Source organism: Rhizobium sp. M10 (genome assembly GCF_002531955.1).
Lineage (GTDB): Bacteria > Pseudomonadota > Alphaproteobacteria > Rhizobiales > Rhizobiaceae > Rhizobium > Rhizobium etli_C.
Map to the genome: position 1 here is coordinate 166,614 of NZ_NWTA01000009.1, position 94,014 is coordinate 260,627.

The window sequence follows — 94,014 nt, forward strand, 5'->3', positions numbered from 1 at the left end:
GTTCGGCGAGGCCTTCTGGCGCAGCATCATCAATTTCGAGGCATTGGCCGAATTCGGCACGATCGCGCCTGATGACGTCAAGCTGATCAGCTTCGTCGACACGGCCGACGCCGCATGGAAGATCGTCCAGGATTTCTACGAGCACTAAGAATAGGGCCTGAGCGCAGGTCCCGATCGCGAGAGTTGTCCCTTTCCCCGCCGGAGCGGGGAAAGAGCGGAGCAATGGTTCGTCCAGCCTTACAGGAGCGGCCGGTCCGGCATGTCGTCGATCGAGATGACGCCGTCCTTGTTGCGGTCCATGCGGGTGAACAGCTTGTCGAAGGCGGCAACCGCTTCCTGTTTGGAAACCTGGCCGTTCTCGTCGGTGTCGGCCCGGCGCATCATCATCGAGGCGCGCATGAAGGTGCCGCCATGGCGCATCCAGTGATGGCCGTCATGCCCGTCGCGGGGCGGCCGCCCGGCCTCGTTATCCGGCATGTCGGGCGCGGCGTTCGCGTCCTTTTCGCCGCCGGCCTCCTGCTTGTGCTGATCCTTCATCGCCTGCAGCTGGGTCTGCCGGTACTGGCGGATTTCGCCTGGAGTCAGCGAGCCGTCATTGTTGGTGTCGATCGCGGCGAAGATCTTGTCGAGGCCGCCGGTCGCTTCCTCCTTGGAGACCTTGCCATCCTTGTTCGCGTCGAACTCCTTGAGCATGCGGACATAAGTGATTTCGAGGAAGGCGTCGCGGCCCGGACCGTCCATGCCGGCATGATGCGGACGCGGCCCGTTGCCGGGTGCGGCAAAGCTTGCCCCGGCGGCTCCGCCGAAAATGAGGACGGAGGAGAGCGCTGCCACTATCAGCTTGTTGCGGTACATCGTGTTTCCCTTTCGTAAGGTGTCCCTTGACGAAAGAGGCTAGGGCAGCGGCCTGAAAAGACCCAGTTAAACATCGGTAAGCTGGGTGAAACTTTGGTAAGGTGACCGGTAGAGCTTTTCCGGGTTAGATTGAAGCATTCTGCCGGAGCAGGTTTTCGTCAGGGCAGAGGCGATTGGCGATGGGCATACCCCAAGGTACGTTCGAGCCGATCGCCTCTGATCCTGGCGGAAAAATGCCCGGCCCTTCGGGTTGGCTGAAACGGGCCGTCTGATCGACCGGCCGGCTTGGCCGTAGAACTGGGCTACGACACGCGCCGGCCGGTCGACCATCCGACTCCGTTTGAGCCAACAGAATGCTTCAATCTAACCCGGAAAAGCTCTAGCCGCCGGATCTGGTCACCTTGCCGAGAAATGCAACGAGGTCGTCGGTGACGAAATCGATGTGATCCTCCTCGCCGCTGGTCTTTTCCCACCATTCGACGACCGTCTCTTCCAGATTGCGCGGCACCAGCAGCACGGTCTGCATGCCGAGCGCCTTCGGCACCGTCAGATTGCGGGGCAGATCCTCGAACATCGCTGCCTTGCCGGTGTCGACGCGCTTCAGCGCCGCAAACTTGTCATAGGTCGCCTGCGCCGGTTTCGGCACGTAATCGGCGGCGACAATGTCGAAGATATCGTCGAAATGCTCGAGAATGCCGAGCGCTCCTGCCGTCATCTCGGCGTGCTTGACGCTGCCGTTAGTGAAGATGAATTTACGCCCCGGCAGCGCCTTGATCGCCTGCCCGAGTTCCGGCTGCGGCATCAGCGCCGAATAATCGATGGCATGCGCCTTTTCGAGAAAGTCGTTCGGATCGATGCCGTGATGGATCATCAGACCCTGCAGCGTCGTGCCGTGCTCGAGATAATATTGCTTCTGCAGCTTGCGCGCCTCTTCCCGCTCCAACTGTAAGAGCGCGGCGACATAGGCGGTCATGTTCCTGTCGATCTGCGCGAAGAGATTGACATGATGCGGATAGAGCGTGTTGTCGAGGTCGAAAACCCAGTCGGTAACGTGGTCGAAATCGGCTTTGTCGGGGGTGCGGTCGATCTTTGTCATGGCGGTCTTATGGCATGGCTGTCGTGGGAAACCAAAGGCTTTCGCTTACGTGTCCGCTTTCCCGCCGCCTTCTTAAAAATGCCGCCAGATTTTCACAACTTTAAAGAGATTCCGGCTGAATATCGCCATGGATCGCTGGTGACTTTCTGCCTGCGTCAGACAGGGGGACCCGCAAGGGTAAAGTCGCATGAAGATCGTTCTGATCAATCCACCGCATACGGCGATCGGTAGCCGTATTCCCGATGATCACCTTCCACCGCTCGGCCTTCTCTCGGTCGCAGGCCCGCTGATCGACGACGGTCATGATGTCAGCCTCATCGATGCAGAGTTCGGACCGATGGCGATGGTGGAAATCATCGACCGGATCACGGCAAACAGCCCGGATCTGATGCTGATCGGTCATTCCGGCTCGACCTCGGCCCATCCCACGGCCCGCGCGATCGCCGAAGCGGTGAAGCGCAGCGATCCCGCGATCCGCGTTGTCTATGGCGGCGTGTTTCCCACTTACCATTGGCGGGAGGTGCTGGCCGAGACCGAGGCATTCGACATTCTCGTCCGCGGCGAGGGCGAGGAAACGATGCGGCGCCTCGCCGATGCCCTAGCAGCCAACCGTCCGCTTGATGCCGTTGCCGGCATCGCCTATCGCGACGGTGACGGCAAAATCCGGGCAACCCCGCCGGCGCAGGCAATCGCCGATCTCGATGCCTATCGCATCGGCTGGGAGCTGATCGACCATGCCAGCTACAGCTATTGGGGTGGCAAGCGGGCGGTCGTGATGCAGTTCTCCCGCGGCTGTCCGCATCTTTGCAATTATTGCGGCCAGCGCGGCTTCTGGACCCGCTGGCGTCACCGCTCGCCGGAGCTGTTTGCCCGCGAGATCGCCAGGCTCTATCGCGAACAGGGTGTCGAACTCATCAATCTCGCCGACGAGAACCCGACCTCGTCGCGCAAGGCCTGGCTGGCCTTCCTCGAAGCGATGATCGCCGAGAACGTGCCGGTGCAGATCGTCGGCTCGACGCGCGCGGATGATATCGTCCGCGACGCCGATATCCTGCATCTCTATCGCAAGGCCGGTGTCGTGCGCTGGCTGCTCGGTATGGAAAACACCGATGAGACAACCCTGGCGCTGATCAAGAAGGGTGGAGCCAAAACAACCGACAGGGAGGCAATCCGGCTGCTGCGCCAGCACGATATCCTCTCGATGGCGACCTGGGTCGTCGGTTTCGAAGAAGAGAAGCTCAGCGATCTCTGGCGCGGCCTCCGGCAATTGCTCTCCTACGATCCCGACCAGATCCAGGCGCTTTACGTCACCCCGCATCGCTGGACACCCTTCTTCCGTATCGCCCGTGACCGACAGGTGATCGAGACCGATATCCGCAAATGGGATTACAAACATCAGGTCTTGAAGATGCGGTACCTCCACCCGTTCGTGCTGATCGCCTGCGTCAAGCTCATCGAGGTTGCGGTCCAGGCGCGGCCGAAGGCGCTGATGCGCATCCTCTTTCATCGCGACCGCGAGCAGCGCCACTCCATGCGCTGGTACACGCAGATGGGCCGCCGCGTCTGGTTTCATGAGGTTCTCGAATTTCTTTTCCGCCGCCGCCATCTGAAGAATGGCCCGACGCTCGAGAAGTTCTGGGGCGCGCCACAGGATGCCGAGGAGGAGTCGATGCTGCGCCCGCAGCGGCATCTGAAAAGCCTCGACGCGGCGGAATAAAATAGACGCCCGATTTTCGGCGGACGCGGCAGGCGCGGAATGGTAGAAAGCGGACATGCTGTTCGAACGCCCCGATGATGACACACTCTATGACGCCCTGATCGCGCGCAGCGCCGATTACGAGGGTCAGGCCTATGTCTGCGTGAAGACGACCGGCGTCTTCTGCCGTCTGACCTGCCCGGCGCGCAAGCCGAAGCGGGAAAACACCCTGTTCTTCGAGACGATCGCCGCCTGCATGCATTCCGGCTTTCGTCCCTGCCGGCGCTGCAGGCCGCTGGAGCAGCCGGGCCGGGAGCCGGTCGTCGACGCCTTGCTGGCCCGGCTCGAGGCCGAGCCGGAGGTTCGCTGGAGCGAGGACGAGCTCGTGCGCCGCGGCCATGATCCCTCGACCGTGCGCCGCGCCTTCAAACGGGCGCTCGGCATGACCTTCCACGATATCGTCCGTTACATCAGGCTCGGCGAAGCGGCCCGCCAGCTGGCGGACGGGGCGCGTGTCATCGATGCGCAGATCGAAGCCGGATACGAATCGCCGAGCGGCTTTCGCGCGGCTTTCCAGCGGCTCGTCGGCAAGGCGCCGGCGCTTTCGCAGAACCGCGAACTGCTCTTTGCCGATTGGTTCGACACGCCGCTCGGGCCGATGATCGCGGTTGCCGACAAGACGCATCTGCATCTTCTCGAATTTCACGATCGCAAGGCGCTGCCGGCCGAGCTCGAAGCGCTGCAGAAACGCGTCCGCTCCTCGGTCGCGATCGGCCGCACCCCCGTCATCGATCAGATCGAGGCGGAGATCCGGGATTATTTCGAGGGCCGGCTCAGCGTCTTCAGGACGTCCTTGGCGCTTGGCGGCACGCCCTTCGAAAAGCATGTCTGGGCAAAGCTGATGGAGATTCCGATCGGTCGGACGCGCGCCTATGGCGATCTCGCCAGGGAGATGCAAAGGCCGGAGGTGGTGCGGGCCGTCGGCCGCGCCAATGGCGCCAACCAGCTGGCCATCATCGTGCCCTGCCATCGTATCCTCGGCGCGGACGGGTCGCTGACCGGCTACGGCGGCGGCCTCTGGCGCAAGCAATGGCTGCTGCGCCATGAAGAGAAGATCAGCACAGAAACAAAGATGGAGGAGACAGCATGAACCAGACTGAAAAGGCCCGAGCATTCGGCGCGCTTCACCAGAAGGGCAATCCGATCGTCCTCTACAATATCTGGGATGCCGGCACGGCGAAGGCGGTGGCGGAAGCCGGCGCCAAGGCGTTGGCGACCGGAAGCTGGTCGGTCGCCGCAGCGCACGGGTATGCCGATGGCGAGAAGCTGCCGATGTCGGTGCTGGTCGAGACGGCAAAATCCATCACCGATTTCGTCGACCTGCCGCTTTCCGTCGATTTCGAAGGCGCCTATTCGGCGGAGCCCGAGGGGGCGGCGGCCAATGTCGCCAGGCTGGTCGAGGTCGGCGCCGTCGGCATCAATTTCGAAGATCGGGTGGTTGCCGGCGAGGGGCTCTATCCCGCCGAGAGCCAGGCGGCCCGCATCCGCGCCATTCGCGCCATGGCCGAGGCCAAGGACATCCCCTTCTTCATCAACGCCCGCACCGATCTCTTCCTGGCCGAGAGCGATCTTGCAAAACATGCCGGTCTGGTGGACGAGGCGATTGAGCGGGGCAGGGCCTATGCGGCCGCCGGCGGCAACGGCTTCTTCGTGCCCGGCCTGATCGATCCCGGTTTGATCGAAAAGATCTGCGCGGCATCGTCGTTGCCGGTCAATGTCATGATGCGGGCGGGCGCCCCCGATGTGAAAACTCTGGCACGGCTCGGCGTCGGCCGCATCAGCTATGGGCCGGGGCCTTACCGGTCGATGATGGAAAAGCTGAAACAGGAGGCGGCGGCGATTTACAGCCTGTTCTGAGATGTTTGCGGGCCGCATCCGCATGAAAGGCTGCGGCCCGAAAACGACATCCCGTTCGCTCAGGACCGGAAGCGCAGATTGCGCCGCGTCAGCTGGTCGACCGAGGTGCAGCCCATCAGCTTCATGCCGCGTTCGATCTCGGTGCGCATCGTCTCCAGCGCCCGTTCGACGCCGGGCCGTCCGGCCGCGGCAAGCGGGAAGAGATAGTAGCGGCCGAGGCCGACGGCCTTCGCCCCCAGCGACAAGGCCTTGAGGACATGCGTGCCCCGCTGCACGCCGCCATCCATCATCACGTCGATCCGGTCGCCGACGGCATCGACGATCTCGGCGAGCTGATCGAAGGCGCTGCGCGAGCCGTCGAGCTGGCGCCCGCCGTGATTGGACAGCACGATGCCGGTGCAGCCGATCTCGACGGCGCGTTTGGCGTCTTCGACCGACATGATGCCCTTCAGGCAGAAATGCCCGCCCCAGGCGCGCACCATCTCCGCCACGTCGTCCCACGACATGGAGGGGTCGAGCATCTCGGTGAAGTAGCGGCTGATCGACAGCGCGCCGCCATCCATCTTGACGTGGTTTTCGAGCTGCGGCAGGGCGAAGCGCTCATGCGTCAGCCAGTCGATCGCCCAGGAGGGCTTGATGGCGAACTGGGTCATGCCGGCGAGATTGAGCTTGAAGGGAATGGCAAAACCGGTGCGCTTGTCGCGCTCGCGGTTGCCGCCGGTGATGCTGTCGACCGTCAGCATCATCGCCTGCACGCCGGCATTTTTCGCCCGCGCCATCATCTCGTGGTTGAGGCCGCGATCCTTGTGGAAATAGAACTGATAGACCTGCGGTCCGGCGCTGATCTGGCGGGCTTCCTCCAGGCTGATCGTGCCGAGCGAGGAGACGCCGAACATCGTGCCGTGTTTGGCCGCCGCCGCCGCGACCGCCCGCTCCCCCTGATGGTGAAACAGCCGCTGCAGCGCCGTCGGCGAGCAATAGACCGGCATTGCCAGCTTCTGCCCCATGACGGTCACCGACATATCGATGTCGGCCACCCCGCGCAAAACGTTGGGCACCAGATCGCAAGCCTCGAAGGCCGCGGTATTGCGCCGATAGGTCACCTCGTCATCGGCCGCACCGTCGATATAATCGAAGATCGGCCCGGGAAGCCGCCGTTTGGCCATGCGCCGGAAATCGTGAAAATTATAGCAGTCTGTAAGGCGCATCTGTTTGCTCGACCCGTTAAGTTTTCGGGCCGCAACCTAAAGCACGATTCGAAACCTTGCCAAGGCTTGATCGTGCAATTTGCGACCTGTTGGATGGATATTGCCGCTTGGGTGGTCTGCAGGCGGAAGGTGATCTGCGGCGTTCCCCCGCCTGTGCCTCGGCGCGGCATTCTCCAACCTCCCTCATCCTGAGGTGCGTAGCCCGCAGGGCGAAGCCTCGAAGGACACGCCGCAGCGATGCTCCTTGCATGCATCGACCGCCAGCGCACCCGCCCCGCCCTTCGAGGCCCCTCCGGGGTGCCTCAGGGTGAGGCTCACTTGAACGCCGCGCCATATTCTGCGGTACCGCTCAATGCTGTGCGACAGGATGAGCCCCACCAGCTTCTTCGGAGATTTCAATGCGCTTCAGGCCCTTCCTCGGCACGATCGTGTGCGGGAGCTCGATCGCCGAAGCAAGACCGAGCCCTGCCAGCAGCCGAATGAAATGCCAGCCGAGGTCCAGCTGTCCCGGCTCGATGCCGAGCCGGGCCGATTCCGGAAAGGCATGATGGTTGCCGTGGAAGCTCTCGCCGAAGGTCACCAGCCCGAAACGCGGCAAATTATATCCCTGCACCGCGACGTCATCGACGCTCCAGCCTTGATGGCCGTTGCGATGGGCGAAATGGCCGACCAGCCAGTGCCCGGTCAGCGACACCGATATCCTGACGGCAATCCCCCAGACCAGCCACGGCAGCCCGCCGAGAGCGAAGAGCAGGAGTCCCAAGGGAATTTGCTGCGCCATCCATGTCGCCTCCAGAAGGCGATAGAAGCGGTCGCCCCGCTCACGCTCTTCAAGGACGAAGCGCGGCGGCCGGTCGAGCGCCACGGCGCAATGCATCTGCCAGAAGGCGTCGACGAAGAACGATCGCCGATGGGCATAGAGGTCATGGCAGTCTCGTTGCCGCTGCGCCCAGTCGCGAATGTCGTGGGCGTAGATCATGCCGAAGGGACCGGCCATGCCGACCAGCGTGCCGAGATAGACGAGCAAATGCTCGAGCCAGATCGGAGCGCTGAATGAACGGTGAATCAGCAGCCGGTGCATGCCGACCGAATGACCAAGGCAGATCGTGATGGCGGTCGATAGAACAAAGACGGTCACAGCGCTCCAGCTGAAGGTCAGCGGTCCGCCCACGATGGCAATCACGGTCATGGTGGTGATCCAGATCGACTTTGCGGGCATCCAGACCACACGGCCCTTCACGGGATCACTGCCATTGTCGATCATGCGTCCGGTGGAAATGCTGCGCATGCAAAACTCCTCGCATCGGGCCCATTCTCCAGTTGAACAGCGCCCGCCAATCCATTAATTAAGCAATTACCTAATTACTTTGCGCCAATGAAAATAATTAAGCAATACGTTAATTGCTTAATTATGCGCGGCGACGTTTTGGCGCGCAGGCATGGAGACGGAACTTGGAAGACGAGACTTTCAACGACATTTCAGAAAGCAGCTCCGTCGGCGCCGCCCAGCGGGTGTTCCACGCACTTTCCAGCGCGCCGCGGCGGAAGATCCTCGCTTACCTCTCGGCATCGGGGCTGACCGCGGGCGAGATCGCCGACCGCTTCAGCATGTCGAAGCCAGCGGTTTCGCAGCATCTTTCCATCCTGGAAACCGCAGGACTGATCAGACGGGAGAAACAGGGCCAGTTCGTGCACTATTCCCTGATCGAGAACAATCTCGTCAATACGCTCAACGGCTTCGTGCAGGAGGTTTGCCCGATCGGTCGGCCGATCAAGAAGGAAAGTCAGGCGCGTGCGCGCCGGAAAGAACTGCCCTGATTACGAATTTGCGGCATCTCCCGACCGGGGAAACCGGGAAATGTTCGGCGTGAGGGGGCGCGCCCTTCGTGCTGTGAAGAGCGCAGCCTCGATCAGGGAACGATCAGCGTTCCGATGCCGTGCTCGGTGAAGATCTCGAGCAGGACGGAATGGGCGGTCTTGCCGTTCAGGATGACGACGCCCTGGACGCCGGCCTTGATCGCGTCGATGCAGGTCTCGACCTTCGGGATCATGCCGCCGGAGATCGTGCCGTCGGCGATCAGCGCACGCGCTTCGGCGACGGAAAGCTCCTTGATCATCTGGCCGTTCTTGTCGAGAACGCCGGGGACGTCGGTCAAAAACAGCAGGCGAGTGGCGTTCAGCGCCCCGGCAATGGCGCCGGCAAACGTGTCGGCGTTGATATTATAGGTCGCGCCGTCGCGGCCCGGGGCGACCGGGGCGATGACCGGGATCATTTCGGAGCGGGCAAGCAGATCGAGCAGCGTGCGGTCGACCTCGACCACCTCGCCGACGAAACCGAGGTCGAGCACGCGCTCGATGTTGGAATCCGGATCCTTGATGGTCTTGCGCGCCTTTTCGGCGAAGACCATGTTGCCGTCCTTGCCGCAAAGGCCGATCGCCCATTCGCCGGTCTGGTTGATGAGCGCGACGATTTCCTTGTTGATCGAGCCGGCGAGCACCATCTCGACGATCTCGACCGTCTTCTGGTCGGTGACGCGCAGCCCGCCTTCGAATTTCGATTCGATGCCCATCTTGTTCAGCATGGCGCCGATCTGCGGACCGCCGCCATGAACAACGATCGGGTTGACGCCCGACTGCTTCAGAAGCGCGATATCACTGGCAAAGGCCTTGCCGAGTTCGGGATTGCCCATGGCGTGACCGCCGTATTTCACGACGATCGTCTTGTTTTCATAACGTTGCATGAAGGGCAGCGCCTGGGCGAGAAGACGTGCCTGGATTTCGCTTTCGGACTCGTTCATGGGGACCCCGCAGGAATTGATCGCGGCCTTTTATCGCAACTTTCCGACAGAGGGAATAATCCAGAGCGCAATAGTTTTTCGTATGTGGCACGGAGACCGAGCGTTCGGCTCGGTCGTACGGCATAAGCACGATATGAGGAACGGCATGCAAGGCGATGAGATCAAGGACCTGATCGGCCGCGTCGCGCTCGGCGACCGCACGGCATTCGCTGCCCTCTACAACCAGACCGCACCGAAACTTTTGGCAATCTGCCTGCGTATCTTGAAGGACCGCGGGGAAGCCGAGGAAGCGCTGCAGGACGTCTATATCAGCATCTGGCAACGCGCCCGCAGCTTCCAGGCGGCCTCGGGCTCATCCTCGGCCTGGCTTTCGGCAATTGCCCGCAACCGGTCGATCGATCTGCTGCGCGCGCGCAAGCCCATCGCCGACGAACTCGACAGCGCTTACGATCTTGCCGATTCCGCGCCCGACCCGGAAAGGCAGACAGTGACGAAGGATGAAGGAAGGCGGATTGACACCTGCATGGAAGAGTTGGAAGCTGATCGTGCGGTCGCGGTGAAACGGGCTTATGTCGAAGGGCTGAGCTATCAGGAACTGTCCGATCAGTTCGGAGTTCCGCTGAACACGATGCGGACCTGGCTCAGACGCAGCCTCTTGAAACTGAGAGAGTGCATGGAACGATGACATCGCCCGACAAAAGCAAGGGAGACCGCTCCCGAGACGAAGTTCTCGCCGGCGAGTACGTGTTAGGCGTCCTGTCGCTGCAGGACCGCCGGGTGGTGGAAGAGCGCATGCGCCACGATCGCACATTTGCGGCGATCGTCAGCCGTTGGGAGGCCAATCTCTCCGCCTTCAACGACGAATATGACGGCGTCGCGCCGAACCGCGAAACCTTCAAGCAGATCGAGTCCCGGCTGTTCGGCGATGCCGGCAAGCCCGCATCCTTCTCGCAAGGACTGTGGAATTCTGCGGTTTTCTGGCGCTCGCTGGCCTTCGCCTGCATCGTCGTCGCCGTCAGCGCCGTCATCTTCGCCTCCGGCGTTGTGCCGCAGCCGCAGGGGCCGACACCGCTGGTGGCTGAACTTGCGGGCCAAAACAGCACGATCAATCTCCGCGCGTCCTACGAGCTGCAAAGCGGCCGGCTGAAGATCGTGCCGGTCGCTGCCGGCAAGCCGGAGGAGAAATCGCTGGAACTCTGGCTCGTGCCGGGCAGCGGCTTGGCGAAATCGCTCGGCGTCTTCCAGCCCGGCGAAAGCGGTGAGCTCATCATTCCCGCCGAACTGCGCAACCATGTCACGGATGGCGCAACCCTTGCCGTCAGCCTCGAACCCTTCGGCGGCTCGCCGACCGGACAGGCGACCGGCCCGATCGTCGCAAGCGGCACGGTGCACCGGCCATAAACAGGCGCCGGCCGCAAAATCATTTTCTCCTGTCTGAAACTCTTCGGCGCGGACCTCCGTAGTTCGACATGTCCGGACGACGCGCAGGCATAAAGCCCCGCGGATGGTGTCCGGTGAGGAGAAAATCATGATCAAGTCCCTAGTGCGCGGTTTCGCGCTCGCCACCGTCCTTTCCGCTGCCGCCTTTGCCGCCGCCAAGAACCCGATCGTTGGCGGCGCGGCGATGTTCGACAGCAAGAACATCATCGAAAACGCCATGAATTCCAAGGATCACACGACGCTGGTTGCTGCCGTCAAGGCCGCCGGCCTCGTCGGCACACTCGAGGGCAAAGGCCCCTTCACCGTCTTTGCGCCGACCAATGAAGCTTTCGCCGCCCTGCCGAAAGGCACGGTGGAGACGCTGTTGAAGCCGGAGAACAAGGCGACGCTGACCAAGGTCCTGACCTGCCACGTCGTGGCCGCCGATGCGATGGCCAAGACCGTCGCCAAGATGATCAAGGCGGATGGCGGCGAACACGACATCAAGACCGTCGGCGGCTGCGTGATCAAAGCCCGGGAAGATATGGGCAAGATCACCCTGACCGACGAAAACGGTGATGTCGCGCATGTGACGATCGCCGACGTCAAACAGTCGAACGGCGTCATCCACGTCGTCGACAAGGTGCTGCTGCCGAAGATGTGAGTGTGTGTATCGGCAGAGGGCGCGCTCTTCGGGCGCGCCCCAAACCAACTGCGAATGGTGCCCTGCGTCTAGCGTTTCCGTGAATGTGGCGCCGGCGCCACTCACACGGCTATTGGGCCGCTTCGACTCTTGGGAAAACGAGCGAGACACTCATGCCAGTGCCGGGGGAAGAGCTTACCTCGATCTCGGCGCGGGCGTTTTGTTTCAGGGATTGGATGATCATTGCGCTCAGTTTTCCGGGGTTCGGCCAGGCTGCATCCTGAGGAAGACCGACCCCATTATCGGCGACGGTGATCCTGCATCCGGTGTCGCTGACGACACAGCGCAGAGTGATCTCTCCGCTATCCCGCCCTACGAAGGCATGCTTGAACGTATTGGTCAGGAGCTCGTTGATGACGAGTCCGGCAGGCATCGCCACGTTCACAGAAACCGGCCAGGTGTCCACCTTCATGTCGAGCCGGATGCCTTCCACAGCGTGGGCGGCCATGACCGACGCGGCGATCTGGCTCACATAGCTGCCGAGATCGATCATCGCGCCCTTCTCTTCGTCCGACAGTGCGCGATAGAGGAGAGCCAAGGCTTCAATCCGCCCCGCAAGACGTGCAAACCGCTCGCTTTCCTCGTTCTTTTGAGCATTACGCGCTTCCATTCGGATCAGCGCCGTTATCATCTGCAGATTGTTCTTCACGCGATGCTGAAGTTCTCGAAGAAGGATATCCTTCTCGGCCAGCAGCTCGCTGAAGCTCTGGCCATCCGTCACCTCATTGCGGGCAGCAAAGGCGACCAGACGAAAAAGCGGGATGTCATCATCGTTGACGATCGTGTTCGACCACACGTCGATAATCACATTGCTTTCGGGTTCTGCCACGAGCGAGAAGGCGCCAATATATTCCTCCGCCGTGGTTACAGCGGCTGTAAGCGTTGCATCGCCGGAGACTGCAGTACAATTCACCTCAATGTCCAACCAGCGCTTTCCCTCCACCTGTGTGGCGGTGAGCGCGGTCAGCCGTTCGAATTCGAGGTTGACGTAGATTAGCTTCTCACAGGTGCCGAGCTCGGACACCGCCACTGCAAACGGAACATGATCGAGAAAGTGTCGAAACCGGTCGTCGTCGAGGGCTTCGGCAAGATGGGGCAGGTTGCCGACGCCTTCTGGCGAAAGGGCTTCGTCTTTGCTGTCAGTCATGAATGATTTCTCGCGGACGCCGCTGCTCTTCAACAGCATGAGATCAAGCGTTGCTGCAAAAACTGCGATGGCGCAAGCACAATCGATGTCGCATGTCTAAACAGCCCGTGTCCAAATGCGCAGCTGGCGGGGATCTCGAAGCTGCCGTGAACGCGACGGTCGACGTGACTGGCGGCAGGCCCCTGCTGGCCGCAAGGTCATGCGTCAGCGTCAGTCGCGAGCTTATGCCCGGTCATAGGTGAATGAGGTTAGCAGCGTGGTGACGAAATTGCTGGCCCTTTCTTTGACCAGAAGTTCGGTCCACTCATCCGTCCCGCGCAGCCGCAAATCCGTATAAATACTGTCCACGGCGGCCTCTTCTATGCGCTTGATATGGGACTTGAAGGACGCCTCGCCGCCGCCATGATACATATCTCGGATAACCATGCGCAAAATCTCCTGGATAGCGATCTGCCATGCTGTATTGATCGACTGAAGTTCGTTCGCATCCTCTGCCATTGCGGCGTCCTTTGGTATGAGTGAACTGTCAGCACGGCTCTGCCCGTGCCTGTCGACGCCTCATTGAACCCGCGAATGCTGCCTTTTGAAAGTGGCGTCGGGAGAGGGCGATGCGGCGCGGTTCGTGCACGAGAGGATATTCGACGCAGCAACGGCATACCACGTCTCCGGGCCACCTGCATCGGGCTCGGTCGCGACCGCTTGCCGGTGATCAGCAGGCTTTGGCGCGTTTCGCAAGAAGAGCAGACGTCGCCGAGGCGCGGTCGTCGCGTTGCTTCGCAAGCCGTGCTTCCCGCAACCGCAAGGTCTTTGCCTGTTGCGACTGGACGCGGGATTCCAGCTCTTCCATCGCTTTATTCTTCGCGAAAAACTGGGACTGGATGTTGCCGAAGGCGATCTCTGCCCGCTGGCGGGATTTGCTGTATGTTTCTGTCATTTCTTCTCCGATATTGAAGGCTCGGCTGGGAGCGAAAACAAAAAGGCCAGGCAGATTGCCCGGCCTTGAATAAATCGGTGCTTCCGGCAATGCCGGTACATCCGCGGTCAAAGGGAAGCAGATACCGATTTAAGCCTTCTGGAGATTGCAAGCGGACATCTTGCCCGACTTGTGGTCTCGCTCGAGATCGAAGCCGATCTTCTGGCCTTCGACGAGTTCGCGCATTCCGGCGCGCTCGACGGCGGAGATATGAACGAAGGCGTCAGTGCCGCCATTGTCCGGCTGAATAAAGCCGAAGCCCTTGGTGGAGTTGAACCATTTAACTGTGCCAGTGGTCATGATGAACCCTTTCATAGCAATATTGAAGAACCGCAGCGCAAAGGCGATGCGGATGGTGATAGCGATTTTTGAAAGGAAGTTCGTTCAGGCCGCGGTGCTAATCGCGCGATAACCAAGCCAGCAAGCAAAATTCGATAAGCACTATATAGGTCACCTAATCCGGCTCGTCAACTTTTAGTTTTCCGCTTGACCGTGAAATAAACTTTTAGCTGTTTCGGTGAGTGCAATAAAGGTCGGGTCATTATTTCCAGTTCGCGATGCCGACCGTTTGCGCGATCGCCTGGCGCAGATCATCGAGCCCGTCGCCCTTTTCGGACGAGGTGGAGAGCACGGCGGGATAGGCGGCCGGCCGCTTGCGGATCTTGTCGGCCGTTTCGGAGAGCAGCTTCGGCACGGCCGGTGCCTTGATCTTGTCGGTCTTGGTCAGCACCAGCTGATAGGAGACGGCGGCCTTGTCGAGCAGGGTGAGCACGTCCTCGTCATTCTTCTTGATGCCGTGGCGGCTGTCGATCAGCACGTAGACGCGCTTCAGCGTCGCGCGGCCGCGCAGGTAATCGAAGACAAGTTTGGTCCACTTGTCGACCTGCTCCTTCGGCGCCTGCGCGTAGCCATAACCCGGCATGTCGACGATCGCCATCGGCGGCAGGTCGCCGCCTTCGCCGGAATAGCCGTCCGGGACGAAATAGTTGAGCTCCTGCGTGCGCCCCGGCGTGTTTGAGGTGCGCGCCAAGCCCTTCTGGCCGACCAGCGCATTGATCAGCGACGATTTGCCGACATTCGAGCGGCCGGCAAAGGCCACTTCCGACGGTCCCTCCGGCGGCAGGAAGGTGAGCGACGGGACACCGCGGATGAAGATCCAGGGGTGGCCGAAGAGCGGCTTTTCGGTTTCGGGCATGCGGGCTCGGCAATCCTAGGGTTCGGTCTTCTGTCGGCTTCGTGGTTTTACGGGCGGATGTCAAGCTTTCAGGCGGCCCGCATCGCGCTTCGCGGGCCGACTAGAGCATGATGCCGAAAAGTGTAGGCGGGTTTCGTCCTGTTCTTGAAATGAAAAGCCCCGCCGGAGCGGGGCTTGAGAGCATCATTTCGATGGCGCCGTTTTTCGTCGGAACAGGCCCTTGAGATTGTCGAAGAGTTCGATCCTGACGCCATGGCGCCTCATGATCACCGACTGCTGCAGCACCGAGAGCGTGTTGTTCCAGGCCCAGTAGATGACGAGGCCGGCCGGGAAGCTTGCCAGCATGAAGGTGAATACCAGCGGCATCCAGTTGAAGATCATCGCCTGCGTCGGATCGGGCGGCGTCGGGTTCATGCGCATCTGCACGAACATGGTGACGCCCATGATCAGCGGCCAGACGCCGAGATGCAGCAGTGCCGGCGCTTCGAAGGGCAGCAGGCCGAACAGATTGACGATCGTCGTCGGATCCGGCGCCGAAAGGTCCTGGATCCAGCCGAAGAACGGTGCGTGCCGCATCTCGATGGTGATGTAGATCACCTTATAGAGCGAGAAGAAGATCGGGATCTGCAGCGCCACCGGCCAGCAGCCGGCGATCGGGTTGATCTTCTCTTCCTTGTAGAGCTGCATCATCGCCTGCTGCAGCCCCATGCGGTCGTCGCCGAATTTCGTCTTCAGCTCTTCCATCTTCGGCTGCACGCGCTTCATGTTCGCCATCGACGCATATTGCTTGCTGGCGAGCGGGAAGAACACCAGCTTGACGACGATGGTCGTGCACAGGATCGCCACGCCGAAATTGCCGAAGAAGCGGAAGAAGAAGTCCATCAGCTTGAACATCGGCTTGGTGATGAAATAGAACCAGCCCCAGTCGATCAGGCGGTCGAACTTCGGGATCGAATAGGACGCTTCGTAGCCGTCGATGACGGGCACTTCCTTGGCGCCGGCGAAGACGAGGTTCTTGAGCTCGACCGACTGGCCCGGCGCGACGGTGAAGGCATCGTCCTTGTAGTCGGCCTGATAGCGCGGCTGGCCGTCGGCGAAATGCGAGAAGCGCGCTTCATAGGCCGAGGTCTGCGGCGGGACGATCGTCGCCGCCCAGTATTTGTCGGTGATGCCGAGCCAGCCACCGGTGGACTTGGCCGGCTGCACGGCTTCCTCCTCGACGGCGCTGTATTTGGTTTCGATGAGGCCGTCCTCGCCGATGACGCCGATGAAGCCTTCATGGAGAACGTAGACCGACGGGGTCGTCGGCTTGTTGTAGCGCGTGACCCGGCCGTAGGAGGAAAGCGAGGCGGGCGCCTGGCCGGCATTCTCGATCTTGTCGGTGACGCTGAACATATAGCGGTCGTCGACGGAGATGGTGCGGGTAAAGGTCAGGCCCTTGTCATTGGTGTAGGAGAGCGTCACCGGCGTCTTTTCGGTGAGCTTGGCGCCCTCAGGTACCGTCCAGAGCGTCGTCGGACCCGGAACTGCGCCCGTCGCGTCGCTGCCGATATAGCCGAGTTCGGTGAAGTAGCCGTCCTTGGTTTCGGCCGGGCTGAACAGGGTGATGATCGGGCTCGAGTCGTCGACGGTCTCGTGATAGCCCTTGAGCTTCAGGTCGTCGAGGCGGGCGCCGGCAAGGTTGATCGAGCCGGAAAGCGCAGGAGTATCGATGGCAACGCGCGGCGTTTTAGCGAGCGCCTGCTCGAGCGTCGCCGTCGCGGCCGCCTGGCCGGAAGGTGCCGAACCGCTCGTCTGGGCCGGGGCCTGGCCGCCTGCCGCGGGCTGCTGGACCTGCTCGGTCTGCTGCTGTGCCTTCTGGGCTTCCTGTGCCTTCCGCTGGGCCTCGATGCGCGGATTCATATAAAGAAACTGCCAGCCGAGGACGATCAGCACCGAGAGAGCGATCGCAATGAAGTAATTGCGGTTGTTTTCCATCATACGTTCCTGGGGCGTCCGTCTCCGGAGCGCCGGTGTTTCGGCCTGGTTTCCACGCGAAGCTTCAGCTCCGCGGCCAATTCCTGGAAGGACGCCTTAAGCACGTCCCTGCGCGCGACAACCACATAGTCGTGTCCGGGCTGCATTGCAAACCCCGCATGAAGCCGCACCGCCTCTTTCAGGCGGCGGCGCATGCGGTTCCGTTCGACCGCGTTGCCATGTTTTTTGGTGACTGTAAAACCGACGCGGGCTTGGCTGTCGGGTTCCCTCCGGTCGAGAACTTCGAGGAGGAAGAGGCCGCCGCGGCGTTTTTCGCCTTCGCGGACGGCAAGAAACTGCGGGCGGTTTTTCAACCGCCCGACAGTGTATTTCTGTTCTTTGGTCGTCAATTCGCCCGCCATCTCTTCTCGGGCAACCCGGCCTTAAGCCGAAAGACGCTTGCGGCCCTGCGCGCGGCGGGCAGCGATGACCTTGCGGCCACCCTTCGTGGACATGCGCGCACGGAAGCCGTGGCGACGCTTGCGAACAAGCTTGGATGGTTGGTAGGTACGCTTCATTTATTTAAACACCGCGGAGTGCGGCCCTTCTTGAATTTGCATGATGCAAGGAGCGTTGTTTTTCGAACGGGCGGGCCATGAAAGGCTTGAATGACCGGACGTGCGGCGGCTTATACGGATGAAGCCCGGCAAAGTCAATTATACCCGAGAATTTCACTTGCGCGGCCGGCGCCGACTGCGGTTTTCGCATTGTGGTGTTAATAAATTCGCTGCGCTCCGAGAAGTTGTACTTCGCTCCCGGATCGGCTCGATCGCCTGAGTTTTCAATAGTTTGAAGCCGCATGGGATGATTGGATCTGCAATATGTCCTGCACATAATCGTAAATACTGGAAATCTAACTTTAATCAATTTCGCCGATATTCAGCGCATCGGCTGGGGGAGTTGCTTTCCAGGCTGTGGTATAGCTAGGAGGCATCGCATTGAAGATCCGCGGGAAAATTAATCTGCTGGTGTGCGTGATGGGCGCGGTGGCGCTTCTGATCGGCGCAACGGCACTGTCCGCCATGCATGAATACAGCCGCAATCTCACGGCGTACGAGCACGCCGCCGCCCGCGCCTATGCCGGCGAACGCCTCAACCGTTTCGTCACGGCCGTCGTCATGGAATCGCGCGGTATTTACGCGGCGAAGTCGATCAAGGATACGCCGAATTTCGCCAAGGGCCTGATGGCCGGCCTCGACGAAATCGACAAAGTTATCGCAGGCTGGGCGCCGCTCGTGCCCGAGGCCGAAAAGGAGAATTTCGCCAAGCTGGTCGCGCGTGCCGCCGAATTCCGCACCTTTCGCACGGAAACGGCCCGCCTCGGCACCGAGGTCGGCCCCGAGGCCGCCAGCGCCCAGGGCAACAACGAGGCCAATCGCGCCAACCGCAAGGCATTCCAGGCCGAGATCGACGTGGTCGTCGCCATCGACAAGGCAGAGCTTCAGACCGTCAGTGATGAGATCGAGAGCTTCCGCTCCTGGGTGTTGATGCTCGTCCTCGGCATCACCGGCATCGGCATCGCGGTCGGCGTCGGCATGGGCTTTTATATCGGCACCAGCCATCTCAGCCGCCCGATCAAGCGCGTCACCCATGCGATCAAGGAGGTCGCCGACGGCAATTTCGACGCCGAGGTTCCCTTTGCCGGCCGCAAGGACGAAATCGGCGAGATGGCCGCCGCGGTCGCGGTCTTCAAGGAGAACGGCCTGGCCGTCAAGCGCCTGAACGCCCAGGAAGCGGCGATGCGCGCCAAGAGCGACGACCTGCAGTCGAGCATGTCGGTCGTCGTTGCCGCGGCTGCGGCAGGCAATTTCAGCCACCGCATCGACAAGGATTATCAGGACGAGAACCTCAACCAGTTCGCCGGCAACATCAACACGCTGCTGTCGAGCGTCGATGCCGGCATCGGCGAGACCCGTCGTGTTATCGCAAGCCTTGCCGAAGGCGATCTCACCCAGACGATGAACGGCAGCTTCCAGGGCGCCTTCGCCGAGCTGCAGCAGAATGTCAACAACAGCTTCGTCACCCTGCAGGCGACGATGCGCGAAGTGCGCGAGACGACGGAAGCGATGAACGGCAACACGGCCGAGCTGCGCAATGCCAGCGACGACCTGTCGAAGCGCACCGAACAGCAGGCGGCCGCCCTCGAGCAGACTTCCGCCGCGCTCGATCAGATCACCGCCGTCGTGCAGAATTCCACCGAGCGGGCGCATGAAGCGACCGTCATGGTGTCCGAAGCCAAGGAAAATGCCGGCCGCTCCGGCGTCGTCGTGCGCAATGCCGTCGAGGCCATGGGCCGCATCGAACAGGCCTCGCGCGAGATCAGCCAGATCATCAACGTCATCGACGAGATCGCCTTCCAGACCAATCTTCTGGCGCTGAATGCCGGTGTCGAAGCGGCGCGCGCCGGTGAGGCCGGCAAGGGTTTTGCCGTGGTCGCCCAGGAAGTGCGCGAACTTGCCCAGCGCTCGGCAACGGCCGCCAAGGATATCAAGGCGCTGATCACCAAGTCGGGCGACGAGGTGCAGGTCGGCGTCAAGCTCGTCCAGGCGACCGGCGAGGCGCTTTCGGAAATCGGCACCCGCGTCATCGCCATCAACGATCATATCCATTCGATCGCCACCGCCGCAGTCGAGCAGTCGACCGGCCTCAAGGAGGTCAACACCGCCGTCAACCAGATGGATCAGGTGACGCAGCAGAATGCCGCGATGGTGGAGGAAACGTCCGCCGCCACCCACAGGCTTTCGGCCGAAGCCAACGGGCTGGTGCACCTCATCGCCCGCTTCAAGCTGTCGGATGGGGCAGCACCCGTGGCGCTCGTCCGCAACGAGCCGCACCGGCAGCCGGTCGCCTCCCCCGCCCGCCGGGCGATCGCCAAGGTCGCCCGCGCCTTCGGCGGTGGCAATGCGGCCGTGGCTGAACAGAGCTGGGAAGAGTTCTGATCCTTACTAATCACTCTCCATTTTAACGCCGCCTCCGGGCGGCGTTAGTTTTTCTGCCCGGTCCGTGCTGGGCAAAGACCCCGCCCCAAACCCCTCCCCACAAGGGGGAGGGGCTTAACCTGTCGCACCGGCGCTTCCCACTTCATCGTCTCATCCGCGGAAAGGCTGATATTTGCTGCGCGGGCGCCGCAAATTAGTCCCTCCCCCTTGTGGGGAGGAGTTGGGGAGGGGCCTTCCTTCTCCCGGCCGGGCGTTTTCTTTGTGACGACGTGACGCTGATCGCAAAGATTTGAAAGCGGAGCCTGTTGGTCTAATATAAGGCTCCGGAGCATGATGCCGAAAAGTGTAAGCGGTTTTCGGACGACATCATGCTCTAGCGGATGAGGGCGGCTGCATGCCGCTAATCGGGCGAGACTCACATGCCGGTTCGAAACCAGGGCAACGATCCTTCGGTAGACATCCCGGCGGCCGGCGAGGCCGCCAAGGGGCGGTGCCCGTCTGCCGGCATGTTCGGCGGATTGTCCGGGAAGCTGCTCTGGCTCACCGTCTTCTTTATCATGCTCGCCGAAATCCTGATCTTCTTTCCCTCGGTCGCCAGCATGCGCATGCGCTGGCTGCAGGACAGGCTGAACACGGCCGCCGCCGCCGCCATCGTCATCGATGGGCTGCAGCCGATCGAGCTGCCGCGTGCGCTGCAGAAGGAGACGCTGGAGGCGACCGGCACCAAGGCGATCGTGCTGCGCAAGGAAGGCACCTCGCGGCTCCTGGCGACAACCGACATGCCGACCTCGGTCGACGAATCCTATGATCTGACCGACGTGCCGCCGCTGACGGCGATCCGCGACGCGCTCGACACCTTGATTTTCGGCGGCAGCCGGATGATCCGTGTCTATGGCCCCGTCGGCGAAACCAAGGTCGGCGTCGAGGTGGTGATGAAGGACCGGCAGCTGCGCACGGCGATGTTTGCCTATTCCCGCAACGTGCTGCTGCTGTCGGTGCTGATCTCGCTGTTCACGGCGACGCTGATCTTTTTTGCGATCAACCGCCTCCTTATCGGCCCGATCCGCCGGCTGACCGGCAGCATGCAGCAATTCTCCTCAGATCCCGAAAACCCGGCCCATGTCTATATCGGCGACGGCGGCCGCGACGAGCTGGCGGTCGCCGGCCGCAATCTCACCTCGATGCAGATGGAGCTGCAGAAGACGCTGAAGCAGCAGAAGAACCTGGCGGCCCTCGGTCTGGCCGTTTCCAAGATCAATCACGACATGCGCAATATCCTGGCCTCCGCGCAGCTGATGTCGGACCGGCTGGTCGATGTCGATGATCCGATGGTCAAGAGCTTCGCGCCGAAGCTGTTGCGCACCATCGACCGGGCGGTCGGTTATACCACCGAGGTGCTGTCCTACGGCAAGGCGAGCGAATCCGCCCCGCGCCGCCGCCATGTCCGGCTGCTGGAGCTGACCCAGGATGTCAGGGACATGCTGGCGATCGATCCGCAAAGCGGCATCGAATTCATCGAACAGTTCGCTGCCGATCTCGAGGTCGATGCCGATGGCGAACAGCTCTTCCGGGTCATTCACAACCTCTCGCGCAACGCCCTGCAGGCGCTGACCGCGCCGGGCGAGGGCGGCCCGGGCGCTGTCAGGCGCATCACCGTTTCCGCCCAGCGCGTCGGCAGCGTCGTCAGCATCACGGTGGATGATACAGGCCCCGGCATGCCGCTGAAGGCGCGCCAGAACCTGTTTGCCGCCTTCCGTGGCTCGGCCCGTTCCGGCGGCACCGGTCTCGGCCTCACCATTGCCCGCGAGCTGGTGCTCGCCCATGGCGGCACCATCGCGCTTGTGGAAAAACCAACGGTCGGCACCCAGTTCCGCATCGAAATCCCCGATCGCCCGGTTTCGCTGGACGACTACCGCAACCGGACGCACAGCGAGAAGTGAGGGAATTTCACCCGCCGCGGCCGCAAACAGGCAAACGCGCGATTTTTTCAGAAATGCTCTTGCATTGTCCGAAAGGACCCTTTAGAGGATCGCCCACGCAAGCGGCACCGCCGCTTCTGCCACGCACCCGTAGCTCAGCTGGATAGAGCACCAGACTACGAATCTGGGGGTCAGGAGTTCGAATCTCTTCGGGTGCGCCATTTCCTTTTCATCATTGTCATTGGCCACGATAACTTACCTTTTTGGTCAGAAGCTTACCTTTTTTGCCAAAGTAAATTACCCTTGGCGCTCGAGACCGTTTGGACCTATCCAAGTCGGCAACCCGCGGGCAGTAACTCTGATGAAAACAGCGGCAATCCTCTGCTTCCTGACAGCGATGATATTTGTTGCCACGACATCGGCGCATGCTCAGGCGCCGGTCCAGAGCATCACCATAGAGCGCGGGCTGTGCCTTGGGATATGTCCCGTTTACCGCTTCAGCGTCAGCGTTGATGGGACCGGCCTGTTTGAAGGGCGTAAGTTCACTACTGCCCTTGGGAAGCACGGCTTTGTGGTCACCCCTGAGGCGTGGGCGGCCTTTCAATCGGCCTTGGCGCCCTATCGCCCCGTGGGCACCCAGGAGATCGTCCTCGGTCATCCGCAGTGCAAGCAGATGGCTACGGACCATCCGTCAGTGTCAGTGACCTGGGAAGGTGGAGGGCGTGTCGATCACCTCAGTTTTAATTTTGGCTGCCGCGATCCCGAGAACGAAACCATGGGGCGGGCCCTAGCGGACGCGCCCAATCTCCTGCCTGTCGCTGATCTGATTGAACGAATTCGTCTTGAAGATGGGGAGTTTCATGGCCGGAACTAAGATCTTTCGAGGAAAGATCAACGAAAGTGGTGAATCTTTCCGACATTGCGGGTGAACCGATAACAAATGGCTACCATGGGTGATGTCAGGTTAAACTCGCCAGGCACATTTTTGGGCAGATGCCGGGATCAGACGGCCACGCCTGCAACGGCCTTCCAATGTGCGATCGCTCCCAAGGCGATGCAGATGGACGGCGATGGCTGAGTGTTTCGAGTGAGGCGGCACGAAGAGATTTCGGACAGCCGCAAAGACGGACAGGACCACCGTCAATCCCTAGGCTCGGACGACGAGGCCGGCCCAGGCCGAACGGGAGATTTCCTCCATGGACGGGTTTTCGGTTTCATAGTCCTCCAGCAGCGTCAGAAACCAGCCGTGAGGAGACTTAAGGTCTTCGGGTTTCCGGAAGCCACTCTCGCATTCCTCGCAATGAGCGTAGAGCGTCCGATCGGTCAGGTCCTTTTGAAGATAGAGGCGACCCTGATGGTCGCATCGCGGGCAGGTTCCGACATAATAGAGCTGTGTCATCAGTAGCCGCCACTTCCCCCGTCGGCGCCACCGCCATCACCTCCGCTATCATGTGGGGAATAGCCGTCGCCACCGATATACTCGCCGCCGATATACGAAGCTGCGCCGCCAGCCAAAATCCTGCGGAGACGTTCCCGACGCGGCCAAATAAACAAGAGCAGCCCGAGCAAAGTGAGAAGGAAGACCGCGGCGATAACAACCTGCAATAACATTGACCTTTCCCAGATGCATGGTCGTGCGTAGCTATAACTAGAGTTGCCCCAGCCGCAATCCAACCCCATCTCGGAAACCCCGTGTGTGATGGCCCTGTGACCCTGCCCATTCGACTACGGTATGCGGTTCGGGGGCAGCCGGCACTTTAGGAGGTCCGACGCCCGCGCCTCCGCCCGTACGCGCGCTCTTGGAAACATTCATCCGCCAACGATTATGTAACGCTCATTCTCATCCAGTTCATCTGGGTCAACGTTAACGACCGACATAGAGCCGGTTGGGGAGACGAGGATGAAAGAATAGGGGTTGGCCGTTTCATCGTTCGCGATCAGCAACGGCGTTGCGAGCACCATCGCCAACGAGATGGCGATTTTCGAAATGCCCAGATTGGATGGTGGATCGACGTGGTAAACCTCGAAGTATTGTGAGAAAGCGCCTTCCGATTGTTCGTAGACGCAACATGTAATCAGGTCGTCTTTGATTTCCGTTATGCTATGGATGATCTTCACAGCATCATGCACAACGGAAAAAACGATCGCGAGGGCGTCGCGTAGCTGCTCGTCGCTGGCTTTCTTTTCTAGAGCCGCACCGAATAGAATCATTGTCTCTCTCCTCTATCCGGCGGCAACGGGACATAGGCACCGCTGCGTCTGTCCAGCCAATCGAGGTGAGATTTGCCGGCAGTGCGGAGATAGGCTGCGGCCTTGAGAAACAGCGGGTGGCGCAGATCCCGCTTTGTCAGAAGATGATACCCTTCCCCTTCTGTCCGCGTCATCATTGCCGCTCGTTCAGGTTCGTCGCTGTATGCACGCGCCAGAAAAGTCACCACCCCGTCTGTGAATTCAAACACGTCGTACTCGTAATGGTAATCGTAAAACCCCTCAACGTCAGGCTCAGATGCATCGATGTGATGCGACACTTCCACCCCCATCGGCCAAGCTGTATCGCCCCGCCTCAACAGGACCCTGGTGCGCCACAGGGCCACGCGGGCTCGGTAGAACAGCAGTTCAATCCGCAACAAATTCACAGGCCAGCAAGGTCTTCCCCGGCAGGCCATCACCTTCACGTGCCACGATCGAAACCTTTCCCGGACCGGCTAGACCCGGAGCAGGCTGTCGTTCTTCCGAGAGCTGTCGGGAATATCCCTTGCTGGAAGTGCCCAGTAGGTCCGATGTCTCTGGCTTCAGGTCGTATTTCGCTGCCAGCTCATCGGCGTGGAGACCCTCGATCAATATGCCGACGGCGGAGTTGGCGAAAAACACTTCGTTGCTTTGAAACCCGTCTTGGCCGATCTGTTGCGGGACCTTGTAAATTGCGGCACCAAGTGACGACGTCTCCGGCTTTGCGAGCTCTTCAGCGGCGTCGTAGACCGTGGACGCCGCCGTCAAGGAATAGGGTGGATTGCAAAGCGCGGCGTCATAAAAGATGCGATTGGATGGGGTTGCCATGGCACCGCCGACTTGCAACAGTGCGACTGCCACGCCTGCAGTCAGAGTTCCGCGATAATGTTTGCGATTGAGCATTGGTGAATTCCGTTGAACTGATGGTTGTGTGGCCGTGTTATACACGTCTATTACAAAGTGACGAGGCTCTTTTGTGCCGTTCACAAGAAACGCGACAGGGGGTGGAGTCGCGAGCCGCACGGTCGAGCTTCGAATTCGAATGGCGCCCAAGGGCAGCTATTTCCAGGGTTTCCTGAGCTACGTCGCATTGTGGATAAGACTCTGACGGCGGCTATTCAGGAAGGGGGCGTCTCCACCAGGATTTGGCCTTATCCGCGCAACATCTGGATCAGCGGATCGCGCGCTGCGACGCCTGTACCATTGCGTCCAGACGCCGCTGCAAAGCCGGCGGTTCGAACTCCATTCGCACCACGCTAAGCGCGTAGCACATCGCGGCCGTGAACGGCATCCAGCCTGGAGGGATACCTCCGTAAACGACTCTCAGGTCTGCGAGGAAGCAGTTGGTTGGACCAGATGCCGTTATCAGTGGTCGCAAAGGCATCAGAAGCTCTGGGGGGCGTGAGAATGGAACTTGGACCGCATGTTACTGCAAAACAGATCAGTCAGCGTCAGTGGCATAGCGGTGGAAACCAGGGTTTTGAAGTTCTCAACGCCGGCCCACAACGTCTCCGCAGCGTGTTGACGGTCTCCAATCGACATCACTTTCCCTTGCCGGACTTTCAGAACGGCGATGAAATCAGGTTCCCCGGCGCTTTGGTGTCGGCATTGCTTGATCGGTTTACAAAGCCAGGAGACGCCGTCTTCGATCCCTTTGTGGGCTTGGGAACGACGTTCTTTGTCTGCGAGCAGAGCGGCAGGCTGCCTTACGGGATAGAAGCCGACCGGCAGCGATATGAATGGGTCAGGGAACGCATCACGGCAAAGCATCATCTCATCTGCGGTGATAGCGCCGAGCTGGCAGCCTTCGATTTTCCCGAGATGGATTTTTGCATCACATCGCCGCCATACATGCCCCATTGGCATAAATGGAACCCGCTTTATAACGGCGATCCCGATTATGACGGCTACGATATCTATTTGAAAAGAATGCAGGAAATATTCGGCCGGATCTGCCAACGCATGAAGACGAACGCCCATCTTGTCGTTCAGGCCGACAATCTGACCAACGAACAATTCTCTCCGCTTGTCTGGGATCTGGGAAGAGCTTTGTCAGAGGTTATGACGCTCGAAGGGGAAATTATGGTGAATTGGTCTGAAGCAGTGGAAAGCGGCAACCGATTCACCCAGTGCCTCGTGTTCAGGAATACAGGCGGATGAAATCAAGTTTGCCGCGACGGTCGCTCCATCCTCTGCCCCAAGGCAGCGAAGCGAAAACTATTGAGCGGTCGGGAAGTCTCTCTCAAAGGCTTCCCTTTCTTTCTTCCCGTAGGCGGATGAGTAATAGCCGCTGCAGATCAGATAAGAGCACTCATCCGGGTCGCCCATTTCCCATCCCGGCAGGCAGGTGACCACGCGCTGGAATTTTTCGTTGCAAAGGCCGTGGTTTGCCAAGAGCCGCGGCTCGTTTCCGAAATACGCGCTTATGGCTTTCTGGCGAGTCCATGCAGGAACGACTTTCCAATCAGCGGCGCCGCCTTCAGCGCTGACATTGCCGGTCGCACAGAGCGACCAATTGGAAATCACGATCGGCTGATCGCAGGCAAAAGCCTGGACGGTGCTGCCCAGCAAGATCGAAACCAATGCCAGCAGCCGCTGACCATAGACCATCGCGCCCTTCTCCCTCATGCCGAACTTTCGCATCCTGGCCTCCAACCGTGTGCAATGACCTATCGCCCTGACGGGATCAGGTGACATCAAAAACGACTAAGATTATTTTCCTAGTTCATGAAACGTTCTTACGCTAGATTGCGCGCCGTTGCAACCATGGAATGTTGAATGTTGAAGAATATTGTAACGAGTAGCGATGTCGCCGCTTGCGCCGGTCCTTCCCTCCGCAGGCGTGAAAAAACGAGTTCTTCTGGCCACTCCCGCAAGGACGGGCTGGCAGCCGAGGCGAGGACCTGATGGCGGAATTCAGCCCTCGTGACAGGAGCCGCACCAGTGCCGGCAAGACGCGGTCGCTTGTGCGCAAACATACTGCGCCGCCGAGCGGCGGCGATGACGGCAGCCTTCGCTGGCAATGGTTGACGATCCAGCTGCTGGAATCGCCGGCGTTCACGTCACTGAGCGCGAATGCCAGCCGCGCCTTCTTCCGCATCATCATCGAGCACACCGCGCACGCCGCCCTGGCAAATGGCAGGCTCGTCGTGACCCATCCGCAGTTCGTCTCTTACGGCGTCACCGGCGAATATGTGGCCGACGCGCTGGATGAGCTGGCCTATAAGGGGCTGATAAAAGTTCGCCGCGGCCGGGCGGGAAACGGCGTCGCCCATCCCAATCGGTTTACGCTTACCTTCGTTGGCGACCATGAAGGTGCGCCGCCAACCGACGAGTGGAAGCGTTGCACGCCGGAGCGGTGCCGGAAGTGGTCGGAGGTCGACCGCAAGCTTGCCGCCGACAAACGCGGGCGGGTCGGCAGGAAGAAAAAACCGCCACTTCGGGATCCCGAAATTCCCCCGCTTCGGGATCCCGAAATTCGCCGCGCCTCGTGAGCGCTCGGGGCGAGGGAAGAGGCAATGATTTCAAAGCCGCAACCAATTTCGGGATTCCGCAGTGCTATATAGATTCTGGTGGGGAATTCCTCATCAGCCCGCAAGATCAAGCCAGAAGCTAGTAGAGCAGTTGCCTGCTGCCGGCATGCCTAGTTTCGCGCAACCTTGCTGGTGTATCCGCGAGCGTGACGATGTTTGACGCGCTTTCGGCCGGAGGAATGCATGGCGATGGGAATTTTTCGGGCTCTGGGCGCGGCGGCGATGATGGCGGTTCTTGCCGGCTGCGTCGATCATGCCAACGACCCGGTGCTGCTGGCCGTCGGCGTGCCGGTCAATCCGCCGGCCGTTGCACACGGCCTCTGCATGACCGACGGCAATGCGATGTATGACGAGGCGAAGCGCCAGTATGAGCTGCGCGCCCAGCTGACCGGATATGCGCAGGCTGATGCGCTCGAAGCGGAAACGACGGCGCGCGCCGCCGCTCATCGGCAATATGTCGCCTGCCTCTCCGGCCAAGGCTACCGCACATTATACGCGAATTGAGAACAGAGAATTCATATTTCCTGGCCGGGCTGTCGGCGCCCTTCGCCTGATTGCGGCTTTTCACAATTTATCGCGATAAGGTCACGCCGGATCGCCTGCAATCACGAGTTTTGGAAGCCGCGCGTGATCGCGGAACCCCGCCGGACGCAAAGGCATTTTCGCAGGGTAAATCCACGAAGGAGGGTTTATCATGAAAATATTCAGTCTTGTCCCTTTGACCACTACCCTTGGTATCCTTGTCGCCCTGGCGGCGATCGTTCCGGCTGAGGCCGCACCCGTTCCCATGCTTCGGCCGGCCATCGTCTCGCCGGCCCCGTCAGACGCGAAAGCAGTGCAATATAAGGCACATACCGGCACCTGGCACGGCTATCGGGGCTTTGCCACGGAACGTCCCGGCACCCGCCGCCATTCCGATGGCTATTGGTATCCGCTGGCCGCCTTCGGCGTCGAAGCCGGCACGACCGGCGCGATCATCCGCCAGCCCGTCAACAGGCCGGCGGCTCCGACAATGTGCAACCCTACGTTTTCGGGATCGATCGGGCCCGGCAGCATGCCCTGCGATAACGGCTATTGAGCCGGCAAAGGAAAGAGGCGGCGACGAGCCGCCTTTTTCTCGCTCGGGGCGCCGCTCACATGTTCGTGACCTCTGTTGCGGTGCGGTAGTATGTGACAGATCCGCTTCCTAACTCCTCGGCGTAAATTCCCTCACATCCTCCCAAGGAGACGATCATGATCTCGACGTTCAAGAGCGGCCTGGCGGCCGCGGCCCTCGGCGCAATGCTCGGCCTTTCCTCGTTCTCGGCCGAAGCGGCTCCCCTCCAGTCGAGTGCGACGGAGCAGGGCGCGGTCAAGCAACCGGTTGTCCAGGAAGAAACCCCGGTGCAGCACGACAGGCGCACCACCGGTTCGATCGGCGAGCGCGGCCCTGGTACCATGGCTTCACCCTATATGATGAACCCGAAGAAGCCGCTGAACATGGATTGCAAGCTCGGCTTCAACCCGACAAGCAGCTCCAGCTGCAACTATTGAGCCTCGCGATTGGGCTGAGGGGCGGCTTCCGGGCCGCCCCTTTCCATGCGGACGGTGGCCGAACGGCGCCAGCCTTTCGCGCGAGCGCCCGCCATGTCAATGATGGCAAAAAGCCATGGATGCGCAAACAGGCCGGGCGCCGATTAAAAAAATCGTCGCAAACGCCGGCTCACACAGGCGATTGACGTCTCTGCCTTGGAATTGCCATGCTGGCCGCGATGGTCGCATTGATACTCAATTGAATTTCAGACAGGTGGAACAGACATGACCGCAAAGGCTGCATGCTCCGATTTCCTGCATTTTTTCCGCTCCTGGATCAGCAACCCGCTTCGGGTGGCGGCCATCGCGCCGTCGGGGGATTCCCTGGCCAGGATCATGACCAGCGAAATTGCCGCACTGGATGGGCCGATCATCGAGCTCGGCCCGGGCACCGGCGTGTTCACCCGGGCGCTGCTCGCCCGCGGCGTCAGCGAGGCGGATCTCACCCTGATCGAATATGGGCCTGAATTTATCGATGCGCTGCAGGCGCGTTTCCCGGCGGCGCGCGTATTGCAGATGGATGCCGCCCACCTAGCCCAGGCCGATATTTTCGAGGACGAACCGGTCGGCGCCGTCATCAGCGGCCTGCCGCTTCTGTCCATGTCGCCGCGCAAGATCGCCTCGATCCTTGCCGGCGTCTTCACTTATATGCGGCCGGGCGGGGCGGTCTATCAGTTCACCTATGGCCCGCGCTGTCCGGTGCCGCGGCCGATCCTCGACCGTCTCGGCCTGAAGGCCGTGCGCATCGGCGGCACGGTGCGCAACCTGCCGCCGGCCTCCGTCTACCGGATCTCCCGCCGCAAGCCGCTCGAGCTTTCCCGTGAGCGCCTGCGATACCGCGACAGCGACGCCGAAATCGACGTTGCCGCCTTTTCCGGCGAAACCGGCGCCTGAACAGCAGGCGTTAACATAGGAGCCTGGCATCCGCTCCGGCGTCGCTTTGACGCCATGTTTCCGGCGCCATCCCTGTTATGTCAGTGGCACCATCCTATATCTCAAGCGTCGCAGCGCCCGCATTGCCGATGCCGCGGCGACGGGCGGCTCACGACCAGCTTGCCAGCGCCAGGGCAGGGCGACAGTCGCGCTTCGAAAGCCGCTTCCAGCCGCTGCTACCGGGGGGGGCGGCAGGGTTCCGCCGTCCCGCAGACATCAAACCATTTCATTGACCAAGAGAGGAAAGATCATGGCCAGTTACAACGCAGCCAAGTCAGGCACCTTCAGGATCGGCGGCGAGATCGAGGTCAATCGTCTCGGTTTCGGCGCCATGCGCGTCACCGGCAAGGGCATCTGGGGCGAGCCCGAAGATCACGCTGAATCCATCCGCACGCTGAAGCGCCTGCCGGAGCTTGGCGTCAATTTCATCGATACAGCCGATTCCTACGGCCCCGACGTCTCCGAATGGCTGATCAAGGAGGCGCTGCATCCCTATGGCGGCAAGTCTGTCGTCGCCACCAAGGGCGGCCTGACCCGCCATGGCCCCGACATCTGGCTGCCGGTCGGCCGTCCCGAATATCTGATCCAGCAGGTGCATAAGAGCCTGCGCAATCTCGGGCTCGAGCAGATCGATCTCTGGCAGCTTCACCGCATCGATCCGAAAATCCCGGCCAGGGAACAGTTCGATGCGATCAGATCGCTGCTCGATGCCGGCCTGATCCGCCATGCGGGCTTGAGCGAAGTCTCCGTCGCCGAAATCGAGGCCGCCTCGAAACACTTCAAGGTCGCCACCGTCCAGAACCGCTACAATCTCGTCGATCGCACCAGCGAGGACGTGCTCGATTATTGCGCCAAGCACAATATCGGCTTCATCCCCTGGTATCCGCTGGCCGCTGGCGATCTTGCCAAGCCCGGCTCGCTGCTCGATACGATCGCCAGGAAGCACAATGCCGCGCCGAGCCAGATCGCGCTCGCCTGGGTGCTGAAGCGCAGCCCGGTGATGCTGCCAATCCCCGGCACGTCCAAGGTCAAGCATCTGGAAGAAAACGTCGCGGCCAGTCGACATCGCGCTCACCGACGAGGAGTTTTCGGCGCTGGATGCCGAAGGCCGGAAGCTGTTCAAGGCGGCTTGAGGGGACGACGGCAGCCGATGAGAGTGCGCTTGGCTTGCCCCTCACCCTAACCCTCTCCCCGTTTTACGGGGAGAGGGACGTGCCCTGCGAGAGGTTGGTGGGGAACGGAGAGGTCGCGGCATATCCCCTTCTCCCCGCGAGCGGGGAGAAGGTGGCGGCAGCCGGATGAGGGGCGCCCGTCGGCGATCAACGAGGCCACATTTTTCAGCAGAATTTGACCATCCGGTCAAACATGCCGCAAAATGAGGCGGCGATCTGTTATTTTAAGGGCAAGCATTGCGCTGAATGCATTGCTGCATTGCGGTATTTTCGCTATTCCCGATCAAATGAATGGGCTATCAATATCTCCGTAAGCAGCGCACTCCTCCTCCCAGCGCTCTTACATCGGACTGACAACACTCCTCCTCCCAGTTGTCAGTCAGGATCAAGAGCCTGGCGCACCTCCTCCCGCGCCAGGCTCTTTTCTTTTTCCGCTCAAGCTTTCCAGCGCATCCGGTTTGACTCGGCAGGCGTCGTCGGACTATTTGAATGGGCGCCGCCTGTCGGTGCGCGAACCGGTTGGAGTTTGATCATGATCGGCAAATGGCGCGCCTCGTATGCGGCCCTGACAGGTCTTCTGGCTGCAGCGCTTGTGCTCACCGGCTGTGGCGGCAGGCCGCTCGGCGTCATGCAGGCGGCCGGCACCGTGCCGCCCGGCACCTCGAAGGTCGATCTGCTCGTGGCGACGACACGCGCCCCCGACAACAATCCTGCGGTGCTTTTCTCCGGCGAGCGCGGCACGGGGCTTGCCGTCAACGCCGTCGATGTCTCCATCCCGCCGGATGCCAATCGCAAGATCGGCCAGGTGCAATGGCCAAGGCGGCTGCCGGCCGATCCCTTACGCGATTTCGTCACCGTTTCCGTCGATCCGCTCGAGGGCGAGCGGGCGGGCGAGACCTGGTTGAAAACCCATATGCCGAAGAGCCGCCGTGTGCTGATCTTCGTGCACGGCTTCAACAATCGCTACGAGGACGCCGTCTACCGCTTCGCCCAGATCGTCCATGATTCCCATGCCGACGTCGCCCCCGTCGTCTTCACCTGGCCCTCACGCGCCAGCATCTTCGATTACAATTACGACAAGGAAAGCACCAACTATTCCCGCGACGCGCTGGAGGAGCTGCTGACCCGCACCGCCGCCAACCCCGCCGTCAGCGATGTCACCATCATGGCGCATTCGATGGGCACCTGGCTCACCGTCGAAGCGCTCAGGCAGATGGCGATCCGCAACGGTCATGTGGCCTCCAAGATCAACAATGTCATCCTCGCTTCGCCCGATCTCGATGTCGACGTCTTCGGCCGCCAGTTTGTCAGCCTGGGCAAGGACAGGCCGCATTTCACCATTTTCGTCTCGCAGGACGATCGTGCTTTGGCGCTGTCGCGGCGCATCTCCGGCAATATCGATCGGCTCGGCCAGATCGACCCGTCGGCCGAGCCCTATCGCAGCAAGCTTGAAGCGGCCGGCATCACCGTTCTCGATCTCACCAAGCTCAAGGGCGGCGACCGGCTGAACCATGGCAAATTCGCCGAAAGCCCCGAAGTGGTGAAGCTGATCGGCGACCGGCTGATTGCCGGCCAGACGATCACCGATTCCAATGTCGGTCTTGGCGAAGCGGTCGGCGCGGTGGCGATGGGCGCTGCCCAGACCGCCGGAAGTGCCGTCAGCGTCGCCGTCAGCACGCCGATCGCCATCTTCGATCCGCGCACCCGCCGAAATTACGATGCCCAGCTGAAACGTCTCGGCCAGTCGATGGACAATACCGTCGGCTCGGTCGGCGACAGCGTCGGTGCCGGCCTGCCCGCAAGCCAGTAAAAATTCCCCCTCTAGGCATCGCCGTCGATGTGATATATCAGATTCGTGACGGCGCTCTTGTCTGCCGTGCGGGCGGGTGATGGCATGGCGGATGAGACGAAGAAGAGGGTTGTTGTTGTCGGCGCCGGCGTGATCGGCACCTCGATCGCCTTCGCATTGCAGCGGCGCGGCTTTGCGGTGACGATGGTCGACAAGGGTGAGCCGGGACGCGGCACCTCTTTCGGCAATATGGCAAGCATCGCGCTCGATTTTGCTGCCGGCTCCGGTCCTTCGACCTGGAGGAAAATGCCGGGCTGGCTACTCGATCCCGAAGGCCCGGTCTGGCTGCGGCCTTCCTATGCAGCGAGAATCCTGCCCTGGTTTCTGCGCTTCCTCGCTGCCGGCCGCCCGTCGCGCCTCAGAGAAATCGAAGATGCCGGCATGAGCCTGTCGCAGCGCGCGCTCGGCGATTTCAGGGAGATGCTGCAGGCGATCGGCGCCTCCGAACTGATGACGGAGGAGGGGTGTCTGGCGATCTACGAGACCGAAGCGGAATTTGCCGCCGACCGCGGCCATCTTGCCATGATGCAGCGTTACGGCTTCGAATTCGAGGTGTTGAGCAACGGCGCCATCCAATATTATGAGCCGGCTCTTTCGCCTGTCATCGCCAAGGCGGTGCTGCTGCCCGACAACAAGTCGATCCGCGATCCCTATGGACTGGTGGTCAAACTGGCCGAGGCGGCCAAAGCCGCGGGCGCGGCCTTTGTCTCCGGCGCCGTCAGGAACATCGAGCGCAAGGGCGATGGCGCCGTCGTCGTCCTCCTGGACGATGGCCGCCGTCTCGAGGCCGATTCCGTCGTGCTCGCCGCCGGCGTCCACACCCGTTTTCTGGCCGAAAAGCTCGGCGAGCCGATCCCGCTCGAAACCGAGCGCGGCTATCACACGCAAATCATGAAGCCGGGCATCTCCATGCGCTATTCGGTGATCTGGCCAGCGCGCGCCTTCATGGTGACGCCGACGGCCGGCGGCATCCGCGTCGGCGGCAATGTCGAACTCGCCGGTCTCGATGCCGCACCCGATTTCCGCCGCCCCCGCGTGCTGGTGCGCCACGCCCAGCGCGCACTGCCCGGGCTGAAACTCGAGGAGGCGACGGACTGGATGGGCCATCGCCCGGCGCTGCCCGATACGATCCCGATCATTTCGCCGTCGTCGAAGATGCCGGGTGTTTTCTATGCGACCGGCCACGGCCATCTCGGCCTGACCTATGCCGCGACGACAGCGCGGCTGATCGGCGATATGGTGACCGGCATTGAGCCGCCGGTCGACCTGACCCCGTTCCGCATCGACCGATACTGAATGAGAACCGCTACCTCGGAACCGGAGTTTTCGATATGAGATGGAAGCGCACGATCCAGCTGCTGGATGTCCACGCCGAAGGCGAAATCGGCCGCGTCGCGATCGGCGGCGTGCCGAAGATCCCGGGCGAGACCATCGCCGCCCAGCTGCATTGGCTGAACACCGATCCGAAGGGCGACGAGCTGCGCCGCTTCCTCTGCCTGGAGCCGCGCGGCGCCCCGATCGGCTCGGTCAATCTGCTGCTGCCGGCGCGTCATCCGGAAGCGGACGCCGCCTTCATCATCCTGCAGCCCGACCAGGCGCATGCGAGTTCCGGCTCGAACTCGATCTGCGTGACGACGGCGCTGCTCGAAGCCGGCATCGTCGAGATGCAGGAGCCGGAGACGATCGTGACGCTGGAAACCGCCGCCGGCCTCGTCAAGGCGACGGCGACCTGCCGCAACGGGCGCTGCGAGAAGGTCAAGCTCACCATGGTGCCGTCCTTCGTGCATGAACTCGACGTCGAGATCGACACGCCGCATTGGGGCAAGATCAAAGCCGATCTCTGCTATGGCGGCATCTTCTATGCGCTGGTCGATGTCGGCCAGATCAATCTCAAGATCGAGAAGGCCAATGCCGCCGGCCTCGTCCAGGCCGGCATGATCCTCAAGGAGCTGATCAACCGCGACATCAAGGTCGTCCATCCCGAAATCCCGGCAATTTCAGGCGTCGCCTATGTGATGTTTCGCGATACCGAGGCCGACGGCACGGTGCGCACCTGCACCACCATGTGGCCGGGCCGGGCGGACCGCTCGCCCTGCGGCACCGGCAATTCCGCCAACCTCGCCGCGTTGCATGCCCGCGGCAAGGCGAAGGCCGGCGACGTCTTCACCTCGAAATCGATCATCGGCTCTGAATTCGAAGTCGGGCTGCAGGCGCTGACCGAGGTCGCCGGCCGCCCCGCGGTCATCCCCACCATCACCGGCCGCGGCTTCACCTTCGGCCTCACCCAGGTGGCCCTCGACCCCTTCGACCCGCATCCCGCAGGCTTCGCGCTGACGGATGTCTGGGGGCCGTCGGCGGGGGAGATTTGAGTGGGCAGAGGCGTAATGACCTCGCCTGCAGCTCGCTCGCCAAAGGCCCCTTTTAGCGTTCCGCCTCTTGCAACAGCCCGTTGAGGCGGGTGGCCCAGAGTTTGTTGCCCTCTCGGAACGGTCCAAGCGCATCGCCGGCAGATTCCGGAAGGCTGCTGGCGGCAGCGGCAAGACGGCGAGCCTGCTGGATATTCCCCACGGCCATGTGGCAGCAGGCCTGAATGCGCATGAGCGCCGGCCAGTCGGGCCGCGCCTTCAGCGCAGCACGCCCCACGTCGAGCGCGCCCTCGATATCGTCCGAAAAGAACCGCGCGAGCATCAGCAGACTGAACCAGACCCCGTTCTGCGGATCATGCGGGTTGAGTTCGAGGCCGCGCGACAAAGGTTTGCGTGCGCCGGCCGCATCCCCGGAAAAGAGCCGGGCCATGCCGAGGACGAGATGCCCCAGGGCGAAGCTCGAACCGAGCTCGATCGACCGTTCCGCGGCGAGGATCGCCTGGTCGGCTCTGCCCGTATAGGCCGACACGATCGCCAGCGCATAATGCGAATAGGGGTTTCGCGCGTCGAGATAGATCGCCCGCAGGGCGGCACTCAATCCCTCCTGACCGTCCGCGGCGGGATCGTCCGTCCAGCCATAGGCGATGAGGCCGGCGTTTACCCGCGCCCGCCAGATCTGCGCCTCCGGAAGCATGGGGTCGAGTTCGGCGGCCTCGCGGAAAAATCGTCTTGCCAGAAGGTGGGTTGGCTGTGAGACCTTGTGGAAATTGAATGTGCCTTGCCGGACAAGGTCCCAGGCCGTGATGTTGCCGGTGTGCGGAGCGACCGCAAGCCCGTGGCGCAACAACAACTCCGGTTCGACCGCCGCGGCGATCCGCTCGGCGATGGCGTCTTGCACCGCAAATATCTCGGCCAGCTGAAGATCGTAGTGTTCGGACCAGACGGTCGCGCCCTTGGCCGCGTCGGCGAGGTGCACCGATATCCGGATCCGGTCGCCGGCATACCGGATCGCCCCGTCCACCAGAAAATTGACACCGAGTTCGTGCCCGACGGCGCGCGGATCCCTGGAGCCGTTCCATCTTGCGAAACTCGCTCCGCGTGACGCGACGCGCAGCCATCTGAACCGGGTGAGCGCGATGATCAGGTCGTCGGCGATACCGTCGGCCAGATATTGTTTCTCAGCATCGCCGCCCAGATTTTCAAAAGGCAGGACTGCAATCCCGGGGTTGGGTTCGGCTCGCGCATGCCATCCGCTGTCGGCTCCGTCGCTTGCACTCTCCACCCGGCCGGAAAACCTGTAGCCGAGCCGTGGGACGGTGACGATCCATTCGCCGCCGTCGGACGCGGGGCCGAGCAGCTTGCGAAGGGCCGCAATCTGAACCGAAAGGTTACTTTCCTCGACGGCCAATCCCGGCCAAACGGCATCCATCAGGGCCGATTTGGAGACGACACCCCCTTGTGCCGCAAGCAGAACGGCAAGCAGCGAAGCGCCGCGGGCGCCAATGGCGACAGGCCGGTCGTCACGAAGCAGGCATCCGTTCTCGGCAATGAACTCGAAGTGGCCGAATGCAAGGTGTGGGGTGTTCATGGCCGGCCATGATACGCCGATTTCGCAGTTTTTCGGAACTTTTCGGTCTCTCTTCAGGACTTGCGCCGGCTGAGCGCGCAGGGTCTGTTTCATCGCCGCGATGGAAAAGGTGAGCGCCATGAGGAACGAAGCAGCGCAACCGAAAAATCCTCCTGCATTAACCGCGAAAGTCGTAAGCGGGAGCGGCAGCCATGTCGCCAAGCAGGGATCCGTCTACCGGTCGGGCGTCTCCGCGCAGAGCGTCGGATCGACCATGCTGTGGCTCGGGGCGATTTCGCTGCCCGCAGGCAGGCGAACCGGCGCCCATCGCCATGAGGGACACGAGACCGCCCTTCTCATGACCGCAGGCCAGGAGATCGAGATCTGGTCAGGGCCGAAGCTCGAACGCTGCGAAATGGTCCGCCCCGGTGACTACCTGTTCATTCCGGCCGGCGTTCCGCACGTGGCCGTCAATCGCAGCACGGAGGACGCCGAATTCCTCGGAGCCCGCAACGATGCCGCGGCGAACGAGAGCGTCGTTCTGATGCCGGAGCTTGACCACATCGTACCCTAAGGCGCGTCGTCATCCTTGTTCGCTTGTCGCGCACGAAGTCTTTGCTTTTATCCACGCTCCAAACAGGTCGGGAGGTGCATTATGGCCATCATCGAACAACGTCTCGCCGAAATGGGCCTGGAATTGCCCGAGCCTCTAAAGGTTCGCGATGGCCTGCTGCTGCCCTTTGTCTGGGTTCGGGTGTGCGGCGCCCGCGCTTACATCTCGGGTCACGTCGCGTGCAACCGCGATGGCACATTGGCCAACCCTCTCGGCAAGGTCGGCGCCGAGGTTTCGCCGGAGCAGGGTTACGCGTCGGCGCGGCTGGTTGCCCTGGCCCATCTCGCAAGCCTCAAGCGGGCTCTCGGAGACCTCGATCGGGTCACGGCCTGGCTGCGCGTCTTCGCCATGGTGAATGTTGCTCCAGGTTTCAATGAGACGCCCCTGGTCACAAACGGCTATTCCGATCTGATCCTGGAACTGTATGGTCCCGACATCGGCGCGCACGCCCGCTCGTCCATCGGCATGGCCATCCCATTGAATGCGCCGGTAAACTGCGAAGCGGAAGTCGAAATTGACGGTTGATCCCTAGAGCATGATGCCGAAAAGTGTGAGCGGTTTTCGGACGACATCATGCTCTAACTCTTTAATTGAGGACGAAGGGATCGATCTCGGCCTGGTGCTCTCCCTGGGATAGATCACGCCCTTGCGCAGGATGATGCTGGTCATAGGGCCTGGTCTTGCTGGTCTGGATCAGCGCATGGGCGGCCCGCACCCGGTGCGATCCGCAGGATCGGTAGCCGCCAGCCATACGGCACACCGATCAGCCCTCATCCTTCGAGGCCCTTTGGGGCACCTCAGGATGAGGACGGAGAGAGGACGGCATTCCGGGCGCGAGGGGCATCCGCACAATTCGCAAAGCGCTTGATTGGAAGCGCCAACTCTCCTTCCGCCTGATAGACGAGCGGATCGTCCCATCAACGGCGCTGCCGAATCCTGTTGCCGACCTGATCCGCGGCGATCTCCTCGATCGGCGCCGGTCTGCCCAGCAGATATCCTTGACCGATGTCGCAACCCAGATCCTGAAGCCGCTGAAGTTGGCTCTCCTCTTCGATGCCTTCGGCCGTTATCGTCACGCCAAGCCCGGTGCCGAGAGCGATGATGGCCTTGATCACCTTGTCCTGCTTGTCATTGGTCTCGAAGGAAGCGACGAAACTCCTGTCGATCTTGATCTTGTCGAACCGGTAGTTGGACAGTTGGGAGAGGCTGGAATAGCCTGTCCCAAAATCGTCGAGGGCGATCCTGACCCCCGCATTCACCAGATCGTCGAGGACAATGCGGGCGGTGACGGCGTCTTGAATGATCGCGCTCTCCGTTACCTCAAGCTCGACCCTGTGCGCGGGCAGGCCGACATCGCCCAGTATCTTGAGAATTCTGAGGCCCAGCAGCCGGTCGCTCAGTTGGATCGGAGAAAGGTTGAACGACAGGACAAGCTCGCTCGGCCAGGAAAGCGCATCGGTGCAGGCGCAGCGCAGCAGTTGGTCCGTCAATTCGACGATCAGACCGGCTTCCTCCGCCACCGGAATAAATTCGCTCGGCGGGATGAATTCGCCGGACGCCGTCTTCCAGCGCGCCAGCGCCTCGAAGCCGATGATCTTGTTCGCCTTCAGGTCCACGAGCGGTTGATAATAGGGAACGATTTCGCCCTTCCGGATGGCTGCGCGCAGATCCCCTTCTATTCTGACCCGTTTCGCCAGCTCGTCCTGCATCGACGGCACGAAGGGCTTCACCAGATTGCGCCCCTGCTTTTTCGCCACATACATCGCACAGTCCGAATGCCGGATGACCTGACCGAGCTCATCGCCGTCCTCCGGATAAAGCGCGAAGCCGACGCTGGCGCCGAGGTCGACGGCGACACCATTGAATGTGAACGGCTTGCCGATCGCGCTGACGATGCGGTTCCCCAACGCGACAAGATCGGGATTTCCGATGCGCCGCGCCAGAACCATAAACTCGTCTCCACCAAGGCGAAAAACGTGCTCGCGGGGAAAGAGCGACGAGAGCCGCTGAGCAACGGTCTTCAGCACCGCATCACCGTGATCGTGCCCCAGGAGGTCATTGACCTTCTTGAAGCCGTCGAGATCAATGCTGAACACGGCATAAATATCTTGTGCCGTTTGATCGGTCATCGCCTGCGCGCATATGGACTCCAGGAATCTGCGGTTCGGCAGCTCGGTCAGCGTGTCGTGACAGGCAATCCAGTCGACATGTTTCTCGGCCTGCAGCCTGCGATTAACCTCCCGCGAGAGATCCCGGATTCTCAGCGCGGAATAAATGAGCCCGAGAAACCCGGAGATATTCAGGGCAAGCAGCGCGTGGTCCAGCGGATAGTCGTGATGCTGGTCGACGAACCCGTCCAGCCCCTCATGCCAATCGAAGCGCCAGGAGAGGCCGAAGAGAAGCAGGAAGATCGCGAGCCAGCCCAATATCTCCATCTGGGGTCTGGTTGGTCGGATGCGAGGCATATGAACAGGCTCCCGTTGAGTGAAGAGCCATCATGGCCAGTTCGCAGGACCGCACCGTCCCTGGCGGTGATCGAAGTCCGCCACAACTCATTCGGGCGGAATTATAGAGAGCCGGCTTGCCGTCATCGATCAAGCGCGCACCGACACGTCCTAGAATTTCTGTGAACCTCGAAGGTTAACGTTGGGTTGCCCGGACGAAGGTGCGGGCATTTCGCTGCGCATAACGGATAGCTTTCCCGCAATTCGGATGGGCTTCGCCACGAACAGTCGCAGCGAACATGCACCGCGGATCCGGTTCGCACGGCTGAAACGACGCAAGGCGCTGTTCTCATTCGCCGGCCACGGCAAATCGCGCCAGGGGCCGGACGATCCAAGGGCGTCCGATTTCACTCAGAAAATTCCGCTTGACAATTTTGATGATGAGTATCATTAATCTTATATGATGATGATCGTCATTAAAACTAAAATGACAGAAGCAATGGCGATGGATTGGTGCGAAGCCGCAGCGGAAAATGGCGTTTCTCACCGGGACATCGAGCGGCACTGACAAGGCTCTCAAGCCTGCCGACTTGAGTGGGAGAATGGAGTAAACGATGAACACGTCTGGATACCTGCGGTCGGCTACCTGCTACGCCGAGGCGCCAAACCTCTGGATCAATGTGGGGAAAACCCCTTTCGTCTATCGCGATCTTGGCCCCCAAGGCGGCGTGCCGATCATTCTTCTCAACCACTGGGGCGCAGTGTTGGACAATTTCGATCCCCGGATCGTCGATGGTCTCGCTGCCAAACATCATGTCATTGCGACCAATTACCGGGGGATTGGCGCCTCGGGCGGCACGGCCCCTGTGACCATCGACGAGATGGCGCGTGACGCGATTGCGTTTATCCGGACGCTTGGCTTCGAAAAGGTCGATCTGCTCGGTTTTTCCCTTGGGGGATTTGTCGCGCAGGACATTGCGCTGAAGGCGCCGGAGCTTGTGCGGAAACTCATTCTGACTGGAACAGGCCCGGCCGGCGGCAAGGGGATCGAGAAGGTCGGGGCCATGTCCTGGCCGCTGATCGTCAAAGGCCTGCTGACGCTGCGCGACCCGAAAACCTATCTGTTTTTCACGTCGACGGCCAATGGCCGCCGAGCCGCGAAAGCCTTTCTCGATCGTCTGAAAGAGCGCAAGGCCGGAAGGGACAAGGGGCCGACTCCAAGGGCATTCCTGCGGCAACTCAAGGCGATCAAAGCCTGGGGGCGGCAGGCGCCTCAGGATCTCGGTCGCATCAATATCCCGGTCCTGATCGCCAATGGCGACAATGACATCATGGTCCCGACAATAAACAGCACCGATATGGCCCGGCGCATTCCGGGCGCGCAATTGGTGATCTACCAGGACGCCGGGCATGGCGGGATTTTCCAGAACCACGCCGATTTCGTGCCGAAGGCTTTATCGTTCCTTGGCGCCTGACGCCGCAACAGACTTCGAATTGGAGAAAGCCCCGTGAAGGCATTCGTCGTTGACAAGTACAAGAAGAAGGGCGCTTTGCGCCTGACCAGCCTGCCGGAACCGGAATTGCGGGACAATGATGTCCTTGTCCGGATTCAGGCCACGGCCGTGAACCTGCTGGACTCCAAGGTCCGGGATGGAGAGTTCAAGCTTATTCTCCCCTATCGTCCGCCCTTCGTCCTCGGGCACGACGTTGCCGGAACGGTTGTCAGGACTGGATCCAGGGTCAGGCGGTTCAAGGTGGGTGACGCGGTCTATGCACGGCCGCGCGATCATCGGGTCGGCACATTCGCCGAATTCATTGCCATCGATGAAGCCGATGTGGCGCTGAAGCCGAACAACCTCGGCATGAGCGAAGCGGCGTCCATTCCGCTGGTGGGGCTGACCGCCTGGCAGGCGCTGGTCGAGGTGGGCAAGGTCAAGCCTGGCCAGAAAGTCTTCATTCAGGCCGGTTCCGGCGGTGTCGGCACTTTCGCCATTCAGCTTGCCAAACATCTCGGCGCGACGGTTGCGACGACGACGAGCGCTAAAAATGCCGAGCTGGCGAGAAGTCTCGGGGCGGATGTGGTCATCGACTACAAGACCCAGGATTTCGAGAAGCTCTTGTCGGGTTACGATCTGGTGCTGAACAGTCAGGATCCGAAGACGCTTGAAAAATCTCTGGGCGTGCTGAAGCCGGGTGGCCGGCTGATTTCCATTTCCGGTCCGCCCGATCCCGCATTCGCCAGCGAGCTCGGCCTGAACCTGTTCCTGAAACTGGTGCTGCGCCTGCTGAGCCGAGGGGTCCGCAAAAAGGCGAAGCGTCTCGGCATCGCTTATTCATTCCTGTTCATGCGCGCCGACGGCCAGCAGCTGGGTGAGATTACCCGCCTGATCGAACAAGGCGTCATCCGGCCTGTCGTCGACAAGGTGTTCCCGTTTGAAAAGACCGGGGATGCACTGGCCTATGTCGAGACCGGGCGTACCAAGGGCAAGGTGGTCATTGCGGTCGCGGACTGAGGTCGACCTGCCCGACATGGCGTGCGTTGCGAGACGAACGCCAGCAATATTTCCAAACTCTCGATGAAAGTGACAAATGACCAGCAAGACACTCTTTGAGCCCTCCGTCCTCGGCTCTCTCACCCTATCCAACCGCATCGTCATGGCGCCATTGACGCGCAACCGAGCCGGCGCCGGCTTTGTGCCAGGTGATCTCATTGCCGAATATTATGCGCAACGGGCCTCGGCAGGCCTGATCATCTCGGAGGCGACCCAGATTTCGCAACAGGGTCAGGGTTACCAGGACACGCCCGGCATTTACACGCAGGCGCAGATCGACGGCTGGCGCAAGGTGACCGCCGCAGTGCATGCCAGGGGCGGCCACATCTTCCTCCAGCTTTGGCACGTCGGCCGGGTATCGCATGTCGATCTGCAGCCGTATTGCAAGGCGCCGGTCGCGCCTTCCGCCATCAGGGCCGAGACCAAGACCTTCGTGAACAACGCCTTCGTCGATGTGTCCGAACCTCGGGCGCTCGACCTGGACGAGATCCCCGGCATCGTCGAGAATTTTCGTCGCGCCGCCGCCAATGCGATTGCCGCCGGTTTCGATGGTGTCGAAGTTCATGGCGCCAACGGCTACCTGCTCGACCAGTTCGCCAGGGACGGAGCCAACAGCCGCACCGACGCCTATGGCGGGTCGATCGAAAACCGCGCCCGGCTGATGCTCGAAGTGACGGCTGCCGTCATCGCGGAAGTTGGAGCGGGGCGAACCGGCGTTCGGATTTCACCGGTGTCGCCGGCCAATGGGATATCGGCAACCGATCCGCAGGCGCAGTTCAACCACATCGTCGAAAAGCTCGACGCGATGGGCGTTGCCTATCTCCATGTCGTGGAGGGCGCCACCGGCGGGCCACGTGACATCGCACCCTTCGACTACGAGGCGCTTCGCCGCAGGTTTAAGAATACCTATATCGCCAACAACGGCTACGATCCGGAACTCGCAACGGCCAGGCTGGAGCAGGGGCTGGCGGATCTGTTCGCCTTCGGCAGGCCGTTTATCGCCAACCCGGATTTCGTCGAGCGCCTGAAGATCGGTGCGCCGCTCGCCAATCTCGATATGGCGACGCTCTATGGCGGCGGCGCGGCGGGCTATACGGACTATCCCACCATGGCTGCGCTAGAACAGGATGATTTTATGCCGGGACGACAAAAAATCTAAATCCTGTTCTCAATTAAAGAGTTAGAGCATGATGTCGCCCGAAAACCGCTTACACTTTTCGGCATCATGCTCTGGTAAACGCCTGACGACGATAGGGCCGCACATGCGCGGCCCTATCGTTCCCGCGTCCGGTTTTCGATGGCGTCACGGCAATCCGCCCGGCAGGCCTCGAGCAGTTCGTCCGCCAGCGGTGAATCGTCCGGGCAGGCCCTTGAAAGCACGATGGCGCCGACGGCCTGAGCGAGGATGGCGATGGCTTGCGCCCGCCCGCCGGCGCCGGAAGCGTGATGTTGCGCGATGCCGCCCTCCACCGCGCGCACGAGCTTGTCTATTCCTTCAGCAAAAACGGCCTTCGTTTCTTCAGGCTGGCGAGCGGCATCGCAACCGAGCGCTGCGGCCGTACATCCCTGGCCGCGCCCATCCCGGTGTTCGCGCGCGAGATAAAGTTCCATGACGGCGAGGACGTCATGACCGGCATAGCGCTTCAAGGTCTCGCTCAAACCATTCTCGGTCGACTCCGCGATCAACTCCTCCTTGGAGCGGAAGTGATTGTAGAAGCCGCCATGGGTAAGCCCCGCGCGCTCCATCAACTCCGCCACCCCCACGCCATCGAACCCGCGCTCGCGAAACAGCTCTGACGCGGTGGCGATAATCCGCTCGTAGTTTTCCTGCTTCTTTTCCTTGGTGATCCGCACGTTGCAGCCCTTTCGACGGCCATGCCCAAGCTATGATGTCGTTTATCATTATAGCTTGGTATATTGATGATGTATATCATTAATAACGGAGGCCGGCACAAGGAGTATTTATGGCATGCATAGCGCTTGGCAGGGAATAAGCATCACGGACCTTCCCCCTGCGCGTCCTTTCAGACGCGTAGGGGGAAGGCTGTAGTGCCTTGAATGAGTCAGGAGGGAGACTCCGAGCTAGTAGACGAACGGATCCACCCCGGCCGCCGACTGTGCGCCAGGCTCTTTCGGATAGATCACGCCCTTGCGCAGGATGATGTTGGCATAAAGCCTGGGCTCGCTGGTCTGGATCAGCGCATGGGCGGCCCGCACCCGGCCGTAGAAATCCTGGCCGACGAGCGGCACCACCTGCCGGTGCGGCTCGTGCAGCGCACAGCAGTCGATCATCTCCTCATGCACCGGATCGAGCTTGTCGCGCTCGGCCTTGACGGTCGAGCGGAAGATCGCCTCGGGCACGAAGTCGTCGATCGGCAGCACGCTGAGCACGGCGTTGAGCACCGGAATGAGGTGGTGGCCGTCGAGCCGGATCAGCCGGCGGGCATGTTCGACACCGGGATAATTGCCGTCGACGATGGCGATCTCGTCGCCGTGGCCCATGGCCCGAAGCGTGAAAAGCAGCTCCGGGCTCAACAGCGGATCAAGTCCCTTCAGCATGGTCTACCTCCTTGAAGAGTACGTTCTGGTCTGTGAGGTAACGCGCAAAGATCGGCAGGCTGGCGCCGCCGATGGCGCGCGCCTGCGCGCCGACCGCGCCCTCGATGATTTCGGGCATGACGACGCCCTGCAGGTCGAGCTTGGCGGCTTCGTCGATCGTCGCCTGCACGACGCGGCTGCGCACCCAATGGGGAAAGCCGCCATCGATGACGGCAGCGCTGAAATCGACGATCGAGGCGGCCGCGACGATCGCCTGGGCCAGCGCCTTGGCGCTATCCTGGATCCAGATCTCCATCGGCGCGCCGAAATCCACCCAGTCGTCGGCGGAATACCAGAGCGGCTCGGGATCGATGCCGCGTTCGCGCAGCATGTTTTCCAAAACGAAGATCGAGGCGATCTCGAGCAACTGCTTGGTTTCGCCGTTCCTGTCGCGCACCGGCAGCGGCCCGATGGCGCCCGCCGTGCCGGTACGGCCGGAAAAGATCGCCGAATTCAACACGATGCCGCCGCCGATGAAGGAGCCGATGAAGAAATAGACGAAGTCGGGATAAGAGGGGCCGACGCCGAAGACGAGCTCGGCGCCGCAGGCGCTGGTCGCGTCGTTCTGCAGGAAAACAGGATGGGAAACGCGCGCGGCGATATCGGCCTGCAGGTCGACATCCCGCCAGACCTCCATGGCGCCCGGCGGTGCGCCGACTTCCTCGGCCCAGTTCCACAGCTCGAACGGGGCGGCGATGCCGAGGCCGGCAATGCGGCCGCGCTGCTTGTCGTCGAGCCGGCTTTCGATCTCCTCGATGCCAGCCGTGACGAAGGCGAGGATTTCGTGCGGCAGCGGATAGGCATAGGTCTGGTGCAGCTGCATGCGGATGCGGCCGACGAAATCCATCAGCACCAGATCAGCGCTGCGCCGGCCCATCTTCAGGCCGAAGGAATAGACGGCGTCGGGATTGAGATGCATCGGGATCGACGGCTGGCCGACCCGGCCGCGCACCGGCGCCCCGCGCGACAGCAGCCCTTCTTTTTCCAGCACCCGCATGATGACGGAGACGGTCTGCGCCGACAGCCCGCTGCGGCGCGCGATATCGGCCTTCGACAGCGCGCCGTAGAGGCGCACCAGCGACAGCACGAGCCGTTCGTTATAGGCGCGCACCCTGACCTGGTTCGCGCCCCCGGCCGGATTGAGAATGGGCGGCGGGACCGGTGTGTGTTCCGGCCCATCCAAAGACGACATGGCCGCTCCTCCCGAGCGTTGGCCTCTTGCATGGTTCCCCGGATCGGAAGCGATCCAAGGGGGATTATGCAGCAGCTGAAAGCGGTACGGCGGCCTTCTCTGCGTTTGAAAAGGCGCGGGTACCGTACATCCTAATGCGATTGAGCATGCCACATCGAATTAATAATTCAATTGGATTTATTTATTGACAAGCCGATTTCTTTCGCTCTTAATTGCCCTCGTCAAGGGCACGAGGCGGCTTCGGAAGCGGCAGCGACCGAAGCGAAGTGTCATATCTCGAAAATTCCGGCCCGCACGGGCGGCGCCGGCAAACTCTGGGAGGAGTTCATGAAGAAATCAGTTCTCGCTTTCGGCGCGCTCGCACTCGGCGTCGCCTTTTCCGCGCCGGCCATGGCCGCCGACGTTTCCGCCTGCCTCATCACCAAGACCGACACCAATCCCTTCTTCGTCAAGATGAAGGAAGGTGCGACGGCCAAGGCCAAGGAACTCGGCGTTTCGCTGAAGTCCTATGCCGGCAAGGTCGACGGTGACAGCGAAAGCCAGGTTGCGGCGATCGAAAGCTGCATCGCCGACGGCGCCAAGGGCATTCTGCTGACCGCCTCGGACACCAAGGGCATTGTCTCTTCGGTCAAGAAGGCGCGTGATGCCGGCGTGCTGGTCATCGCGCTCGACACGCCGCTCGAGCCGGCCGATGCCGCCGACGCCACCTTCGCCACCGACAACCTGCTCGCCGGCAAGCTGATCGGCCAGTGGGCCAAGGAAACGCTTGGCGACAAGGCCAAGGACGCCAAGGTCGGCTTCCTCGACCTGACGCCGTCGCAGCCGACGGTCGACGTCCTGCGCGACCAGGGCTTCATGATGGGCTTCGGCATCGACCCGAAGAACCCGGACAAGATCGGCGACGAAGACGACAAGCGCATCGTCGGCCATGACGTGACCAATGGCAACGAGGAAGGCGGCCGCAAGGCCATGGAAAACCTTCTGCAGAAGGATCCTGGCATCAACGTCATCCACACGATCAACGAGCCGGCCGCTGTCGGCGCCTATCAGGCGCTGAAGGCTGTCGGCATGGAAAAGAACGTGCTGATCGTCTCGGTTGACGGCGGCTGCCCCGGCGTCAAGTCGGTCCAGGAAGGTGTCATCGGCGCCACCTCGCAGCAATACCCGCTGCTGATGGCGTCGCTCGGCATCGAGGCGATCAAGAAGTTCGCCGATAGCGGTGAAAAGCCGAAGCCGACCGAAGGCAAGTCCTTCTTCGACACCGGCGTCTCGCTCGTCACCGACAAGCCGGTTTCCGGCGTCAAGTCGATCGACACCAAGGAAGGCACCGACAAGTGCTGGGGCTAAGCCCGATCTATTGAAAGAGAAGCCGGCCGGGGCTTGATCCCCGGCCGGTTTGGACGGACGATGTGCCGTCACCCCACCGGCTAAGCAACGAACGGATGACTATGGGTGGCGGCCTCTGCGCGGGTTCGGCGCGCGGATGCGGAGGAGGAACCATGACCGGAGCACAGGAATTCGAACGCGTTCTCGACGGCAGCGACAAGAACGTCGCCTCCTTCGAGCACCAGAACGTCCCGCTGATCAAGCGCGCCCAGCATTTTCTGCACTCGACGCCGGCCGCCGTGCCGCTGATCGTGTTGGTGCTGGCGATCATCATCTTCGGGGCAACGCTCGGCGGACGGTTTTTCTCGTCCTACACCCTGACACTGATCCTGCAGCAGATCGCCATCGTCGGCATTCTCGGCGCCGCCCAGACGCTGGTCATCCTGACGGCCGGCATCGATCTTTCGATCGGCGTCATCATGGTGATCTCGGCCGTCATCATGGGCAATGTCGCCATCACCTATGGCATCCCGACGCCGATCGCGGTCGCAGCCGGCATGCTTGTCGGCGGTCTCTGCGGCTTGCTGAACGGCTTCCTCGTCGCCTTCATGAAGCTGCCGCCGTTCATCGTCACGCTCGGCACCTGGAACATCGTCATGGCGACGAATTTCATCTATTCCGCCAACGAGACGATCCGCGACGCCGATGTCGACGCCCAGGCGCCGCTGCTGCATCTTTTCGCCATGAGCTTCAGGGCCGGCACCGCCGTGCTCACCCTCGGCGTCATCGCCATGGTGCTGCTCGTCCTGCTGCTCTGGTATGTGCTCAATCACACCGCCTGGGGCCGGCATGTCTATGCGGTCGGCGACGATCCGGAAGCGGCCAAGCTCTCCGGCATCCAGACCAAGAAGGTGCTGCTCACCGTCTATACATTGTCGGGCGTCATCGCCGCCTTCGCCGCCTGGGTCTCGATCGGCCGCAACGGCTCGATCTCGCCGTCCTCGGCCGTCACCGATTATAACCTCCAGGCGATCACCGCGACCGTGATCGGCGGCATCTCGCTCTTCGGCGGCCGCGGCTCCATCCTCGGCACCCTCTTCGGCGCCATGATCGTCGGCGTCGTGTCGATGGGTCTCAACATGCTCGGCGCCGATCCGCAATGGAAAGTCCTTTTGACAGGCGTGCTGATCATCGCCGCCGTCGCCATCGATCAGTGGATCAGAAAGGTTTCGGTGTGATCATGACTGTCGAACCCATTCTCACCGCCCGCGGTCTCGTCAAGCGCTATGGACGCGTGACCGCGCTCGACAATGCCGATTTCGACCTCTATCCGGGTGAAATCCTCGCCGTCATCGGCGATAACGGCGCCGGCAAGTCCTCGCTGATCAAGGCGATTTCAGGCGCCGTCACGCCCGATGAAGGGGTGATCACGCTTGAAGGCCGGCAGGTGCATTTCCGCTCGCCGATGGAAGCGCGTGAGGCCGGCATCGAGACTGTCTACCAGAACCTCGCTCTGTCGCCGGCGCTCTCGATCGCCGACAACATGTTCCTCGGCCGCGAGATCCGCAAAAAAGGCCCGCTCGGTTCGCTGTTCCGCATGCTTGACCGGCCGGCGATGGAAAAGCTGGCGCGCAACAAGCTTTCCGAACTGGGCCTGATGACCATCCAGAACATCAACCAGGCGGTCGAGACGCTGTCGGGCGGCCAGCGCCAGGGTGTCGCGGTCGCCCGCGCCGCCGCCTTCGGCTCCAAGGTCATCATCATGGACGAGCCGACCGCGGCTCTCGGCGTCAAGGAAAGCCGCAAGGTGCTGGAGCTGATCCTCGATGTGCGCGCCCGCGGCCTGCCGATCGTGCTGATCTCGCACAACATGCCGCATGTCTTCGAAGTGGCCGACCGGATCCATATTCACCGCCTCGGCCGGCGCCTGACGGTGATCAATCCGAAGGAATACACCATGTCGGACGCCGTCGCCTTCATGACCGGCGCCAAGGCGGTGCCGACGGAGCCCGTTGCTGCATGAGTGCACGCATCGACGAAATCGCCGGCGAGGTTCTTGGCCGCGCCGGCGATGCCAGACGTTTCCTGATCGGCATTGCCGGGCCGCCGGGTTCGGGCAAATCGACCATGGCCGACAATCTGGCGGCGGCGCTGAAAGCCAAGGGCGAAAGTGCTGCGGTCCTGCCGATGGACGGCTTCCACATGGACAATGCCATCTTGATCGAACGCGGGCTGCTGGCCCGCAAGGGCATTCCCGAAACCTTCGATGTCCGCGGCTTCCTCGATATCGTCCGCGCCGTCAGGCCGGCCGACCAGGAGGTTCTGGTGCCGGTCTTCGATCGCGCGCGCGAACTCGCCATCGCCTCGGCCCGGCCGATCGATCCCAAGGATCGGTTCATCATCGTCGAAGGCAATTATCTGCTGTTCACGCAGGGCAAATGGGCCGAACTCGACGGCATCTTCGATTTCACCATCATGCTGGCGCCGCCGATCGAAGTGCTCGAGGAGCGCCTCTGGGAACGCTGGCGCGGCTATAATCTCAGCGAAGAGGCCGCCGGCGCCAAGGTCTACGGCAACGACCTGCCGAACGGAAGGCTGATCCTCGAAAACCGCCGCCCGGCCGACGTGACGCTGGAGATCGCGCTGGCGTGATTCCGCGACGATTGTTTTCAGCTGGGTTATAATGCTATCGAGGCCGCAGACGCATCGCTTCGGAGGCCTGCCATGCAATCGATCACCATCCGCCGTCCCGACGACTGGCACCTGCATCTGCGCGACGGCGCCATGCTGGAAGGCGTGATCGCCGATACGAGCCGCACCTTCGCTCGCGCCATCATCATGCCCAATCTGGTGCCGCCTGTTGTCACCACATCAGATGCGGCGGCCTATCGCGAGCGCATCCTCAAGGCCCTGCCGGACGGCCATCGCTTCCAGCCGCTGATGACGCTGTATCTCACCGAGCACACCAGCCCCGACGATGTCGAAGCCGGCGCCGAAAGCGGCCTCGTCACCGCCGTCAAGCTTTATCCGGCCGGCGCCACCACCAATTCGCATGGTGGCGTGCGCGACATGGAAAAGGCGATGCCGGTGCTGGAACGCATGGCGAAGATTGGCCTGCCGCTCTGCGTCCACGGCGAGGTAACGACGCCTGACGTCGATATTTTCGACCGCGAGGCCGTCTTCATCGACACCGTGCTCGATCCGCTGCGCCGGCGCCTGCCGGAGCTGAAGGTGACGATGGAGCATGTGACGACATCGGATGGCATCGATTACATCAAGGCCGCCAAGGGCAATCTCGCCGGCTCGATCACCACCCACCATCTGATCATCAATCGCAACGCCATCCTCGTCGGCGGCATCCGCCCGCATTATTACTGCCTGCCGGTCGCCAAGCGCGAAAACCACCGCCTGGCGCTGCGCGCCGCCGCCGTCAGCGGCGACGCCCGCTTCTTCCTCGGCACGGATTCCGCCCCGCATGTCGATCCCCTGAAGGAATGCGCCTGCGGCTGCGCCGGCATCTATACCTCGATCAATACGATGAGCTGCCTCGCCCATGTCTTCGAAGAGGAGGGCGCGCTCGACAAGCTCGAAGCCTTCGCATCGCTGAACGGGCCGGCCTGGTATGGGCTTCAGTCAAACGAGGAGCGCATCACGCTCTCAAGGCAGGCCGAGCCGGTCGTCTTTCCCGCGAAGATTGAAACGGGCGCCGGATCGGTAACGGTGTTCGACCCGATGTTTCCTCTGCATTGGCAGGTGATGCCCGAGGCGTAAGCGTTCAGATTTCAATTTTAAATCGAAAATTCATTTTAAATTTCGGCGCGACGTTAGACGCGTAACATTTGCATTGTGCGGTGCATCATTTGTTAACGGATGCATAAGACAGTCCTCATCGCGGACCCCACAAGCTGCCAATATTCCGGCGCGGCAACAGCTGCGGAGACTGAAAAGCATGACGCTTGACTATAACTCCCTCCTGCTGGCGCTCGGTGTTTCCGCGGCATGCCTTGCCGTGACCCTGATGGGAAGCTGGCTGGTCCGTCGGGCCGAAACCGTGCTGCTGACCGCCACCATCGGCCTCGTCCTCGTGGTCAGCGGCATCTTCGTCTACAGCGCCTATGTGAATACGCCGGAGAAATGGCTTGGCATCGCCAGCTTTGGCCTTTTCCACGCCGGTTTCGCCACCATCTGGGGCGCCGGCAAGCAGTTCCTCACCAGTCGGCTGTCGATCCCGGCCATTGCCATCCGCGCGCTGGCCGCGACGATTTTCTCCGTCGTGCCGATGCTGGCGGGTTATGACGGCCTGGCCTTCATCGCCGATAATCTTGCAATCGCCCTCCTGCTCTTTGCCACCGCCCGGCAATATTGGCTCGCCCGCGCCGAGGCGCTGGCGCCGATCCTCGGCATCGCCGCACTCTATACGCTGACGGCGATCTCTTTCGTTCTCTGTGCCGGCGTGCTGATCTCCGACGGCAAGCTGGTGCTCGGCGCAGCACCCAACAATTGGGCCGAAGATCTGAGCCTCGCCGTCTGCATCGCCGGCATGACCGGGATCGGCGCCCTGTCGCTGGCGCTGCATCAGTGGCGGCTTGCCGCGCGCCATCGTCTCGAGGCGATCACCGATCCGCTGACGGGCCTGCTCAACCGCCGCGCCATCTTCGACCAATACGGCACGCGCCCCATGGGCTCGACCACCGCCGTCATCGTCTTCGATATCGACCATTTCAAATCCGTCAACGACCGCTTCGGCCATGCTGCCGGCGACCGCGTGCTCACGGTCTTCGCCGAGCAGCTCCAGGCCAGTTGCCACGCCGGCGACACCGCCGCCCGGCTCGGCGGCGAAGAGTTCGCGCTGGTGCTGAAAGAGATCATGCCCGGCCGGGCCGAACTGACCGCCGAGCGCATCCGCAGGGCCTTCGAGGCGCGCGAGATCGATATCGACGGCCAGATGCTGAAATGCACGGTCAGCATCGGCGTCGCGCCCGGCCGCGCGCAGATGCTGGATTTCGACACCATGCTGAGTGCTGCCGACAAGGCGCTCTACGCTGCCAAGCGCGGCGGCCGCAATCGCGTCGAGCTTGCTGCTTACCTCAGAGCGGTTCCGGCCGAGGTGGCGCGCACGGCGTCTTGATTCCGGATGCATCCTCTCATAACCTCGCCTTCGGCCGGATGCGGCCAGCCGCCCCGCGACGTTTCGGCGTTATGGTGAATGCATCCAGATACCATCCTTCACATCCCTTGCCGTTTGGCGATCGATGGCGAACGGGTCAGCAGACGCGGGCACTGATCTTCCTGTTTGCCGCCAACGGAAGGATGACATCATGCGCGATTTTCGCGATGCCAAGCTCATGGCAAAGACATTGCGGCAGGCCCTTGCCGACCGCAACATTTCCCTCACCCACAGTGAGACCCTCGAAATCGTCGCCCGGCAGTTCGGGCTCGAGCAATGGAATATTCTCTCGGCAAAGATCGATGCGGCAGATGCCGCCCGCTCTGCGGTCGGCATCGAGCCGCCGACGCCGATCTTCCGCATCTTCTCCGTGGAAAAGGCCATGGAGTTCTATTGCGGCTTTCTCGGTTTCCATCTCGATTGGGAGCACCGCTTCGGTGAGAATTTCCCGCTCTATTGCCAGGTCTCGCGCGACGGCATGACGCTGCACCTGAGCGAACATTCCGGCGACGCCAGTCCCGGCGCCAAGGCCTTCGTCCGCGTCGCCAATGTCCGGGCCTACCACGCCGAACTCGCCGGCAAGGATTATCGCTACATGAAACCCGGCGTGGAGGAAGCGCCCTGGGGGCTGGAGATGACCGTCACCGACCCCTTCAGCAACCGTATCGCTTTCTGCGAGCAGAGATAGGCGGAGCGCTGACAAGGTCTGCGCGGTCTCCCACCAAGTCAGTTTAGGCCGTGACTGGCATTGTCTGGTTTCGCTAGCGGATGGCGTCGTGACACGGCGTCTGCGCTGTGAATGGGTTTCTCCTGCCCACCCCACCCTCCGTCATGCTCGGCCTTGAGCCGAGCATCCACACTGCATCCATCAGCAGCAGTCGCATGGATCCCAGGCTCAGGGCCTGGGATGACGGAGAGTGTGGTTGGCATTCTCGCCAAACGCGGCCGTCAGCGTACAGAGACACACAACAACGGGTGCTTCATCAGGCCGGCAATCATTATCCTCCTTCCTGTGACGGGCACAGGAATGGGGGTGGGTGATTGCGGCGGTTGCGTACGGGTACTTTAAACCTACAGTTACAACATCGGCATCTAGCCCGGGCTTTGATCGCTTGAGGCCAATTGTGACGGCGATTCTCAACTCGGAATAATTCCCAGACGGCGGCAGGCACAAAATGAAATATGTTTCAGTCTTGGTTTCAGCGCTTCTGTCGATCTTTTTCGGATGGTTATTCTATGAAAGATACTGGAGGTTTCGAGATTGCATATCTCAAGCATCATCCAGTTGCCTCACGCCAGACGGTGACAACCTGACGCAAGGCGGCTCCCTATGGGGCGCTTTTGCGGGGTTGTTCCTGTTGCTCGCCATGATATCGGCCTGGCGTAATTTCCGAGGCCGGAATACGGACAGATAAACGGACGACGGCGGACGCGAAACCGCGGCACCCTCTGAGGGTCCTCGGTGCGATCCGCAGGATCGCCTTGAAGGACACGCCGCAGCGCCGCTCCCTGCACGCCTCAGACCAGCATCAGCGCCCTGACGAAGGCGACCGAAGCGAGCAGCGAGGCGATCGTCCTGACATGGTTCCACCACGTCCAATCCCTGAGATAGGTCGCCCATAGCTCGGCCGCTTGCGGCCCGTTGCCGCTCACCTTCTCCAGCGCATCGTTCATCGGCACGTTGAAGACGATGGTCGAGACGAAAGAGGCCAGGAGATAGAGGGCAGCACCTGCCAGCATCAGCCCCGACGCCCCGCCGCGCCAGTTGATCAGGGCGAGCACTGATATGACAAGGCAGAGGATCGCCGTCGGCACGAAGAGCGCCATGAACGGCGAGCGGACGATCGTCACGTTGATGGAGTTCATCGCGGCAATGCCCTGTTCCGCCGGGATCCTGGAAAAGGCGGTCATGATGAAGGTCGAGAAGGCGAAGAAGATGCCGGCGACGAGACCGCTGCCGATCGCCGCGGCGACGAGGGAAAGGACGAGAACGATCTGCATATCGAAGTTCCTTCTGTTGCAGTCAGGCGCGCCTTGCGTCTGGAAACGGCGGGCTCTTGCTGCTATTGCCGGAGACGCAAAGCCGAAGGAGAGCCGCATGATCCAGACCACATTTCCCGACCGCGCCCTGATGGCCGAACTGGTGGCCAAGATGCTCTGGGAGATCAAGGCGGTGCATTTCAATGCCGCTCAGCCTTACAAGCTCTCCTCCGGCATGGCGAGCCCGGTCTATATCGATTGCCGCAAGCTGCTCTCCTATCCGCGCATCCGTTCGACGGTGATGGATTTCGCCGCCAGCACGCTGATGCGCGACGCCGGTTTCGAGCAGTTCGACTGCATCGCCGGCGGCGAGACCGCCGGCATTCCCTTCGCCGCCCTGCTCGCCGACCGGCTCGGCCTGCCGATGATCTATGTCCGCAAGCAGCCGAAGGGCCATGGCCGCAATGCCCAGATCGAAGGCAATATGCCGGAAGGCTCGCGCGTGCTCGTCATCGAGGACCTGACGACGGCCGGCGGCAGCATGTTCAAGTTCATCGATGCTGTTCGCGCCGCCGGCGGCATCGTCGATCACGGCATCGCGCTGTTCTTCTACGACATCTTCGGCCAGCAGCGCTTTACCGACGGTAAGGTCCGGCTGCATCATATCGCCACCTGGCGCAATGTTCTGGCCGTCGCCAGGGCGCAGAAGCTGTTCGACGACAAGACGCTCGAAGAAGTCGAGGCCTTCCTCGACGCGCCGCTCGCCTGGTCGGGAAGGAATGGTGGCGTCAGTGAGCTTTCGCTCTAGCCTTTTGACAAAAGCTCGCTTAATCGATTGAAGAACGCGTAAGTCCTGTTGGGAGGAATCCGATGATTTTGTGTTGCGGCGAAGCCTTGATCGACATGCTGCCGAGGGACACCACCCTTGGCGAAAAGGGCTTTGCCCCCTATGCCGGCGGCGCGATCTTCAACACCGCGATCGCGCTCGGCCGCCTCGGCATACCGACGGCCTTCTTCACCGGCATTGCCGACGACATGATGGGTGAAATCCTGCTTGCGACGCTGAAGGCCGCCAATGTCGACTACAGCCCCTGCGCCATCACGCAGCGCCCCTCGACGATCGCCTTCGTCAAGCTCGTCAACGGCCAGGCGACCTATGCCTTCTACGACGAGGGTACGGCCGGCCGGATGATCACCGAGGCCGACCTGCCCGTCCTCGGCGATGATTGCGAAGCACTGCATTTCGGCGCGATCAGCCTGATCCCGAGCCCCTGCGGCGAAACCTACGAGGCGCTGCTCGACCGCGAAGCCGAAAAGCGCGTCATCTCGCTCGATCCCAACATCCGTCCCGGCTTCATCAAGGACAAGCCGGCGCATATGGCCCGCATCAAGCGCATGGCCGCCAAATCCGACATCGTCAAATTCTCTGATGAGGATCTCGACTGGTTCGGTCTTTCGGGCGATCACGACGCGCTCGCCGCCCACTGGCTCGCCCACGGCGCCAAGCTCGTCGTCATCACCAAGGGCGCCGAAGGCGCCTCCGGCTATACAAGGGAGCGCAAGGTGACGGTGCCGAGTGAGCGTGTCACGGTCGTCGACACGGTCGGCGCCGGCGACACTTTCGATGCCGGCGTGCTGGCCTCGCTGAAGAGGGATGGCCTGCTGACCAAGGCGCAGGTCGCCTCGCTCGACGAACAGGCGGTGCGCAACGCCCTGACGCTCGGCGCCAAAGCCGCCGCCGTCACCGTCTCCCGCGCCGGCGCCAATCCGCCCTGGGCGCATGAGATCGGGCTTTAGGGTCAGCCAGCGTCGGCCCCTCATCCGCCTGCCGGCACCTTCTCCCCGCTTGCGGGGCGAAGGGACATGCCGCAGCCTCTCCGTCCCTCGTCAACGTCTCGCAGGGCACGTCCCCTCGCCCCGTTTACGGGGAGAGGGTTAGGGTGAGGGGCATTTTTAGCGCTTACTTCGCCAAGCGCCGCAGCCAGACCTTACGTCCATGGCCCGACCGTGCGCCTTCGACGGCTCATGCGATGACGATGGATGCCGATCAATCAGGAGACTGTCAGTGAGCCCCGCTCCGGTCGGAGCTCGGAGCAGCCACCAAGTCCCGCAGGAACTTCTCGCACCAGAGCGAGACGTCGTGTGAGAGCAGATGCTCCATCATCATGCTCCAGCGCTCGCGACGCTCCTCGAGCGACATGGCGAGACCCTTGGCGATGGCATTGGCGGTGCCTTCGACGTCGTAGGGATTGACCAGTAGCGCGCCCTTCAACTCGCGTGCGGCGCCGGCGAAGCGTGATAGCACCAAGACACCAGGGCGATCCGGATCCTGGGCGGCGACATATTCCTTGGCGACGAGGTTCATGCCGTCGCGCAACGGCGTGACCAGCCCGATCGTCGCCAGCCGGAAAAGCCCGGCGAGCACGTTGCGGCTGATCGATCGGTTGACATAGCGGATCGGCACCCAGTCGACCGTTCCGATGGCGCCGTTGACGCGGCCGGCCTGTTCGGCGACCATTTTCTGCATCTGCTCGTATTCGGGAACTTCCGATCGCGATTTCGGCGTGATCTGCAGGAAAGTCACCTTGTTCTGGTAGGCCGGATTGCTGGTGATGAAACGCTCGAACGCTTCCAGCCGCTGAATGATGCCCTTCGAATAATCGAGCCGGTCGACACCGATGATCATGTCGCGGCCTTCGATGCTGCGCCGGGTCTTCTGGACCATGACGTTGTTTGCGGCTTTTTCGGCGAATTCGGCGAAGGGTGCGGTCTCGATGCCGATCGGATAGGCGCCGGCCTTGAATATCCGTCCGTGTGAATCGAACAAGCCGTTGCCGAGGTCGTCGCCAATGCCCTCCCGTCTGAGATAGCCGGCGAAGTTCTGGAGATCGTAGTCCGTCTGGAAGCCGACGAGATCGTAATGCGAGAGTCCACGCATGATTTCCTCGTGGACAGGCATGGTGACGAGGATGTCGGCCGGCGGCCAGGGAATGTGCAGAAAGAAGCCGATCCGGTTCTTCAGTCCCATCTGGCGCAGTTCGGCGGCCAGCGGGATGAGGTGATAATCGTGAACCCAGATAATGTCGTCCGGCTCGATCAACGGCGCCAGCCGGTGCGCAAAGAAGCGGTTGACGCGGAAATAACCGGCCATTTCCTTCCGGCCATATTCGGCGAGATCCAGGCGGTAGTGGCAGATCGGCCAGAGAACGCGGTTTGCAAAGCCGCGATAATATTCCTCGACGTCGGTGTCGGTGAGGTCGGTCAGGGCATAGGTGATGTTGCCCTTCTGCTGCAGCGACAGCGCGCCCGGTTCCCTGTCGCCGCTCGACTCTCCCGACCATCCCATCCAGATACCGCCGCGCTCCTGCAGGGCTGCCTGCAACGCGACGGCGAGACCGCCCGCAGCGGCACCCCCATCCTTGCTCGGCACGGGAACTCGATTGGAAACGACGATAAGACGGCTCATAAGCTTCCTTCAGTTGGGATGAGACATGAAAACCCGATGTGACGAGCGTCCTGGAGAACCTCCTGAATGTGACGGGGGCGATGCCGGGCAGGCACCGACATCGAACGAGCCATCCGGACGAGGGGCCGCCGTATAGGCCGGCGGGAACAATGGAACGAAGCGTCGCTCCGGGCTTGATAGGCCATGTCGTCGGAAATACCCATTGCACAGAATTTGCTTGAATCTAGGGCGATTCCGACGGAATGGAAGAATTCTTTCTACAATTTTCCATTAGAGGAACGTTTCATCCGCTTCCGCACGACAGCCCGTCGCGCGGCAGGGACCCAATCAGATCCCGCCGATGTCCGTTTTGGCAATGATGATGTTGGCGCCGATCGAGGCGTCGGCCGGTCAATGGGCGCGCCGGTCGCAGCCCACACGCTCTAGCCACACGGACCGCCGGAGGACGGGCAGAGACAGTTGCCCGGCCTCACGGGTTAAGGGGCGGTGGTGCGCTGCCCCTCGATCGCCTATTTTGCGAGTTTCGCCAGCGCCGCGACCAGCCCTTGCGTCGAGGAATCATGGCCTGCCGCGCTCTCCTTGCCCTCGACGACGGGAAGCAGGCCGGTCGCCAGTTCCTTGCCGAGCTCGACGCCCCACTGGTCGAAGGAGTTGATGCGGAAGAGCACGCCTTCGACGAAGACGCGATGTTCGTAGAGCGCGATCAGCCGGCCGAGCGCGTAAGGCGTCAGCTTGTCGTAAACGAAGGTGATCGACGGCCGATTGCCCTGGAAGACACGATGCGGGGCGATGAAGTCGGCTTTTTTGTCGTCCATGCCCTTGTCGGTCAGCTGCTTCTTGGCTTCCGCGAAAGTGCGGCCCTTCATCAGCGCTTCCGACTGGGCAAGAACGTTGGAGATCAGCAGCTGGTGCTGATGGCGCAGCTCAGGCTCGAAGGCATTGGCGGCGATCATGAACTCCGCCGGGATGATGCTCGTGCCCTGATGGATGAGCTGATAGAAGGCGTGCTGGCCGTTGGTGCCGGGCTCGCCCCAGACGACAGGGCCGGAATTGCCCTCGACCGGCGTACCGTCGATGGTGACACCCTTGCCGTTCGATTCCATGTCGAGCTGCTGCAGATAGGCGGGGAAGCGCGACAGGCGCTGGTCGTAGGGCAGGATGGCGCGGGTGGGGTATCCCAGGACATTGCGGTGGTAGAAGCCGATCAGGCCGAGCAGCATCGGCAGGTTTTCGGCAATCGGCGCCTGACGGAAATGATTGTCGACGGCATGGGCGCCGTCGAGGAACTTGCCGAAATTCTCCGGGCCGATGGCGATCATCAGCGGCAGGCCGATCGCCGACCAGATCGAGTAGCGGCCGCCGACCCAGTCCCAGAAGCCGAAGACGCGGGCGCTGTCGATGCCGAAAGCAGCGACCTTGTCGAGCGCCGTCGAGACCGCGGCGAAGTGGTGCTGGACGGCGGCTTCGCCGAGCGCCTTGGCGATGAAATTGCGCGCCGTCTGCGCATTGGTCATCGTCTCGACGGTGGTGAAGGTCTTCGAGGCGACGATGAACAGCGTCGTCTCGGGCTGAACCAGCTTGAGGATGTCGGCGATATGGGCGCCATCGATGTTGGAGACGAAATGGGCGCGCGGGCCGTCATGGAAGGGGGCAAGCGCCAGCGTCGTCATGACGGGGCCGAGGTCCGAGCCGCCGATGCCGATATTGACGACGTCGGTGATCGCCTTGCCGGTGGCGCCCTTCAGCGCGCCGGAGCGGATGCCGTCGGCGAACTTGCCCATGGCGGCAAGCACCGCGTTGACATCGGGCATGACGTCCTTGCCGTCGACCAGAACAGGCGTGTTCGAACGGTTGCGCAGGGCCGTGTGCAGAACGGCGCGCTCCTCGGTGAAGTTGATCGCCTTGCCGGAGAACATCTCCTCGCGCTTCTTCTCGACGCCGCCTTCTTCGGCGAGCTTGACCAGCAGCTTCAGGATCTCGTCATTCACCGCCGTTTTGGAAAAATCCATCAAGAGATCGTCGAGCGCGACGGAGAAGCGCGAAAAGCGCTGCGCATCGGCGGCGAAGGCGGCCCGGAGATCGGTCGCCTTGGTGGTGGCGGCCGTGCTTTTCAGCTGTTCGACGATGGCGTTCATGGGGAGGCTCCTTTGGAGGCGGAAAGGTTGCGGAAACTATTCGCTTTATCGCCCGCAAATCAAGTTCGGCCGCCGCTCCAACATGAAAAAAGCCACCCGCGGCAAGCGGATGGCCTTAAATTTCATGAGCTTGTCAAATTCAGCCGCGCAGGTCCTTACGCAGGATCTTGCCGACCGGCGACTTCGGCAGCTCGGTGCGGAATTCGATGAAGCGCGGGCGCTTGTAGTTGGTGAGATTGGCGGTGCAATGGGCCTTCACCTCCGCCTCCGTCAGGTTCGGATCCTTCCTGACGACGAAGAGTTTGACCGCTTCGCCCGAATGCCCGTCCGGTACGCCGACCGCCGCGGCTTCGAGAATGCCGGCATGCATGGCGGCGACTTCCTCGATCTCGTTCGGATAGACGTTGAAGCCCGAAACCAGGATCATGTCCTTCTTGCGGTCGACGATCTTGGTATAGCCGCGTTCGTCCATGAACCCCATGTCGCCGGAGCGGAAATAGCCGTCGGCCGTCATCACCCGCGCCGTTTCCTCCGGCTTCTGCCAATAGCCGGCCATCACCTGCGGCCCGCGGATGCAGATCTCGCCGATTTCGCCGAGCGGCAGCGGAAGGCCCTCCTCGTCGCGGATGTCGAGATCGGTGGAGGGCAGCGGCAGGCCGATCGAGCCGGTAAACTCGATCGAATCGAAGCGGTTGGCGGTGGCGACAGGCGAGGTCTCGGAAAGGCCGTAGCCCTCGGTAATGGCCGTGCCGGTCATCTTCAGCCAGCGTTCGGCGACCGGGCGCTGGACGGCCATGCCGCCGCCGAGCGACATGATCAGCGAGGAGAAGTCGAGCTTGGCGAATTCGGCATTGTTCATCAGCGCGTTGAACAGCGTGTTGAGGCCCGGGAAGATATGCACATCGGACTTTTCGAATTCCTTGACCAGCCCCGGAATGTCGCGCGGATTGGCGATCAGGATATTGTGGGCGCCGAGCGACATGCCCATCAGCGAATTCACCGTCAGCGCGAAGATGTGGTAGAGCGGCAGCGCGCAGAGGAAATTCAGCACTTCGGGCTGTTTCTTGCGCTCGAAGGCCGATCGCAGCCAGAGCGACAGCTGCAGCTTGTTGGCGAGCAGGTTCTGATGGGTCAGCACCGCGCCCTTGGCAATGCCTGTCGTGCCGCCGGTATATTGCAGGAAGGCGACGTCGCCGCCGGTAAGCGCCACCGGCTGGAGGCTCTTTTTCGCGCCTTCGCGCAGCACCTGGCTGAAGCTCTTGTGCTGCGGGATCGACCAGGAGGGAACGAGCTTCTTCACCTTGCGCACGACGAAATTGACGATCAGCCCCTTGGGGCCAAGCATCTCCCCAAGCGAGGTGACGACGACGTGGCGCAGATCGGTCTTGTTCAGGACCTGCTCGACCGTGCGGGCGAAATTCTCCAGGACGAAGATCGCCTTGGCGCCGGAATCGCGCAGCTGGTGTTCGAGTTCACGCGGCGTATAGAGCGGGTTGACGTTGACGACGACGAAGCCGGCTCTGAGGATGGCATAGGTCGCGACCGGATTCTGCAAGACGTTCGGCATCATCACGGCGACGCGGTCGCCCTTGTCGAGCCCGATGCTCTGCAGCCAGGCGGCGACCTTGCGCGTCTGGTCGTCCAGCTCGCGGTAGCTCATCGCCTTGCCCATGCTGGAAAAAACCGTGCGATCGGCATAACGGGCGCAGGATTTTTCCAGGAGTTCGGCAAGCGAGGCATGTTCCGGCGGCGGGAGTTCGGCCGGAACCATATCGGGATAGGTGGTAAGCCAGGGCTTGCCGGCTTTTGCTCCGTTCGGATGGACGGAAATGCTGGTCATCGTATCTCTCTCTCCCTTGCGGCCGCCGCGCCGGCGCCGAGCCGCTGCCGGCTGGCCCCGCAATTGACCGGAAGCATCCTCCATCTTCCTGTCCGGCAGCTTATGCCATTGCCTGAACGGTTCAAGCTGAATGACGCTATACTAACCTTGACGTAAACGTCAACATTTGCGGATGGCTCGACCGGGAACTTTGAGTCCGCGGTGACGTTGATTCTGCATACTCACCATGAGGAAACACCAAAGGAGGTGCACAATGTTGAACGAGGAAACCGACGTCACCCGCCGCGATCCGAATGTGAAGGACACGCCTTCACTGATCGCCAGCGACCGTGTCGAAGGCACCCGCGTTTACGGCGCCGACGGCAGGCATATCGGCTCGATCGAACGCCTGATCATCGGCAAGCTCGATGGCCGCGTCGCCTATGCGGTGCTGAGCTTTGGCGGCTTCCTAGGCATCGGTGACGATCACTACCCGCTCCCCTGGGAAAAGCTGAACTACGACACCCAGCTGGACGGCTATCGCATCGACCTGACCAAGGAGCAGATCGAAGGCGCCCCGAGCTACTCGGACGATGACGACACCTGGTACAACGATAATGGCCGCCGGGTCTATGACTACTATGGCGTGCCGCCTTACTGGATGTAATCTCGTCCGATAGGCCGAACTGGAAGGGCCCCGTTGGAAACGGGGCCTTTTTGGTGTGGTATTGGTAATGGCGGGTTCTAGAGAAACCGCCCGTGGCGCTGCAGCACTTCGATCTTGTAGCCGTCGGGATCGTTGACGAAAAAGAACAGGCCGAAGAGCCTGCCGTCGCGATTGAGCTCGACCAGCTCACCCGGTTTCAGCCCGAGTTTCAGCATGCGCTCACGTTCGACCGCCACCTCGTGGACCGAGACGGCGAGATGGCCATAGGCATTGCCGAGAGCGTAGGGCTCGGTCCGGCCCTTGTTGACCGTCATCTCCAGTTCGAAGCCGGTCTCTGCATTGCTGAGATAGATCAGCGTGAAGGTTTCGAAATCGACACGGTCGGCGACCGAGAGGCCGAAGGCTTTGCTGTAGAATTCGACCGAACGCGCCTCGTCGAGAACACGGATCATGGAGTGGATCATCTTCGCCAATTCTGCCTCCCATTTTTTCGGTCACGCCTGTGGTAGCGGTCCCCTTACGCCGCGCGCAAGCCGATTCTTCGCGTGATCGCCGCTTCGACGAGGCCCATGGCGTCATAGATCAGCACCGCCATCAGGCCGACGATCAGCCCGCCCTGCAGGATGAAGGCGGTATTGTCCGATATCAGCCCGGCGATGATCACTTCGCCGAGACCCTTTGCCGCCACCGTCGAGCCGATCGTCGCCGTGCCGATATTGATGACGGTCGCGACCTTCAGCCCTTCGAGGATCAGCGGCAGGGCCAGCGGCAGCTCGACCCGCAACAGCCGCTGCGTGGCGCTCATGCCCATGCCGTCGGCGGCGTCGAGCACCTGCGGCGACACCTGCTTGAGGCCGGCGACGGTATTTTCGAAGATCGGCAAGAGGCCGTAGAGAAAGAGTGCGATCAGCGTCGGCATGGCGCCGAAGCCGGTGGCGGGAACGGCCAGCGCCAGCACCGCGACCGGCGGAAAGGTCTGCCCGGCATTGGCAATCGCCCGCGACAGCGGCAGGAAGTCGGCGCCGCTGTCGCGGGTGACGAAGATGCCGCCGAGAACGGCAAGCACGGCGCTGCAGGCGATCGAGCCGATGACGAGCTGCAGATGTCCGAGCGCAAGCGAGGCAAGGCTGTTCTGCGTATAGACGGCGGGCGCATTGTTGCTGGTCAGCGGCGTCAGCAGGAAGGAAAGCCACTCGGTCCTGAACAGCAGGATCAAGAGCAGGGCGAGCGCCGCCAGGCGGAAGAGATTGGCGACGAGGAGTTTCATGCCTTGCGGCCCAGTTCGAGCAGCCGGCTCATCGAGATCGATCCGACAGCGGCCTTCTCGCCATCCTGCACGGCCGCCTCGTCGACCCCCTGCCAGATCATTTCGGCGAGCGCGTCGCGTAGGCTCAGCGACTGCGGCAGGGCATAGGCAAGCCCGCTTTTGGCCGGCTCCATGCTCTCCTTCAGCGGCAGCAGCGACATCAGCTTCAGCGCCCGGTCGGAGGTGCCGGTCAGTTGCTGGACGAAGGGATCGGCGGGTTCGGTGAGGATCTTTTCCGGCGTCGAGCATTGCAGCAAGCGGCCCTGGCTCATCACCGCGATCTGATTGCCGAGATGGAAGGCCTCGTCCATATCGTGGGTGACGAGGATGATGGTGGTGCCGAACTGCTTCTGGATCGCCAGCAGGTCGTCCTGCGCCTTGCCGCGGATGACGGGATCGAGGGCGCCGAACGGCTCGTCCATCAGCAGCAGTTCCGGTTCGGCCGCCAGCGCCCGGGCGACGCCGACGCGCTGCTGCTGGCCGCCGGAAAGCTGGTGCGGATATTTGTCGGCGAAAGTTGCCGGATCGAGGTTGAACAGTCCAAGCAGTTCTTCGACGCGCGCTGCGATGCGCGTCGAATCCCATTCGAGCAACTGCGGCACGGTGGCGATATTCTGCGCGACGGTTCGGTGCGGGAAGAGGCCGTGCCCCTGGATGGCGTAGCCGATCCGGCGGCGAAGCTCGGTCACCTCGACGTCCATGACATTCTGGCCGCCGACGAAGATCTCGCCCTCGGTGATCGGCACCAGCCGGTTGATCATCCGCATCAGTGTCGATTTGCCGGAGCCCGACGTGCCGACGACGACGGTGATTGAGCCCTTTTCGACCTGCATCGAGACATTGTCGACGACGGTGGCAGCACCATAACGCTTGGTGACGTTGCGGATTTCGATCATGCTCATGCGGCAGGCCCCCGGATGCTGTCGATGACCGCATCGAGGATGACGGCCGATGAGAAGGCGAGGAAGACGGTCGGCACGGCGCCGAGCAGGACGAGATCCATCGCCGTCTGGCCGAGCCCCTGGAAGATGAAGATGCCGAAGCCGCCGCCGCCGATCAGCGCGGCGATCGTCACCATGCCGATCGCCTGCACCAGCACGATGCGGATGCCGGTGAGAATGACAGGAAAGGCGAGCGGCATGTCGATACGAACAAGGATCTGCCGGCGCGTCAGCCCCATGCCGGCCGCGGCGTCGCGCACCGAGGGATCGACGCCCTGCAGGCCGACAACGGTATTGGCGACGATCGGCAGCAGCGAATAGAGCACCAGTGCGATCAGCGCCGGCGCCGTGCCGATGCCGCGGATACCGGCAGCGGCGGCCAGCGGCACATGCGTGGCGAGATAACCGAGCGGCAGCATCAAGAGGCCGAAGAGCGCCAGACTCGGGATCGTCTGGATGAGGCTCAGGCCCTGCAGCACGACCGCGCGCAGCCTGGGCACCCAGAAGCAGAGGATGCCGAGCGGCAGGCCGAGGATAATGGCGATGGCAAGCGAGCCGAGCGCCAGCAGCAGATGCGAAATCGCTTCCGTCTCGAATTGCGGCGCCCGCGTCGAAAATTCCTTCATGATCGACAGGCTGTCGAGCAGGCCGGAGGCGAGCGAGATGAAGAGCAGCGCCGTATAGGCCGCAAGCGCCGCCACCCGCATCCATGGCGCCAGCCTTATCTTGACCAGCGCATCGGAGATGACGAGCCCGATCACCGCGAACAGCACCCAGAAGCCGCCGCCGGGCGTCATGCGCGCCACGGTGCTGCCGGGCGGCGTCGCCGCGCTCGAGACGAGACCGATCGCCACGACCAGCGCCGCAAGGCAGAGTGTCGCGATGACAAGCCGCGCCAAGGCGTTGCGGAGAAACAGCGTGGCGAAGGCCGTGAGAATGAGGAGGGCGGTCAGGATGACGACGGAAGGCTGGGGAAGCAGCTGAGCCAGCAGCATCGGCTTGCCGGCGGCGATGCGGTTCGCCTTGACGTAGATGAAGGGCATCAGTGCGGTGGCCGCAATGCCGCCGGCCACCAGAACCACGCCGAGCCGGTCCAGCCTGCGGACCGCTGAGGTTTCGTCCATCGATCCAACCTTATGGGGAAAGGACGCTCCGCCCGCTGCCGGGCGGAGCGGGCGATGATTACTTCAGGAAGCCTTTTTCCTTGAGATAGGCCTCGGCGACGGACTTTGCCGGCTCGCCGTCGACCTGGATCTTGGCGTTGAGCTTGCGCAGTTCGTCGGCGCTGAGGCTCTTGAAGATCGGCGAGAGGATTTCCTCGATCTTCGGATTGGCCTTCAACACCGCTTCGCGGATGATCGCGGTCGGCGCATAGACCTGCTGCACGCCCTTGTCGTCTTCGAGAACGGTCAGTTCGGCCGCTTCGATCGCGCCGTCGGTGCCGTAGACCATGGCGGTGTTGACGCCGTTCGTCTGGTCGGCGGCTGCCTTGATCGTCGCCGCCGTGTCGCCGCCGGAGAGAACGACCATCTGGTCGGGCTTCAGCTGGAAGCCGTAGGTCGTCTGGAAGGCGGGAAGCGCGCCGGCCGAGTTGACGAATTCGGAAGACGCGGCAAGCTTGGCGGTGCCGCCGCCGGCAACCCATTTGCCGAAATCGGACATGGTCTTCAGCTTGTTCGGCTCGGCGACATCGTTGCGCACGGCAAGCGCCCAGGTGTTGTTGGCGGGTGACGGCGTCAGCCAGACGATCTTATTGGCGTCGTAATCGAGCTTCTTCGCCAGCTCATATCCCTGGTCGTTGTTCTTCCAGGCGGCGTCATCGGCCTTGTTGAAGAAGAAGCCGGCATTGCCGGTATATTCCGGGTAGATATCGATTTCGCCTGCGGTGATCGCTTTGCGCACGACGGGCGTGGCGCCGAGCGCAATGCGGTCCTGCGTCTTGATGCCGTTTGCTTCGAGCGCCAGTGCGATGACATTGCCGAGCAGCGTGCCTTCCGTGTCGATCTTCGACGAGACGACGACGTCTGCGGCCTGAACCGCACCCGCCGCAAAGGCGGAGAGCGAGACGGCAAGTACGAGTTTCTTCAGCATGGAATATCCCCTGTTTTAACACCGTTGACGTGGCGCAAGCCCCCGGCGGGAGGCGTATGCGCAGGAAATCCGCCGGCGAGGGCGACAAGGCCGCCATCATGCCGGAATTGCGTGCGTCATGGAAATAGCGTGCACGCTCGAAAAATCGATGCAGGCCCCCTCCAGTATTTGCGTTCGCGCCCTTGATTATGGCGGCGAACGCGGTGCGGCGCGCGGAAAGCCATTCCCTTTTCCAGGGCCGGCGCGACTTGTTTTTGTTCCCTTGCGTGTTTCCGCGATGCTTCCGGTGCTCTTCTGCGGATAACCGCCGCCCGGATTTTATGACGGCGACGATAGCCCGGCTCTGTCGAGGCAGGGATATCTTTTTTCGTGAACACATCATATCGTCCGGTTTTTAAAGCGCTTTCCGGAGCCAGCCTTTGCATCTCGGCGCCCTGTTCATAATCGGCCACGTCCTGACCTCGGCTTCGGTCCGCGAGACCGCGCGCCGCTTCCAGCTGTCGCCCTCCACCGTGTCCGCAGCCATCCGCAATGCCGAGACCGAGCTGGCGATGAAGCTGACGGAACGCGCTTCCGGCGAGCTGGTGACGCTGATCGCAAGCGGCGGCGTGCTCGAAGGCCTGGAGCCGATCACGGTCGCGATCGGCGAACTCTGCCAGTTCGCCGGCCAAGTCGGCGCCGGCGGGATCGATGAGGCCTGGGCCGCCCGCATTCCCGTCAAGATCGTCGCAATCGAGCGCTTTCTTGAGGTCGCCGACCAGGGCAGCATCAACCGCGCTGCCCGCCGCCTTCATCTCGGTCAGCCGCAGCTTTCGCTTCAGCTTGCCAATCTTGAAAAATTTCTGGGCCGCCGGCTGTTCGAGCGGCAGGCGCAGGGCTCGGTGCTGACGGAGGAGGGCAGGCGCGCCTACCAGATCTTTATGGCGATCAGCCAGGCGTGGAATGATCTGAAATCGGCGGCCGACGAGCGCTATCGCCGCACCGCCCGGTCGCTGCGCATCGGCTCGATCATCCCGACCGGATCGGAAAGCTGGGTGGCGCGCTGCCTCGGGCTGCTGGTCTCCGAATGGAACGCGCGCCGCAGCAACAATGCGATCTCGCTGGTCTCGATGACCGCCGACGATCTGCGCGAGGCGCTGAAGAGCGGCCGCATCGATGTGGCGATCCTGGATTCGGTCTTCGGCCTGGAAGACTTCCGCCATCGCGAACTGCTGCAGACCGACATGGTGGTGATCGCCCCGCCGCACAGCACGGAAACGACGGTCGCCGATCTCGTCGCCGGTCATGCGATCTGCATGCCGAGCCCGCGCACCGGCCTCGGCCATGCGGCCATGGCCTTCAGCGCCGAGCGTGCACCCGACCGGCGCCTGCGCAGCCGCGATATCACCGCGGCGGATTCGCTGCCCGTGATCGTCGATCTCGTCGCCAATCACGGTTACGTTTCCTTCCTCGGCCGCGTCAGCGCCATGCCGATTGCCGGCAAGGTGCGCATCGTCGATCTCGACGAGCACCTGCCGATGTCCTATCACGTCGCCTTCAACCACCGCAAAGCCGCCGCCGATGCCTGTGCCGTCATCATCGCGGCGGCGGCAAGAATAACGTCGGAAGCCGTCGCGAAAACCGACGCAGTCAGGGAGAGCGCAGCATGACGATCCTGCTGGAAGTCTGCGTCGATAGCGTCGAGGGCCTTGCCGCCGCGATCGAAGGCGGCGCCGGCCGCATCGAGCTCTGCTCGGCGCTGGAGCTCGGCGGCCTGACGCCGCTGCCGAGCCTGATGCGGATCGCCGCCCGGGCGCCCATTCCGGTTTACGCGATGATCCGCCCGCACGCCGGTCCCTTCATCTTCGGCCGTACCGACGAGGAAGCGATGCTGCTTGATATCGACGCCGTGCGCGCTTCAGGCCTCGCCGGCGTCGTCATCGGCGCCAACCGGCCGGACGGCACGCTCGACATGCCGCTGATCCACCGTCTGAAGGCGCATGCTTCCGGCCTCGGCTCGACGCTGCACCGGGCTTTCGATCTGGTGCCGGATGCCGATGAGGCGCTGGAGCAGGCGGTCGAGCTCGGCTGCGAACGCATCCTCACCTCCGGCTGCGCGCTGAAGGCCGCCGACGGCATCGAAACCCTGAAACGCCTGTCGGCAAAGGCGGCCGGCCGCATTGCGATCATGCCCGGCAGCGGCATCCGCCCTGCCAATGTCGGGGCGATCTTGCAGACAACCGGCGCCCGCGAGGTGCATGGATCCTGCAGCTCGCCGGTCGACAGCGTCGATCCACGTGCGGTCGCCTTTGGTTTCGAGGCGAAGAGCAGCAATAGGACGGATGTTGATGTGGTCAGGGAGATGTGCAGGGTAATTGCGGCGGCGGGTTAGCGAGCGGCGCCGACACGAGCGCCGCTCGACAGCGGCCCCTCACCCTAACCCTCTCCATGCGAGAGATCTGTGGGAACGGAGAGCTCACGGCTTCCCCCCTTCGCCCCGCGAGCGGGGAGAAGGTGCCGGCAGGCGGATGAGGGGCTGGTCTCACATCCGATGCCGCTGAGGAAGCAACCCACTCCCCACATCTCTGGAATTATCCTAACTCCCAACCCGGATCACCGCCTTGATCAGCCCGCTCTTTTCATGCGCCCAGCGCGCCAGATCACGCGGCGCGTCGGCAAGCGTCGTGCGATGGGTGATCAGTTTATCCACCGGCACAAGCCCTTTGGCGATCGAAGCCGCCACATGTTCGAAATCGGCGCGGGTGGCGTTGCGGCTGCCGATCAGCATCATCTCCCGCTTGTGGAATTCCGGGTCGGAGAAGCGGATGTCGTCCTTGACGACGCTGACCAGCACCAGCGCGCCGCCATGGGCGACGAAGGAGAAGGCCTTTTCCATCGACGGGCCGTAACCCGTCGCGTCGAAGACCACGTCGAAACCGTCGCCGTCGGTTTTTTCCCGCACGGCCTCGGCTGTCCCTTCATTGGCGACGATGCCGGAGGTGAAGCCGAAGCGTTCGGCCGCCATCTGCAGCCGCTCGGTGCTGGTATCGAGCAGCGTCACTTCATGCCCTGCGATGCGCGAGAAGATCGCCGTCCCGAGCCCGATCGGCCCGGCGCCGATGACGAGTGACCGCGCGCCGGCCCCGGCCAGCGATCGGCGCACCGCATGGGCGCCGATCGCCAGGAACTCGACTGTCGCCACAGCCTCAGGGCTGAGGCCCTTGGCGGGATAGAGATTGCCTGCCGGAACCGAGATCTCCTCGCAAAAGGCGCCGTCGGTATGGACGCCGAGCACCTTGATGTTGGTGCAGCAATTCGGCTTTCCCTGGCGGCAGGCGATGCATTGGCCGCAGGAGAGATAGGGATTGACGATGACCGGCGTGCCGGCCGTCAAATCCACGCCGTTGCCGGCTTCCAGCACTGTCGCCGAGATTTCATGTCCCATCACCCGGGGATATTCGAGGAAGGGGTGTTTGCCCTCGAAGATATGATAATCCGTGCCGCAGATGCCGACATGGCTGACGGCAAGCCGCACCCAGCCGGGCGCCGGTGCGGCGGGGGATGGCCGTTCGACGACCTCGAGCACGCCGGGCTCCCGGCAAACAACTGCTTTCATGACAGGTCTCGCATTCTTTGTTCTTTACTCTGCGTCGTACCGCTGCTGTTCTGTTCGTGTGGATAGCTGCCCCTCACCCTAACCCTCTCCCCGTAAACGGGGCGAGGGGACTTGCCCTGCGCGACGTCAATGGGCACGGAGAGGTTTGCGGCGTTTGCCCTTCTCCCCGCGAGCGGGGAGAAGGTGGCGGCAGCCGGATGAGGGGCGCTCTCCTGCTCGCCTTTCAACTGCTCTTGCGGCGGCGCAGCTGGTCGAAGAAGACGATCACGATGATCAGCAGACCGGTGATGATGCGCTGCCAGAAGGAGTTGACGTTCAGAAGGTTGGCGCCGTTGTTGATGGTGGCGAGGATGAAGGCGCCGATCAGCGGGCCGTGCACCGAGCCGACCGCACCGAACAGGCTGGTGCCGCCGATGACCGAGGAGGCGATAGCCTGCAGCTCCCAGCCGTCGGCCTGCGTCGCATTGCCGATGGCGATGCGCGAGGCGAGCAGCACGCCGACGAAAGCGGCGAAGCCGGCCGAGAGAATATAGGCAAGATAGATCATGCCCTTGACGTTGACGCCGGAAAGGCGCGCCGCTTCGGCATTGGAGCCGACCGCGAAGAGATAGCGGCCCCAGCGGCTCAGATGCAGGAAGACGAAGGAGGGCACCGCCACCAGGATGACCATCCAGAACAGGCTTGGGATGCCGAGGAAATCGGCGCGGGCGAAATTGCTGAAGCTTTCGTCGGTGATGCTGATCGTCGAACCGTTGGTGATCAGCAGGCCGATGCCGCGCAGCGACGTCAGGGTCGCCAGCGTGATGATGAAGGGCGGCAGGCCCATATGGACGATGCCGAAGCCGTGGAAGGCGCCGATCGCCACACCGATGGCAAGCGTGAGCAGGATCGCTGCCCAGAGCGGCACGCCCGCCTGCAAGAGCCAGGCGATGATGACGGTGCAGAAGCCGACGATCGCGCCGACCGACAGGTCGATGCCGGCGGTGATGATGACGAAGGTCTGGCCGAGCGCCAGGATCGCCGTCATCGCCCCTTGACGCAGCAGGTTGGAAATGTTGAGCGGCGTCCAGAAGCTGGCGGTGACGAAGCCGAGCACGATCCAGAGGAAGATCAGCAGGCCGATCAGGGTCAGGCCGAACAGGATGTTCATCTTCCGGCGTGGCGGCGGCGCGACGATTTCGGTGGGGGTGGCAGTCATGAATTTTCTCCCTCTTAAAGCATTTCCGTTTTTCTCCGAAATACGGAAATGCTCTATCTCTTTGTTTTGACGCAATTTCCGGACGCAAAACCGCAGTGCACTTTGCTGGAATTGCTTATGCTCAGACGCCGATCGCTTCGCTGAGCACTTGTTCATGCGTCGCTGCATGGAAATCATGGCTGGCGACGATCTTGCCGCCGCGGAAGACGTGCAGCCGGTCGGCCAGTTCGTAAACCTCGGGCAGGTAGGAGGAGATCAGGATGATGCCGGCCCCCTCCTTCAGAAGCTTGGCGAACAGCCGGTAGATTTCCGCCTTGGTGCCGACATCGACGCCGACGGTCGGTTCGTCGAAGATGAACAGCCTTGCGCCGTGGCTCAGCCACTTGCCGATGACGATCTTCTGCTGGTTGCCGCCCGACATGCTGGAGGCCGGAACCCGCCGGCTCGGCGTCTTGATGCTGAGATCGCGGATCTGCCTGTCGGCATTGGCCGATTCCCGCGCGTGGTTGATGACGGGCCCATGGCTCAGCCGCCCGAACACCGGCAGGTTGATGTTGAGGCCGATCGGCAGGTTGAGGCAGAGCCCCTGGTCGCGTCGGCTTTCCGGCGCCAGCGCAATGCCGAGTTCCATCGCGGTGCGTTCGTTGCGGATATCGACACGTTTGCCCATCCACTCGATCTCGCCTGATCTGATCGGCTGGCGTCCGTAGAGGCCGAGCGCGAATTCGCTGCGGCCGGCGCCGATCAGCCCGTAGAGTCCGACGATCTGTCCGGCTTTGACGCTGAGCGATACGTCCTCGAAGCCCGGACCCGACAGACCCTTGACGGCGACGATCGTCTCGCCGATCGCAATCTCTTCCTTGTGGTAGATCTGCTCGATCGAGCGGTTGATCATCAAAGCGATCAGCTCAGCATCGTTGGTCTCGCCGATCAGCCGCGTGCCGACATGCGTGCCGTCGCGCAGCACCGAGACACGGTCGGCCAGTTCGAACACTTCCTCCATGCGGTGGCTGATATAGACGATGGTGACGCCTTCGCCCTGCAGCCGGCGGATCAGCTTGAACAGCTGCGCCGATTCCTGGCGCGTCAGATAGGCCGTGGGTTCGTCGAAGATCAGGAACTGCGTGCCGCGCATCGCCGCCCGCGCCGTCGCCACCAGCTGCTGCTGGCCGATCGTCAGCGAGCTTAAGAGTGCGCCCGCCGGCAGGCCGAAACCGAGATCGTCGAGCACGGCCTGCGCCATCTTCTCCATCTGTTTCTTGCGCATCAGGCCGTAACGGTTGACCTCGTCGCCGAGGAAGAGGTTGGCGGCAACCGTCAGGTGTGGGCAGAGCACGACTTCCTGGTGCACGGCGTTGATGCCGCGGGCGATCGCCTCGTTCGGCGTCGACAGCCCGACGGGATGGCCGCACCACAGCACCTCGCCGGCCGTGCGGGTGATGACGCCGGTGAGCAATTTGATGAGGGTGGATTTGCCGGCGCCGTTTTCGCCGACGATGGCGTGGATTTCACCGGCCAGAAAGGTCAGCGTCGCCGGCTTCAGCGCCTGCACATGACCGTAGTTCTTCTGCAGGCCTTTGAGTTCGAGGATAGGCGACCCCGTGGGGATTCGATTGGCTTCTTTCAGCGTGGCGCTGTCATCGTGGCGATGACTGACCTCTTCCAGTCCGATCATGGACCTCTCCTCCTCTTGTCGCGTCTGTCCATCCCTGCTGAACCATACCATGGCCCCTGATAACCTGGATAGAAAAGGCCGCGCCGGTTTTTGAGCCGGCGCGGCCGTTTGTCGTCTTACTTGATCTTCGGGTTCAGGAGTGCGTCGATCTTCGGATCGGCCATGTTCGCCTTGGTGACGAGGTTGGCGCCGGTATCGACATTCTCAGGAACCTTTTCGCCCTTGGAGACGGCAAGCGCGGTCTTGATGCCGTCATAGCCCATGCGATAGGGGTCCTGAACGACGAGGCCGGCGATCGCGCCGTCCTTGAGGAAGCCGACCGTCTTGTCGTCGCTGTCGAAGCCGATGACCTTGATCTTGTCGCCGAGCTTGTTTTCGGCGATCGCCTGGCCAACGCCCTGCGCCAGGATGAGGTTCGAGGCGAAGACGCCGACGAGGTTCGGATTGGCGGTGATCAGGTCGGTCATCATGTTGAGGCCGGTCGTCGCCTGGCCGTCACCATACTTGTCGGCGATGACCTTCAGGCCGGGATGCTTGGTCTTGATCTGATCCAGGAAGCCTTCGCGGCGCTGCTCGAGCGAGCCGACACCGGGAAGATTGGTGAGGATGACGATGTCGCCTTCTTCCTTGCCGGTCATCTCCTTGATGGCGGCGGCAAGACCGTCGGCGGCGATGCGGCCGCCCTGGACGTTGTCGGTCGTCAGGAACGACTTGAACGCCTTGGAGTCGGCGCCCGAGTCGATGCCGATGATCGGAACCGACTTGGCAGCTTCATCGATCGGCTTGCCGAGCGCCTTGAATTCCGTCGGCGAGATGACGATGGCGGCCGGCTTGCCGGCAACGGCGTTCTCGAGAATGCTGATCTGGCCGTTGATGTCGGATTCGGCCTGGGCGCCGAGTTCCGGCACGTTGACGCCGAGATCCGTGCCGGCCTTGCGGGCGCCGGCCAGAACGATCTGCCAATAGAAGGACGTCGTGTCCTTGACGATGATCGGGATCGTTACATCGGCGGCAAAGGACGTGACCGGCATCGCCGTGGCGATGACGGCGGCGCCTGCCAGCGCGGTAAAGGCGCGGCGAGACAGAAGGGATTTCACGATGCTCATTAGGGTTCTCCTCTCAGGATGCGTTCTCCTCCAATAAACCGGACCGCTGAACGCTGGCGGATGGTTTTTATCGATAAAAAACATTTGCAGGGAGAAGCTAGCCGAGGCGCAAGCAAATTGCAAGTGCGTCAACCGGGCTTTTTTGCTTCCGTAAACTCCCTACAAATAGCTGATTTCATTTCAATACAACCATAACCTAAAATAGGTGTCAGGCGAGATCGACCTCGTGCGGATGCACGACGCCCTTTTTCAGAATCAGGTTGCCATACAGCCGGAATTCCGTCGTCGCGACGATATAGGCGGCCTTGCGGGCCATCGCATAGAAGGCGAAGCGCTCCACCGGCACGATGGAAAAATCGCCGGCGCGCCTGGAGACGATCTCTTGGAACTCGGCGCAGACCTCGGGCACGGCCCGGGGATCGCCGACCACCTCCATCCGCCATGCGGTTTCCGGCACGAACGTGTCGAGCGGCATATGGGTCAGGATGGCCTCGGCCATGTCAGTGGCGCTGACGCCATCGGCGCGGATGACCGGCGGGCCCATCGAGCCCGCGGGAAAATTGGCGTCCGCTATGACGATATCGTCGCCATGGCCCATGGTCTTCAGCGCATGGAGCAGGTCGGGACCGAGCAGCGGATGAATACCCTTGAGCATGGCGTCTCCTTCAGACTCTGACCGCATCGGCGCCGAGCGGCGGCGCGACCAGCGTATAGGGCTCGAATTCGCCGTAGATGCTATCGGGCAGCGGCGGCTCGACGGTCTCCATGTTGCGTGTCAGGCTCGAAGGTTTCGCCGTGCCGATCAGCACCGAGGCGACGATCGGATCGCGCAGCGGAAACTGCATGGCGGCAGCGGCGAGCGGCGCCCCATGACGCTTGGCGATCGCCTCCATCGCGCCGACCTTGGCAAGCACGTCCTCGCTTGCCGGCATATAGTCGAAATGCGAGCCGGGCACAGGGCCGGTGGCGAGAATGCCGGAGTTGAAGACGCCGCCGATGACGAGCGAGGTGCCCTTCTGCCGGCAGAGCGGCAGCAATTCGGCGACCGCCGAACGGTCGAGCAGCGTATAGCGGCCGGCCAGCAGGATGCAGTCGAGATCGGCATGGCGCATGACGTCGAGGCAGACCGGCACTTCGTTGACGCCGAGGCCGAAGGCGGAGATCGCGCCGGAGGATTTCAGCTCTTCCAGCGCCTTCACGCCGGAATCGAGCAGCTGCTTCTGGTAGACCGCGTTCTTTGCCGCACCATGCGTATAGACGCCGATATCGTGCACATAGAGAATGTCGATGCGATTGAGGCCGAGGCGGGCATAGCTGAACTCGACCGAGCGCATGATGCCGTCATAGGAATAGTCGTAATCGGCATCGAAGGAGAGCGGGTCGACATAGCTATAATCCGGCACCGTTCCCGTCGGCACCGGCCGCAGCAGCCGGCCGACCTTGGTGGAGAGCACGTAGGACCGATCCGGCTGATCGCGCAGGAAATCGCCGACCCGCCGTTCCGCAAGGCCGAGCCCGTACCAGGGGGCGACATCGAAATAGCGGATGCCGCTGTCCCAGGCTGCCTGCAGGGTTTCCATCGCCTGCTCGCGCGGGCAGGCCCGGTAAAGACCGCCCAGGGGCGCCGCCCCATAGCTGATTTCGGTCACTTCGAGCTTGGTCCTGCCGATCCGTCTCGTCTTCATCACGCCTCCTCGCCAAGCTTTCGGGATTTTCTATTTCAGATCAGAGCGTTGCGCCGAGATGCCAGGGCACGAATTCATTGTCGCCGTAGCCGAAGAGTTCGCTCTTCGTCCTTTTGCCGGAGGCCGTATCGATGATCAGGTCGAAGATCTCGCGGCCCTTGCCGCTGATCGTCGCATCGCCGGTGGCGATCGTGCCGCAATCGATGTCCATGTCTTCTTCCATCGCCGCATAGAGCGCCGAATTGCTGGAAAGCTTCAGCGACGGCGCCGGCCGACAGCCGAAGCAGCTGCCGCGGCCGGTGGTGAAGGCGATCATATTCGCCCCGCCGGCAACCTGGCCGGTCGCCGAGACCGGGTCGTAGCCGGGTGTGTCCATGAAGACGAGGCCGGGGGCGGTGACCCGCTCGGCATAACCATAGACCGCCGTCAGCGGCGAGCGCCCGCCCTTGGCGACGGCGCCGAGCGATTTTTCCAGGATGGTGGTCAGGCCGCCGCGCTTGTTGCCGGGCGAGGGGTTGTTGTCGAGCGAGGCGCCGTGCAGCGCCACATACGCCTCCCACCAGGCGATTTTCTCATCGAGCTTCTTCGCCACGTCGTCGGTGACGGCGCGGCTGCGCAGCAGATGTTCCGCACCATAGATTTCCGAGGTTTCCGACAGGATCGCCGTGCCGCCGGCCGCCGCCAGGAGATCGGCCGCCACACCGAGCGCCGGATTGGCGGTGATGCCGGAAAACCCGTCCGAGCCGCCGCATTGCAGGCCGATGATGATCTCGCCGATCAGGATCGGCACGCGCTTTTCCCTGCCGACATCGGCAGCGATTTCGCGCAGCACGCCCATGGCGCGCTCGACCGCCCGGCGCGAGCCGCCGGCGTCCTGGATGTTGAAATGCCGTTTCGAGGCGCCCGCACCGCTCTGGCCGTACAGCGTCAGCTGGTTGACCTCGCAGCCGAGGCCGATCATCAGCACGCCGCCGAAATTCACATGCCTGGTGTAGCCGGCCAGCGTCCGGTGCAGCACGTTCATGCCGTCGCCGGTCGAGCTCATGCCGCAGCCCTGGTCGTGCACGATCGGCACGAATCCGTCGATGCCGTCATAATGCGGCAGGATCGTCCGGTTCGCCTCGTCGGCGATCGCCCGGCAGACCGTGGTGGAACAGTTCACGCTGGCGATGATGCCGATATAGTTGCGCGTCGCTGCCCGCCCGTCGGCCCGGCGATAGCCCATGAAGCTGCGCGCCTTGTCTTCGCTGGTCGCTGCTTCCGGCGCCGAATTGGCGGTCGCGGCAAGCCGGTCGTTTTCGAAATGCAGATTGTGGCTGTGCACATGGTCGCCGGCCTTGACCTCGGCCGTGGTGCGGCCGATCGCCTGGCCGTATTTCACGACAGGAGACCCGAGCGGAATATCCGCGATCGCCACCTTGTGGCCGGGATCGATTTTCTGAGAGGCCACGATGCCGGCAACCGTCGAACCCGGCGCGATGGCGGCCGTCGCGACCGCGACATTGTCGCCGGCCGAAAGGATGATCCAAGGCTGTTTGTCCAAACTCATCTCTCCAGAAGCATCACGCGGTTTTCGAATGGCACATGCGCATTGATTTTGTTTTTTATCTACAATAAACATTTTCAAGTCAACGGGAATATTGATCCTGTGGACGAGGACGGCGATGCGCCGCAGGCGTGCGGAAATACGCTAATGGTCGTTTGAACACGCTCCGGTCTGACTCTCTTCTGCCTTTCGGCGGAATGGCGGTTTTGGCCCGCGGGCGGAAAGCGGGGGGTCTGATGGCACGGCAGAACACGGTCTTCAAGGAAGCCTATAACAGGTATGCCGCGGCCCTGCGCACGGATACCGCGCTGCCCTCGGAGCCGGAGATCGCCGCCCAGCTCGGCGTCAGCCGTTCCACCGCGCGCGCCATCCTGACGCGTCTGAGCGAGGAAGGCATCATCCGTTGGAACAAGCGCCAGAAGACCGTGCTGCGCCAGCCGACCGACCGCGACCTTTTTCCCTCGGAAGAAACGGATTCCCTGCACGACATCATCGAGCGCAGTTTCATGCAGCGCATCCTTTCCGATGATGCCGCGCCCGGCATGCAGATCAACGAGCTGGAGCTTGCCCGCGAGATCGGCACCGGCACAACAAGCGTGCGCGAATTCCTGATCCGCTTCTCCCGCTTCGGGCTCATCGAGAAGCGGCCGAACAGCCATTGGACGCTGAAAGGCTTCACCCGCGAATTCGCGCTCGAACTCGCCGATGTTCGCGAGATGTTCGAGCTGCATTCGGCTGCCGAATTCGGCCGGCTTCCCCGCGACAATCAGGCCTGGACCGATCTTGCCGCCATGCGCGAGGAGCATCTCGCCATGCTCGCCGACATCAACGAGCGCTTCAAAGATTTCTCCGTCCTCGACGAACGCTTCCACCTCTTGATCCATCGCGCCTCGAAGAACCGCTTCATCGCCGATTTCTACGATGCGATCGCCATCATCTTCCATTATCACTACCAGTGGAACAAGACCGCCGCCCGCGAACGCAACGAGCGCGCCATCCACGAACATCTGGATTACATCGCCGCACTCGAATCCGGCGACCAGGCGGCCATCGAGAAAGCCTGCCGCGTCCACCTGCGCTCCGCCCGCCAGACCCTGCTGCAATCCCTGCCGCAGAATGCGACGGAGAGTGCGTGAGGTAGCGTAAGAAGGGCGACAAACGTCGTGCCCGTGGCCCCCTCATCCGACCCTTCGGGCCACCTTCTCCCCGCTGGGGAGAAGAGGAAGCAAGGCGCGCCGGCACTGCCCAAACGAACCGCCTGCTTGAAGGCTCCGCCAAATGGAGTCGATGGCAATGCGGCATTCTCCCTCTTCTCCCCAGCGGGGAGAAGGTGGCCCGAAGGGCCGGATGAGGGGGCCACACGGCAGGACCAACGACGATTAGTCTATCCGGACGCAGCGTCGCTGCAAATGTCTGCTGGCACTACGGCTCGTAGCGCACATTTATAAATCCATCTATGTCGGCAAAACTCTGGGTTGATCCCACTGCGGCGTCAAAGCTATTGAAATAATTCCTCGATGCGCCTGGTCAACGCATCCACGCCCGCGATCAGCGATGGTCGTCAATGGAAAGCAGGTTCCGATGGAAAACACCTCTGCCCCCGCCAGCGGTATCGAATGGACGCTGGCAGATTTCCTCAGCACCTATCGCTATTGGGCCGTCTTCCTTTCCTCGCTTCTCATTGCCGTCGGCGGCCAGGGTCTGAGCACGGTCTTTCCCTTGATCTCGCAAATGGCGGACAGCAGTGTTCAGACGATCGGGATCTTCTATTTCGGCTCCACCCTCGGCTGGGTCGGCGGCGCCTTTCTGGCCTCTATCGTCGCGGGCCGCCATGGCCGGTCGGCACTGATCTCCCCCATTCTCGTCTGTGCCGTCGTCGCCGTCGCTTTTCTGCCGCTGCCTGCTTTGTGGGGGTCGCCGGGCTTTCTGCTCTTCTTCGGCCTGGTTCTCGGTGCCCTTCGGGCGGTCTTCCCGCTCGCGAGCGCGATATTCCTGGTGGGCGGGCGACCGGGCAAAATCGACTTCGGCTGCGCTCTGACGCTGATGTCGACGACGATCCTGATCTCGGCCTTTGCGCCGCTCGGCGCGTCGTGGCTATACGGGCTCGATCTCGGCGCCGTGCCTGTCGTTTCAGCCTTTCTGGCCTGCCTGCTCCTCGCGGTCATCTTGCTGGTGCCGGCCGGCAACCTCGCCTTCGACGACGCGCCGCGTCCCCGCCACAAGCCGCTTGCGCCGCGGCAGCGCTCGCCTCTCCTCGTTGCCGTCATCCTGATCACCCCGCCGATCCTGATTCTGCTGGCGGCGGTCGGCATTCGTCTGTTTCAGGCAACCGATGCCGGCGTCAGCGGTTCTTCGATCGCGCTGCTCCTCGCACTTCTGGTCTTCGCCATTGCCGTGGCCGGTTTTATCTATCTCGCCTATTGGGTCTATCGCATCCACGGCGAGCTGGCGGGCGCAGCACCATCGCAGCGCCTGCTGACGCCGCTTGCCGCCGTGCTGATCGCGATCCTCGTACCGCTCGGATTGCCGGTTCTTCTCATGACCCTTGGCGATCTCCTCAACCAGCGGGCTCGCGACAGAGGCCGGGGAAACGTCGTTTCGATTGCCTGGCTCGGCATCTGGAGTTTCATCGTTCCGCCGGTCGCCATCGCGATGATCCAGAACGCGGCGAATGACAGCTATGTCGTTGGCGCGGACAGGGCGGCGTAACAGCCGCCCGCGCAACTGCGCCTCATCGCCGTGAGACCTGCGATGCCGCGTCCGGCGCCGGCCCACATGAAACCTTTTGATTTGTAAGCCGTTGTCAGGCTTATGACCGACGCTAAACTCAACCCGAAATCGGTCGACGGCACCGAGGAGCACGGTGCCGAGAAGTCGCGCCCCGAGGAGGCATCGACTGTCGAGGCCGCGCCGCCGCCAGATCCCATCGAACCCAGTCCGGAGCTCACGCCCGAGGAGGCCGAGCAGGCGCGCAAGCGATATTTGCTGAGGCGTTTCTGGATCAGCGCCCGCCACTACTGGGGCAGCAGTGGCGACAGGCTCGCCTGGCCGTGCTCGATCGGTCTGCTGGTGATGATCTGCATGAATGTCGGTTTCCAATATGGGATCAATCGCTGGAACCGCGGGATCTTCGACGCCATCGAGCGGCACGATGCCGGCACCGTCTATTATCTGAGTGCCGTCTTCGTGCCGCTCGTGCTCGGAAGCGTCGCCCTTGTCACCGCACAAGTCTATGTCCGCATGATGATCCAGCGCCGCTGGCGCTCCTGGCTGACGGGGGCGGTGATCGCGCGCTGGCTCGCCAACGGCCGTTATTATCAGCTGAACCTGATCGGCGGCGATCACAAAAATCCCGAGGCGCGCATCTCGGAGGATTTGCGCATTGCCACCGAAGCGCCGGTCGATTTCATCGCCGGCGTCATTGCCGCATTTCTGTCGGCCTCGACCTTCATCGTCGTGCTGTGGACGATCGGCGGAGCGCTCGAGCTGCCGGTCGCAGGGGCGACCATCACCATTCCCGGCTTTCTCGTCGTCACTGCGGTTATCTATGCCGTGATCACCTCAACCGTGATCGCGATCATCGGCCGCCACTTCGTCCAGGTCTCCGAGGTCAAGAACCAGGTGGAGGCCGAGCTCCGCTACACGCTGACCCGCGTGCGCGAAAATGGCGAGAGCATCGCTCTTCTCGGCGGCGAGGAGGAGGAGCGCAGCGATCTCGACAAGACATTTTCCAACGTGCTCAGGCAATGGGCGCTGCTTGCGCGCCAGCACATGCGCACGACCTTCGTGTCGCACGGGTCGATGCTGATTGCGCCCGTCGTGCCGCTGCTGCTGTGCGCGCCGAAGTTTCTTGCCGGCGGCATGACGCTCGGCGAGGTCATGCAGGCCGCCTCCGCCTTCGCCATCGTTCAGCACGCCTTCGGCTGGCTGGTCGACAACTACCCGCGTCTTGCCGACTGGAACGCCTGTGCGCGGCGCATCGCCTCGCTGATGACGTCGCTCGACGGCCTCGAGCGCGCCGAACAGAACGATGCGCTGAGACGCATCAAGCACAGCCAAACCCAGGGCAATGCGATCCTCAATCTGAACGATCTCTCCGTGTCGCTCGACGACGGCACCGCCGTGGTCAAGGAGACCCATGTCGAGATCGTGCCGGGCGAGCGGGTGCTGGTGGCCGGAGAATCCGGCTCGGGCAAGAGCACGCTGGTGCGCGCCATCGCCGGTCTCTGGCCGTGGGGCCACGGCAGCGTCGATTTCCACGCCGACCGGCGCTTGTTCATGTTGCCGCAGCGACCCTATATCCCGTCCGGCACGCTTCGCCGCGCCGTCGCCTATCCCCGCGCCGCCGACAGCTGGACGCCGGAGGAAATCACCACGGCGTTGACCAAGGTGGGGTTGGATTATCTCAACGAGAAGATCGAGGAAGAGGCGCCATGGGATCAGATCCTGTCGGGCGGCGAAAAGCAGCGGCTCGCCTTTGCCCGGCTGCTGCTGCACAATCCCGATATCATCGTGCTCGACGAAGCCACCTCGGCGCTCGATGAGAAGAGCCAGGACAGCATGATGGAGATGGTGATCGACGAAATGCCGACGGTGACCATCATCAGCGTCGCCCACCGCGCCGAGCTCGAAGCCTTCCATAGCCGCAAGATCACCCTGGAACGGCGCGAGGGCGGCGCCAAGCTCGTCAGCGATATCGATCTCGGCCCGCGCAAGGGAAGGCGCAACCTGATCCTGCGTGTTCTCGACAGCCGCCGCTCGGCGCTGCCGTGAAGAACGCAGCGGTCAATGCGAGGCCGCTTCGCTGGCCACCGCCGGTTCTTCGCGTTTGTGGCCATAGCCGACCGGGATCAGCCAGGTGGTGAGGAAGGTCAGCACCGCGACGACGACCACGCCCCAGAAGCTCCAGCGCAGGGCCGCATTGAAGACGCCGCGGATGTCAGGATCGGCGGCGAGCGCCGAGAGCCCGGTCGGCTGGTTCAGCGCATTGTGCAGGGCCGCCGCCGTTTCGCCGCTCGCATGGTGGCCGATGCCGGCGTTGAGGATGGCGCCGAGCACGGTGGCGCCGAGCGTATTGCCGAGGCTGCGGGCGAAGATGATCGAGGCGGTGGCGCTGCCGCGCATCGACCATTCGACGCTGTCCTGCACCAGCACGATGCTGGTCAGGCTGATCAATCCCATGCCGAAGCCCATGAAGAAGGAGCCGGCGCCGGCCAGAACCGGCGAGCTTTCCGGTGTCAGGAACAGCAGGAAACAGGCGCCGAACGGAAACATCAGGCTGCCGACGCGCAACGTCCGGCGAATGCCGAAGGCCTTGTAGAAGCGGCCGGAAAGCATCACCGCCAAGGGCCAGCCGACGATGAGCATGGTGAGCGTGAAGCCGGCAACAACAGGCGAGCGGCCGAGCACACCCTGGACATAGATCGGCAGGATGGTGGAAAGCCCGATCAGCGCCATGCCGGCAAGCAGCGTCGCCGCATTGCTGGTGGCGATCAGCGGGCGGCTCCAGAGCGCGATCGAAATGATCGGCTCCGGCGCCCGTTTCTCCTGGGCGAGGAAGAGCAGCCCCGCGACGACGAAGACGGCGAAAAGCGACAGCAGGATTGAGGCGCCCGCATCGGTTTCCGTCAGCATGACGAGCAGGGCGACGATCGAGATCGAAAACAGCACCGACCCGAGGTAATCGATCCGCGCCTGCTTGTGCGCGACGTCCTCCTTCAGAAAGATCATGAAGGCGATGATCGAGACGATGCCGATCGGCAGGTTGATCCAGAAGATCCAGGCCCAGGAGATATTGTCGACGATGATGCCGCCGGCAAGCGGCCCGACGACCGCCGAGGTCGCCCAGACGGTCGCCATCGCGCCCTGCACCCGGCCGCGTTCCTCGAGTTTGAAGAGATCGCCGATGATCGTCATCGTCACCGGCTGGATGGCGCCTGCACCCAGCCCCTGCAGCAGCCGGAACAGCACCAGCGACATCATCGACCAGGCAAAGCCGCAGAGCGCCGAGCCGGCGAGGAAGATGATAATGCCGCCGATCAGCACCGGCTTGCGCCCGAAAATGTCGGAAAGCTTGCCGTAGATGACTGTTGTCGTCGACTGCGCCAGCAGGAAGGCGGAAAACACCCAGCTGTAATAGGAAAAGCCGCCGAGCTGGCCGACGATGCGCGGCATCGCGGTCGCCACGATCGTCGCCTCGATGGCAACCATGAAGGTCGCGACCATGATGGTCGCGACGACAAGCACGCGGTTCGAGCGATGCGCTGCATTCGACATGACGATCCTCTTCGGGTGCTCCGCGGACGCCGGAATAACGGCAGGCTGGCTGAGGTGTGGGGCGATGCGCCATATGCGGAGGGATGCAGTCGTTCTACGACCTGAAAGCCAGTCGGTAAAGCAATTCTCGCGGCAGCCGTCGTTTTTTGCGCGACGTCAGCCGAAATGAAGGCCCGGCGCGATCGCGGCCCGACCCTCATTCTATCGGAGGCGAGCGCCTGCCCACCTCACTGCTGGCATGCTTCGCTGAGTGAGCTGGTGCCGGCCGTGCAGCCCGGCACCTGCTGAAGATCCGGATTGACGCCCCCGGGATTGATTGTCCTGCGCCCGCTGTTGAGATCGACGCCGCCAGTTCCGGTGGTGCTGCCGGTCGTACCGGGGTCGGTACCGACAGAGCCGCTGCCGGCCGACCCCGTACCTGCGGATCCGGTACCGGCCGAACCCGTGCCCGAGCTCCCCGAGCCGCCAATAACGGGCGCCACCGAAAGCCGCCCACTGGAATTCGCACCGCCAGTCGTCTGCGCCAGCGCCGAGCCGGCAAGGCTCAGAGAAAGGAGGGATATTGCGATGAGTTTGCAGGACATGGTTTTCTCCATCCTTGTTGTCTCAAGGGGAGAACCAGTTCGGGAGCGGCAGGTTCCTGCCGGAATTGCAGGTTTTCGGCGACCGTCGAAGGTGCCAACTGACCGCAGATACCAGCAAGCACAGGCATCTTATGGGCTCGACCAAAGGCGATAGACAGTCATTCTGTCATTCGTCGTCCAGCATTTTAAACTTTCGCGCCGCTTGAGGGCAGAGCATCGTGAACTGCTTGATTAGCGGTGGCATGCCTGAGGCGCACGACACATCTGCATCCTCTGGTAATGGGAAAGTCACGCGCAGCGGTTCTCCGCCAGAAGGAACGAAGGACAAGGTGCCCTTGCGGCAATCGGCCGTGGAACGATAGGTGTCTTTACCATCTTCTTTCATATACATCGCCACGCACTGCTCAACGGTCAGTTTCCCGCCATGTGCGGTTGTCTCGCCTCCCGGGTCTCGTTCGCAGTATTCCTGGAAGTTGGCCTGATTGACGTTCCCTTCCAGGACCGCATTTCTCGAATCCGTGCCGGTCCTGCTGACCAGCGTTCCGTCCCATCCAGCACATGAAGCGAGAGGGAAATCTTCGGAATGCGCGGGGAAAACGGCAAAGGTGAAAAGCACGACACTCAGAAGCGATATCCGCATAAATCCTCCTACTTGCCAGCCCTCGCGAGCTCGATCGACATCATTCGCTCATGCGAAAAGGGGCCTGATAATCGTGAATGAAGAAGCCCACCACCGGTTGAAGCTTTGCCTATCGAGCGGCCATCGTCAACACGTGCAATTATGCTTATAATTTCCTCTCGGCTTTCCCGAATGGCTCAGAGGAGCTATGTTGATGGAGGTCGAAAATGATGAAGGCGAAGTCAGCGTTTACGGCGAAAGCTTGATACACCAGACTGCTCAGCGCCGAGAGCGTCGCAGAAAGGTCCGCACAAATGTCGCCATCGGCTGAGCACGACGGAGCAGCGTATGAAGAAGGCAACTACCCTCCGTACTTTGGCTCTTACAACGATCGTTGCTGTCGCGGACATGTTTGCGGGCTACATAGTCTATGGTGATATGGTAATTCGTGATCAAGGCGGAGCAATTCTATTCGCAATTATCTTGGCAGCCGCTGTTATGCTCGTAGTAATTCTATCGTTTATGACGTTCGCATCGTTTATGACTGAATTTTTTATCAATGCATCTGGTGCAAAGTTCTTCAAGGAGAAAACAGGCAGCCCTTTTCACTATCTTCTCTGGGATGAACTTAGGGAACGGATTGAACGCGCTTGAGGCTCAACTGGCACTTCATCGCCGATCAAATTGAGGTCACATCGGCTGCTTGAGCGCGTAAAAAGGTCAATGGGCCGTGATTGGACTCGGAGAGGTGAGATCGATGCAGATGGCCGGCGCAGTCCCCAGATCAAGGCTCCAACAGGCTGGTGGGACTATCGGTTTCATTGCGTGGGCTCTGTCATAATCCATTATTTGAACAGCCACTGGATATAGCAGCTCTCCTGCACCTTGATCGTAGCGCATGATTGTCTTGATGAATTTCCCTGAGGTCTTCGATATCCAGATTTCTATCGCGGCACTCCATTTGCCTCGGTGCCAGTATGCGGAATAGTGAAAAGCAAGACCTTCTTCGGTTTGCGAGTCCCCGAGCTGTTTACAAGACGTGAAGACTGGCAGCCCCGAACTTGCATCAAGTGGGGTACGAATAGGCAGCCGCCTATCTTCATCCCAGACGCCATTTTCCATTCTGGAATAGATGACATTGTCAATCGCTCGCACCTCCATGTAAGGCCTGAGATGACCATCTTCTTGCAACTCCGATAAGGTATAGCTGTAGCGCCCGCTATTATGCATGTTTTCGTATGCACGGTTGACGGCATAGCAGGATTTGTCCTCCCCATTGAAAGCCAGATGAGAAGAGCGACTATCTTCCGCGCCATAAACGGTTGCGATTTTGGTGAGAATTAAACAAAAAACGGCTGCAGCAATAACACGCATGGGGAACCTGCGAATGGAAGGACGGATAAAGTCTGAAGTTTTGGTCGCATTAATGTTGTGCAATTTTCTTGCTTAGCGATTCCATGAGATCTTGCGGCGTGACAGCGTTGTCAAGAAGGTTTTGATGCGCGGGTTCTCGCCTGTGCTGTCTCCGTAGTTTTGTTCAACAGAAAGGTGTTGGAGATGGGTGAGGGGTTTCGACTTCGCCTGCTTACCATCTTTGGCATGATGGTCGGGTTGTTCTCAACCACAGCAGTCTATGTTTTGACTCGGCCCTTCGGACTAACTCCGATCGTCCAGTGGCTGTTCATGCTGGTCGGTGCCCCAGCGCTCGCGCTTCTCATCCATATGAGCGTTGGTAGGTTATATTTCTCGGCGAAAGGCGAAGGGCCATACGGTCCGCCACCGCCCAAATCACGAATTCCCAAGTACCATGAGCCAAAGCGCATTTTCCCGTGGGTTCCTTACACAAACCTATTTACGGTCTTCATGACGTTCTGCATGTTGCTAATGGGTGGCATCCGCTAGGGAATGGGACAAGATATCCTTCCTCCGCGCCCCCTTAGTATTCCCACGCCTGACCAGCGGAGTATTTCCGTCTTGAGCTCGGCGACCTTTTCAACCATCTGCAGGTAGGTGGGGTCTTCGCGCTCGTCGAGCTCCGGAATGTCATCTTTCTCGCCCCACGCGCCGATCAGGGATCGGATGGATAAGCTCATCTTCGGCAAGTCCGCGGTCGACACCAGATAGAAACGAAATGCAGTCTTCGTCCCTCCGGCGCTTGTTGCAAAGATCCAACATGGAGACTGGACGCATGATGGGAAGCTGCGCGACCCCTCATATAAGGGCTACGGGATGAGCAGGCTGACGCGGTGGTTTATGAGTTGAATAAGAATTCCAGCCTTACGCAATCGAGGCGGCTTAGGCATTCGCTGCACGAAAGGAAAACAACGATGCTGCGAGCGCTTCTGAGTACACTTATGCGTGTCTGCTTAAAAGCAATTTTGCTTCTGGCAGCTATTGGTTTGAAACCAGCAGCCGCTACGCCTCCATGTCCTCCCCCGAACGAATTGCTGGCGAAGGCGAAGGTCGTAGTTGAGGCGCGCGTGAAGTCGCTTTCGATCGGAGAATCTGGTTTGCTGGCGGCGGAGCCCGACGTTCCGACCCGGATGATACGGATCGATTTGGAAATCACGCGGGTTATCAAAGGCAAATACCCACGCAAGGAAGCAACCGTGTACGGGGTCGCCTTTCCACCGGGCCCCTTTATGGAACTGGCCACGATGGCGTTGATCACCGGCCTCGGTGGTGACGACACGTTCGAATGGGAACTTTCACGGAGCGAACTAGGTCCTGGCTTGGAGCTCTATACGATGAACAACTGCAGCTATTACAAGTTTCGGGATGATTTATTTCGCCGCTAATCGTCACCAAAGTCAGCATGGGAGTATGTCCACCAGCGCCCCACAGCGCCTCATCCTGAGGTGCCCCGCTGGGGCCTCGAAGGGTGAGGCGGGTGCGCTGACAGCAGCCGGATGCAAGGAGCAACCTTTCGGCGTGTCCTTCGAGGCTTCGCCCTGCGGGCTGCGCACCTCAGGATGAGGTTCGTCGGAGGGTGCCGCACCAAAGCCAGGAGCGCGCAATCCGAGGCGTCTCGAATGGGATCGAGACCACCGTGCTTCGGCGCACATTATTTTTAGAAGATGTTGAAGTCTGAAAAAATGGTGCCGCTTACGTGACTCGAACACGTGACCCCATCATTACGAATGATGTGCTCTACCGACTGAGCTAAAGCGGCATTTGGCGGCCGAAGCGTGCGGCCTGCGATTTGCATGGCGCTGATACAGGCATTGTCCGAAGATTTCAAGCACCCTGTCATGCCTTTGGCAAAAAAGAGGGCAGGCTGTGGAAGACCGGCCTCAGAGCGCCAGCCGGGCGCGGGCGGCCCTGTATTCGGCCTCCAGCCGGTCGACGAGTTTGGCCACCGGCTCGACGGCCTTGACGGCGCCGATGCCCTGGCCGCTGCCCCATATGTCTTTCCAGGCCTTGGCGCCGCCGGTTGCCTGTTCGAAATCCATCTTCGAGGGGTCGGCGACGGGCAGGTTGTCGGGGTCCATGCCGGCGGCGACGATCGAGGGCTTGAGGTAGTTGCCGTGCACACCGGTGAAATAGTTGGAATAAACGATGTCGGCCGCAGCCCCCTCGACGATCGCCTGCTTGTAGGCGTCGGCAGCGCGCGCCTCTTGCGTGGCGATGAAGGGCGAGCCGATATAGGCCATATCGGCGCCCATCGCCTCTGCGGCGAGGATGGCGCCGCCGGTCGAAATCGCGCCGGCAAGCAGCAGCGGCCCGTCGAACCATTCGCGGATTTCCTGGACGAGCGCAAAGGGCGACAGCGTGCCGGCATGGCCGCCGGCGCCTGATGCCACCGCAATCAGCCCGTCGGCACCCTTGCGGATCGCCGAATGGGCGTGGCGGTTGTTGATGATGTCGTGCAGCACGATGCCGCCATAGGAATGCACGGCGGCATTGACCTCCGGCACGGCGCCGAGCGAGGAGATGACAACAGGCACCTTGTATTTGACGCAGAGCGAGAGATCATGCTCCAGCCGCTTGTTCGACATGTGGACGATCTGGTTGACGGCAAAGGGTGCCGCCGGTCGCTCCGGATGGGCGGCGTCGTGGCGGGCAAGCTCCTCGGTGATCTCGGCCAGCCATTCGTCGAGCTGGCTTTCCGGCCGGGCGTTCAATGCCGGAAAGGCGCCGACGACGCCCGCCTTGCATTGCGCCAAGGTGAGCGCCGGATGCGAAATGATGAAGAGCGGCGAGCCGATCACCGGCAGTCTGAGTTTGTCCTTGAGGATCGGGGGCAGGGCCATGGTTCACCGCTCGCATTGACGTTTACGAAAACGTCAATCTCATAACAGAGAAGAAAAGCCGATAAAAGAGCGGCTGCCATGCCTTCGTCGATTTCAGCCCGATATATCAGGCGGAGAGAACGATAGGTAAGGCCCGCACGCCGGTGAAAGCTGGCGAATATCGCCTGAGATCCACGGCGGGCGGGCCTGCAAGGCTTGCGGTTTGCCGCACTTGCCGCTACCGAATTTTGATGGAGAACGGCGGGGATTGCGGTCCGACGCCGGGTTCAAGGTGAAGGACTAGATGTGAGCGGATTAGAAACGGCCATCAGAACAGCGCTCGAAAATGCCGATCGCGACAATCCGGAAGTTCGAGCGAGGATCTACCAGTCGGCCCGCCAGGCGCTGGAAGCCGGCTTGCGCAAGCAGGATATTACCGATGCCGACGCCGTCGCCCACCACCGCCACCGTCTGGAAACCACGATTCATGCCATCGAAGGCGAGGAGCGCGACCGGCTCCACCCCCGCCAGCGGCCGCCCGAGGTGCCGGTGCCGCCGGTCGTCGAAATGCCGGCGCCGCCGGTTCATCGGGGCGACGTCACCGATATCGACAGCCTGATCGACAGCCCGGTGGCCGCGGGCGAGGCCCGCTCTCCCGAGGTGGTCATGCACCGCAGCGACGAGTCGAGCCTCGACAACGTCCACGCCGGCAATGCCGATCATCTCGCGGCCGCCCCGGCCGGCGAGGAGCGGCTGACCCGCGGCGAGCGTGCGACCAGCATGGATTTCCGCCCGGAGCGGGCGGCGGGCCGCCGCAAGCCGCGCAAGTTCTTTTCCCGGCTTCTCGTCTGGTGCGTGCTCTTTGCCTTCATCGGCATCGGCGCCTGGTGGGCCTATACGTCGGGCCTGCTGTTGACGGCGGCCGAACGCGACACCAGCGTCGCCAATCCGCCGGCGAGTACCCAGCCGGAGGATTTCACCGGCAATGACGACAGCGCCGGCGATGCCGCCACCCACACCGATCAGCCGGTGACCATCGATCCGCAGAACAGCTTTTCGGCCGATTGGATTCCGGTGTTCAAGCCTGAGGAGGCCGACAAGATCAAAAGCGGCCCGCGGGCCCGCATCGAAAACATCACCGAGAATGACGGTCCCGCCGTGCGCCTGATTTCCGAAAGCGGCGCGGCTGACGGCAATATCTCCTTCAGCGTTCCGGCCTCGGTGCTGCAGCAGCTTGCCGGCAAATCCTCGACCATCGCGCTGACGCTGCAATCGACCACCGACGAGCCGACGCAGGTGACGGTCGAATGCAATTTCCAGTCGCTCGGCAATTGCGCCCGCCACCGCTTCACGGTCACCCGCGAAAAGTCGGATGCGCTGCTGCAGGTGAAGTTCGACCGCTCGCTCGCCCCGAATTCGCCGGGCACGCTGACGATCAACAGCGATCTCGACGGCAAGGCGCGCGGCATCAACCTCTTCGCCATCCGCATCCTGCCGGGGCAGTGACCGGCGTCTTACAGCGCCGCGTCTGAAAAGACGCGCGGCGCTGTCCGGCAATTATGCAGCCGGGCGGCAGACGGCCTATTTCAGGAAGCCGGGGCCGGAGCCGATGATCTCTTCGTCGACCGCGCCGATCGCCGCCTTGTCCTTACCGTCATAGTCCATCCTGTTCAGCATGTGACGGATGAGCTGCAGACGCGCACGCCGCTTGTCATTGGCGCGGATGACGGTCCATGGCGCGAAATCCGTGTGGGTTTCCTTCAGCATCCGATCGCGCTTTTCGCTGTAATCGCCCCATTTCGTCAGCGCCGCGATGTCCATCGACGACAGCTTCCAGACCTTCAGCGGATCGTGCCTTCGGTCATGGAACCGCTTGATCTGCATCTCCCGGCCGATATCAAGGTAGAATTTGAAGAAGAAGATGCCCTCATGGGCGATGATCTTTTCGAGCTGCGGCGCCTGTTTGAGGAAGCCTTCATATTGCAGCGGCGTGCAGAAGCCCATGACCGGCTCGACGCCGGCGCGGTTGTACCAGGAGCGGTCGAACAGCACGAATTCGCCCGATGTCGGGAACTGCGCGACATAGCGCTGGAAATACCATTGTCCCTGTTCGCGTTCGGTCGGCTTGGCGAGGGCGACGACGCGCGCAAGGCGTGGGTTCATATGCGCCGAGGAAGCCGAGATCGCGCCGCCCTTGCCGGCCGCGTCCCGTCCCTCGAACAGCGCCATCACCCGCTTGCCTGATGCCTGCAGCCAGAACTGCACCTTGACGAGTTCCACCTGCAGCTTTTCCAGTTGCTCCAGATAGTCCTCCTCGTTGAGTTTCTTCTTGTAGGGAAATGCGCCGGATTCCAGCGCACGTTCCTCCACCCAGTCCGGCAGGACAGGATCATCGACGTCGAAGACGCGCTTCTTGCCGCGGATATCCAGTTCCACCGCCCTGCTTTCGACATCCTCGCCCATATGCTCCTCCTGCGCTGGTGGCCATCTTGCCGCAGGCGAACATATTTGCCATTGAAAATCAAATCTTTCGCGGGCCGCCGGCAATATTTCTCCAGGCTTGCGCTGCGGTCTTTCGCTTCGGGCGCGCCAGCCGAAAACTTCTGTCATGAATTGCCGCTATCAGGCAGAGTTCCAATATAAAGAAAAACGAATCGACGCCGCGAGGCCCACTTGCAAGACGAAATCCCGTGGAGAAAAAGCCTGTTGGCGCGCATCCGGCGCGAACGGCCGGTGCTGCTTGCGGCCATCCTCAGCGCCCTCATCGCTCTCGCCGCCGGCATGAACAAGTGGGTCGTGCTTGTTCTCCTGCTCGTGATGAGCTTGACCGCGCTGTTCAACGAGGCGCCGGTGCTCAAGCCGGAGCCGGGCGAGCCGGAGGAGACGGAGCCGGAAGCGCCGCCGAGCCGCCTGCCTGACATTTCCGCCACGCTTGCCGGCCTCGATATTCCCGTGATGGTGCTGTCGGAAGATGCCTCGGTGCTCTTCCAGAACCGCGCCGCCGAAAAGGCCTTCGGCGAAGTGGCGCTCGGCGCCCACATATCGGCCCGGCTGCGCTCGCCCGGTGTGCTCGACATGGTGCGCGAAACCATCGCCACCAATGCGCCGAACCAGATCGAGCATGCCGAGCGGCTGCCGTCCGAGCGGGTCTATATCGTCCGCAGCGCGCCCGTCGAGTTCAAGGCCGACGGCCAGCGCGAGCGGTTTTTCATCCTCTCCTTCCGCGATATATCGGAGGTTCGCCGCATCGACCGCATGCGCTCGGATTTCGTCGCCAATGCCAGCCACGAACTGCGCACGCCGCTCGCCTCGCTGCGCGGCTTCATCGAGACCATTCAGGGGCCGGCGAAGAACGATCAGAAGGCGCAGGCGCAGTTCCTGGGCATCATGTTCGATCAGACGACACGCATGAGCCGGCTGGTCGACGACCTCCTGTCGCTCTCGCGGCTGGAACTGAAATCGCATATCGCACCGGATGAGAAGGTCGATCTGGTGCCGCTGCTCGGCCATGTCCGCGACTCGCTGGTGCCGCTGGCCAGAGACGTCGGCGTCGATATCAACCTGCATCTGCCCGACGGCAAGGTCGAGGTGCTGGGAGATCGCGACGAGCTCGTCCAGGTCTTCGAGAACCTGATGGAAAATGCCTGCAAATACGGCCAGGAAGGCAAGGTCGTCGACGTCCGGCTGAAGAATGGCGCCGGCGGGCCCGTCGAGGTCAGCATCATCGACAAGGGGCCGGGCATCCCGGCCGAGCACGTGCCGCGTCTGACGGAACGCTTCTACCGCGTCAGCATCGAAGACAGCCGCTCGAAAAAAGGCACCGGCCTCGGCCTCGCCATCGTCAAACACATCCTCACCCGCCACCGGGCGCGGCTGATCGTCAAATCCGAAGTCGGCAAGGGCACCGATTTTACCGTGCGGTTCTGACGGGGAGAGGGGACGTGCCATACGAGACAGCTGAGTTAAGTCCCCTCTCACCGTAAAACGGGGAGAGGGTTAGGGTGAGGGGCAAATCACATGGAACGACTTTAATGAGGGGCCCCAAGCCAAAAACCACTGCCCGAGCGCGATCATTGCGTCAGTCCGATAACGATGCGGA

93 protein-coding genes, 2 tRNA genes and 2 pseudogenes (1 of these 97 cut by a window edge) are annotated in these 94,014 nt (G+C 61.9%); 47 read left to right on the plus strand and 50 right to left on the minus strand.

The genetic code is table 11. From position 1 onward, the window contains the following. Positions 1 to 148, plus strand: partial view of an LOG family protein gene (locus CO671_RS16895; protein ID WP_010031366.1) — the 3' portion only. Its footprint begins 713 nt before the window's first position; only the last 148 of its 861 coding nucleotides appear in the window; its start codon lies beyond the left edge, outside the window; it ends in the stop codon at positions 146 to 148. 89 nt (positions 149 to 237) lie between these two features. Here the strand turns inward: CO671_RS16895 and CO671_RS16900 are convergent, their stop codons facing one another. Then, a complete protein-coding gene (locus tag CO671_RS16900) occupies positions 238 to 855 on the minus strand; it encodes an EF-hand domain-containing protein (protein WP_097606878.1) in 618 nt (205 codons plus the stop codon). Between the two features lie 379 nt (positions 856 to 1,234). After that, complete coding sequence (locus tag CO671_RS16915) at positions 1,235 to 1,951, minus strand: pyrimidine 5'-nucleotidase (protein ID WP_097606879.1); 717 nt, start codon at positions 1,949 to 1,951, stop codon at positions 1,235 to 1,237. A 187-nt stretch (positions 1,952 to 2,138) separates the two neighbouring features. Between CO671_RS16915 and bchE the strand changes: the two genes are divergently transcribed. The 3 genes from bchE to CO671_RS16930 are packed head-to-tail and all read left to right on the plus strand — an operon-like array spanning position 2,139 to position 5,564. Next, entirely contained in the window at positions 2,139 to 3,668 is a 1,530-nt protein-coding gene (gene bchE / locus CO671_RS16920; protein WP_097606880.1) for a magnesium-protoporphyrin IX monomethyl ester anaerobic oxidative cyclase, read from the plus strand. A gap of 55 nt (positions 3,669 to 3,723) precedes the next feature. Then, entirely contained in the window at positions 3,724 to 4,797 is a 1,074-nt protein-coding gene (locus CO671_RS16925; RefSeq protein ID WP_097606881.1) for a trifunctional transcriptional activator/DNA repair protein Ada/methylated-DNA--[protein]-cysteine S-methyltransferase, read from the plus strand. Next, on the plus strand, positions 4,794 to 5,564 hold the full coding sequence (locus tag CO671_RS16930; protein ID WP_097606882.1) for an isocitrate lyase/phosphoenolpyruvate mutase family protein: 771 nt from the start codon (positions 4,794 to 4,796) through the stop codon (positions 5,562 to 5,564). Before CO671_RS16925 ends, CO671_RS16930 begins: the two co-directional genes overlap by 4 nt. A gap of 59 nt (positions 5,565 to 5,623) precedes the next feature. Here CO671_RS16930 and CO671_RS16935 read toward each other — a convergent pair whose 3' ends face one another. Further along, complete coding sequence (locus CO671_RS16935) at positions 5,624 to 6,772, minus strand: alpha-hydroxy acid oxidase (RefSeq protein WP_097606883.1); 1,149 nt, start codon at positions 6,770 to 6,772, stop codon at positions 5,624 to 5,626. Positions 6,773 to 7,121: 349 nt separating this feature from the next. After that, a complete protein-coding gene (locus tag CO671_RS16940; protein ID WP_010032101.1) occupies positions 7,122 to 8,060 on the minus strand; it encodes an acyl-CoA desaturase in 939 nt (312 codons plus the stop codon). A gap of 164 nt (positions 8,061 to 8,224) precedes the next feature. Here CO671_RS16940 and CO671_RS16945 point away from each other — a divergent pair, with 164 nt between their 5' ends. After that, positions 8,225 to 8,590, plus strand: coding sequence for a metalloregulator ArsR/SmtB family transcription factor (locus tag CO671_RS16945; RefSeq protein ID WP_010032100.1), 366 nt, complete (start codon positions 8,225 to 8,227; stop codon positions 8,588 to 8,590). Positions 8,591 to 8,682: 92 nt separating this feature from the next. Here the strand turns inward: CO671_RS16945 and argB are convergent, their stop codons facing one another. Continuing rightward, positions 8,683 to 9,570, minus strand: coding sequence for an acetylglutamate kinase (gene argB, locus CO671_RS16950; RefSeq protein WP_097606884.1), 888 nt, complete (start codon positions 9,568 to 9,570; stop codon positions 8,683 to 8,685). Between the two features lie 145 nt (positions 9,571 to 9,715). On the opposite strand from argB, the gene CO671_RS16955 reads away from it, so the two are divergent. The 3 genes from CO671_RS16955 to CO671_RS16965 all read left to right on the plus strand — a co-directional run bounded on the left by CO671_RS16955 (position 9,716) and on the right by CO671_RS16965 (position 11,653). Next, a complete protein-coding gene (locus CO671_RS16955) occupies positions 9,716 to 10,255 on the plus strand; it encodes a sigma-70 family RNA polymerase sigma factor (protein ID WP_010032097.1) in 540 nt (179 codons plus the stop codon). Then, entirely contained in the window at positions 10,252 to 10,971 is a 720-nt protein-coding gene (locus tag CO671_RS16960) for an anti-sigma factor (RefSeq protein ID WP_010032095.1), read from the plus strand. The genes CO671_RS16955 and CO671_RS16960 overlap by 4 nt, the downstream gene beginning before the upstream one ends. Positions 10,972 to 11,098: 127 nt before the next feature. Further along, positions 11,099 to 11,653, plus strand: coding sequence for a fasciclin domain-containing protein (locus CO671_RS16965; protein ID WP_097606885.1), 555 nt, complete (start codon positions 11,099 to 11,101; stop codon positions 11,651 to 11,653). Between the two features lie 109 nt (positions 11,654 to 11,762). Here CO671_RS16965 and CO671_RS16970 read toward each other — a convergent pair whose 3' ends face one another. From CO671_RS16970 to rpmH, 8 genes are all read right to left on the minus strand, one after another. Next, the gene (locus tag CO671_RS16970; protein WP_097606886.1) at positions 11,763 to 12,839 is read right to left on the minus strand and encodes a sensor histidine kinase; all 1,077 of its coding nucleotides are present in this window, start codon (positions 12,837 to 12,839) and stop codon (positions 11,763 to 11,765) included. A 222-nt stretch (positions 12,840 to 13,061) separates the two neighbouring features. After that, on the minus strand, positions 13,062 to 13,337 hold the full coding sequence (locus CO671_RS16975; protein WP_097606887.1) for a hypothetical protein: 276 nt from the start codon (positions 13,335 to 13,337) through the stop codon (positions 13,062 to 13,064). Positions 13,338 to 13,548: 211 nt separating this feature from the next. Further along, positions 13,549 to 13,773, minus strand: coding sequence for a hypothetical protein (locus CO671_RS16980; RefSeq protein ID WP_097606888.1), 225 nt, complete (start codon positions 13,771 to 13,773; stop codon positions 13,549 to 13,551). 129 nt (positions 13,774 to 13,902) lie between these two features. Next, complete coding sequence (locus CO671_RS16985) at positions 13,903 to 14,112, minus strand: cold-shock protein (RefSeq protein WP_010026241.1); 210 nt, start codon at positions 14,110 to 14,112, stop codon at positions 13,903 to 13,905. Between the two features lie 241 nt (positions 14,113 to 14,353). Further along, the gene (gene yihA / locus CO671_RS16990) at positions 14,354 to 15,007 is read right to left on the minus strand and encodes a ribosome biogenesis GTP-binding protein YihA/YsxC (protein WP_097606889.1); all 654 of its coding nucleotides are present in this window, start codon (positions 15,005 to 15,007) and stop codon (positions 14,354 to 14,356) included. A 183-nt stretch (positions 15,008 to 15,190) separates the two neighbouring features. Beyond that, positions 15,191 to 16,984 carry a membrane protein insertase YidC gene (gene yidC / locus CO671_RS16995; protein ID WP_097606890.1) on the minus strand — a complete coding sequence of 598 codons (1,794 nt, stop codon included), beginning with the start codon at positions 16,982 to 16,984 and terminating at the stop codon, positions 15,191 to 15,193. Continuing rightward, a complete protein-coding gene (gene rnpA, locus CO671_RS17000) occupies positions 16,984 to 17,385 on the minus strand; it encodes a ribonuclease P protein component (protein ID WP_097606891.1) in 402 nt (133 codons plus the stop codon). The genes yidC and rnpA overlap by 1 nt, the downstream gene beginning before the upstream one ends. 21 nt (positions 17,386 to 17,406) lie before the next feature. Then, positions 17,407 to 17,541, minus strand: coding sequence for a 50S ribosomal protein L34 (rpmH, locus tag CO671_RS17005; RefSeq protein WP_008524438.1), 135 nt, complete (start codon positions 17,539 to 17,541; stop codon positions 17,407 to 17,409). Between the two features lie 420 nt (positions 17,542 to 17,961). Here rpmH and CO671_RS17010 point away from each other — a divergent pair, with 420 nt between their 5' ends. The 4 genes from CO671_RS17010 to CO671_RS34215 all read left to right on the plus strand — a co-directional run bounded on the left by CO671_RS17010 (position 17,962) and on the right by CO671_RS34215 (position 22,755). Beyond that, the gene (locus CO671_RS17010; protein WP_097606892.1) at positions 17,962 to 19,962 is read left to right on the plus strand and encodes a methyl-accepting chemotaxis protein; all 2,001 of its coding nucleotides are present in this window, start codon (positions 17,962 to 17,964) and stop codon (positions 19,960 to 19,962) included. A gap of 419 nt (positions 19,963 to 20,381) precedes the next feature. Further along, positions 20,382 to 21,902, plus strand: coding sequence for a HAMP domain-containing sensor histidine kinase (locus CO671_RS17015; RefSeq protein ID WP_097606893.1), 1,521 nt, complete (start codon positions 20,382 to 20,384; stop codon positions 21,900 to 21,902). 123 nt (positions 21,903 to 22,025) lie between these two features. Beyond that, positions 22,026 to 22,102: transfer RNA gene (locus tag CO671_RS17020), tRNA-Arg, on the plus strand. Positions 22,103 to 22,242: 140 nt separating this feature from the next. Then, a complete protein-coding gene (locus CO671_RS34215) occupies positions 22,243 to 22,755 on the plus strand; it encodes a DUF6438 domain-containing protein (protein WP_097606894.1) in 513 nt (170 codons plus the stop codon). A 128-nt stretch (positions 22,756 to 22,883) separates the two neighbouring features. On the opposite strand, the pseudogene CO671_RS34220 reads toward CO671_RS34215, so the two are convergent. The 6 genes and pseudogenes from CO671_RS34220 to CO671_RS17050 form a co-directional block, all read right to left on the minus strand. Continuing rightward, positions 22,884 to 23,013: pseudogene (locus tag CO671_RS34220) on the minus strand (IS6 family transposase); the annotation flags it as partial. Positions 23,014 to 23,028: 15 nt separating this feature from the next. Continuing rightward, positions 23,029 to 23,280 (minus strand): hypothetical protein, encoded by a 252-nt coding sequence (locus CO671_RS17030; RefSeq protein ID WP_097606895.1) that lies wholly within the window; start codon positions 23,278 to 23,280, stop codon positions 23,029 to 23,031. Further along, positions 23,280 to 23,492 carry a hypothetical protein gene (locus CO671_RS17035; protein WP_010034582.1) on the minus strand — a complete coding sequence of 71 codons (213 nt, stop codon included), beginning with the start codon at positions 23,490 to 23,492 and terminating at the stop codon, positions 23,280 to 23,282. The genes CO671_RS17030 and CO671_RS17035 overlap by 1 nt, the downstream gene beginning before the upstream one ends. Positions 23,493 to 23,690: 198 nt before the next feature. Continuing rightward, the gene (locus CO671_RS17040) at positions 23,691 to 24,092 is read right to left on the minus strand and encodes a hypothetical protein (protein ID WP_097606896.1); all 402 of its coding nucleotides are present in this window, start codon (positions 24,090 to 24,092) and stop codon (positions 23,691 to 23,693) included. After that, positions 24,089 to 24,409: a hypothetical protein gene (locus CO671_RS17045; protein ID WP_141514468.1), complete on the minus strand. Its 321-nt coding sequence runs from the start codon at positions 24,407 to 24,409 to the stop codon at positions 24,089 to 24,091. The genes CO671_RS17040 and CO671_RS17045 overlap by 4 nt, the downstream gene beginning before the upstream one ends. A gap of 88 nt (positions 24,410 to 24,497) precedes the next feature. Beyond that, entirely contained in the window at positions 24,498 to 25,013 is a 516-nt protein-coding gene (locus CO671_RS17050) for a hypothetical protein (protein ID WP_097606897.1), read from the minus strand. Between the two features lie 453 nt (positions 25,014 to 25,466). Here CO671_RS17050 and CO671_RS17060 point away from each other — a divergent pair, with 453 nt between their 5' ends. Further along, positions 25,467 to 26,270, plus strand: a complete 804-nt coding sequence (locus CO671_RS17060) for a DNA methyltransferase (protein ID WP_245424989.1) — start codon at positions 25,467 to 25,469, stop codon at positions 26,268 to 26,270. Between the two features lie 57 nt (positions 26,271 to 26,327). Here the strand turns inward: CO671_RS17060 and CO671_RS17065 are convergent, their stop codons facing one another. Beyond that, on the minus strand, positions 26,328 to 26,753 hold the full coding sequence (locus tag CO671_RS17065) for a hypothetical protein (protein ID WP_097606900.1): 426 nt from the start codon (positions 26,751 to 26,753) through the stop codon (positions 26,328 to 26,330). A gap of 263 nt (positions 26,754 to 27,016) precedes the next feature. Between CO671_RS17065 and CO671_RS17070 the strand changes: the two genes are divergently transcribed. The 9 genes and pseudogenes from CO671_RS17070 to CO671_RS17110 all read left to right on the plus strand — a co-directional run bounded on the left by CO671_RS17070 (position 27,017) and on the right by CO671_RS17110 (position 35,538). After that, a complete protein-coding gene (locus tag CO671_RS17070) occupies positions 27,017 to 27,604 on the plus strand; it encodes a hypothetical protein (RefSeq protein WP_097606901.1) in 588 nt (195 codons plus the stop codon). 222 nt (positions 27,605 to 27,826) lie between these two features. Continuing rightward, positions 27,827 to 28,147 carry a hypothetical protein gene (locus tag CO671_RS17075; RefSeq protein ID WP_097606902.1) on the plus strand — a complete coding sequence of 107 codons (321 nt, stop codon included), beginning with the start codon at positions 27,827 to 27,829 and terminating at the stop codon, positions 28,145 to 28,147. A 190-nt stretch (positions 28,148 to 28,337) separates the two neighbouring features. Next, positions 28,338 to 28,721 (plus strand): cell surface protein, encoded by a 384-nt coding sequence (locus CO671_RS17080; protein WP_097606903.1) that lies wholly within the window; start codon positions 28,338 to 28,340, stop codon positions 28,719 to 28,721. 155 nt (positions 28,722 to 28,876) lie between these two features. Further along, positions 28,877 to 29,176 (plus strand): hypothetical protein, encoded by a 300-nt coding sequence (locus tag CO671_RS17085; protein ID WP_097606904.1) that lies wholly within the window; start codon positions 28,877 to 28,879, stop codon positions 29,174 to 29,176. Positions 29,177 to 29,440: 264 nt separating this feature from the next. Further along, on the plus strand, positions 29,441 to 30,109 hold the full coding sequence (locus CO671_RS17090; RefSeq protein WP_097606905.1) for a methyltransferase domain-containing protein: 669 nt from the start codon (positions 29,441 to 29,443) through the stop codon (positions 30,107 to 30,109). Between the two features lie 289 nt (positions 30,110 to 30,398). Beyond that, positions 30,399 to 31,281 (plus strand): annotated as a pseudogene (locus CO671_RS17095) (aldo/keto reductase). A 571-nt stretch (positions 31,282 to 31,852) separates the two neighbouring features. Further along, positions 31,853 to 33,130, plus strand: a complete 1,278-nt coding sequence (locus CO671_RS17100) for an alpha/beta hydrolase (RefSeq protein WP_097606906.1) — start codon at positions 31,853 to 31,855, stop codon at positions 33,128 to 33,130. A gap of 84 nt (positions 33,131 to 33,214) precedes the next feature. Further along, entirely contained in the window at positions 33,215 to 34,465 is a 1,251-nt protein-coding gene (locus tag CO671_RS17105) for an FAD-dependent oxidoreductase (RefSeq protein WP_097606907.1), read from the plus strand. 35 nt (positions 34,466 to 34,500) lie between these two features. Then, positions 34,501 to 35,538 carry a proline racemase family protein gene (locus CO671_RS17110; protein WP_097606908.1) on the plus strand — a complete coding sequence of 346 codons (1,038 nt, stop codon included), beginning with the start codon at positions 34,501 to 34,503 and terminating at the stop codon, positions 35,536 to 35,538. A 52-nt stretch (positions 35,539 to 35,590) separates the two neighbouring features. Here the strand turns inward: CO671_RS17110 and CO671_RS17115 are convergent, their stop codons facing one another. After that, a complete protein-coding gene (locus tag CO671_RS17115; protein WP_097606967.1) occupies positions 35,591 to 37,123 on the minus strand; it encodes a winged helix-turn-helix domain-containing protein in 1,533 nt (510 codons plus the stop codon). A 118-nt stretch (positions 37,124 to 37,241) separates the two neighbouring features. Between CO671_RS17115 and CO671_RS17120 the strand changes: the two genes are divergently transcribed. Together CO671_RS17120 and CO671_RS17125 are read left to right on the plus strand one after the other, a co-directional pair. Then, positions 37,242 to 37,676 (plus strand): cupin domain-containing protein, encoded by a 435-nt coding sequence (locus CO671_RS17120; RefSeq protein WP_097606909.1) that lies wholly within the window; start codon positions 37,242 to 37,244, stop codon positions 37,674 to 37,676. Positions 37,677 to 37,757: 81 nt separating this feature from the next. Then, positions 37,758 to 38,240 carry a RidA family protein gene (locus CO671_RS17125; protein WP_097606910.1) on the plus strand — a complete coding sequence of 161 codons (483 nt, stop codon included), beginning with the start codon at positions 37,758 to 37,760 and terminating at the stop codon, positions 38,238 to 38,240. Between the two features lie 61 nt (positions 38,241 to 38,301). Here the strand turns inward: CO671_RS17125 and CO671_RS33380 are convergent, their stop codons facing one another. Then, the gene (locus CO671_RS33380; RefSeq protein ID WP_010027657.1) at positions 38,302 to 38,466 is read right to left on the minus strand and encodes a hypothetical protein; all 165 of its coding nucleotides are present in this window, start codon (positions 38,464 to 38,466) and stop codon (positions 38,302 to 38,304) included. A gap of 166 nt (positions 38,467 to 38,632) precedes the next feature. Then, entirely contained in the window at positions 38,633 to 40,180 is a 1,548-nt protein-coding gene (locus tag CO671_RS17130) for an EAL domain-containing protein (protein ID WP_097606911.1), read from the minus strand. Positions 40,181 to 40,361: 181 nt separating this feature from the next. Here CO671_RS17130 and CO671_RS17135 point away from each other — a divergent pair, with 181 nt between their 5' ends. The 4 genes from CO671_RS17135 to CO671_RS17150 all read left to right on the plus strand — a co-directional run bounded on the left by CO671_RS17135 (position 40,362) and on the right by CO671_RS17150 (position 43,870). Then, complete coding sequence (locus tag CO671_RS17135; protein WP_141514469.1) at positions 40,362 to 40,613, plus strand: hypothetical protein; 252 nt, start codon at positions 40,362 to 40,364, stop codon at positions 40,611 to 40,613. Between the two features lie 160 nt (positions 40,614 to 40,773). Next, the gene (locus CO671_RS17140) at positions 40,774 to 41,634 is read left to right on the plus strand and encodes an alpha/beta hydrolase (protein ID WP_097606912.1); all 861 of its coding nucleotides are present in this window, start codon (positions 40,774 to 40,776) and stop codon (positions 41,632 to 41,634) included. A gap of 33 nt (positions 41,635 to 41,667) precedes the next feature. Continuing rightward, positions 41,668 to 42,672 carry an NADP-dependent oxidoreductase gene (locus CO671_RS17145; protein ID WP_010030365.1) on the plus strand — a complete coding sequence of 335 codons (1,005 nt, stop codon included), beginning with the start codon at positions 41,668 to 41,670 and terminating at the stop codon, positions 42,670 to 42,672. A gap of 76 nt (positions 42,673 to 42,748) precedes the next feature. Continuing rightward, complete coding sequence (locus CO671_RS17150) at positions 42,749 to 43,870, plus strand: alkene reductase (protein ID WP_097606913.1); 1,122 nt, start codon at positions 42,749 to 42,751, stop codon at positions 43,868 to 43,870. 113 nt (positions 43,871 to 43,983) lie between these two features. On the opposite strand, the gene CO671_RS17155 is transcribed toward CO671_RS17150, so the two are convergent. The 3 genes from CO671_RS17155 to CO671_RS17165 form a co-directional block, all read right to left on the minus strand. Further along, on the minus strand, positions 43,984 to 44,565 hold the full coding sequence (locus CO671_RS17155) for a TetR/AcrR family transcriptional regulator (RefSeq protein WP_010029896.1): 582 nt from the start codon (positions 44,563 to 44,565) through the stop codon (positions 43,984 to 43,986). A 228-nt stretch (positions 44,566 to 44,793) separates the two neighbouring features. Further along, positions 44,794 to 45,270 (minus strand): RbsD/FucU domain-containing protein, encoded by a 477-nt coding sequence (locus CO671_RS17160; protein WP_097606914.1) that lies wholly within the window; start codon positions 45,268 to 45,270, stop codon positions 44,794 to 44,796. Further along, on the minus strand, positions 45,254 to 46,501 hold the full coding sequence (locus CO671_RS17165; protein WP_097606915.1) for an ROK family transcriptional regulator: 1,248 nt from the start codon (positions 46,499 to 46,501) through the stop codon (positions 45,254 to 45,256). The genes CO671_RS17160 and CO671_RS17165 overlap by 17 nt, the downstream gene beginning before the upstream one ends. Positions 46,502 to 46,828: 327 nt before the next feature. On the opposite strand from CO671_RS17165, the gene CO671_RS17170 reads away from it, so the two are divergent. The 7 genes from CO671_RS17170 (at position 46,829) to CO671_RS17200 (ending at position 53,682) form a co-directional block, all read left to right on the plus strand. Continuing rightward, a complete protein-coding gene (locus tag CO671_RS17170; RefSeq protein ID WP_097606916.1) occupies positions 46,829 to 47,848 on the plus strand; it encodes a sugar ABC transporter substrate-binding protein in 1,020 nt (339 codons plus the stop codon). 152 nt (positions 47,849 to 48,000) lie between these two features. Continuing rightward, the gene (locus CO671_RS17175; protein ID WP_097606917.1) at positions 48,001 to 49,065 is read left to right on the plus strand and encodes an ABC transporter permease; all 1,065 of its coding nucleotides are present in this window, start codon (positions 48,001 to 48,003) and stop codon (positions 49,063 to 49,065) included. A 2-nt stretch (positions 49,066 to 49,067) separates the two neighbouring features. Next, positions 49,068 to 49,850 (plus strand): ATP-binding cassette domain-containing protein, encoded by a 783-nt coding sequence (locus tag CO671_RS17180; protein ID WP_010030521.1) that lies wholly within the window; start codon positions 49,068 to 49,070, stop codon positions 49,848 to 49,850. After that, positions 49,847 to 50,479 carry a nucleoside triphosphate hydrolase gene (locus CO671_RS17185; RefSeq protein ID WP_097606918.1) on the plus strand — a complete coding sequence of 211 codons (633 nt, stop codon included), beginning with the start codon at positions 49,847 to 49,849 and terminating at the stop codon, positions 50,477 to 50,479. Before CO671_RS17180 ends, CO671_RS17185 begins: the two co-directional genes overlap by 4 nt. Positions 50,480 to 50,551: 72 nt before the next feature. Then, complete coding sequence (gene pyrC / locus CO671_RS17190) at positions 50,552 to 51,598, plus strand: dihydroorotase (protein ID WP_097606919.1); 1,047 nt, start codon at positions 50,552 to 50,554, stop codon at positions 51,596 to 51,598. Between the two features lie 178 nt (positions 51,599 to 51,776). Further along, a complete protein-coding gene (locus CO671_RS17195; RefSeq protein WP_097606920.1) occupies positions 51,777 to 52,955 on the plus strand; it encodes a GGDEF domain-containing protein in 1,179 nt (392 codons plus the stop codon). Between the two features lie 190 nt (positions 52,956 to 53,145). After that, positions 53,146 to 53,682 (plus strand): glyoxalase superfamily protein, encoded by a 537-nt coding sequence (locus tag CO671_RS17200; protein ID WP_097606921.1) that lies wholly within the window; start codon positions 53,146 to 53,148, stop codon positions 53,680 to 53,682. Between the two features lie 830 nt (positions 53,683 to 54,512). Here CO671_RS17200 and CO671_RS17210 read toward each other — a convergent pair. Beyond that, positions 54,513 to 54,995: an anthrone oxygenase family protein gene (locus tag CO671_RS17210; protein WP_097606923.1), complete on the minus strand. Its 483-nt coding sequence runs from the start codon at positions 54,993 to 54,995 to the stop codon at positions 54,513 to 54,515. Between the two features lie 97 nt (positions 54,996 to 55,092). Between CO671_RS17210 and CO671_RS17215 the strand changes: the two genes are divergently transcribed. Both CO671_RS17215 and CO671_RS17220 read left to right on the plus strand, forming a co-directional pair. After that, a complete protein-coding gene (locus CO671_RS17215) occupies positions 55,093 to 55,782 on the plus strand; it encodes an orotate phosphoribosyltransferase (RefSeq protein WP_097606924.1) in 690 nt (229 codons plus the stop codon). Positions 55,783 to 55,844: 62 nt separating this feature from the next. Then, a complete protein-coding gene (locus CO671_RS17220) occupies positions 55,845 to 56,771 on the plus strand; it encodes a carbohydrate kinase (RefSeq protein ID WP_010029873.1) in 927 nt (308 codons plus the stop codon). Positions 56,772 to 57,036: 265 nt separating this feature from the next. Here the strand turns inward: CO671_RS17220 and otsA are convergent, their stop codons facing one another. The 3 genes from otsA to CO671_RS17235 form a co-directional block, all read right to left on the minus strand. Continuing rightward, positions 57,037 to 58,440, minus strand: a complete 1,404-nt coding sequence (gene otsA, locus CO671_RS17225) for an alpha,alpha-trehalose-phosphate synthase (UDP-forming) (RefSeq protein WP_097606925.1) — start codon at positions 58,438 to 58,440, stop codon at positions 57,037 to 57,039. Positions 58,441 to 58,949: 509 nt separating this feature from the next. Then, the gene (pgi, locus tag CO671_RS17230) at positions 58,950 to 60,575 is read right to left on the minus strand and encodes a glucose-6-phosphate isomerase (protein ID WP_097606926.1); all 1,626 of its coding nucleotides are present in this window, start codon (positions 60,573 to 60,575) and stop codon (positions 58,950 to 58,952) included. Positions 60,576 to 60,714: 139 nt separating this feature from the next. After that, on the minus strand, positions 60,715 to 62,415 hold the full coding sequence (locus tag CO671_RS17235) for a long-chain fatty acid--CoA ligase (protein WP_097606927.1): 1,701 nt from the start codon (positions 62,413 to 62,415) through the stop codon (positions 60,715 to 60,717). Positions 62,416 to 62,668: 253 nt separating this feature from the next. Between CO671_RS17235 and CO671_RS17240 the strand changes: the two genes are divergently transcribed. Continuing rightward, positions 62,669 to 63,061 carry a PRC-barrel domain-containing protein gene (locus tag CO671_RS17240; protein WP_097606928.1) on the plus strand — a complete coding sequence of 131 codons (393 nt, stop codon included), beginning with the start codon at positions 62,669 to 62,671 and terminating at the stop codon, positions 63,059 to 63,061. Between the two features lie 77 nt (positions 63,062 to 63,138). Here the strand turns inward: CO671_RS17240 and CO671_RS17245 are convergent, their stop codons facing one another. The 6 genes from CO671_RS17245 to CO671_RS33385 form a co-directional block, all read right to left on the minus strand. Next, a complete protein-coding gene (locus tag CO671_RS17245) occupies positions 63,139 to 63,534 on the minus strand; it encodes a VOC family protein (protein WP_097606929.1) in 396 nt (131 codons plus the stop codon). A 44-nt stretch (positions 63,535 to 63,578) separates the two neighbouring features. Further along, on the minus strand, positions 63,579 to 64,328 hold the full coding sequence (locus tag CO671_RS17250) for an ABC transporter permease (protein ID WP_097606930.1): 750 nt from the start codon (positions 64,326 to 64,328) through the stop codon (positions 63,579 to 63,581). After that, the gene (locus tag CO671_RS17255) at positions 64,325 to 65,269 is read right to left on the minus strand and encodes an ABC transporter ATP-binding protein (protein ID WP_097606931.1); all 945 of its coding nucleotides are present in this window, start codon (positions 65,267 to 65,269) and stop codon (positions 64,325 to 64,327) included. Before CO671_RS17255 ends, CO671_RS17250 begins: the two co-directional genes overlap by 4 nt. Then, a complete protein-coding gene (locus CO671_RS17260) occupies positions 65,266 to 66,432 on the minus strand; it encodes an ABC transporter permease (protein ID WP_097606932.1) in 1,167 nt (388 codons plus the stop codon). Before CO671_RS17260 ends, CO671_RS17255 begins: the two co-directional genes overlap by 4 nt. A gap of 58 nt (positions 66,433 to 66,490) precedes the next feature. Beyond that, positions 66,491 to 67,399, minus strand: a complete 909-nt coding sequence (locus CO671_RS17265) for an ABC transporter substrate-binding protein (protein ID WP_097606933.1) — start codon at positions 67,397 to 67,399, stop codon at positions 66,491 to 66,493. Between the two features lie 116 nt (positions 67,400 to 67,515). After that, positions 67,516 to 67,851: a hypothetical protein gene (locus CO671_RS33385; protein WP_141514470.1), complete on the minus strand. Its 336-nt coding sequence runs from the start codon at positions 67,849 to 67,851 to the stop codon at positions 67,516 to 67,518. Here CO671_RS33385 and CO671_RS17270 point away from each other — a divergent pair. Then, positions 67,819 to 69,048, plus strand: a complete 1,230-nt coding sequence (locus CO671_RS17270; RefSeq protein WP_097606934.1) for a LysR family transcriptional regulator — start codon at positions 67,819 to 67,821, stop codon at positions 69,046 to 69,048. The two genes, CO671_RS33385 and CO671_RS17270, sit on opposite strands and share 33 nt — an antisense overlap. Further along, a complete protein-coding gene (locus CO671_RS17275) occupies positions 69,045 to 69,770 on the plus strand; it encodes a copper homeostasis protein CutC (protein WP_097606935.1) in 726 nt (241 codons plus the stop codon). Before CO671_RS17270 ends, CO671_RS17275 begins: the two co-directional genes overlap by 4 nt. Positions 69,771 to 69,974: 204 nt before the next feature. On the opposite strand, the gene CO671_RS17280 is transcribed toward CO671_RS17275, so the two are convergent. From CO671_RS17280 to CO671_RS17310, 7 genes are all read right to left on the minus strand, one after another. After that, positions 69,975 to 70,994 carry a zinc-binding alcohol dehydrogenase family protein gene (locus tag CO671_RS17280; protein ID WP_097606936.1) on the minus strand — a complete coding sequence of 340 codons (1,020 nt, stop codon included), beginning with the start codon at positions 70,992 to 70,994 and terminating at the stop codon, positions 69,975 to 69,977. Positions 70,995 to 71,217: 223 nt separating this feature from the next. Further along, on the minus strand, positions 71,218 to 72,192 hold the full coding sequence (locus tag CO671_RS17285; RefSeq protein WP_097606937.1) for an ABC transporter permease: 975 nt from the start codon (positions 72,190 to 72,192) through the stop codon (positions 71,218 to 71,220). Between the two features lie 121 nt (positions 72,193 to 72,313). Continuing rightward, positions 72,314 to 73,867 carry a sugar ABC transporter ATP-binding protein gene (locus CO671_RS17290; protein WP_097606938.1) on the minus strand — a complete coding sequence of 518 codons (1,554 nt, stop codon included), beginning with the start codon at positions 73,865 to 73,867 and terminating at the stop codon, positions 72,314 to 72,316. A gap of 116 nt (positions 73,868 to 73,983) precedes the next feature. Then, positions 73,984 to 74,973, minus strand: coding sequence for an ABC transporter substrate-binding protein (locus CO671_RS17295; RefSeq protein WP_097606939.1), 990 nt, complete (start codon positions 74,971 to 74,973; stop codon positions 73,984 to 73,986). A gap of 208 nt (positions 74,974 to 75,181) precedes the next feature. Then, complete coding sequence (locus tag CO671_RS17300) at positions 75,182 to 75,628, minus strand: RbsD/FucU domain-containing protein (protein WP_097606940.1); 447 nt, start codon at positions 75,626 to 75,628, stop codon at positions 75,182 to 75,184. A 10-nt stretch (positions 75,629 to 75,638) separates the two neighbouring features. Further along, on the minus strand, positions 75,639 to 76,658 hold the full coding sequence (locus CO671_RS17305; protein ID WP_097606941.1) for an aldo/keto reductase: 1,020 nt from the start codon (positions 76,656 to 76,658) through the stop codon (positions 75,639 to 75,641). 40 nt (positions 76,659 to 76,698) lie between these two features. Further along, positions 76,699 to 78,201, minus strand: coding sequence for an altronate dehydratase family protein (locus CO671_RS17310; protein WP_097606942.1), 1,503 nt, complete (start codon positions 78,199 to 78,201; stop codon positions 76,699 to 76,701). Between the two features lie 239 nt (positions 78,202 to 78,440). Here CO671_RS17310 and CO671_RS17315 point away from each other — a divergent pair, with 239 nt between their 5' ends. The 3 genes from CO671_RS17315 (at position 78,441) to CO671_RS17325 (ending at position 82,977) form a co-directional block, all read left to right on the plus strand. Next, positions 78,441 to 79,340 carry a GntR family transcriptional regulator gene (locus tag CO671_RS17315; protein WP_097606943.1) on the plus strand — a complete coding sequence of 300 codons (900 nt, stop codon included), beginning with the start codon at positions 78,441 to 78,443 and terminating at the stop codon, positions 79,338 to 79,340. A gap of 445 nt (positions 79,341 to 79,785) precedes the next feature. Next, complete coding sequence (locus tag CO671_RS17320) at positions 79,786 to 80,913, plus strand: hypothetical protein (RefSeq protein WP_097606968.1); 1,128 nt, start codon at positions 79,786 to 79,788, stop codon at positions 80,911 to 80,913. A 102-nt stretch (positions 80,914 to 81,015) separates the two neighbouring features. Further along, a complete protein-coding gene (locus CO671_RS17325; RefSeq protein ID WP_097606944.1) occupies positions 81,016 to 82,977 on the plus strand; it encodes an ABC transporter ATP-binding protein/permease in 1,962 nt (653 codons plus the stop codon). 12 nt (positions 82,978 to 82,989) lie between these two features. Here the strand turns inward: CO671_RS17325 and CO671_RS17330 are convergent, their stop codons facing one another. The 3 genes from CO671_RS17330 to CO671_RS17340 all read right to left on the minus strand — a co-directional run bounded on the left by CO671_RS17330 (position 82,990) and on the right by CO671_RS17340 (position 85,704). Continuing rightward, entirely contained in the window at positions 82,990 to 84,480 is a 1,491-nt protein-coding gene (locus tag CO671_RS17330; protein WP_097606945.1) for an MDR family MFS transporter, read from the minus strand. A gap of 227 nt (positions 84,481 to 84,707) precedes the next feature. Continuing rightward, on the minus strand, positions 84,708 to 85,064 hold the full coding sequence (locus CO671_RS17335; RefSeq protein WP_097606946.1) for a hypothetical protein: 357 nt from the start codon (positions 85,062 to 85,064) through the stop codon (positions 84,708 to 84,710). Positions 85,065 to 85,230: 166 nt separating this feature from the next. Next, positions 85,231 to 85,704: a hypothetical protein gene (locus tag CO671_RS17340; protein ID WP_097606947.1), complete on the minus strand. Its 474-nt coding sequence runs from the start codon at positions 85,702 to 85,704 to the stop codon at positions 85,231 to 85,233. Between the two features lie 327 nt (positions 85,705 to 86,031). Here CO671_RS17340 and CO671_RS17345 point away from each other — a divergent pair, with 327 nt between their 5' ends. Further along, positions 86,032 to 86,337: a hypothetical protein gene (locus tag CO671_RS17345; protein WP_010030345.1), complete on the plus strand. Its 306-nt coding sequence runs from the start codon at positions 86,032 to 86,034 to the stop codon at positions 86,335 to 86,337. A gap of 66 nt (positions 86,338 to 86,403) precedes the next feature. Here CO671_RS17345 and CO671_RS17350 read toward each other — a convergent pair whose 3' ends face one another. Continuing rightward, the gene (locus tag CO671_RS17350; protein WP_141514471.1) at positions 86,404 to 87,057 is read right to left on the minus strand and encodes a hypothetical protein; all 654 of its coding nucleotides are present in this window, start codon (positions 87,055 to 87,057) and stop codon (positions 86,404 to 86,406) included. Positions 87,058 to 88,010: 953 nt separating this feature from the next. On the opposite strand from CO671_RS17350, the gene CO671_RS17365 reads away from it, so the two are divergent. Then, positions 88,011 to 88,481, plus strand: coding sequence for a hypothetical protein (locus tag CO671_RS17365; RefSeq protein ID WP_170964994.1), 471 nt, complete (start codon positions 88,011 to 88,013; stop codon positions 88,479 to 88,481). 298 nt (positions 88,482 to 88,779) lie between these two features. Here the strand turns inward: CO671_RS17365 and CO671_RS17370 are convergent. Continuing rightward, positions 88,780 to 88,855 (minus strand) — tRNA-Thr (locus CO671_RS17370). 121 nt (positions 88,856 to 88,976) lie between these two features. After that, positions 88,977 to 89,936, minus strand: a complete 960-nt coding sequence (locus tag CO671_RS17375) for a nitronate monooxygenase family protein (protein ID WP_097606951.1) — start codon at positions 89,934 to 89,936, stop codon at positions 88,977 to 88,979. Positions 89,937 to 90,221: 285 nt separating this feature from the next. On the opposite strand from CO671_RS17375, the gene CO671_RS17380 reads away from it, so the two are divergent. Continuing rightward, positions 90,222 to 91,421 (plus strand): regulator, encoded by a 1,200-nt coding sequence (locus tag CO671_RS17380; RefSeq protein WP_097606952.1) that lies wholly within the window; start codon positions 90,222 to 90,224, stop codon positions 91,419 to 91,421. Positions 91,422 to 91,496: 75 nt separating this feature from the next. Here CO671_RS17380 and ppk2 read toward each other — a convergent pair whose 3' ends face one another. Next, the gene (gene ppk2 / locus CO671_RS17385) at positions 91,497 to 92,378 is read right to left on the minus strand and encodes a polyphosphate kinase 2 (RefSeq protein WP_097606953.1); all 882 of its coding nucleotides are present in this window, start codon (positions 92,376 to 92,378) and stop codon (positions 91,497 to 91,499) included. 243 nt (positions 92,379 to 92,621) lie between these two features. Between ppk2 and phoR the strand changes: the two genes are divergently transcribed. Continuing rightward, the gene (gene phoR / locus CO671_RS17390) at positions 92,622 to 93,842 is read left to right on the plus strand and encodes a phosphate regulon sensor histidine kinase PhoR (protein ID WP_097606954.1); all 1,221 of its coding nucleotides are present in this window, start codon (positions 92,622 to 92,624) and stop codon (positions 93,840 to 93,842) included. Positions 93,843 to 94,014 lie beyond the last annotated feature (172 nt).

Bases quoted from the DNA above. Each gene is read 5' to 3' on its own strand.
- CO671_RS16900 (WP_097606878.1), bottom strand. From the start codon at position 855: ATGTACCGCAACAAGCTGATAGTGGCAGCGCTCTCCTCCGTCCTCATT.
- CO671_RS16915 (WP_097606879.1), bottom strand. From the start codon at position 1,951: ATGACAAAGATCGACCGCACCCCCGACAAAGCCGATTTCGACCACGTT.
- bchE (WP_097606880.1), top strand. From the start codon at position 2,139: ATGAAGATCGTTCTGATCAATCCACCGCATACGGCGATCGGTAGCCGT.
- CO671_RS16925 (WP_097606881.1), top strand. From the start codon at position 3,724: ATGCTGTTCGAACGCCCCGATGATGACACACTCTATGACGCCCTGATC.
- CO671_RS16930 (WP_097606882.1), top strand. From the start codon at position 4,794: ATGAACCAGACTGAAAAGGCCCGAGCATTCGGCGCGCTTCACCAGAAG.
- CO671_RS16935 (WP_097606883.1), bottom strand. From the start codon at position 6,772: ATGCGCCTTACAGACTGCTATAATTTTCACGATTTCCGGCGCATGGCC.
- CO671_RS16940 (WP_010032101.1), bottom strand. From the start codon at position 8,060: ATGCGCAGCATTTCCACCGGACGCATGATCGACAATGGCAGTGATCCC.
- argB (WP_097606884.1), bottom strand. From the start codon at position 9,570: ATGAACGAGTCCGAAAGCGAAATCCAGGCACGTCTTCTCGCCCAGGCG.
- CO671_RS16955 (WP_010032097.1), top strand. From the start codon at position 9,716: ATGCAAGGCGATGAGATCAAGGACCTGATCGGCCGCGTCGCGCTCGGC.
- CO671_RS16960 (WP_010032095.1), top strand. From the start codon at position 10,252: ATGACATCGCCCGACAAAAGCAAGGGAGACCGCTCCCGAGACGAAGTT.
- CO671_RS16965 (WP_097606885.1), top strand. From the start codon at position 11,099: ATGATCAAGTCCCTAGTGCGCGGTTTCGCGCTCGCCACCGTCCTTTCC.
- CO671_RS16970 (WP_097606886.1), bottom strand. From the start codon at position 12,839: ATGACTGACAGCAAAGACGAAGCCCTTTCGCCAGAAGGCGTCGGCAAC.
- CO671_RS16975 (WP_097606887.1), bottom strand. From the start codon at position 13,337: ATGGCAGAGGATGCGAACGAACTTCAGTCGATCAATACAGCATGGCAG.
- CO671_RS16980 (WP_097606888.1), bottom strand. From the start codon at position 13,773: ATGACAGAAACATACAGCAAATCCCGCCAGCGGGCAGAGATCGCCTTC.
- CO671_RS16985 (WP_010026241.1), bottom strand. From the start codon at position 14,112: ATGACCACTGGCACAGTTAAATGGTTCAACTCCACCAAGGGCTTCGGC.
- yihA (WP_097606889.1), bottom strand. From the start codon at position 15,007: ATGCCCGAAACCGAAAAGCCGCTCTTCGGCCACCCCTGGATCTTCATC.
- yidC (WP_097606890.1), bottom strand. From the start codon at position 16,984: ATGGAAAACAACCGCAATTACTTCATTGCGATCGCTCTCTCGGTGCTG.
- rnpA (WP_097606891.1), bottom strand. From the start codon at position 17,385: ATGGCGGGCGAATTGACGACCAAAGAACAGAAATACACTGTCGGGCGG.
- rpmH (WP_008524438.1), bottom strand. From the start codon at position 17,541: ATGAAGCGTACCTACCAACCATCCAAGCTTGTTCGCAAGCGTCGCCAC.
- CO671_RS17015 (WP_097606893.1), top strand. From the start codon at position 20,382: ATGCCGGTTCGAAACCAGGGCAACGATCCTTCGGTAGACATCCCGGCG.
- CO671_RS34215 (WP_097606894.1), top strand. From the start codon at position 22,243: ATGAAAACAGCGGCAATCCTCTGCTTCCTGACAGCGATGATATTTGTT.
- CO671_RS17030 (WP_097606895.1), bottom strand. From the start codon at position 23,280: ATGACACAGCTCTATTATGTCGGAACCTGCCCGCGATGCGACCATCAG.
- CO671_RS17035 (WP_010034582.1), bottom strand. From the start codon at position 23,492: ATGTTATTGCAGGTTGTTATCGCCGCGGTCTTCCTTCTCACTTTGCTC.
- CO671_RS17040 (WP_097606896.1), bottom strand. From the start codon at position 24,092: ATGATTCTATTCGGTGCGGCTCTAGAAAAGAAAGCCAGCGACGAGCAG.
- CO671_RS17050 (WP_097606897.1), bottom strand. From the start codon at position 25,013: ATGCTCAATCGCAAACATTATCGCGGAACTCTGACTGCAGGCGTGGCA.
- CO671_RS17060 (WP_245424989.1), top strand. From the start codon at position 25,467: ATGCCGTTATCAGTGGTCGCAAAGGCATCAGAAGCTCTGGGGGGCGTG.
- CO671_RS17065 (WP_097606900.1), bottom strand. From the start codon at position 26,753: ATGCGAAAGTTCGGCATGAGGGAGAAGGGCGCGATGGTCTATGGTCAG.
- CO671_RS17070 (WP_097606901.1), top strand. From the start codon at position 27,017: ATGGCGGAATTCAGCCCTCGTGACAGGAGCCGCACCAGTGCCGGCAAG.
- CO671_RS17075 (WP_097606902.1), top strand. From the start codon at position 27,827: ATGGCGATGGGAATTTTTCGGGCTCTGGGCGCGGCGGCGATGATGGCG.
- CO671_RS17080 (WP_097606903.1), top strand. From the start codon at position 28,338: ATGAAAATATTCAGTCTTGTCCCTTTGACCACTACCCTTGGTATCCTT.
- CO671_RS17085 (WP_097606904.1), top strand. From the start codon at position 28,877: ATGATCTCGACGTTCAAGAGCGGCCTGGCGGCCGCGGCCCTCGGCGCA.
- CO671_RS17090 (WP_097606905.1), top strand. From the start codon at position 29,441: ATGACCGCAAAGGCTGCATGCTCCGATTTCCTGCATTTTTTCCGCTCC.
- CO671_RS17100 (WP_097606906.1), top strand. From the start codon at position 31,853: ATGATCGGCAAATGGCGCGCCTCGTATGCGGCCCTGACAGGTCTTCTG.
- CO671_RS17105 (WP_097606907.1), top strand. From the start codon at position 33,215: ATGGCGGATGAGACGAAGAAGAGGGTTGTTGTTGTCGGCGCCGGCGTG.
- CO671_RS17110 (WP_097606908.1), top strand. From the start codon at position 34,501: ATGAGATGGAAGCGCACGATCCAGCTGCTGGATGTCCACGCCGAAGGC.
- CO671_RS17115 (WP_097606967.1), bottom strand. From the start codon at position 37,123: ATGAACACCCCACACCTTGCATTCGGCCACTTCGAGTTCATTGCCGAG.
- CO671_RS17120 (WP_097606909.1), top strand. From the start codon at position 37,242: ATGAGGAACGAAGCAGCGCAACCGAAAAATCCTCCTGCATTAACCGCG.
- CO671_RS17125 (WP_097606910.1), top strand. From the start codon at position 37,758: ATGGCCATCATCGAACAACGTCTCGCCGAAATGGGCCTGGAATTGCCC.
- CO671_RS33380 (WP_010027657.1), bottom strand. From the start codon at position 38,466: ATGGCTGGCGGCTACCGATCCTGCGGATCGCACCGGGTGCGGGCCGCC.
- CO671_RS17130 (WP_097606911.1), bottom strand. From the start codon at position 40,180: ATGCCTCGCATCCGACCAACCAGACCCCAGATGGAGATATTGGGCTGG.
- CO671_RS17140 (WP_097606912.1), top strand. From the start codon at position 40,774: ATGAACACGTCTGGATACCTGCGGTCGGCTACCTGCTACGCCGAGGCG.
- CO671_RS17150 (WP_097606913.1), top strand. From the start codon at position 42,749: ATGACCAGCAAGACACTCTTTGAGCCCTCCGTCCTCGGCTCTCTCACC.
- CO671_RS17160 (WP_097606914.1), bottom strand. From the start codon at position 45,270: ATGCTGAAGGGACTTGATCCGCTGTTGAGCCCGGAGCTGCTTTTCACG.
- CO671_RS17165 (WP_097606915.1), bottom strand. From the start codon at position 46,501: ATGTCGTCTTTGGATGGGCCGGAACACACACCGGTCCCGCCGCCCATT.
- CO671_RS17170 (WP_097606916.1), top strand. From the start codon at position 46,829: ATGAAGAAATCAGTTCTCGCTTTCGGCGCGCTCGCACTCGGCGTCGCC.
- CO671_RS17175 (WP_097606917.1), top strand. From the start codon at position 48,001: ATGACCGGAGCACAGGAATTCGAACGCGTTCTCGACGGCAGCGACAAG.
- CO671_RS17180 (WP_010030521.1), top strand. From the start codon at position 49,068: ATGACTGTCGAACCCATTCTCACCGCCCGCGGTCTCGTCAAGCGCTAT.
- CO671_RS17185 (WP_097606918.1), top strand. From the start codon at position 49,847: ATGAGTGCACGCATCGACGAAATCGCCGGCGAGGTTCTTGGCCGCGCC.
- pyrC (WP_097606919.1), top strand. From the start codon at position 50,552: ATGCAATCGATCACCATCCGCCGTCCCGACGACTGGCACCTGCATCTG.
- CO671_RS17195 (WP_097606920.1), top strand. From the start codon at position 51,777: ATGACGCTTGACTATAACTCCCTCCTGCTGGCGCTCGGTGTTTCCGCG.
- CO671_RS17200 (WP_097606921.1), top strand. From the start codon at position 53,146: ATGCGCGATTTTCGCGATGCCAAGCTCATGGCAAAGACATTGCGGCAG.
- CO671_RS17210 (WP_097606923.1), bottom strand. From the start codon at position 54,995: ATGCAGATCGTTCTCGTCCTTTCCCTCGTCGCCGCGGCGATCGGCAGC.
- CO671_RS17215 (WP_097606924.1), top strand. From the start codon at position 55,093: ATGATCCAGACCACATTTCCCGACCGCGCCCTGATGGCCGAACTGGTG.
- CO671_RS17220 (WP_010029873.1), top strand. From the start codon at position 55,845: ATGATTTTGTGTTGCGGCGAAGCCTTGATCGACATGCTGCCGAGGGAC.
- otsA (WP_097606925.1), bottom strand. From the start codon at position 58,440: ATGAGCCGTCTTATCGTCGTTTCCAATCGAGTTCCCGTGCCGAGCAAG.
- pgi (WP_097606926.1), bottom strand. From the start codon at position 60,575: ATGAACGCCATCGTCGAACAGCTGAAAAGCACGGCCGCCACCACCAAG.
- CO671_RS17235 (WP_097606927.1), bottom strand. From the start codon at position 62,415: ATGACCAGCATTTCCGTCCATCCGAACGGAGCAAAAGCCGGCAAGCCC.
- CO671_RS17240 (WP_097606928.1), top strand. From the start codon at position 62,669: ATGTTGAACGAGGAAACCGACGTCACCCGCCGCGATCCGAATGTGAAG.
- CO671_RS17250 (WP_097606930.1), bottom strand. From the start codon at position 64,328: ATGAAACTCCTCGTCGCCAATCTCTTCCGCCTGGCGGCGCTCGCCCTG.
- CO671_RS17255 (WP_097606931.1), bottom strand. From the start codon at position 65,269: ATGAGCATGATCGAAATCCGCAACGTCACCAAGCGTTATGGTGCTGCC.
- CO671_RS17260 (WP_097606932.1), bottom strand. From the start codon at position 66,432: ATGGACGAAACCTCAGCGGTCCGCAGGCTGGACCGGCTCGGCGTGGTT.
- CO671_RS17265 (WP_097606933.1), bottom strand. From the start codon at position 67,399: ATGCTGAAGAAACTCGTACTTGCCGTCTCGCTCTCCGCCTTTGCGGCG.
- CO671_RS17275 (WP_097606935.1), top strand. From the start codon at position 69,045: ATGACGATCCTGCTGGAAGTCTGCGTCGATAGCGTCGAGGGCCTTGCC.
- CO671_RS17280 (WP_097606936.1), bottom strand. From the start codon at position 70,994: ATGAAAGCAGTTGTTTGCCGGGAGCCCGGCGTGCTCGAGGTCGTCGAA.
- CO671_RS17285 (WP_097606937.1), bottom strand. From the start codon at position 72,192: ATGACTGCCACCCCCACCGAAATCGTCGCGCCGCCGCCACGCCGGAAG.
- CO671_RS17290 (WP_097606938.1), bottom strand. From the start codon at position 73,867: ATGATCGGACTGGAAGAGGTCAGTCATCGCCACGATGACAGCGCCACG.
- CO671_RS17295 (WP_097606939.1), bottom strand. From the start codon at position 74,973: ATGAGCATCGTGAAATCCCTTCTGTCTCGCCGCGCCTTTACCGCGCTG.
- CO671_RS17300 (WP_097606940.1), bottom strand. From the start codon at position 75,628: ATGCTCAAGGGTATTCATCCGCTGCTCGGTCCCGACCTGCTCCATGCG.
- CO671_RS17305 (WP_097606941.1), bottom strand. From the start codon at position 76,658: ATGAAGACGAGACGGATCGGCAGGACCAAGCTCGAAGTGACCGAAATC.
- CO671_RS17315 (WP_097606943.1), top strand. From the start codon at position 78,441: ATGGCACGGCAGAACACGGTCTTCAAGGAAGCCTATAACAGGTATGCC.
- CO671_RS17320 (WP_097606968.1), top strand. From the start codon at position 79,786: ATGGAAAACACCTCTGCCCCCGCCAGCGGTATCGAATGGACGCTGGCA.
- CO671_RS17325 (WP_097606944.1), top strand. From the start codon at position 81,016: ATGACCGACGCTAAACTCAACCCGAAATCGGTCGACGGCACCGAGGAG.
- CO671_RS17330 (WP_097606945.1), bottom strand. From the start codon at position 84,480: ATGTCGAATGCAGCGCATCGCTCGAACCGCGTGCTTGTCGTCGCGACC.
- CO671_RS17335 (WP_097606946.1), bottom strand. From the start codon at position 85,064: ATGTCCTGCAAACTCATCGCAATATCCCTCCTTTCTCTGAGCCTTGCC.
- CO671_RS17340 (WP_097606947.1), bottom strand. From the start codon at position 85,704: ATGCGGATATCGCTTCTGAGTGTCGTGCTTTTCACCTTTGCCGTTTTC.
- CO671_RS17345 (WP_010030345.1), top strand. From the start codon at position 86,032: ATGAAGAAGGCAACTACCCTCCGTACTTTGGCTCTTACAACGATCGTT.
- CO671_RS17350 (WP_141514471.1), bottom strand. From the start codon at position 87,057: ATGCGTGTTATTGCTGCAGCCGTTTTTTGTTTAATTCTCACCAAAATC.
- CO671_RS17365 (WP_170964994.1), top strand. From the start codon at position 88,011: ATGCTGCGAGCGCTTCTGAGTACACTTATGCGTGTCTGCTTAAAAGCA.
- CO671_RS17375 (WP_097606951.1), bottom strand. From the start codon at position 89,936: ATGGCCCTGCCCCCGATCCTCAAGGACAAACTCAGACTGCCGGTGATC.
- ppk2 (WP_097606953.1), bottom strand. From the start codon at position 92,378: ATGGGCGAGGATGTCGAAAGCAGGGCGGTGGAACTGGATATCCGCGGC.